The organism is Vibrio sp. Y176 (assembly GCF_033438945.1).
Genome location: NZ_JAWOQS010000004.1, coordinates 1 through 115343, shown reverse-complemented (window position 1 = coordinate 115343; position 115343 = coordinate 1). Strand labels below are relative to the sequence as shown.

The window sequence follows — 115343 nt, the reverse complement described above, 5'->3', positions numbered from 1 at the left end:
TGCTGAAGTGGCTAAAGAGCTTGGCATTCTAACAGTAGCGGTAGTAACTAAACCGTTTAGTTTTGAAGGTAAAAAGCGTTTGGCATTTGCTGAGCAAGGTATCGATGAGCTATCTAAGCATGTTGACTCTTTGATCACGATTCCAAACGAAAAGCTACTTAAAGTACTTGGTCGTGGTGTAACACTACTAGAAGCTTTTGCAAGCGCTAACGATGTTCTTAAGAATGCCGTTCAAGGTATTGCTGAGCTAATTACTCGCCCTGGCATGATCAACGTCGACTTTGCGGACGTAAGAACTGTAATGTCTGAAATGGGTCACGCAATGATGGGTAGCGGCATCGCCAAAGGTGAAGACCGTGCTGAAGAAGCGGCTGAAATGGCAATTTCTAGCCCACTTCTGGAAGACATCGATCTAGCGGGCGCTCGTGGTGTTCTTGTCAATATTACTGCTGGTCTGGATATGCGTCTTGACGAGTTTGAGACGGTTGGTAATACAGTGAAGGCATTCGCTTCTGACAATGCGACTGTTGTTATCGGTACTTCTCTAGACCCTGATATGACTGACGAAATCCGCGTAACAGTTGTAGCGACAGGTATTGGTAATGAGAAAAAGCCAGATATCACGCTAGTTGCGGGTGGTAAAGCTAAAGTGGCACCGACGCCGCAAGCTCAACCACAGCAACAAGCAGCGGCAACGCAAGCTGAAGAAAAACCGGCACAGACCTTGCAAAACAATCAAGTGCAAGAGAAGCCACAGGTAACTCCTCAGCCGACAAACACTGCTCCTTCTTCTCCAGCTTCGTCGAGCCAAAGTTCTGCGGCTCCAAAGCAAGAAAAGGAAAGTGGTTATTTAGATATACCGGCATTTTTGCGTCGTCAGGCTGATTAATCTTTAACCCATAAATTTGACATGGCTCAAAATTATGGTAGCATTCACGGTCGACGTTACAGACGGCCGTGTTTTGTAGCAAATTTTTGAGAGGCAAGCAGATGATCAGACAACGTACTCTGAAAGAAATAGTGAAAACAACTGGTGTGGGTCTCCACTCTGGTCGTAAAGTCACACTTACTCTGCGCCCGGCTGCTGCAAATACAGGTATCATTTACCGTCGTACAGATGTAAATCCACCTGTAGATTTTCCAGCTGATCCAGCTTCGGTTCGTGACACCATGCTTTGTACTGCATTGGTAAACGATGAAGGTGTGCGTATTTCAACTGTTGAGCACTTGAATGCGGCACTTGCTGGTATGGGCATCGATAACATTGTTGTCGAAGTAGACGCACCTGAAATTCCGATCATGGATGGTAGTGCAAGCCCATTTGTATACTTGCTACAACAAGCAGGTATCGAAACGCAAAATGCGCCAAAACGCTTCATCCGCATCAAAAAGCCAGTTCGTTTTGAAGATGGTGATAAATGGGCAGAATTTGTACCATTTAACGGCTTCCGTATGGACTTCGAAATTGAGTTTAATCACCCAGCGATTGAATCAGACGAGCAACGTTTGCTGTTTGATTTCTCGTCAAAAGGCTTTGTTCGTGAGATTTCTCGAGCACGTACGTTTGGCTTTATGCGTGATATCGAATATCTACAATCTCAAAACCTAGTTTTGGGTGGTAGTTTTGACAATGCTATCGTTTTGGATGATTACCGTATTCTTAATGAAGAAGGTCTACGCTTTGAAAATGAGTTTGTGACTCACAAAGTGTTGGATGCGATTGGTGACCTTTACATGTGTGGCCACCCAATCATTGGTGAATTCCGTGCCTTTAAATCTGGCCACGGTTTAAATAACCAACTGTTACGTGCTGTTCTTGCAGATCAGGAAGCGTGGGAGTGGACTACATTCGAAGAAGAAGTCGGCTCACCAGTAGCATTCGCAGAACCAAATATGGTGCTTGCGTAAATACTTGGCATTAGAATTAATAAAAAACCAGGCTTATGCCTGGTTTTTTGCTATTTGGCTTTAATCTTCTACTTATCAATAACATTCAAGCTTTCAGCATATTGAAATAACGTTCACTTACGATCTTCCTTTTCTGCCATATCGGCTAATCGTTTTAAACGCTCTTGAATTTTAGGTGGCGCCATGTCGGCAATCGTCATTAATGACTTTGCTGCAGATTCTGTTAGTGGTGGACGCTTAGGTCTGTCGTCTTGTTGAAAGCGGTTTCTATATAGTGAAGGATTGATCCTCACTTCAACGCTCATCAGCTTGGCAAAGCCTTGAGTACGAAGTTTATTTAGGATCATGAGGCGATCGTAATCGATCTTCATTTTGATTGCGGCACTAGAGACATCGATCAATAGATGGCCGTTACGAACATTCGCTACTCGGCAATGATCGGCCGTCCCCATGGGTAAGATCTCTTGCAAAGCTTGGTTAAGCTGTAAGATTTCTCCAGCATGTTCTTGAATCTGCTTGAACTGTGACTCAGCAATAACATCTTCAGTCGAGGTTGGACGGTGATCACGCATAGGTAAAATCTAATTTTGTTGAGATATAGCTATTCTAGAGCAGCTTTCTATCAAGGTATAGTTTACATTAACGTCTTTAGCTTCAGTTTTACAATGTAGCAAGGTAAAAAGCAAAGTTTGCTCTGGATGGATTACACATATTGCGGTATGCAATATCGGCTAATCAGTCACCACTTTAAGTAAAAACTTCAGAGTGCTTCAAACAAATACGTCTATTTATGGTTGTATCGATTAAAAATCCTTACACTAAGCCACATTGTTTCAAAACTTAGCCTTGAAATATGGATGTTTGAACTCAATATCTTTGATAAATGATTTATCTCAGTATTCTTAGTTCCAAACTGGCAGAGACTGAAGGCATTATGAGTAGATCGGGAACGGTCTGAATAAAGAGAGATTCACGAAAAATGATAACTAAGCTACTGACAAAAGTGATTGGCAGTCGCAACGACCGAACACTGCGCCGCCTTAGAAAAATTGTAAAAGAAATTAATAACTTTGAGCCAACATTCGAAGCTCTAAGTGACGAAGAGTTAAAAGCAAAGACGGTTGAATTCCGTGAGCGCCTAGAGAAGGGTGAAACTCTTGATAAACTACTTCCAGAAGCTTTTGCTACGGTTCGTGAAGCATCTAAGCGTGTCTACGGTATGCGCCACTTCGACGTCCAGCTTATCGGTGGTATGGTTCTAAATGCGGGTCAAATCGCTGAAATGCGTACGGGTGAAGGTAAAACGCTGACGGCAACGCTTCCTGCTTACCTAAATGCCCTGGCTGGTAAAGGCGTTCACATTGTAACAGTGAACGATTATCTAGCTAAACGTGATGCAGAGACAAACCGCCCTCTATTTGAATTTTTAGGTATGACTGTTGGCGTAAACGTGCCAAACATGCCTCCTCAAGAGAAAAAAGAAGCGTACCAAGCTGACATCTTGTACGGAACGAACAATGAATTTGGTTTTGACTACCTTCGTGACAATATGGCTTTCCGTAGCGAAGATCGCGTACAACGTGAACGCTTCTTTGCAGTTGTCGATGAGGTGGACTCAATCCTAATTGATGAAGCTCGTACCCCTTTAATCATTTCTGGTCCTGCTGAAGATAGCTCTGAGCTATACACCCGAATCAACCTTTTGATCCCGCATCTTAAAAAGCAAGACAAAGAAGACTCTGAAGAATATCGTGGTGATGGTCACTACACTGTTGATGAGAAATCAAAGCAAGTATACCTCACAGAAACGGGCCAAGAGTACGTTGAAGAACTGTTGGTGAAAAATGGTCTTATGGAAGAGGGTGACACACTTTACTCTCCGACTAACATCAGCATGTTACATCACGTGAATGCCGCTTTGCGTGCTCATGTGTTGTTTGAGCGCAACGTTGATTACATCGTTACTGACGAAGGTGAAGTAGTAATTGTTGATGAACATACTGGTCGTACAATGCCAGGTCGTCGTTGGTCTGAAGGTCTTCACCAAGCAGTAGAAGCGAAAGAAGGCGTTAAGATTCAAAACGAAAACCAAACTTTGGCTTCGATTACCTTCCAGAACTACTTCCGCTTATACGAAAAACTGTCTGGTATGACAGGTACTGCGGATACTGAAGCGTTTGAGTTCCAATCTATTTATGGCTTGGAAACGGTGGTTATCCCAACCAACAAACCTATGATTCGTAACGATATGCCGGATGTGGTGTACCGTACCGAAGCTGAGAAGTTTGCTGCAATCATTGAAGATATCAAAGAGCGCGTTGCGAAAGGTCAGCCAACATTGGTTGGTACCGTATCGATTGAAAAATCAGAACTTCTTTCTAACGCATTGAAGAAGGCTAAGATCAAACACAACGTATTGAATGCAAAATTCCATGAGAAGGAAGCGGAAATTGTCGCTGAAGCGGGTATGCCTGGTGCGGTAACTATCGCGACCAACATGGCCGGTCGTGGTACGGATATTGTGCTTGGCGGTAGTTGGCAATCAAAAGTGGAAGCTTTGGAGAACCCAACTCAAGAACAAATCGATGCGATTAAAGCAGATTGGAAAGTTGTACATGATCAAGTATTAGATGCAGGTGGTCTACACATCATTGGTACTGAGCGCCACGAATCTCGCCGTATTGATAACCAGCTACGTGGTCGTTCTGGTCGTCAAGGTGATGCGGGTTCATCGCGCTTCTACCTATCTATGGAAGACTCTTTGTTACGTATTTTCACTTCTGATCGTATGGCGAGCCTTATTCAAAGTGGTATGGAAGAAGGTGAAGCTATTGAATCGAAAATGCTTTCTCGCTCAATTGAAAAAGCACAGCGCAAAGTGGAAGGTCGTAACTTTGATATCCGTAAGCAGCTACTAGAATACGATGATGTGGCGAACGATCAGCGTAAGGTTGTCTACGAGCTGCGCGACGAATTGATGAACGTTGAAGACATCAGCGGTATGATCGAGCAAAACCGTGAAGATGTGCTAACCGCGGTTATTGATGAGTACATCCCGCCACAATCACTAGAAGATATGTGGGACGTTGAAGGTCTGCAAGAGCGCTTGAAAGCAGACTTCGATCTTGATGCACCAGTGAAGCAATGGCTTGAAGAAGACGATAAGCTTTACGAAGAGGCGCTACGCGAGAAGATCATCAATCTAGCCGTTGAAGTGTACAAAGAGAAAGAGGAAGTGGTGGGTGCCCAAGTGCTTCGTAACTTCGAGAAATCGGTTATGCTTCAAACTCTGGATACGCTTTGGAAAGAGCACTTGGCAGCAATGGATCACTTGCGTCAGGGTATTCACTTACGCGGCTATGCGCAGAAGAACCCGAAACAGGAATACAAGCGTGAATCGTTTGAACTGTTTGAAGGTCTACTAGAAGCGCTGAAAACTGATGTGATTACTGTTCTATCTCGCGTTCGAGTTCAGCAACAAGAAGAAGTTGAACGTATGGAAGAGCAACGTCGTGCGCAAGCTGAAGAGGCCGCTCGTCGTGCTCAAGCGCAACACGCGGCAGCACAAAACCCTCTTTCTGAAGGTGATGAATCTGAAGAAGGTTCAAGTCAGCCAATGGTACGTGATGAACGTAAAGTAGGTCGCAATGAGCCTTGCCCTTGTGGTAGTGGTAAGAAGTATAAACAGTGCCACGGCAAAATCGACTAACGTATTAGTCAGATTATTTTTTAAAGAGTCGCCTAGGCGGCTCTTTTTTTAAGCAAATTCTGTGGCTGTCGAATTTCATAAGTTTTGATAGCATCGGATAGTTATAGAGATTCAAAGACCGTTGAAGTGTAACGGCTTGAGAGTTAGGAACCCCTATGAAAAGAATTCACATAGTCGCGGCTATTATTTTTAACCAAGACAAATCAAAAATTTTTATTACAAAGCGTCCAGACGACAAGCATAAAGGCGGGTTTTGGGAGTTTCCCGGCGGGAAAGTCGAGTCAGGAGAAAGTATTGAACATGCTCTAGCAAGAGAACTTGAAGAAGAAGTAGGAATTGAAGTTACTGAGCAAGCCCTTTTCGAGCATTTGGAATATGACTATCCAGACAAATCACTTAAGTTTGATTTTATTACGGTATCTAAGTTCAGTAATGAGCCTTACGGCCGAGAAGGTCAAGAAGGTCGCTGGGTTGAGATAAGAGAATTGGGTAACTATGCCTTTCCTGAAGCGAACGTGCCTATCTTGGAGCGTGTCGTAAAAGAGTTCGCTTAAGCCTGATGAACTTGCTTGTGGTAACCACGGTATGTTGTTAGTTTAAACAGATTAAGCGAAACGAGAGAACGAGAGCAAACCTCGTTATCCAGAGAAGGAGAGAAAGCGCAATGGTTCGTATTGCAATCGCAGGAGCAGCAGGCCGAATGGGCCGTAATTTGGTTAAAGCTTCACACCTTAACCCAGAGGCGACAGTGAGCGCGGGATCAGAACGACCTGAGTCCTCACTTGTCGGTGTCGATATCGGTGAACTTTGTGGTGAAGGCAAATTCGATGTGTTCTTAACGGATGATCTTGCTAAAGACGTCGATAATTTTGATGTAATCATCGATTTTACTGCCCCAGTAAGTACGTTGGCGAATCTTGAACTGTGTAAGAAGCATGGAAAGAGTATTGTGATTGGGACGACTGGTTTCAGTGATGCAGAGCGTGAACTGATTGACGAAGCCGCTAAGCAAGTGCCTGTTGTCATGGCTCCTAACTACTCTGTTGGTGTGAACCTAGTATTTAAGCTTCTTGAGAAAGCAGCCAAAGTGATGGGCGACTACTGCGATGTTGAGATTGTCGAAGCACATCATCGTCATAAAGTTGATGCTCCTTCTGGTACCGCTATCGGGATGGGCGAAGCCATTGCTGGTGCGATGGGCAACAAGCTGAATGATGTAGCTGTCTATGCGCGAGAAGGTATCACAGGTGAACGTACTAAAGATGAGATCGGCTTTGCTACAATTCGCGCTGGCGATATCGTCGGTGAGCACACAGCCATGTTTGCTGATATCGGGGAACGAGTGGAGATAACGCACAAAGCGACCGATCGTATGACGTTTGCTAATGGCGCCGTCAAGGCCGCTGTTTGGTTGAGTGCCAAACCAGAGGGCTTTTATACCATGACAGATGTTTTGGGATTGAATGAACTCTAAATACATAATTATTCGCCGGCGGTAGCCGGCTTTTTTATATCTATAGAATTATTTGTAAATGAAATGATTCTAACAGAAAGTATTTTGGTGCTTACTTTTGTTGTTGTTTTGGTTGTTTTGTGGGTGTTTTGGGTTTTGATGTCTAAAAACTAATGTCTTTTTTGTCGAGTGAACGTTTGCGTGAAAAACTCATACTTTTTTGTGATCTCTAAAAAGTTCAAATTTGTAAAATTCATTAAACCTCTATGCCTCTCTATGTAATAGCATGTAAAAGTTATCTTTTTGGGCCTTACTGATTCAAAATGACCTTACTCGCTAGAAATTAATCATTTATTTTTGATTGTAGGTTGACAGGTTTCGAGTCCAACTTTAGAATACCGCCAATTTGTCTGAAATACCTATTTATGTAGATTTTATAGGTAAAGGAAGGCATGTTTGCAGTTTGATTTATTTTTTTTGCATTTTTATTCTGGAGGTTGTCTTGGGTAAATTAGCACTGTTGGTCCTAGAAGATGGGACAGTGTTCCGCGGAGTGTCCATAGGGGCAGATGGTCTTTCCGTTGGTGAAGTCGTTTTTAATACCTCGATGACGGGGTATCAAGAAATCCTCACTGATCCTTCCTATTCTCAGCAAATCGTCACTCTCACTTATCCTCATATTGGCAATACCGGAACCACTTCCGAAGATGAAGAATCCTCTTCCATTCATGCACAAGGCCTTGTGATTCGCGATCTTCCTCTAATCGCTTCTAACTTCCGTAACGAACAATCCCTCTCTGATTATCTTAAGTCTCAAAATATCGTTGGCATCGCTGATATCGATACTCGTAAGCTCACTCGTATCCTGCGTGAAAAAGGTGCTCAAAACGGCTGTATTGTTGCGGGCAACAACCTAGACGAAGCTTTGGCACTAGCGAAAGCAAAAGAATTCCCAGGCTTAAAAGGAATGGACCTTGCGAAAGAAGTTACAACAAAAGAAGCGTATCCATGGAAGCAAGGTTCGTGGACGCTCGAGGGTGGACTTCCAGAGGCGAAAGATGACAGCGAGCTGCCATACCACGTTGTCGCTTACGACTTTGGCGCAAAACGCAACATCTTACGAATGTTGGTTGACCGCGGCTGCCGCTTAACGGTTGTACCTGCAGAAACGTCAGCGGAAGAAGTTCTGGCACTAAATCCAGATGGCGTATTCTTATCGAACGGCCCTGGTGACCCAGAACCATGTACTTACGCGATTGAAGCAACCAAAGTGTTCCTAGAAAAAGGCCTGCCAATTTTTGGTATTTGTCTAGGTCACCAAATTCTGGCGCTAGCATCAGGTGCGCAAACGGTGAAAATGAAGTTTGGTCACCACGGTGCAAACCACCCAGTAAAAGATTTAGAGCGTAACGTTGTGATGATCACTTCGCAAAACCACGGCTTTGCGGCAGATGAAGCAACATTACCGGAAAACTTACGTGCTACTCACGTATCGCTATTTGATGGCTCTTTGCAAGGTATCCACCGCACAGACAAGCCAGCATTTAGCTTCCAAGGTCACCCAGAAGCGAGCCCTGGTCCACATGACGCGGCACCGCTATTTGACCACTTTATCGAACTAATCAAAAAACACAGCGCTTAATTCGGAGTAGTAGATAATGCCAAAACGTACTGACATTCAAAGTATTCTAATTCTTGGTGCTGGTCCGATTGTTATCGGTCAGGCATGTGAGTTTGACTACTCTGGCGCACAAGCGTGTAAAGCTCTTCGTGAAGAAGGCTACCGAGTTATCCTGGTTAACTCTAACCCAGCAACGATTATGACTGACCCAGAGATGGCAGATGCGACTTACATCGAGCCGATTCAGTGGGAAGTTGTACGCAAGATCATCGAGAAAGAACGTCCTGATGCAGTTCTGCCAACTATGGGTGGTCAGACAGCACTTAACTGTGCGTTAGATTTAGAGAAGCACGGCGTTCTCGCAGAGTTTGGCGTAGAGATGATTGGTGCAACGGCTGATGCAATCGACAAAGCGGAAGACCGTTCTCGTTTTGATAAAGCGATGAAGTCTATCGGCCTTGAGTGTCCTCGCGCAGATACAGCGAAGAGCATGGAAGAAGCTTACAAAGTTTTAGATATGGTTGGCTTCCCTTGTATCATTCGTCCATCGTTCACCATGGGTGGCACTGGTGGTGGTATCGCGTACAACAAAGAAGAGTTCGAAGAAATCTGTCGTCGCGGTCTGGACTTATCTCCGACCAACGAACTTCTTATCGATGAGTCACTAATCGGTTGGAAAGAGTACGAAATGGAAGTCGTTCGTGACAAAGCGGACAACTGTATCATCGTATGTTCAATCGAGAACTTTGACCCAATGGGCATCCATACGGGCGACTCAATCACGGTTGCTCCAGCACAAACACTGACTGACAAAGAATACCAGCTTATGCGTAATGCATCGCTAGCTGTTCTGCGTGAAATCGGTGTTGAAACAGGTGGTTCAAACGTACAGTTTGGTATCAACCCGAAAGATGGTCGTATGGTCATCATCGAGATGAACCCGCGTGTATCTCGCTCTTCTGCGCTAGCATCAAAAGCAACAGGCTTCCCAATTGCGAAAATTGCCGCGAAACTGGCTGTTGGCTTTACGCTAGACGAACTACAAAACGACATCACAGGTGGTGCAACACCCGCGTCATTTGAACCAACTATCGACTACGTCGTAACTAAGATCCCTCGCTTTAACTTCGAGAAATTTGCTGGTGCAAACGATCGTCTGACAACTCAGATGAAATCGGTTGGTGAGGTAATGGCGATTGGTCGTAACCAACAAGAATCTCTTCATAAAGCACTGCGTGGCCTAGAAGTTGGCGCAACTGGTTTTGATGAGATGGTCGATCTGGAAGCGCCAGATGCACTGACTAAGATTCGTCACGAACTTAAAGAAGCAGGTGCAGAGCGTATCTGGTACATCGCCGATGCATTCCGAGCGGGTATGTCAGTCGACGGTGTGTTCAACTTGACTCAAATCGACCGCTGGTTCCTGGTTCAAATCGAAGAAATTGTAAAACTCGAAGAACAAGTCAAGGCGGGCGGCTACGCAGGTTTGACCAAAGAAGTGCTTCGTCAGATGAAACGCAAAGGCTTCTCTGATGCTCGCTTGTCTAAATTGCTTGGTGTCGCTGAAAGTGAAATTCGCCGTGCTCGTGAGCAGTTTGATATTCATCCGGTTTACAAACGTGTGGATACATGTGCAGCAGAGTTTTCTTCTGACACGGCTTACATGTACTCATCTTACGATGAAGAATGTGAAGCAAACCCAACAGACAAAGATAAGATCATGGTTCTTGGTGGCGGTCCAAACCGTATCGGCCAAGGTATCGAATTCGATTACTGTTGTGTCCATGCATCACTTGCGCTGCGTGAAGACGGTTACGAAACCATTATGGTTAACTGTAACCCAGAAACGGTATCTACTGACTACGATACGTCTGATCGTCTGTACTTCGAGCCAGTAACTCTGGAAGATGTACTGTCTATCGCTCGCGTTGAAAAACCAAAAGGTGTGATTGTTCAGTACGGTGGTCAAACGCCACTTAAACTGGCTCGTGCTCTAGAAGCGGCTGGTGTGCCAATCATTGGTACTAGCCCAGATGCTATCGACCGTGCGGAAGACCGTGAACGCTTCCAAGCCGCTGTTGACCGTTTAGGTCTACTTCAGCCAGAAAACGCGACAGTAACAACGATGGAGCAAGCGGTTGAGAAATCGAAAGAAATTGGCTTCCCATTAGTTGTTCGTCCATCTTATGTACTCGGTGGTCGTGCGATGGAAATCGTGTACGACGAGCAAGACCTGCGTCGCTACTTCAACGAAGCAGTAAGCGTATCGAACGAGTCTCCAGTTCTGCTAGACCGTTTCTTGGATGATGCAACCGAAGTTGATATTGATGCTATCTGTGACGGTGAACGCGTCGTTATCGGCGGTATCATGGAGCACATCGAACAAGCGGGTGTTCACTCTGGTGACTCTGCATGTTCACTGCCTGCATACACGCTAAGTCAGGAAATTCAAGACAAGATGCGTGAGCAAGTTGAGAAGTTAGCATTCGAACTCGGTGTGCGCGGTTTGATGAACACGCAGTTTGCTGTGAAAGATAACGACGTTTATCTAATTGAAGTGAACCCTCGTGCTGCTCGTACGGTACCATTCGTATCGAAAGCGACAGGCGCTCCTCTAGCGAAAATCGCTGCACGTGTAATGGCGGGTCAATCTCTAGAGTCACAAGGCTTTACTAAAGAGATTATCCCTCCTTACTACTCAGTGAAAGAAGTGGTTCTGCCGTTCAACAAATTCCCTGGTGTTGACCCTCTATTGGGCCCTGAAATGCGCTCAACAGGTGAAGTAATGGGTGTGGGTGCAACGTTCGCAGAAGCTTACGCGAAAGCAGAGCTAGGTTGTGGTGCGGTTTATCCTGAAGGTGGTCGTGCGCTACTGTCTGTACGTGAAGGTGATAAAGAGCGTGTTGTTGACCTAGCTTCTAAGTTAGTGAAACTGGGTTACCAGTTGGATGCGACACACGGTACAGCTGTAATTCTGGGCGAAGCGGGTATTAACCCACGTTTGGTAAACAAAGTACACGAAGGTCGTCCACACATTCTTGACCGCATCAAGAACAACGAATACACCTACATCGTAAACACGGCTGCTGGTCGTCAAGCGATTGAAGATTCGAAAGTTCTACGCCGTGGTGCGCTGGCAGAAAAAGTGAACTACACAACGACACTGAATGCAGCGTTCGCTACATGTATGTCTCATACTGCAGACGCAAAAGCGTCAGTAACTTCGGTTCAAGAGTTACACGCTAAAGTGAAAGCGAGTCTAGACGCGTAACAGATAAAAATCAGTAAGCTCATTAATCAGGGCTTACATGACAACCTCATTGCCCGCTCATTTGAGCGGGCTTTTTTATATCGAGGTTTTTCTAAAATGAAGAGCATTAAAGTGTGCTAGGAACGATTGGTATGCTTCGCTTTTGAAGATCATTAAGCTAATGATGGCAAGCAATGTACCCAAAGATGAAGAAATAGTACTACCATTTGCTACAACAAAATTAATGCTGCAAGTGAGAATGATAAAAGAGATAGTAAGTAAGTTTATTTTTGCAGCAACACTTAATCCTTTGCTTATTGTCAGAATGTTTGGAATGCATACAACAACAACCGTAATAGCTCCCAATGTAAGGAGGTAAGTATCTAGAGCAATGTGTTGAGTGAAAGAAAACCAGTCATTCCAAATGCTTAAGCTAACAGCCAGACCAATAGTCAATGCCAAGTATAAACATATACTTAGTGAGATGTTTGCTATGCTAATTGATTTAGTATTCAACTTTCAATTCCTCATAGATTCCAATAGCAAGATTTCTTAACTCTCCCGAATAACCGCTTCCTACTATGCTAATTGAGCCTCCAATTGCATCTAGAAGCTGATGAGAAATGGATGCGGATATTGTTGCTTGTGAATACCTCTTAGGAATTTCTCCTGACAACATTAGCTGTTTACGAGCTTTATTCGAAATGCTCGGAAGGTTTTTACGGATGATTTCTTTAGTTAATCTTGTTCTTTCTTGTCTGTTTAAGCCTTTTAGAATCTCGGGAACGCCTTTCTTAGTGGTTTGCTTAAGAGATTGAACCATTTTTATCGTTTGATATCCACTAGCGCCCGCTCCAGCTAAGGAGATGTAATCTAAAGCTTTAGTTGTATTTTGATACCACTCATTACTGTCTATATCCGATAATTTGTCTGGTGATTTAGATACCATACGGGTTCTTGCTACTCCAATAGCACATTGAGCTGTGGCAGCAACAGTAGCGGCGTGTGAGATATAGGACATAGTTACGCCCACAGGACCACTTACTGGTATTGTTAGCCCCGAACCAACTACCCCAATCCAGCCAATCGCTGCACCAATACAGCTAATGCTCGCTGATAGAAGCTCTTGATTGAATCTTGATTTTGACTCTTCCTGTTTTATTTTTTTTTGCAAATTCTTGAGATGATTGTAATTTTATCGGTTCTCGTAGAATGATAAAGGTAGGATTGATATGGCATGTGGATTTAAAGTCTCTTAAGCGTACAACGGTGAATTTGTTATCAATATAAATTACACCCGCACCGCTAGTCTCTGGTTTAGCGTCAATAACGCTGAATAGCTGATTAATATTCACTATCTGTTCGATTTTTAAGCGTAATTGCTGTTCTTTTATTGATGGTCGAGTCAGTAAGGCTTCCATTATTTTCGTTTTTTATCAGATTAAATATTTCCTATTAAGACAGCATTTTCTTTTTCTATCAAAATATTAAGAGGCTCTTGAGGTGAGGCTCTATATTTGGATGTAATTGATATTTTTAATGTATCATTCTCTAGATTTATTAACTGATGAAAATTAGGAATAGATTGGTGTCTTGACTTTCCATTGGTAGTTTTGTGAATAAGTGCTACCGTTTCTTCCTCTTTGATACCTCTTCAAAAAGGAAGTGTAGTGGAAATCACGGTTGAAATTTTGTTGGCCTTATTTTTGGTTGCGACTGCCGCAGGCTTTATTGATGCGATGGCTGGTGGGGGAGGGCTCATTACGCTCCCTGCGCTTTTGGCTGCGGGGTTGAGTCCGACTCAAGCTCTAGCAACCAATAAGTTACAAAGTTCGTTTGGCAGTTTCTCTGCTAGCTGGTATTTCGTGCGTAACGGTATTGTCAGCTTAAAGGAAATGCGTTTTGCGATACTCTGCACTTTTATAGGCGCTGCAATCGGTGCCGAGGCTGTGCAGTTTATTGATGCTAGCGTACTCACCAGTTTGATCCCTGTTCTTTTGATAGCCATTTCCCTCTATTTTTTACTCGCGCCAAGTACGCGAAAAATTGATGGAGAACCAAAGTTATCTGAAGCGATGTTTGCGCTATGCATTGGTGGCGGGATCGGCTTCTATGATGGCTTTTTTGGCCCTGGGACTGGATCTATTTTTACTGTTTGTTTTGTTGCACTAGGTCACTTTTCTTTGGTCGAAGCCACAGCTAGAACCAAAATCCTCAATTTCACGTCAAACATAGCGGCACTACTCTTTTTTATCTTAGCTGGGTTGCCAGTGTGGAAGCTTGGCTTAACTATGGCTGTTGGCGGTTTTCTTGGTGCTCAGTTAGGGGCGAAGGTCGTGGTAAGTAAAGGACAAAAATGGATTCGTCCTCTAGTTATAGTGATGTCGATGCTTATGGCAACGAAACTTCTTTGGCAACAACATCAGCAATGGATTCTGTCAGTGCTTTAACTCGCTCGCTACGATATGTGCTGTGACGTAAGCAGATATGTATTGGTCGAACTAACTGATCTAGCTCTTCAAAGTCATAGCAGAACTTAGGTGTGATATTAAGTGTCGTTAGGATAGATTTAGGGATTAAAGCGGGAGCCATACCTCCCAAAGCCAGTTGTGCTGCCGCAGTATACGAATCCATTTCCATCAAAGGTTCGATTCCGTGTTTGGATAAAATAGCTTGTTGATATGTGTTGGCAGGGTTAGTTAGGTCATTGGTCAAAATAGCTTTAGGTAGTTGTGAAAGTGAATGTCGACTGACAATTGAGAAAGGTTCATCGGCGAGGTGAAGGCTCATTAATCCATGATGAGGTGGTAGATAGCCAGCGCAAAATCCCAATGTTGCTTTGCCTGATTTCACATTCTCAATAATGCGTGGCGTATGATTGGTCGATATTCGTATGTACTGATCATGGGCAAAGTGTTCTGCCATGATCATGCTGAGGTATCCCGCCACTAAGGTTTCAGAGCAGTCCATTTTGATTAAAGAAGTATCTTCTATTTGTTGTTGATCGTGGATTTTTCCTCTTAACTCATTGAACGTGGGTTCTATTGTGTTTATGAGGGCAAGGCCATCGGAGGTCAGCTTTATGTGCCGACCATTTGGCTCTATCAATTTTTTTCCTAACTTCTTCTCTAGATTTGAAATACGTTTACTCACGGCAGATTGACTAATATAGAGTTGACTGCCTGTGCGGCTCATGGTTTTTTCTTTACTGAGGACAAGTAACGTTTCAATACCTTCAAGCAACATAATGATTAATGAAAGTTAGGAATGGTTGGGATAATTTAGCGAATTGCCCAAGAATTGGCGAATCAAATGAGCATAAATGAGAGGAGCCGACACTTGGTCGACTCCATGGTGAGTGATGTTGTTGGTGTTTAACGGTTAATGGCGAAAGTTGGCAGGGATAGATGCCAACGAATCGCACCGAGACGTATAATGAGCGTTGAGATTACACCAGCGAGTAAAGCCGTTGAGTGGTCATAACCCATGTTTACCGCCATCGTATGGAAGATGCCGCCAATAATACATGCCGTAGCATAGACTTCACTTCTTAATACCATAGGAACTTCGCGAGCCAGCACGTCTCGTATAATGCCACCGCCACAGCCAGTAATAACCCCCATTATCACCGCGACCATCCCAGATGCATTGTAGGCGAGTGCCTTTTCTACTCCTATTCCCACAAACACAGCGAGACCGATGGCATCACAAACGGGTAATACCCACCATGAGAGTCGCTTGGGTCTTCGAATAACAAGCATGGTTAGTAGACACGTAACAAATATCACCCATAAGTAAGTCGTATCTGTTATCCAAAATACGGGAGTGGCACCAAGCGCCATGTCTCGGATTGTTCCGCCACCTATAGCAGTCACACTGCCGAGCACGATAACGCCGAATGGATCCATTTTTAAACGGCCCGCCAGTAATACGCCAGAGATAGCGAAAACAGCGGTACCGAACAAATCGATCATATAAAGCAGCATGGAGTCCATGTTACTTAGTACCTTTAAATAGTGTGAGAAAAAATGGTCGGAAATTGTACGGTATTTGCCACGAAATCGTTAGCGTTTTTGACGAACGCTTTTAAAGTGCTCACACACTTCCTTGATCGCGTTCAATGTGCGTGGTGTCGGACGGTTAATCCAATCAGAGTTTAGGGACCAGATGTGTTTGTTTTTAAGGGCAAGAAGCTCATTACTCCACTCAGCCCACATACCATCGTTACTCATTGCGTGACGAGAAGTAAAAATAACCTCTGGCTGGCGAGTAATGACTTGCTCGATGCTAACTTGAGGATAAGGCGCGCTAGATGCGGCGAAAATGTTCTCACCACCGCAAAAAGTAAAGACTTCACTTGGCCAGTTCTTTCCGGCGACAGTGATGATAGGCTTTTCACTCAACTGATAAAAGTAACTAACTTTCTCGTTCGTGTTGTACTGTTCTTTTAGTGTACTCAGTTGCGTTCTAAAATCTTCAGCGGCCTTTTTTCCTACTTGTGGAGTTTCGCTGTATTGGCTGAGTTGCTCGATATTATTGGCGATATCTTCTAATGAACCTGTAGTGGAGTAATAGATAGGAATACCGAACTGTTTAATTTTCTCCAACTCTTTAGCGGGGTTTCCGGCTGGCCAAGCAATCACTAAGTCCGGCTGAAGAGCAATAATGCGCTCTAATTTAATTCCTTGATAATTTGAGACTCTTTCTAGCTGCTTTGCCTGTTCTGGATAATCGCTCATTTCGCTGACAGCAACAAGCTGCTCTCCTAGCCCTGCTGCAAAGGCAATTTCGGTGGCATGTGGAGCTAAACTTATAATGCGTTGAGCGGGTTGAGCGAAGGTCGCTGTCGAAACAAACAGCGTTAATGCGAAGCATAATTTATTCATCATAATCCTTGATAAATTATTCCTAAAAGCAAACTTTGGATTGCGATCCAAGCCAGGACGCGCCAAACGAGCAGCGTATGTATTTGTGAAAGGTGAATAGCCGATGGCGCAATGCGCCCACCGATTTTTGCGCGCTCTGCACGCACACCTTGATAGATAGCAGGGCCGCATAAAGACAGTTGTAGTTTGTGTCCGATAGTACATAACACCCAGCTAGGTCCTGGTAAGGGCCAAGACTTCGCTTGCTGTTGTATTCCAGAGAGCACATTACTTGTATTCTTTCCGGCAGCTAAAAGTATGGCAAAGAGACGAAGTGGAATAATATCCAGAGTAGCAACCAGTTGAATCACAGGTTTACCAAAGGGCAAATATTGGCGTCGGCTAGGGGACCACACTCGCGCTAATTCTGTTGTGAGTCGATACATTAACGCACCAATACCACCTGTTAGTGCGTACCAAAATAGCACGCCGATCACGTTGCGGCTGTATCCCATAATCAGGGTTTCTGAGCCAGCTTTACCTATGCCAACGATCGAGAGGCTACCAGTGTCGCGATTAAGATATGGTCTCAGTAATGCTCGACACTGAGCTTTGTCTTCCGAAGAGATACTTGTGACGAGCTGTTTCGTTAACGTTTCGCTGTTACGCCAGTCTAGCGCAATGATCAATAGAACCAGTTCATATAAAGGGATTTGCCAAACAAATGGCTTTACTGCAATCAGTAATATCAAGCAAGGAAACAGCATCAAGCCTAATGCAAGACTGCCTGAGATTACACTCTGTGAGTAATTGTGATTATTGTTCACTTTGTTGGCTAGCTGTTCTGCTAGCTTTCGCCATAAAGTGATGGGGTGCGCTGAATGGGGGATTGGCACTAGAAGGTGCAAGATCAGTGCGCCCCACATTATAAGGAGCGCACCGTTGGCATAAAATGACTGAAAAACTTCTTCCATGAATGAGTCGTTTACTTAATGAGTTCCAGCATTTTGAATACCATTTCGGAAGAGCTTTTTGCTGCTAGAGGTAGGAATTCATCAAAGCTCATTGGTGATTCTTTATCAGCGACATCAGAGATTGCACGCACAACAACAAACGGAGTGTTGAATTGATGACAAGTTTGAGCGATAGCAGATGCTTCCATTTCTACAGCGATAACTGACGGGAAGTGTTTACGAATAAACTCTTGACGCTCAGCAGTACAAACAAACGCATCGCCAGTACAAATTAGGCCGCGAACCGCATGAGTGTTTTCCATTTGTGCTAGGGCTTTTTCGGCTAAGTCCATTAGCTTGTCATCCGCTTTGAATGCAGCTGGTTGACCGGCCATTTGGCCAATCTCATAACCAAAAGCGGTTACGTCTGCATCGTGATGACGAACTTCTGTAGAGATAACTACATCGCCAAGGTTTAAGCTTGAATCGAAACCGCCAGCAGAGCCTGTGTTAATCACAACGTCTGGTTGGTATTCATCAAGAAGGATTGTCGTGCCCACTGCCGCTGCAACTTTACCGATGCCCGATTGTAGTACGACGACTTCAACATCGTTAATTTGACCAGAGAAAAACGTACAACCTGCTTTATTTACAGTTTTGCAGTTTGTAATTGCTTGCTTCAGGATGGTCACTTCTTGTTCCATCGCACCGATGATACCAACTTTCATAACACTCTCTTTAAGTAAATATTTTAGTTGGCCGAGAGTATAGCACTCCCCGTTGGCAGTTTTCTATTTGATGATCTTCGCTTGAGTGAGCTTTTCTCGTAATTGATCGGCGCGCTTTCTGTTTACGCCAAAGTCAGAGTAGCCCACACGAGATTCCGAGCGCACAATCAGTTGGTCTCCTGCTATTTTTAGTTCGAGGTCATCCACGAAGCGCATGATTTTAGATGTGCACTCGATACGAAGGTAGTTGCTTTCTTTCACCGCGGTTTTCGCGCCTGGCAGTTCAAGCGCAACTTGCTCAATAGCGTCGATGTTCGCTGAATCAACTAAGATAAATGGCGTTAGGTTGTATTTTTCTCGCGTGTCTTGGGTGGAGACGCAGTTTGGTTTGTCACCACAAGGTGATTGAGAACGATCCGTCATGGTTGTGACTCCTTGGCTACAAGCGGTTAAGCCGAGCAAAGTAATGGAAAGGAGAGCGGCTTTTTTCATTGTATTTACTCTTATAATTTTGCTTCTAATTAAATGGATACAAAAGAAAAAGGATCCAATAACAGGACCCTTTTTGTGAGGTTAACTGAGATTAAACTTCGAGGTAATCGAGAATGCCTTCTGCCGCTTTTCGTCCTTCATCAATTGCGGTTACGACAAGATCAGAACCTCGTACCGCATCGCCACCCGCGAAGATCTTTTCATTGCTGGTCTGGAACTGGAACTCTTGCTTCGCTGGGGCTTTGATACGACCCCATTGATCCAAATCGACATCAAACGGTGCTAACCAGTCCATTTTGTGCGGCTGGAAACCAAACGCCATGATAACAACGTCTGCTGGTAGAACGTGCTCGCTGCCTTCAACGGGCTCTGGACGTCGGCGACCCGCTTCATCAGGTTCACCAAGTGCGGTTTTCACCACTTTGACCCCCGAGACTTTGCCTGACGCATCCACTTCCACTCCCAAAGGCTGAAGATTGAACATGAACTTCACGCCTTCTTCCTTTGCGTTTTTTACCTCGCGACGAGATCCCGGCATGTTGGCCTCATCACGACGATAAGCACAAACTACGTTGGAGGCACCTTGGCGAATTGAGGTACGAACGCAGTCCATTGCTGTATCACCACCACCCAGTACGACGACTTTCTTTCCTGCCATATCGATAAAGGGTTGGTTACTCTCAAGATCCATGACTTTGTAGGTGTTCGAAACTAAAAATGGCAGCGCGTCATACACACCCGGCGCATCTTCATTATCTAGACCTGCACGCATGTATTTATAGGTGCCAACGCCCAAGAAAACAGCATCGTATTCATCAAGTAGCTCTTGCATTTGGACATCTTTGCCTACTTCCATGTTCATGCGGAACTCGACGCCCATTTCAGTGAACACACGGCGGCGGTTTTCCATCACGCCTTTTTCAAGCTTGAAGGAAGGAATACCGAAGGTCAGAAGGCCTCCAATTTCAGGGTAGCGGTCAAACACGACTGGCTTAACGCCATTGCGCACTAGGATATCCGCGGCAGCCAAGCCAGCTGGGCCTGCTCCAATGATTGCGACCTTTTTATCGGTCCACTCCACCTTGGACATATCTGGCTTCCAGCCCATTTCAAACGCTTTGTCGGTAATGTACTTTTCTATGTTACCGATGGTGACGGCACCAAAGTCATCATTAAGCGTGCATGAACCTTCACATAGGCGGTCTTGAGGACAAACGCGCCCACATACTTCCGGTAGGCTGTTGGTTTGATGCGATAGTTCAACCGCTTCAAGAATACGACCTTCATTGGCAAGTTTTAACCATTGAGGGATGTAGTTGTGGACTGGGCATTTCCATTCACAATATGGGTTGCCACAATCTAAGCAGCGATCCGCTTGTGCAGTCGCCTGTTGTTTAGTGAACGGTTCATAGATTTCAACGAACTCGATCTTACGAACTTTGATAGGCTTTTTCGCAGGATCTACACGCTGCACATCGATAAATTGATAAACGTTCTGGCTCATGATTCAAACATCCTCCATGATTACTGTGCTTGAACACGCAGCTCTGCGGCACTGCGGCTCTGGTGACCAAGTAGCGTGCGAAGATCTGCCGCTTGTGGTTTCACCAAATAGAACTTTGGAATCCATTCATCAAAGTTCGCCAAAATATTTTCAGCATGACTCGACCCTGTTTCTTCAAGGTGTTCCGCAATTAGGCCACGCAAATGTTCTTGGTGGATGTAAAGATCGGACAATGAGATGGCTTCGACAGACTCAGTATTAACTCGACCTTCAAAGCTTTGGTTCTCATCCAGAACATAGGCAAAGCCTCCAGTCATACCCGCGCCAAAGTTCACACCTGTCGCACCAAGAATGGCAACAATACCGCCAGTCATGTACTCACAAGCGTTATCGCCAGCACCTTCAATGACGGCTATCGTACCTGAGTTTCGTACGCCGAAACGCTCACCTGCTTTACCGGCTGCAAATAGTTTACCGCCGGTCGCGCCGTACAGACAGGTGTTACCAATGATGGTTGCTTCATTACACTTAAATGCAGTGCCAAGGTGAGGTTTTATAACCACTTTACCACCCGCCATGCCTTTGCCCACGTAGTCGTTCGCATCGCCCGTGAGGTAAAGCTCTACACCACCTGCGTTCCAAACACCAAAGGACTGGCCTGCGGTGCCGTCAAGATAGATTTTGATAGGGGAAGCCGCCAACCCTTGGTTGCCATAGCGTTTTGCTATTTCGCCAGATAAGCGTGCACCAACAGAACGATCAGTGTTGATGACATTGTAGAAGAAACTTGCCGATTGACTGTTTTCGACCGCATGCATGGCATCATCAACGATCTTTTGGTTGAGCTCAGCTTTATCAAACGGTTTGTTTGGCTCTGTCCAAAATAGCGGATGGCCCTCAGGTGATACTGGAGCTTCTAGAATATTGGATAGATCCAGCTTGGTCTGTTTCGCTGTAAATCCCTCTACTGCCTCAAGTAAATCGGTACGACCAATCAAGTCCGTCAGCTTTTCTACGCCAAGTTCGGCGAGTAATCCGCGCACTTCGTCTGCCAAGCCGATGAAGTAATTCATCACCATTTCTGGTAGACCTTTGAAGTATTCTTTACGCAGTGTCTCGTCTTGAGTCGCAACCCCAGTTGCACAGTTGTTGAGGTGACAAATTCGTAGGAACTTACAACCCATAGCGACCATTGGCGCAGTACCAAAACCGAAGCTTTCTGCACCTAAAATTGCGGCTTTAACTACGTCTAAACCAGTCTTTAGACCACCGTCTACCTGTAAGCGGATCTTATGACGCAGACCATTAGTAACCAGAGCTTGTTGTGTCTCTGCCAACCCCAACTCCCAAGGGCTACCAGCGTATTTTACCGAAGTTAATGGGCTTGCTGCGGTACCACCGTCGTAACCCGAAATGGTAATAAGATCAGCGTAAGCCTTGGCTACGCCCGTTGCGATGGTGCCGACACCTGGCTCGGAGACGAGTTTTACCGAAACCAGCGCATTTGGGTTGACTTGTTTAAGGTCGAAGATCAGCTGGGCCAAATCTTCAATCGAATAGATATCGTGGTGCGGAGGAGGGGAGATCAGAGTCACGCCTTGTACCGAATAACGCAGTTTTGCGATTTCTGCGGTGACTTTGTGTCCTGGTAGCTGTCCACCTTCACCCGGTTTCGCACCTTGTGCCACCTTGATTTGCAGTACATCCGCATTAGTCAGGTAATGAGGCGTTACACCAAATCGGCCAGAAGCAATCTGTTTGATACGTGAGTTACGCTCAGTACCGAAGCGGCGAGGATCTTCACCGCCTTCACCCGAGTTAGAGTAACCACCAAGACGGTTCATCGCCGTTGCAAGTGCTTCATGCGCTTCTGGGCTAAGTGCGCCAATGGACATTGCCGCAGAGTCAAAGCGTTTGAACAGTTCAGTGCGTGGTTCTATTTGCTCAAGTGGCAGCGGTGAGTCTGATTTTTTCAGCGACATTAAGTCACGCAGCATGGCAACAGGGCGTTGATTTACCTGCTTAGCAAAGCTCTGATAGTCGTTACTTTCGCCAGATTTAACGGCCTGTTGCAGCGTGCCGACAACATCCGGGTTGTACGCATGATACTCACCTCCATGGACGTACTTTAACAAGCCGCCATGATCAATCGATTTGCGTTTCGCCCATGCTTTACGAGATAAGTTTGTAAGATCTTGCTGGAAGTCGTCAAAATTCGCGCCTTCAATTCGAGTTGTGACGCCTTTAAAACACAGATCGACCACATCTTGGCTCAAGCCAACTGCTTCAAACAGTTGTGAGCAGCGGTAAGAGGCGATGGTTGAGATCCCCATTTTCGACATGATCTTGTACAGGCCTTTGTTGATGCCGTATTGGTAGTTTTGCATCACATCGCGGTAGTCTTTCTCTAGTGCTTTATCATCAATCAGTTTACCTAAAGCTTCATAAGCAAGGTATGGGTAAACCGCAGTAGCACCAAAGCCAAGCAAGACAGCAAATTGGTGTGGGTCACGAGCTGTTGCGGTCTCAACAACAATGTTGGCATCACAACGTAAGTTGGCATCGATCAAGCGAGTTTGAACCGCACCGACCGCCATTGCTGCAGGAATTGGCAGCTTGCCTTTGACTAAAGCGCGATCTGAAAGCACGACTAGAACCGTGCCTTCACGCACCACTTGTTCTGCTTGCTCACACAGATCATCAATGGCTTGTTTGAGATCTTTCTGTTGTGGGTCGTAGTTGATATCGAGAATGGTATTACGGTAATGATCGTCACTCAGCTCTAGTAGTTGCTGCATGTCTGAATAGAGCAGTACTGGAGAATCAAAGGTTACACGATGCGCGTGGCCATCGGTTTCACAGAAGACGTTCATCTCCTGGCCGATGCTGGTCGCTAGCGACATGACGTGTTTCTCACGCAGCGGATCGATTGGTGGGTTGGTGACCTGCGCGAACTTCTGACGGAAGTAATCAGTCACCAAGCGCTCTTTCGAAGAAAGAACCGCCATCGGGGTGTCATCACCCATCGAACCGACGGCTTCTTGCCCCATATCACCGAGGACACGCAATACTTGATCGACTTCTTCATTGCTCATGGCAAACTGCTTTTGATAAGTCTTAAGCAAGTCTTCATCAAAGCTGCGCTCACCTACTTGATCTTCAGGTAGCTGAGAGAACGGTGTTAGTTTGCGAACGTTGTTCTCCATCCATTCGCGATAAGGGTGACGAGATTTCAGGTCATTATCGATCTCGCTAGACTGCCAAAGCTTACCTTTACGAGTGTCGATGACGAGCAATTCCCCCGGACCTACACGACCTTTTTTGGCAACTTCATCTGGGGCGTAATTCCAAATCCCTACCTCAGATGCCAGAGTGATCAGCTTGTCTTTGGTAATTACATAACGCGCAGGACGTAGACCGTTTCGGTCTAGGTTACAAGCAGCATAACGACCATCGGACAGTACGATACCTGCTGGGCCATCCCATGGTTCCATGTGTTTGGAGTTGAAATCGTAAAACGCACGCAAATCCGGATCCATATCCGGGTGGTTTTGCCATGCTGGCGGTACGAGCATACGCATGGCACGGAAGATATCCATGCCGCCAGCTAAAAAGAGATCTAGCATATTATCTAAGCTAGACGAGTCTGAGCCTGTCTCGTTCACAAACGGTGCTGCAGTTTGTAGGTCAGGCAGCAGTGGTGACGAGAACTTGTAAGCACGAGCGCGTGCCCATTGTCGGTTACCTTCAATGGTATTGATCTCACCATTATGAGCAAGGTAGCGGAACGGTTGAGCTAATGGCCAACGCGGTTGAGTGTTGGTAGAAAAACGCTGGTGGAACAGACAGATAGCAGATTCCATACGTAGATCTGCAAGATCAAGATAAAAGCGCGGTAAGTCCGCAGGCATGCATAGGCCTTTGTACACCAAAACTTGAGTCGATAAGCTACAGATGTAGAAATCCGGATCTTCGGTGATTTGTTTCTCGATGCGACGGCGTGCGATGTAGAGACGACGTTCAATGTCGCGTTCGCGCCAACCTGCCGGTGCAGAGACAAAGACTTGCTGAATATTTGGAAGCGAGTTGGCCGCAATTGGACCGAGTACTTCTGAATTAGTTGGTACTTCACGCCAACCAGCCACAGTTAGCGTCTCTTGCGCCAGTTCTTTGTTGACGATGTCTTTAGCGAGTTGAGCTTTGACTGGATCTTGGTTGAAGAAAATCATCCCTACGGCGTATTGCTTGCCAAGGTTGAAACCATTTTCTTCGGCAATAAGACGTAAATAGGAATCGGGCTTTTGTAATAGAAGACCACAACCATCACCAGTTTTACCATCGGCGGCGATACCACCACGGTGAGTCATGCGGTCAAGTGCAGAAATTGCTGTACGTACCAGCTTGTGGCTTTGTTCGCCTTCCATATGCGCGATCAAGCCAAATCCACAGTTGTCTTTCTCAAGACTTGGATCATAAAGAGCCATTGCAATTCTCCCTTTGCTTATCCGTCATCCCGACAGATATATCAACACTGCTTACGTTGATATCGATGACTAACTATGCGTCATCTTTATAGCTTTATGTATAATTATTCAGTAAAAGTTGTGAAATATTTAACATTTTTTGAGTGTTTTATTTTCATCAACTTCACAAGCTATAGCTTATTGTAAAAAAGGTCAAGTTATTAGTGGATCATCACGTGAATATACGATTTACCATTTAATAAGCTAAAATAGTTTAATAATTTCAAATAGATAGAAAATTGATTGTTACAAAAAAGTAACATTTGATTCTGTGGGAGATAAAAAAGACCAGCATAAAATGCTGGTCAAAATAGAAAGATTGGAAGGAATTGTTTTCTTTCTTCACCGATAGCCATCGATATTGCTGATGGCTATTAGGCAATTGAAAGAGAGAAGCATGACTGCTTCGTTAAGCAGAAAGCATCAGTGAATCTGCTTTTGCTTCTAGGTTTGTGCTACCCATTAGATAATCATCGATAGCACGGGCACATTCGCGGCCTTCATTGATACAACGAACCACCAAAGATTGGCCTGTTCGCATATCACCAGCAGCAAATACGCCTTCTTGGTTAGTAGCAAAATCTTGAGTTGCTACGTTACCGCGATCGTCTAGTGCGATATCCAGTTGAGCAAGTACGCCTGTTGGTTCAGGGTGTAGGAAGCCCATCGCTAGAAATGCCATATCACATGGAATCACACGCTCGCTGCCTTCTACTTCTTTGAAGCTTGGGCGCTCGCCTGGTTTTGCATCTTGCCAAACGATATCAGCAAGACGAAGGCCTGTGACTTCACCTTTGTCATTGCCGATGAACTCTTTGGTCAGGATGTTCCAGTGACGATCGACACCTTCTTCATGAGAGGTCGAAGTACGTAGGATCATTGGGTATTGAGGCCAAGGCATATTGGCTGGGCGCTTCTCTGGTGGAATCGGCATGATTTCCACTTGAGTTACGCTTGCTGCGCCGTGACGGTTTGATGTTCCCACACAGTCTGAACCCGTATCACCACCACCGATAACCACAACATGTTTACCCGCAGCGTGAATTTCTTCCGTTTTCAGGTCCATGTTATTGGCGCGACGGTTGTTTTGACCTAGGAATTCCATTGCGAAGTGAACGCCTTTTAGTTCACGACCCGGAACGGGCAAATCACGTGGAACCGTTGAGCCACCGGTTAGTAGAACCACATCGAACTCTTGACGCAATTGCTGAGCATTTACATCAACACCGACGTGTTGGTTTACTTTAAACTCAATGCCAGCTTCTGCCATTAGATTGATCTTGCGATCAATGACTTCCATGCTCAGTTTAAAGTCTGGGATACCAAAACGTAGCAGACCGCCCACTTTCTCGTCTCGCTCGAATACCGTCACAGTATGACCAGCGCTGTTTAACTGCTCAGCAGCCGCAAGGCCAGCAGGGCCCGAACCGATGATCGCAACGGTTTTGCCAGTTCGAGAGCGTGGTGTTTTTGGTTTGGCGTACCCTTCACGATACGCCGTTTCCACGATGGTTTTCTCGATATTACAGATAGTAATTGGATCTTGGTTGATACCAAGTACACAAGCACTTTCACATGGAGCAGGGCAAACACGACCAGTGAACTCTGGGAAGTTATTGGTTGAGCTTAGAATGTTCCAAGCTTCTTCCCAGCTATCACGATAAACCGCGTCGTTAAATTCTGGGATGATGTTACCGATAGGGCAGCCGTTATGACAAAACGGCACACCACAATCCATACAACGAGAAGCCTGAGTATTGATCTTGTCACCAAACTCCTCGTTCAGAACGAACTCTTTGTTGTTCTTGATGCGTTCAGCTGGGTCGATTTTCTGTGGTAGTTCACGACCATGCTCTAAAAATCCAGTAGGCTTACCCATTATACGGCCTCCACTTGAGTTTCGTTTCCTTGAGACTGTGCTTCAGCTTTACGCTTTTGAAGAACCGCTTTGTAGTCACGCGGCATTACCTTAACCATAGAGGCTAGGCTTGCTTCAAAGTTGTCTAGGAAAGACTGAGCGACTTCACTTCCTGTGAATTGAACATGCTTAGTTAGCATGTCGAGTAATAGATCTCTGTCTTCTTTCTCGATTGGATCTAGGTCTACTAACTCTGGGTTCAGTTTTGACTCAAAGTCACCTGATTTATCCCATACGTAAGCCACGCCACCACTCATACCTGCGGCAAAGTTACGACCTGTTGAACCTAGGATAATTGCTGCACCGCCCGTCATGTATTCACAACCGTGGTCACCGACGCCTTCGACTACTACTTTCGCGCCTGAGTTACGAACACAGAAACGTTCACCAGCCATACCGCGAATGAAAGACTCACCCGAAGTTGCACCGTAGAAACACACGTTACCAACCACGATGTTGTCTTCCGCGACAATACTTGATTTTGCATCTGGGTAAAGTACTAAGGTACCGCCAGATAAGCCTTTACCCCAGTAGTCGTTCGCGTCGCCTTCTACTTCGAACTTCACGCCCTTAGCTAGGAATGCGCCGAATGACTGACCCGCAGAACCTTTGAACTTCACGTTCATTGGCTGAGGTAGACCGGCATCTTTGTACACTTTCGAGATTTCGTTCGACAACATGGTACCTGCAGAGCGGTCCGTGTTAACGATAGGGAACTCGGCATTCACCGCTTCGCCTTTCTCGAGTGCAGGAATCGCTGCTTGAATCAGCTTACGGTCTAGCACTTCTTCTAAGTTGTGGTTCTGCTGAGCTTGGTTGAATACACCATCAGCTTCACGTGGTTGCTCAACGTGAAGAACAGGAGACAGATCTAGGTTCTTGTATTTCCAGTGAGAAACGTCTTGGCGAATCTTCAGCTTCTGACCTTGACCGACCATCTCATCGATAGTGCGGAAGCCAAGTTCAGCCATGATTTCACGTAGACCTTGTGCCATGTATTGGAAGAAGGTTACGACGTCTTCTACGCGGCCATCAAAGCGCTCGCGAAGTGTCTTATTTTGAGTCGCGATACCAACAGGACAGGTGTTCTTATGACACTTACGCATCATAATACAACCTTCAACCACCAAGGCTGCGGTTGCCACGCCCCATTCTTCTGCACCGAGTAGTGTTGCCACTGCAAGGTCGCGAGGTGTCTTCATCTGACCATCCGCTTGAACCACGATACGGTTACGTAGACCGTTCTTCAGTAGCGTTTGGTGCGTTTCTGCCAAGCCAAGTTCCCAAGGAAGACCTGTATGGCGGATTGAAGACATTGGTGATGCACCTGTACCGCCGTCGAAACCTGCGATTAGTACAACGTCCGCTTTCGCTTTCGCTACACCAGAAGCGATCGTACCTACGCCTGCTTCTGATACCAGCTTCACGTTTACACGGCCTGCGCGGTTCGCGTTCTTCAAGTCGTAGATAAGCTGAGCCAAATCTTCGATTGAGTAGATATCGTGGTGTGGCGGTGGCGAGATAAGACCAACGCCCGGAGTAGAGTGACGTGTTGCACCGATCCAATCGTCTACTTTATCGCCTGGTAGCTGACCACCTTCACCTGGCTTCGCACCTTGAGCCATCTTGATTTGCAGCTCATCAGCGTTAGTTAGGTAGTAAGAGGTTACGCCGAAACGACCAGAAGCCACCTGCTTGATTGCAGAGCGTTCCCAATCGCCGTTCTCTTTGCGCTCGAAACGCATTGGGTCTTCACCACCTTCACCAGAGTTCGATTTCGCGCCAAGACGGTTCATCGCAACAGCTAGTGTGGAGTGTGCTTCGTAAGAAATAGAACCGAATGACATAGCACCCGTCGCGAAGCGTTTCACGATGCTTTCAATTGGCTCGACTTCGTCGATAGAGATAGAACCGGCTGGGTTCTTAATGAACTCAAGTTGGCTACGCAGGGTTACCGCGTTGTCGCCCTGCTTATCTACTGCTGTTGCGTACTGCTTGAACTGATCGTAGTTTTTGTTGCGCGTAGACTCTTGCAGTAGAGAAATAGTCTCTGGGTTGAATAGGTGCTTCTCACCACGCTGTTTCCATTGGTAAACACCACCAACATCCAGCATTTGAATTGGGATTTCGCGTTGTGGGTAACCGATGCGGTGACGGATCAGCACTTCTTTGGCGATATCATCAAGGGTTAGACCTTGGATACGAGAAACCGTACCTGTGAAGTATTTGTCGACCACTGATTTGTGGATACCCAACGCTTCGAAGATTTGTGCGCCGTGGTAAGACTGTAGCGTCGAGATACCCATCTTCGAGAAGATCTTCAGAAGACCGCCATTAATCGCTTTACGGTAGTTGTTGAACAGATCACGAGGGTTCGCTTCTGGATCCAACTTCTTCGTACGTTGAAGTTCAATGATGGTTTCAATCACTAGGTAAGGGTTAACCGCATTCGCACCGTAACCAAGTAGTGTTGCAAAGTGGTGCGTTTCACGCGCGTCACCGGTTTCAACCACGATGTCACACTTCGCACGTAGACCTTTACGGATCAAGTGGTGGTGCACTGCGCCAACTGCCAGCATTGCTGGGATCGCAGCGTGGTTTGAATTCACTGCGCGGTCAGTGAGTAGGATGATTGAGTAACCATCGATAACCGCGTCTTCTGCGTATTGGCAGATACGTTTTAATGCACGCTCAAGTTTGCCTTGATCTTCACTAGCTTGGAATACGATATCCAACGTTTTCGCTTGTAGGTGCTCGTTATCGATCGCACGCAGTTTTTCAAGCTCTGAGTTCGCCAGAACCGGCGATTCTAATTCGACTTTCTGACAGTGAAGTGGTGTTTCAGTCAGAAGGTTTTGGTCTTTACCCAAGTAAGTGTTCAGCGACATAACCATACGCTCACGGATCGGGTCAATCGGTGGGTTAGTTACCTGTGCGAACAGCTGCTTGAAGTAGTTTGAAAGATGTTGAGACTGATGAGAGAGAACCGCAAGAGGCCAGTCGGCACCCATTGCTGATAATGGCTCTTTCGCGTCATTCGCCATTGGAACGATGATTTCGTTCACTTCTTCAGTGCTTACGCCAAACGCTTGTTGGCGGTGTAGAAGGTGTTCTGGCTTAGGTTGGCTGAACTGGTTGCTCGCATCTGGCAGCTTCTTCAAGCTCAGTAGGTTTTCTTCTACCCACTTCTCGTAAGGCTGTGCCGTTGCGATGGTGTCTTTCACTTCTTCATCAGAGATGATTCGACCTTGCTCTAGGTCTGCAACGAAGATACGACCTGGTTGTAGGCGACCACGGAACTCAACGTTTTCTGGTTCTATATCCACAACACCAGATTCAGATGCCATCACTAGGAAGTTATCTTTGGTCACCGTGTAGCGAGAAGGGCGCAGACCGTTACGGTCTAGTGTCGCACCAACTTGGACACCATCAGTAAAACATACTGATGCAGGACCATCCCATGGTTCCATGATGTTCGCGTGGTACTGATAGAACGCGCGACGCTTAGGATCCATGTTTTTGTTTTCTTGCCATGCTTCCGGGATCATCATCATTAATGCGTGTGGCAGGCTGCGACCAGAAAGAACTAGGAGCTCAAGTGCCATGTCAAAGTTAGATGAATCCGAGCTGCCTTCCTGACAGATTGGAAGAAGCATGTCGATTTCAGCCTGAGTGAACAGGTCTGATTCTAGAATTGCTTCACGGGCTTTCATCCAGTTCAAGTTACCGCGAACTGTATTGATTTCACCGTTGTGGGCAATGTAACGGAAAGGTTGTGCAAGACGCCATTTCGGGAAGGTGTTGGTAGAGAAACGAGAGTGTACCAGTGCTAGTGCAGTCACCATGGTCGGGTTTTGCAGATCAAGGAAGTACTGAGGTACTTGCTCGGTCGTTAACTGACCTTTGTATACCAATGTCTTGTAAGACATGGAGTTAATGTAGAAGTCGTCACCAATGTTCGAAACGCTTTCTAGGCAAACACGTACAGTGTAGTTACGAAGAACGTACAGTTTGCGTTCTAGTTCTTCAGGTGTGATGCCAGGGCCACCAGAGATAAACACATGCTCAAACTGAGGCTCTGTGCTTAGTGGGTCTGCACCGATCATTGAGTTATCGGTTGGTAAAACGCGGTAGCCGATAACTTCAAGATCTAGACGCTGTGCATTACGTTCTAGAATGTCACGGCATTGCTCGCGTTTGTATTCGTCTTTCGGGAAAAGAACGACACCAACACCATACTTTTCAAACGAAGGCAGTTTAATGCCTAGCTTAACGGCTTCTTCTAATAGGAATTCATGAGGTTTTTGTAGCAAGATACCCGCACCGTCACCGCTGCATGGGTCACAACCTTGACCACCACGGTGTTCCATGCGAGCCAGCATATCCAATGCTTGAGTCACTACTTCATGAGATTTACGGTTTTTAAGGTGAGCAACAAAACCGATACCACAAGCGTCATGCTCCAGTTCTGGAGTGTACAGACCCTGTGGATTTTGCTCTCTATCTACCATAGATACATCCTTCCAGTTCAATGTCGACGCAAAAGTACCGGGCAGCAAATACTACCTAGACTATTGATTACGTCTTGTCCTTTATATTTATTATCGCCACCGATCTAGGTTGACCGGTCTTGATTCCTTTCCGTATCTCGCAGGAAAAGTTTTGCGAGAAAAACAATCCTTGGTGGTATCCCTTTATTTATTATCACTATCTAGTGATTTATATAGGTAGGAGTGGGATAACACCGACAAATCCCGCAGTGTGCTTTGTAATAAAAGTCACAAAAATAACGGGGTTGTGTAAGTATCCTACAATTTTGTCACTTCAGAATGCAATGAAAAAGTCGGCGTTGTGACCCAATTTTTTCGTTTAATTATGCATTTTTAGTTTAACATTTACGCAACATGAACGATTTTTGCCTTTAATTATGCAAGTTTATTGATTTTGACCCGCATGATGGGTGTTTGAATTGATTAATATTGTGTGTTTTTTCTTGCAGGGATGTAATTTATTTACACAAATCGTAGTGAGATTGATTACGATTTATTGTTGGTGAGAATTTATGCAGTTACATGAGTTGGTCAATACAATCGGCCAAGATCTTCAGCGTCGATACGGTGAAAAGGTTCATAAGTTAACATTGCACGGTGGATTTAGTTGCCCTAACCGCGATGGCACGATTGGGCGGGGAGGATGTACATTTTGCAATGTGGCTTCGTTTGCAGATGAAGAAGTCCAGATAAAAAGCATTCACGAACAGTTAAAAGATCGCGCAGGTGAAATTCACAGAGCGAAGAAGTATCTCGCTTATTTTCAGGCCTACACCAGTACCTATGCCGAAGTACAAGTTCTCAAAAACATGTATGAGGAAGCACTAAAGGCTGCAGACATGGTTGGTCTTTGTGTGGGGACGCGTCCTGATTGCGTCCCTGATGCGGTATTGGATTTACTGTCGGGCTATGTACAGCAAGGTTATGAAATTTGGCTAGAACTAGGTCTTCAAACCGCCAACAATGACACCCTAAAACGTATCAATCGTGGTCATGACTTTGAGTGTTATGCCGAAATCACTAAGCGTGCGCGAACACTCGGAATCAAGGTTTGTACTCACTTAATTGTGGGTTTACCCAAAGAAACCCGCGCCGAAAATATTGAAACCCTGCAAAAAGTGTTGGCCGTGGGAACGGATGGCATCAAGTTACATGGCTTGCATATTGTCGAAGGTAGCACCATGGCGAAAGCTTGGCGTGCTGGAAAGCTAGAAGCCCCTGAATTAGAAGAATATGTTGCGATCGCCAGTGAAATGATTCGTATGACACCACCAGATGTGATTTATCATCGCGTTTCATCAGCAGCCAGGAGGCCCACGTTATTATCGCCTCTGTGGTGTGAAAACCGTTGGCTAGCGATGACGGAAATTGGTCGAGAACTCAGTGCTCATGGTGCTCAAGGGAGCCTTACAGGGAATGCCTTTATCTATACTAAACCGGAATTAATAGCAGATCGCTCAATAAATAACTGATATATTTTAACCAGTGTTCTTTGAAGGTTTAAACGATGGATCAGTTACTCAATTGGCTTTGGGGTGGTCAAGGCGGTTATGGCTATGTCGTCTTGTTATTAATCGCAGGCGTGTGCGCGTTAGCACTGATCTATTTGCACTTTCAGACGTCACTTAAGCAACTAGTAACGGATTCTCCCTATCCAGTCATAGTGGTGGACACTAGCCATGCTCAGCTCTTGCTATCTAACCAGGCTGCGATGCAGTTATTAGGCATTCGCTCTTTGGGAACGGGGTATTTGTATCCTGCTTTATTCGATATTCATGAGCTTGAGCAGTTTCTCGATCGCTTCTCTAGTCGTCATTTTCGTCAGCAGGCTTTTGACTGGCGACTATCTGATAGTGAATCTATTAAAGTGGAGCTGTCAGGCAGAAAGAGTTTATTGCGCAATCATCGAGTTTGGATTCTTTATGCTCAGCCATATCAAGCCACTCACCAAGAGCAGCAACAAGAACTTGCGCAATTAATCATCGCACGTTCGGCATTAGACTCACTTTCAGAGCTGATTTGTACCCAAGACCGCCAAGGCAATCTGTTAACGACCAATCGAGCATTTGATCAATTCTGGCAAGGGCGAAGGGAAGAAGCTTGCGCATCCAAGACCTTGGGTGAGATGACCAGAAAAAGCGAACGTAAATGGACAACGGATCCACAAGGTCGAAGTTGCTTACTGGAAGTCAATCAAAACTCTCTTGTTTCGCCGAGTGGTGAGCTTATCGGTACGCTGTCTATTAGTCATGACGTGACTGAATGGCACAAGATGCAACAGAATCTGCGAGATGAAATGGAGCGTCGCAAAGATACAGAGGTGGCGCTAGCGCAAAGAGATACTATCTTACAAACGATTCTGGATGCCAGTCCGGACTCTATTGGTATTTTCAATGAGAACATGGTCTATCAAGCGTGTAATCAGCCTTTTGTTAAGGCGTTAGGCATTTCAAAAATTTCTGATTTGATAGGTAAGCGCCTCCAAGACGTGATTCCTAAAGAGATGTACGCGCGCTTAGCAGACAGTGACTTAGAAGCATTACGCCAGTTAGAGCCAGTTCGATACATAGATAAAGTCGTGAGTAGTGATGGTAAAAGTACGTGGTTTGATGTGGTGAAATCGCCTTTTAAAGATAAAGCATCAGGAACGAATGGTGTGCTGATCATGGCGCGTGATATTTCTGAGCGTTATCTTGCAGAACAAAAGTTGGAAAAAGCCAACCTAGAGTTAGAAAAATTGAGCTTTATGGATAGCTTAACTCAAGTATCGAACCGACGCCGTTTCGACGAACAACTGCAGGTATTGTGGTACCACCACGCTCGAGAAAAGCTGCCGCTCACCATCATGTTATGTGACATCGACTTTTTCAAAGATTACAACGACTGTTACGGTCACCAACAAGGTGATGAAGCGTTAGTCAGTGTCGCTACCGTGTTTACACAAGTCATCAATCGTTCTTCGGATTGTGTTGCGCGTTATGGTGGCGAGGAGTTTGGTTTTATCTTGCCGAATACCACCACGGAAGGTGCGCGCAACGTAGCACAGCGTATTCATGAGAAAATTCTACAGCTTGATATGGAACACGACAGTTCAGAAGCATCTGAACGCCTTACCGTCAGTATCGGTCTGGTCTCTTACATTCCTCAGCATGGTGATGAACCCGAAATGGGCATCGCTATGGCTGACAGTGCGTTATACCAAGCTAAAGCTGATGGACGTAATCGCACCTGTATTCACCCCAGTTCTTGCTAACGCTTTGTGACCGCTTGCTCTAAGTTGATAGCTGATTGTTTAAATCACCGTATTAAACACGTTAAACTTACAGAAGCCTGTGCGCTCGTTGGTTTATCTTTCTATCTCGTGTCACAAGCGCAGATCGCACCGTGTGTTTTTCACTAATCAAACAGACCTAAATTGCGTTAGGTCGAGTGCATTTACCTGTTTTTCATCATCGAATGGCGCTATCTAGCCACCACCATGGAGTAGTTAATGAAACCCATGAAAAATCTCGCCCAGTATTATGTCGACTTGCTAGTCAAACTGGGGATTGTTCGCTTCTCTATTTTGCTAGCCCTTGCGCTGGTGGCATTAGCTGTTGTGGTGCAGGTAGGGATTACTTTAGCTCTTAAAGGGCGAGTAGATGATATCGACATTGTCCGTTCGGTGTTTTTTGGTCTATTGATCACCCCTTGGGCGGTTTACTTCCTCTCTGTGGTTGTCGATCAACTAGAAGAGTCTCGCCAGCGTTTAACTAAGCTGGTGTCCAAACTGAAGGACATGCGTTCGCGAGATCAAGAGTTGAATTACCAACTTCAACAAAACATTGAAAAGCTTAACCAAGAAATTGAAGAGCGTATTAAAGCGGAAGAAGCGCGTGAAGAGGCGATGCAAGACCTCGAAAATGAGGTATTCCAACGCGAACGTACTCAATTAGAGTTGGCAGAACGTACTGCATTACTGCGTTCATTTATTGATGCCTCACCAGACTTAATTTACTACCGCAATGCGGATGGTGTTTTTTCTGGCTGTAACCGCGCGATGGAAGAGCTAACGGGCAAGAAAGAGCACCAGTTAGTCGGATTAAGCCCTTGGGATGTGTATAGCAAAGAAATCGCCGAGCATATCGTTGATACTGACCAAAAGGTTTTTGCCGATAATCAAGCAATTACTTACGAGCAATGGCTCGAATACCCAGATGGTCGCAAGCATTACTTTGAGCTGCGTAAAGTGCCATTTTACAGCAAAGATGGCCGCCACCTTGGTCTCGTTGGGTTCGGTCGTGATATCACTGAACGTAAGCGCCATGAAGAGTCGTTAGAGAAAGCAAGCCGCGACAAAACTACCTTCATCTCAACCATCAGTCATGAGCTGCGAACGCCGCTGAATGGCATTGTAGGCTTAAGTCGTATGCTTCTAGATAGTCCGTTGACAGAAGAGCAGCGTAAACACATGCAGACCATCAATGTGAGTGCGATTACGCTAGGTAACATCTTCAACGATATTATCGATATGGATAAATTTGATCGCCGTAAGTTAGAACTATTACCTGCGCCACTTAACTTCGAAGACTTCGTCGCAGAGATTGAAAGCATCTCAGCTCTGATGGCAGAACAAAAAGGGTTACGCTTTGACTTAGAACGTTTAAGCGATTTGCCAAAAGCAATTGAAGTGGATGCAACCCGTCTACGTCAGGTGATTTGGAACTTGGTCAGCAACGCAATGAAGTTCACCAAAGAAGGTGGCGTTGTGATGACAGTGAGCGCGGATGTCGAAGACGATTTTGCGACCATTATTATGGAAGTGGAAGACACAGGTATTGGTATCCCAGACGAAGATCTAGATAAGATCTTTGCGATGTACTACCAAGTGAAATCAGGCAAGGACAACCTGCATGCGGTCGGTACAGGTATTGGTTTGGCGGTATCTAAGCAACTGATCAATATGATGGATGGTGACATTACGGTTACCAGTGAGGAAGGCTTTGGTAGCACTTTTACTGTATCGATCCACGTTCCGATTGTTGAACTAGCTGAGCCAGTCATTGATGCGAAACGCGACAATGTGCGCCTCAACATATTTATGGTCGAAGACATCGAGCTTAACGTAACTGTGGCTAAATCGTTACTTGAGAGCCTAGGGCACTCTGTCACCGTGGCAATGACGGGCCAAGAAGCGTTAGTGAACTTTGTGCCAGAAAAATACGACTTAGCGTTGTTGGATATCCAACTGCCTGATATGACGGGCTTTGATGTCGCCAATTATTACCGCAAGCATTATAACAATCTTCCTCCATTGGTCGCCTTAACTGCTAATGTAATGAAAGATCGTCGTGAATACTTAGATAACGGCATGGATGATGCGATCAGTAAGCCGCTGGCAGTGAATGCCATTCAGTCAGTGATTGATAAATTCTTCGCTCACCAGTTAGAACAACCTAAGGAAGTAGTGAGCGGTCCCGAAACAGTGGAAGAGCCAGTGCCTTCTCCTGTGATTGAGACACATTTGCTCGATATGGATATGTTAGAGTCTTACGTCGACATTGTTGGTGCAAAACCTGTCTACGACAGCATAAAAATGTTTGAAGATATGATGCCAGACTATATCGATGTCTTAGATTCAAACATGACAGCGAAAGATCAAGATGGGATTGTTTCTGAAGCGCATAAAATCAAAGGTGCTGCAGGTTCAATTGGCCTGAAACGTATCCAAAGTGTGGCGCAAAAAGCGCAATCGCCCGATATGCCAGCATGGTGGGAAAACATTTCAGACTGGGTTGAAGAGATCAAAAATGAATACCAAAACGATATTCAAGTCCTCAAAAGTTGGTTGGAACAAAGGAAATAACATGAAAAGAATCGCACCATTGGCATTAACCATGGCATTGATGGCAGGCTGTAGTTCCGTTCCAAATGTGAATTGGCAACAAAACAGTCAGATTACGATTAATGAGGTTAATGTTGAGCTCAAAAGTAATTTATGGGTGAACCTCATGCCGAATATTGGGGACGTGGAAGAGCAAAGTATTCAAGGTGCACTTTACCTCGAAGGAGATCAGTTACTTCCTGCAAATCTAACGGCAGAAGCTCTTATTATTAAACAGGGGCAAAAAGAGTGGTTGGTGGACAGTGCGTCTTTAGATACTCGAACGCACAGTGAAAGCCGATGGGAGGTGGCGTTCTCGTCTCACATTGATGTGAACACAGAAAAATCGGTTGATATCGCAGTGCTTCTAGACGATGCGGGTAAACAGCGTTGGTTAGTCGAAAAGTACGTGAAGATTAACAAGGTTTATTAACCGCAATGATGTTGCATTAGTCGTTAGACCTAAAACAAAAAGGGCTTGCTCAATGAGCAAGCCCTTCGCATATTAGCGGTTAAATCTAGTCTTCTAGATCGCCACAGAAGCGGTAACCTTCGCCGTGGATAGTGGCGATGATTTCTGGCGTACCTGAAACAGACTCAAAGTGCTTACGGATACGACGAATCGTTACGTCTACAGTACGGTCGTGTGGCTTAAGTTCACGACCAGTCATCTTCTTAAGAAGATCTGCACGAGTTTGAATCTTACCCGGGTTCTCACAGAAGTGCAGTAATGCGCGGAACTCAGAGCGAGGTAGCTTGTAGCTATCACCAGCAGGGCTTACTAGAGAGCGGCTGTTGATGTCTAGTACCCAACCGTTGAATTCATACTTTTCTACCGAGCGCTTCTCTTCTTGCACCGCGTTAGAGCTCATTGAGCGACTAAGTAGGTTACGTGCACGAATAGTTAGCTCACGTGGATTGAATGGTTTAGTGATGTAGTCATCTGCACCAATCTCAAGACCTAGGATCTTGTCTACTTCATTGTCACGGCCTGTCAGGAACATTAAAGCAATGTTCGCTTGCTCGCGTAGTTCACGCGCTAGTAGAAGGCCATTCTTGCCTGGAAGATTAATGTCCATAATAACCAAGTTGACTGAGTTATCAGACAACACTTGGTGCATCTCTTCACCGTCACTGGCTTCAAAAACAGCGTATCCCTCTGCTTCAAAAATACTCTTAAGAGTGTTACGAGTTACTTGCTCATCTTCAACGATAAGAATCTGCGGGGTTTGCATTGGCGGTACCTAAATTTGTGACAAAATTGTGCTAATAGAATAAATTCTAGGCAAAAATATAACATACAGGTAATGTGATTTTGATAATAAATCAAGTTGATCAAAAAAACACTTCTTTCAGTTATCCGCCCTCCATGGAATTTTGCCAACTCACCAGTATCCAATGGCGACGTTTATTCTAAAGGGCTTGTTTACCTTTCATTTCTGCTTTCAGTGGGGCCTGAAACGTAAACACCCTAAGATATTGAGCAGATTTTATATTGTTAACAGCATGCTAACAATGCTCAAATGTTAATTCCATTCAGTTTGTTGATTTATATCAATTGATGAAATGTAACTGTTATTAATCGTTTAAGACTTATGATAGAAAAAAGTAATACGAACATAGACGCATCGTTATGGAATGCTTATTCAGAATCTTTTTTCAGATTCGAAGCCGAGTGGCGTGTTTCAAACTATGCTGTGATAACCGCTTGGAACCCATACAGTAACTTGAGGTCCAAAGAAGAGAACAGCATAAACAATCACGCGTTAGAAAAACAGCTACAGCACGTTAATTACGCGCCTGTCACGGTAGGTGATAGCGCTTTTACATGGTATGAGGAAAGCTTTGCCGTCGAGTTGTCGCCAGAGGTAGCCGTTGAATTGGCGAATGACTTTCAACAAAACGCGATTTATTACGTCATTAATGACCAGCTTTATCTAATTGCGTGCTCGCAGCCGAAAGTTTTGCATATGTTAGGCTCCATTAAGCCTCGGCTCGTATAAAAGGTATAGAAAAGGATACTGCTCACTGAAGCACCGCTTGGGTGAGAAAATTCACGGAGGAAATATGAGAGACATTACACCCGATATTTGTGACCAATTTGAAGACCAAGTGAGCTTGCTTACTTTACCATTGCAGAACTTTGGTCAACGTAGCGCTTTTTACGGTGAAATCGTTACGGTGCGCTGCTATCACGATAACTCGAAAGTGCGTGAAGTACTGGGCGAAGATGGAACGGGTAAAGTATTGATTGTTGACGGACATGGATCGTGTCAGAGAGCATTACTCGGCGATCAATTAGCGATACTCGGAATAGAAAATGGGTGGGAAGGCATCATTGTCTATGGTGCAATACGCGACGTAGCACAAATATCTCAAATGGACATCGGCGTTCAAGCTCTTGGTACCAACCCGTTTAAAACAGAGAAACGCGGGATAGGAGAGGTAAACGTAACCTTAACGATGCAAAACCAAATCGTTCAACCTAAGCACTACGTTTACGCGGACTGGAACGGTGTATTGATTTCTAAGCAAAAGCTGGACTTCTAAAAACGAAAGCCTAGACCAACTTCAAAGCCTTGTTGCCAATCTTGGTAATCAAGAGTCGCGTGAAGATCCAGTTTATCGGTAATTTTTACGCGACTTGAGACTTCAGCCGCGAGGCTGCTGTCGTCTTGGCGAATACCTTCCGCTGTTTCGTTCTTGTAAGAGCGAACTGTACTTTTCAGCGTGACACGATCATTAAAGTGATAGCTGATCCCACTCAAAAAACCACTTTGATTTTGGGTAGGAGAGTTATTGACTCGCGCACCGACATAAACGTCTACCGAATCAAAAAGTTCGTAGGCGTAACCCGTATCGATATTCCAAACATCAAAACTGTCAGACTGGTAACTGTCGCTGGAAATGAATAGTTTATGAGGAGAAGGGGATGATTTACCTGGAAGCGGCGGAAGCTCGTTTGCTAGACAAACACCAGGCACAAAAAACAGCAACAGAAAAAGCCATCTTTTCATGTTCACCACTCCTTGTGTCAACTTTTTTATTAGTATGCGCCCAAAGCTTCTCACTATTAAAGCATAGAATATGAAAGCTAGCTCACCTATTTTCTAAATAATTCGATCCTATGAACATAAGTCACAGTTAAGTTGTTGTTATGTGTCACAACCCTCTCGAATTATTTGATCGTACGTTTTATGGCAAAGATTAGACTAGTTATTAGATAAAAAACCGAACTGGTGATGATAGTTAAGTCCTTTACAAAAACTAACTGTAGATTTCCAAATGATCAATAATGTGTAATTAACTATAAATATCAATGACATTGCTTAGCAGAAATCTCTGAAAGATGGAAAAACAAACAATTTTTTGTTGACTATGTATCAGAAACTCGGTAAACGTAGAGTTAAGCAAACACAATTAACGTTGAATATTTATTTATGCCATCTAACAGCCTAGTAGTAATGACCACGACCATTATTATTACCGACACGACACATGTTGGGGCAGGCTGCTGAGCGAAAGAAATTCACAAAAAGGCCTGTATCCAACAAGATACAGGCCTTTTTTTATGCTTTTTTATCCAGAATTTAGACAAATTTAAGAAGATATACCGGAGGAAGGGATGCGAGTATTGAAGTTTGGCGGATCATCACTAGCTGATGCAGATCGCTTTTTGAGAGCGGCAGACATTATTGCCAATAACGCTCAACAAGAAGAAGTCGCGGTTGTTCTTTCCGCTCCTGGTAAAACAACAAACAAATTGGTTGCGGTCATTGAAGGCGCATTGCGCAATGGTGAAGCAGAACTACAAATCAAAGAGTTGGAGGAGTCGTTTAAAACGCTCTTCACTCAAATCCAAGCAGTACTACCCAATATCGATGGCTCAGCTTTCGATAACCAAGTGAAAACTTCTCTCTCTCAATTACGCCAGTTCGTTCATGGCATCAACCTTCTTGGCATGTGCCCAAATAACGTCAATGCACGCATCATCAGCAAAGGCGAACGCGTTTCAATTCAATTGATGAAGGCAGTGCTTGAAGCGAAAGGCCAACCTGCGCATCTTATCGACCCAGTCGAGTATCTATACGCAAAAGGCGATCACCTAGAAGCCATGGTCGATGTTGAAGTTTCGACTCAGAACTTCCGCCAGAATCCTCTTCCTCAAGGTCATGTGAACATCATGCCTGGTTTTACTGCCGGTAACGAGAAAGGTGAACTAGTTACACTAGGTCGTAATGGTTCAGACTACTCAGCGGCGGTTCTTGCGGCGTGTCTGCGCGCAGATTGTTGTGAGATCTGGACTGACGTAGACGGTGTATACAACTGCGACCCTCGTTTAGTGGAAGATGCTCGCTTACTTAAATCTCTTAGCTACCAAGAAGCAATGGAGCTTTCTTACTTCGGTGCTTCCGTTTTGCATCCGAAGACCATTGCTCCTATCGCGCAGTTCCACATCCCATGTCTGATCAAAAACAGCTTTAACCCACAAGGTGCAGGAACTCTGATTGGGCAAGACACTGGTGAAGACAATCTGGCGATCAAAGGTATCACGACGCTAAACGACCTAACCATGGTTAACGTCTCCGGCCCAGGTATGAAGGGTATGGTTGGCATGGCAAGCCGCGTATTTGGCGCAATGTCTTCCGCTGGTGTGTCTATTGTTCTTATTACTCAGTCTTCTTCTGAGTACAGCATTAGCTTCTGTATTGAGGCAGAAGATAAAGCAAAAGCGCAACAAGTACTGGCCGATGCGTTTGAGTTGGAACTGAAAGATAGCTTATTAGAGCCGGTCGAGTTTATTGATAATGTTTCAATCATAACGTTGGTTGGTGACGGCATGCGTACATCGCGCGGTGTTGCATCTCGCTTCTTCTCATCTCTTGCTGAAGTGAACGTAAACATTGTAGCCATCGCACAGGGCTCATCTGAGCGTGCTATCTCAGCCGTGATTCCTGAAGATAAAATCTCTGAAGCGATCAAAGCGTGTCACGAAAACCTATTCAACTCTAAGCACTTCTTAGACGTATTCGTGGTTGGTATTGGTGGCGTTGGTGGTGAGCTGGTGGATCAGATCGAGCGTCAACAGGCGAAGCTTGCGGAAAAAGGCATCGTGATCCGCGTGTGTGGCTTGGCAAACAGCAAAGGTCTTCTGCTTGATAGTGAAGGTCTTCCACTCGATCATTGGCGTGATCGTATGTCGGCAGCGACAGAAGAGTTCAGCCTAGCGCGTTTGATTTCTTTGGTTCAACGTAACCACATCATCAACCCAGTATTGGTTGACTGTACATCAAGTGAAGATATCGCGAATCAATACGCTGATTTCTTAGCTGCTGGTTTCCATGTCGTTACACCAAATAAAAAAGCAAACACAGCAAGCATGGCTTACTACCATCAGCTTCGCGATGTTGCGCGCAGCTCTCGTCGCAAGCTGATGTACGAAACAACTGTGGGGGCGGGTCTACCGGTAATCGAAAACCTGCAAAACCTAATCTCAGCGGGTGATGAGCTAGAGCGCTTCAGCGGTATTCTTTCTGGCTCTCTGTCATACATCTTCGGTAAGTTAGATGAAGGTATGAGCCTAAGTGAAGCAACTAATATCGCAAAAGAAAATGGTTTTACTGAACCGGATCCTCGTGATGATCTTTCTGGTATGGATGTCGCGCGTAAGCTTCTGATCCTAGCTCGTGAAGCAGGCATGTCTCTAGAACTAGAAGACGTTGTGGTTGATCAAGCACTGCCACCAGGTTTTGATGATTCTGGTAGCGTTGATGAATTTATGGCGCGTTTACCTGAAGCAGACGCCTACTTTAAAGAATTATCTGCAAAGGCAGCGGAAGAGGGCAAAGTACTGCGCTACGTTGGTGAGATTAATGAGGGCAAGTGCACAGTAAGCATCGCAGCGGTGGATGAAAACGATCCAATGTATAAAATCAAGGACGGTGAAAACGCACTGGCATTTTACAGCCGTTACTATCAGCCAATCCCACTAGTGTTACGTGGCTATGGTGCAGGCACCGAAGTAACGGCTGCGGGTGTATTTTCTGACGTGATGCGTACTTTAGGTTGGAAACTAGGGGTATAACAATAATGAGTTCAAGTGATATGGATGTAGTGGTTTATGCCCCAGCATCAATTGGTAATGTAAGCGTTGGCTTTGATGTGCTGGGGGCTGCCGTGTCTCCAGTGGATGGCACACTATTGGGTGACCGTGTATTGGTGAAATCTGGGGCTGATCCGTTCAGCCTTAAAACGGCGGGTGATTTTGTTGAGAAATTGCCAACTGAACCAAAAGAGAACATCGTCTACGACTGTTGGCTCGTGTTTGCTCGTGAGTTAGACAAAAAAGGCGTTGAGCTAAAACCACTTGAGATGACGCTAGAAAAGAACATGCCAATTGGCTCTGGTTTAGGCTCAAGTGCATGTTCTATCGTCGCTGCATTAGATGCATTGAACCGATTCCATGGACAGCCACTTAACGAGACAGAATTATTGGCGCTGATGGGAGAGATGGAAGGCAAGATCTCTGGTGGTATTCACTACGACAACGTTGCGCCATGTTACCTTGGTGGTGTGCAACTGATGCTTGAAGAGTTGGGTATCATCAGTCAAGAAGTGCCTTGCTTTGATGATTGGTACTGGGTGATGGCGTATCCGGGTATCAAGGTATCAACGGCGGAAGCGCGTGAGATCCTACCATCTCAATACCGCCGACAAGATATCATTGCTCATGGTCGCCACCTTGCGGGCTTTATTCATGCGTGTCATTCTGGTCAGCCAGAACTTGCTGCAAAAATGATCAAAGACGTGATCGCAGAACCGTATCGTGAGAAACTGCTTCCAGGTTTTGCGAATGCACGTCAATACGCAGCGTCTGCGGGTGCATTGGCAACCGGTATTTCTGGCAGTGGTCCGACACTGTTCAGTATTTGCAAAGAGAAAGATGTCGCTGAGCGAGTTGCTCGCTGGTTAGAACAAAACTACGTACAAAACGAAGAAGGATTCGTCCACGTTTGTCGTCTAGATAAGCAGGGTTCGAAAGTAACAGGAAGTGAGCTATGAAGCTTTACAATATAAAAGAAAATGATGAACAAGTTTCCTTTGGCCAAGCCGTTCGCCAAGGGTTAGGCCGTAACCAAGGTCTATTTTTCCCATCGGAATTACCAAAATTTGAAGATATCGATGCGCTGCTTGCAGAAGACTTTGTCTCTCGTAGCACTAAGATTCTATCGGCGTTAATTGGAGATGAACTTACAGAGGAGCAAGTGAATGCTCTTGTTGATGCTGCATTCCAATTCCCTGCGCCAATTAATCAGGTCAAAGACGGTGTTTACGCTCTGGAACTGTTCCATGGTCCAACGCTTGCGTTTAAAGACTTTGGTGGTCGCTTTATGGCGCAATCTCTTGCTGCGGTTTCGGATGGCGGCAAGATCACTATCCTAACGGCAACTTCTGGCGATACTGGCGCAGCGGTTGCACATGCTTTCTACGGTATGGAAGACATCAACGTTGTGATTCTTTACCCGAAAGGCAAAATCAGCCCACTGCAAGAGAAGCTATTCTGTACGCTTGGTAAAAACATTCACACTGTCGCGATCGATGGAGACTTCGATGCGTGTCAGGCACTGGTTAAGCAAGCTTTTGATGATTCTGCACTGCGTGAAGAGATCGGTCTGAACTCTGCAAACTCAATCAACATCAGCCGTTTGATGGCGCAAATCTGTTACTACTTTGAAGCAGCTGCGCAAATGAGCAAACAAGAGCGTGAAAACCTAGTTGTGTCTGTACCAAGCGGTAACTTTGGTAACCTAACTGCTGGTCTACTGGCAAAAGCGCTGGGTCTGCCTATCAAACGCTTTATCGCGGCAACTAATGCTAATGACACTGTACCGCGCTACCTACAAACAGGTAAGTGGGAGCCAAAACCAACAGTCGCAACAACATCGAATGCGATGGACGTGAGCCAACCAAACAACTGGCCTCGTATTGAGGAGCTGTGTCGCGTGAAAGAGTGGGGCTTGGAGACGCTAGGTAAAGGTGCTGTATCTGATGAGCAAAGCGCACAGTCAGTAAAAGATCTATACGCCATGGGTTACCTGTGTGAACCGCACGGTGCGATTGCTTACCGAGTGCTTGAAGAACAACTGCAAGAAGGTGAAACCGGTCTGTTCCTATGTACTGCTCACCCTGCGAAGTTCAAAGAAGTCGTGGATGATATTCTAGAATCCGATATCGAGCTTCCTGCGCCACTAGCGAAGCACGCTGCGATGGAGCTGCTATCGGAAGAGCTCGACGCAGACTTTGACGCATTGAAACAAGTACTGCGCCGCGTGCAGTAAGCTTCAAAGTATAGTAAGTATCAAAAACAGAAATAACGAGAGGTGAATGAGTAATCATTCACCTTTTTTATTGTCGGTAAGTTTTGACTCTCTTTATGATTGAGAAACGAACTTAACTAAATGAGATGGAAAGAGAAGCATGCATTTTTTGATTTTTCTTGGCTCAGTGAGAGACAGCACGCCACCACGACCAGCCCGTTTAGGAATGCGAGTCAGTAAAGCGTGTGAAAAACTCATCGTGAGTCAGCATTCGCAACATACGGTCGAAATCATTGACCCATTGGACTATGACTTTGGCGATGTGTTTAAGCCCGAGTTTGCTTATCACCGCTCTAAAGTGCCAGAGCACCTAAGTGAGCTGGCAGACAAAATCAAACAGGCCGATGGGTATGTGATGGTTAGCCCGGAATACAACCATTCGATGAGTCCTGCTTTGGCGAACACGCTTAACCATTTCGGCAGTTCGCTGTTTTCTTACAAGCCGAGTGCTATCGTGACCTATTCTGCCGGACAATGGGGGGGTGTTAGAGCTGCCGTTTCTATGCGTACCTTCTTATCTGAACTTGGATGTCTACCTGTCTCTGCGATGATCCACATTCCGAAAGCGCAAGAAGTCTTTGATGAACAGGGCGTTGCTGCGGATGAGTCGGAGCAGACGCAGTGGGACAACTATATGAATCGCACGATGCATCAATTGATTTGGTGGGCAGAAGGGGCGTCACTGCAAAGAGATAGGCTTGATCCAACCTCTGTAGCGCAAGCGTTTCAGAAAGATCCTTCGCAAAGAAATGCACCTTAGAGGCGAGTTGCTTTCCATTATAGAAAGGGGTTAGAAGGATTCTGAAACAAAAAAAGCTTGGTCATTGCTGACCAAGCTTTTTAAATTCTAGCGAGCTAGTTTACTGAGAGATTATAGAGTCTCAGTAAAAGTACGAGCGATTACATCACGTTGTTGCTCTGGAGTTAGCGAGTTAAAACGTACTGCGTAACCAGAAACACGAATAGTTAGTTGTGGGTATTTCTCTGGGTGTGCAACTGCATCTTCTAGTGTTTCGCGTTTAAGCACGTTCACGTTTAGGTGTTGGCCGCCTTCGATACGAGGAGCAGTTTCGATTGCAACTTCACGGCTTTCGTATTCACCTAGGTCGCTGATTGCGATAACTTGGTCTGCTTCGTAGCCAGCAGTTGCAGCAACACAACGAGCTTCATTTTTTTCGCTATCTAATAGCCAGATAGAGTTTAGTAGGTCGTCGTTTGCCGCTTTTGTAATTTGGATACCTTGGATCATCACTATCTCCTAGACCACTTACGTGGTGATTATTGGTGTTAATTTTCGAATTTTCGTTGAGCTGAGTATTATATAGCTAATATCCACTATTTTAATATTGATTTAAGTCAAAAAACAACCAAAAACATTATTTTTATTAAGGTGTTTTTATTGAGTTAAATCAATAAAACCTTTGAAAACAAACTAATTACAATTTATTTGATAATATAAAAAATATTTAATAACTGTTTTTGTTGTAAATTTACTACAAATTGAGATTAAAGTTTAAACTGGTTAACGCAACTATCTGTATTTAGGTAGCAATACTGAAAGTCTAAAGTGATTAAATGACAAACATGAAAAACAAGCTTGGGAATAAACTCATTGGTGCACATGTCTCTGCTGCTGGTGGGGTCGATCAAGCTCCGTTGAGAGCTCGTGAAATTGGCGCGAATGCATTCGCACTATTTACAAAAAACCAACGCCAGTGGGTGGCGAAGCCTTTAGAAGCAAAAACCATCAGTGCGTTTAAAGCGAACTGTAAAATGCTGGGTTTCGGAGCAGAACATATTCTTCCCCATGATTCTTATCTGATTAACTTGGGTGCGCCGGAAGAAGAAAAGCTGAATAAATCCCGCGCGGCATTTATTGATGAAATGGAGCGTTGTAATCAGTTGGGGCTGACTTTGCTTAACTTCCATCCGGGTAGTCACCTAAAGAAAGTCTCTGAACAGGAGTGCCTCGCGACGATCGCCGAGTCGATCAATCTTGCGCATAAAGAGGTGCCGAATGTGATCGCTGTTATCGAGAATACGGCAGGTCAAGGCACTAACTTAGGCTGGAAGTTTGAGCACCTTGCTGAAATCATCGAGCAAGTGGAAGATAAAGATCGTGTCGGCGTTTGTATTGATACCTGCCATACCTTTACGGCTGGTTATGACTTACGTACAAAAGAAGATTGCGAGCGCACCTTTGCAGAGTTCGACCGTATTGTAGGTATGCACTATTTAAGAGCAATGCATCTAAATGATTCAAAAGTAGAGTTTGCCAGCAAAGTAGATCGCCACCATTCCCTAGGTAAAGGAGAGATCGGGTGGGATTGCTTTGAGTACATCGCGAAAGACCCTCGTTTTGATGGTATCCCTCTGATTTTAGAAACAATTGATCCAGATATTTGGCAGCAAGAGATCAACACGTTGCGTCAATTCCATTTAGCGGCCATTGTCAGTTAATGGCGTAACCACAAAGTTGGCACCTTTCTTTCTTAGTCATTGAACATTAATCTCTGAATTAGCAAAGAAGGATGCCAACATGTCTCGACCACTCTCTTTTACTCCTTATGCTTACACTCGTCGCGTGCTTCGCTTACCGATGCCTAATCGTCACATTACCGGACAGGGGCATTTTCGAACGCCACAGAAGCATTAGTCTTTCATTACTTGTCTCAAGTTCGTGGTAAGTTTTTGTTTGTTTGAGTTTCGCTCGTTAGAATAGAAGCAAAATTTAGGACAGGAACTTTCCATGAATCAGTCACCCACTTGGCACGATGTGATCGGCGAAGAGAAAAAGCAGAGCTACTTTGTAGACACCTTGAATTTTGTTGAAGCCGAACGCGCCGCAGGCAAAGCTATTTTTCCTCCCGCAAAAGATGTCTTTAACGCGTTTCGTTTTACCGAGTTCAAAGAAGTTAAGGTCGTTATTCTAGGACAAGACCCATACCACGGCCCAAATCAGGCGCATGGCCTGTGCTTCTCTGTACTTCCTGGCATTAAAACGCCACCGTCACTGGTTAATATGTATAAAGAGCTGGCGCAAGATATTGAAGGTTTCCAAATCCCTCAGCATGGTTTTTTGCAAAGCTGGGCTGAACAAGGCGTATTGTTACTCAATACGGTATTAACGGTAGAGCAAGGTAAAGCGCATTCACATTCAAAGACAGGTTGGGAAACGTTTACTGATCGAGTGATTGAAGCCATTAATCAGCATCAAGAAGGTGTAGTGTTCTTGCTGTGGGGGTCACACGCGCAGAAGAAAGGGCGCTTTATTGATCGCAATAAGCACCATGTGTTAGCTGCCCCACACCCATCGCCACTCTCTGCACATCGAGGCTTTTTCGGTTGTAAGCATTTCTCTCAAGCAAACCAGTTACTTACATCACAAGAAAAAGCACCAATCAACTGGCATTTGCCATTAACGGTATAAATGAAGAGACAGCGACCATGGATGCTATGATCGCTGTTTTTTTGAGCACGCTCGAGGCTGATAGTAAATTTCTCATGTACACTTACTAAAAGTAGGTGTTAAGGAGAGACGCTATGATGATCGAAAGAATTCGACGCGAACATGGTTATATGGTTCGTCTGTTGGCGATACTGCGCCATAAGCTTAATGAGATAAAAAAAGAACGTGTAATCAACTATGCGTTAGTAAGCGAGATTGTTGATTACCTTTCTAATCATTCGGAGAAAGTACACCACCCGAAAGAAGATATCCTCTATCATCACTTTCTAGAACACTATGGTAAGCAACAAACCATGGAAAATTTAGAGAAAGAACATCTAGAGTTAGCGAGTAAAACCAGAGAGTTTTCATCCGTGATAGAGATGATCCTTCAGGATGCTGTTGTGCCACAAGACATGTTTGTCGCTCACCTAGAAGATTTCATAGAATCGCAAAGGCACCACTTGGAGCTAGAAGAGCGAAAAATTTTGCCTCTCATTGAAGAGTTATTTACCACAGAAGATTGGCAGCATGTCGAGAGCTTATGGAGCGTCAGTGAGGATGACCCTGTGTTTGGTGACACGATTGCTGATCGTTATAAGCAGTTGGCCGAACGTGTTCGTCAAAGTGATACTGAGTATGTTTAAGCCTGAATGATGAAACCTGAGCGAGCGAAAGCCGTCTCTCGGGTTTGTGAGATACATTTCTTATTTATTGGGAATCAACCGAAAATTTAGTGTGCATATTTCTCGGCAAAAAGTACGGAAGATTCTCATTGAGTAATAATGGTATTCATACTTAAACCTTGGTACATAAACTCACGGTGTTTACAGTGACCGTAAACAAAAAACAAAAGGCACCTGTAAGGTGCCTTTTGTTTGAATTAGAGTTTAATGTCTTCCAAGTTATAATCGGTACAGACATCAAGTTCGCGCAGCTCTTTAAGCAAATTGCGTCTGTCGTTCATCTCTTCTATTTCACGCCACTTTCGCTTTACTGGTTTGGCACGAGATTTGGTTGTTGAGGTAGTATCCAGATTAAAAATGTCATCTAGTTGAAAGCCTTCCATAAGCCACCTTTACCTTTCTTAAGCTAAACTGTTGTAACCAGTCCTTGTGGAGTTTTTTAAGTACCACAATAGCCGTGAGAATAACCATGATATATTTCGCATTTGTGTCGGTAGCATGACATTTTCGTGCAAAAATATTCTCAAAATCACACTTTTTATTGCAACGATGTGGATAAAAAATGCACAAACGATCTCAAGAAAACGATTAAATAGAGAGATTTTCTATGTTAATTCGATTTGATGAATGGGTGTACTGCGCAAAGGTTAAAGTTGCATAAAATCAGTTTGATGAAATAGTGTTCAATTAGATGGTAAATCACTAGCGTAAATTTATGTAACACCTTGTGAATACTAGCTTGTTCTTGTTTATACGGTTTACCATTCCATTTAATGAAGAATAATTATTTATGTTGGTGTTTGGTAATTGAAATGTTGCGCAGTTTGAGTGTTAAGTCTTCTATTTATGTTATTTTTTGGTGACTTTATAGTGAAAAATAACAATGTTATTCTTATTGTTGCATATTGATTTTTGCGCTCCTAGGTTGCATTATCCGCCCGTCAAAAAATACGCTGGTACGTAAAATGGATGCATGAAGCGACGTTTACGATTCTAGATTGCCCATAAACATTACTTAAAAAGCTAAGCACACTTTGACACTTAGCAGGCAATTTGGTGGATGGCTAGGACGCATAGACTGGCGCAACTCACTTTGAGGTACACATGACAGACTTAATCAATTTGATGAACGATCTCCTCTGGGGCTCGATTCTGGTTTATCTTCTTGTTGGTGTTGGTATTTACTTCACCGTTCGATTAGGGTTCATTCAGTTCCGCCATTTCGGCCACATGTTCTCTGTTCTTAAGAACAGCCGTAAAGCAGACAAAGCTGGTATTTCCTCTTTCCAAGCGCTTTGTACTAGTCTTGCTGCACGTGTTGGTACAGGTAACATGGCGGGCGTTGCAGTTGCATTGACTGCGGGTGGTCCTGGTGCGATCTTCTGGATGTGGCTGATTGCAATGCTTGGTATGGCAACATCGTTTGCTGAGAGCACACTGGCGCAGCTATACAAAACCAAAGATGATGATGGCAACTACCGTGGTGGCCCTGCCTACTACATGGAAAAAGGCTTGGGCATGCGTTGGATGGGCGTGTTGTTCTCAGTTTTCCTAATCATCGCTTTTGGTTTGGTATTCAACGCCGTACAAGCTAACTCAATTGCCAATGCAATGAGCAACGCATTTGGTTGGAATAACCTGTATGTCGGTATTGCTGTTGTTTTACTGTCTGCAATTGTTATTTTCGGTGGCATCAAGCGTATCGCAAGAGTTGCTGAGATGATCGTTCCGATCATGGCACTACTTTATCTAGCCCTAGCGCTGTTCATCATGTTCTCTAACCTAGAGAAATTACCTGATGTATTGATGCTTATCTTTAAGAGTGCATTTGGTCTGCAAGAAGCAGCAGCAGGTGGTCTTGGCTACGCAATTGCACAGGCAATGATTAACGGTATCAAGCGCGGTCTATTCTCGAATGAAGCAGGTATGGGTTCGGCACCTAACGCGGCAGCTTCAGCAACACCTTACCCACCACACCCAGCGTCTCAAGGTTACGTACAGATGCTAGGCGTGTTCATGGATACGATCGTTATCTGTTCTGCGACAGTGGCTATCATCCTGATGTCTGGTGAGTATGTCGGTCAAGCAACAGAAGTGACGGGTATCGAGCTAACTCAGCGTGCATTGAGCTCACAAGTTGGCGATTGGGGCGGCATCTTTGTTGCTGTGGCAATCTTCTTCTTTGCGTTTACTTCAATCATTGCAAACTACTCGTATGCTGAAACGAACTTAATCTTCCTAGAGCACAATCATAAAGCGGGCTTAAGCATTTTCCGCGTTATTGTTCTTGGTATGGTGATGTTTGGTGCACTAGCTTCGTTACCAGTCGTATGGTCGCTTGCTGACGTCTCTATGGGTCTGATGGCGATAGTCAACTTGGTGGCGATCATCTTGCTATCTGGCATCGTGATTAAACTGGCAAAAGATTACAACCGCCAGCTTGGTGAAGGCAAAGTGCCAACATTTGATGCGAATGACTTCCCAGAGCTGAAATCTCAGCTTGAAGAAGGCATTTGGTACAACGATAAAAAAGACTAAGTGAGCTATCACTCATAGTTGAAAGCTATTAGTACGATGTAAAAAGCCATGCAGACAATGCATGGCTTTTTTTGTACCCTATTAAAAACAAAATTAGAGAAGGGAAAGTCATGCTTATCGTAGTTTCTCCAGCGAAGACTCTTGATTACGAGTCTCCGTTAGCGACAGAAAAATTTACTCAACCTGAGTTGGTCGAATACTCAAAAGAGCTTATCGATGTTTGCCGCAAACTGACTCCTGCTGATGTTGCCTCTTTAATGAAAGTGAGCGACAAGATTGCCGATTTAAATGTGGGCCGATTCCAAGAATGGAGTGAAACGTTTACTACGGAAAACTCACGACAAGCCATTCTTGCATTTAAAGGTGACGTTTACACAGGGCTAGACGCCGAAAGTTTATCTGAAGCGGACTTCGAATATGCTCAAGATCATCTGCGTATGCTATCGGGTCTTTATGGTTTACTAAAACCACTTGATTTGATGCAGCCATACCGTCTTGAAATGGGTACCAAGCTTGCAAACGACAAGGGTACGAACTTGTACCAGTTTTGGGGCAATGTAATTACGGACAAGCTTAACGAAGCGATTTCTGCTCAAGGTGATAATATCCTTATCAACCTTGCATCAAATGAATACTTTAAAGCGGTTAAGCCAAAGAATTTAGATGCGCAAGTGATCACGCCAGTATTCAAAGATTGTAAGAATGGTCAATACAAGGTCATCAGTTTTTACGCGAAGAAAGCGCGCGGTATGATGGCGCGTTACATCATTGAAAACCGTGTTGAGAGCGTGGCAGACCTGACTAAGTTTGATACGGCGGGTTACTACTTTGTGGAAGATGAATCGACGCCAACAGAGTTAGTATTTAAACGTGAAGAGCAAAAATAAAGCTGATTGAGACGTAATCGACGTTAATCTCTATCAGCACAAACGAAAAAGGGTTGGCATTGCCAACCCTTTGTTATTTTCTAGCTTGAGCTACTTGGCTCCAACAAGATTACTTCTTCTTAGCGGTTTTCTTTTTCGCTACTTTTTTCTTGTCGTCTTTTTTCTTTTTCTTCTTAAACACAGGCTTTTTGTGTTTAGGACGCATCTCTTTCACGAAACGCTCTTTGATGTCTTCTTTCACGTAGCGCGCAACGCGATCCATCATTGGTTGGTCGTGTGCTTCTACGATTGAGATAGCGTTACCTTTCTTACCTGCGCGAGCCGTACGGCCGATACGGTGAAGGTAAACATCAGCCGTGCGCGGCATGTCGTAGTTGATAACGTGTGATACATCCGGAAGATCGATACCACGCGCAGCAACGTCCGTCGCTAGCAGCACGTTCACAGTACCATCGCGGAAGCGAGAAATCGCATTGTTACGACGATCTTGCGGCATTTCACCTTGAATCCAAGAACATGGAATCTGTGCACTTTCAAGCTGCGCTCGTAGCTCAGCCAAACGCTCACGAGTCTTTAAAAAGACGATAGTGCGCTCAGCTTGCTGAGTAATAATGTGTTTTAGTAATTCCAGTTTGTGTTCAGCATCATCAGCTCGGTGATACCACTGAGCAATTTTCTTACGCTCACGCAGCGGTGATTTTGCATCAATCTCTGCTGGGTCATTCAACAGATCAGCGGTAAAGCCTTCTACGCCTTTCCCTTCTAACGTTGCTGAGAACAGAAGGGTTTGCTTACGCCAGCGACATTCGTTAGATAGGCGATCGACAGTAGGAGCAAAACCCATATCTAGCATACGGTCTGCTTCATCAAGGATTAACCATTCGATTGCACGACAATCAAAACGTTCTGCATCAATGTATTCTTTTAAACGGCCAGGTGTCGCAACCACAATGTCTTGTGTTGTTGCAAGGATGTCGGCGTGCTCTTGGTACTGAACACCACCAGTGATGGTGAAAATGTTGAGTTTGGTATTTTTTGCCAAAGCACGTGCTTGATCGGCAATTTGCATCGCCAGTTCGCGAGTAGGCGTTAGGATCAAAATACGCGCAGGCCCAGGCTTACGACGAGGGAAGTCTTGCAAGTATTGCAATGCTGGCAGGACGAAGGCGGCCGTTTTACCAGTTCCTGTTGGCGCTGACGCTAGAATGTCACGACCGTCCAACGCTTGTGGAATCGCTTCTGCCTGAATTTTTGTTGGGCGTTCGTAACCCATCTCTTCAATGGCTTCAAGTAGGTTTTGGTCTAGATCAAGTTCAGCAAAGGTTCTGATCACAATGAGTTCTCCACAAGCAAAGCTTGGTTAATGGTTCGCCACAACAGCATAGAATACAAAAAGGTCGCACATTATAAAGTGATTGGTGATAAGGATCACATGTTATTTCACATCTTAAGATAAAACTCGCGAGTTAACTGGATGAAATCATCACTATAGCCGTCATTTGAACGGATAATTAAATGTGACGTTTGCGAATCGCAAGGTCGTTTTGATAGTTCAAATAACAGTCGGTGTACTGGTTTCTTTTCTGATGGTTGCACACGACAGATCCGCAATAGATACCAACCTTGGTTTAATGCTAGCTCAATGAACTGCTCGCCTTCGGTGATTGGCAACACAAAACTAGCCCTCCCTTCGTCATCAAGCAAATGATAGCAACGCTGTAGCAATGTGTTATGGCCTAGCGTATCAGTGTGCCTCGCGGTTGCACGTTGACTGTGTTTCGATTGTTCGCCGCTGTTGAAGTAGGGCGGATTACAAATGATGCGTTGAAATGGATGTGTCGGCGTAAAGTGCAGTATGTCGGTGTGATGCACACTTACACGATCTGACCAAGGAGACTGGGCCATATTTTTTTGCGCGGCAGCAACGGCTGTTAATTCGATATCGACCGCGGTTATTTGAGCTTCTGTAAAGCGTTGAGCACACATCAGGGCAAGCAGGCCAGTGCCAGTGCCAATATCGAGAATTTTAGCGTCGTTAGGGCTTTGAATCCAAGCACCAAGCATTACCCCATCTGTGCTGACTGGCATACCACTCTCGCCGCCCTCAATACAAAATTGCTTAAAATTGAAGCCTTTAGTTTTCAGTTTTTTGTTCTTCATGATTGTTTTATATTTGCTCAATAATTAAGTGGATTGCTCTATTGTTTATTAATTGTATAGATTGTTGTTTTGTTGGTTATTAAATTGTATTGTTAATTGATCGAGATAAAGAACTGGTCTGTTATTTGGATCTGGTTATATCCACTGCTTTTAAGTTTGAAAACTAAATTAATATGGTGTTTTTTTCTTAAAGGTTGCCAAATGATGAGTCTTTCGTCATTATGCGGCGAAAATTTTATAGATTGAACCACGTGTACTTATTGACTTTAGGTATACAAAAAGTGGTCTAAGCATACACAACATTCATTAATTAAAAGACAAGGGTTATCTGTGAAGCAGACGTTAAAACTAACAGATATTATCGCAGTAGGCTTTATGCTATTTGCGTTCTTTTTAGGTGCGGGCAATATTATCTTTCCACCTCTAGCGGGTCAGTTAGCGGGTGAAAACTTAATGCCAGCTATGTTTGGTTTCTTGCTAACAGCGGTAGGTCTACCTCTTATTACTATCGTTGCTATTGCTGTTGCTGGTGGTTCTTGGGATCACTTGACGCAAGATCTTCCGAAAAAAGCGGCAGTTCTTATGGCTGCACTGATTTTCATCATCATTGGTCCTGCGTTTGCAGCGCCTCGTACTGGCCTAGTGGCTTACGAGATGGCGGTGAAACCTTTCTTCCTTGAGGCGTCACAAACGCATCTGACAGCGTTCTCAGTGATCTTCTTTATCGCAGCGATGATGTTCTCATGGTTCCAAGGCCGTTTGATCGATCTTATCGGTAAAGTACTGACACCAGCATTGTTCGTTGGTTTGATCATTCTTGCTGTCGCTGTCTTCCTTGATCCTCAGGGCGATATGATTGGCGCGCACGGTGAATACCTAACGCAGCCTCTGACCAAAGGCTTCTTAGAAGGCTACAACACAATGGATACGTTCGCGTCATTGATGTTTGGTATGCTGATGGTTGATGCACTGCGCGGTAAAGGCATTACTGAGCGCTCTGCAACTACTAAATATCTGATCTATGCAGGTTGTATTGCTGCTGCTGGTCTTGCGTTTGTTTACATCTCACTATTTTACTTAGGTGCGACGAGTGCAACGGTTGCTGCTGGTGCTGATAATGGTGGCCTAGTGCTTAGCCAATACGTTCAAGCGTTGTTTGGTCCATACGGTCAAATCGTTCTGTCTGTCATCGTATTGCTAGCGTGTCTGACAACCGCGATTGGCTTGATTTCTGCGTGTTCAGATTTCTTCAGCTCGAAAACACCACTGTCATACAAGCAATGGGTACTGATTAATGGTTCTGTTTGTGCATTGGTTGCAAACGTTGGTCTTGCGCAGCTGATTTCTCTGTCAGTGCCAGTATTGTTTGCGCTGTACCCTGTGGCGATTGCGTTGGTTGCACTAACATTTGTGCGCAGCAAACTGCCGAATCCACGCTTTGCTTACCGTGCAGTACTGCTTGTATCTCTGCTGTTTGCGTTGGTTGATGCGGCAAAAGTATCGGGTATTGATGTTTCTGCGTTTAACATGTTGCCATTATTCGAAGTCGGCATGGGCTGGGTGCTTCCAACATTTGCGGCTATCGTGTGCATGTTCTTCATCGCGAAACCTCGCCCAGAGCTAGCACAAGAAACCGCGTAATCACTTCGCGTTATCAAGATAATAAAAAGCCCGATGAATTACTTCATCGGGCTTTTTACTTTTTAATGATGACGTGTTTGCGCTATTAAAGCGTGTCGTGGAATTCCACAAGAACTTGTTCACACCATTTTTCGATGCGTTCATCACTCAGTTCGTACTGTGAGTCTTCATCTAACGCAAGTCCAACAAACTTGCTGCCATCTTCGATCAATGCTTTCGATGCTTCAAATTCGTAGCCTTCATTTGGCCAGTAACCGATAAAGGTTGCGCCTGTGGCTTGCAATTCATCGTGAAGTAAGCCCATCGCATCTAAATACCACTCTCCGTAACCTTCTTGGTCACCCAGACCAAACAGCGCTACAACTTTGCCTTTCAGTGGTGTGGTCGCGATGTCTTGCCAAATCGCGTTCCAATCTTCTTGAATTTCACCAAAATCCCAAGTTGAGATGCCAAGGAGTAATAAGTCGTAGTCCGCCATTAGTGATAACGGTGTCTCTTTCACATTGTGAATGTCGACAAGGTCTTCACCAATAAGGGTACGAATTTTCTCTGCTGCCATTTCGGTGTAGCAGGTCGTTGAGCCGTAAAAGAGTCCGATTTTCATTATATTCGTCGTTATTTGTGTTGCTGTTGTGGAAGATTCTAACCATAAATTGAGGAAGATTGCAGCGAATATCCTATGTGGGATGATTTTTTATGGTATTGGATTGGCAGGTGCTTTAATCTAAATACTGTAAATATAAACAGATAAGGAAGCATTCATGACGGCACAACAGCCTGTCAATCAACAAGATTTTTCGCTTGTTGAGCAATTCTTAGATGCGATGTGGATGGAGCGTGGTCTATCAGAGAACACGTTGGCTTCCTACCGAAACGATTTAATGAAGCTGCTCGTGTGGATGGAAAAACATCGATACCGTCTTGATTTTATCAGTTTGTCTGGCTTGCAAGAATATCAAAGCCACCTTGTAGACTTAGATTACAAACAGACGTCCCGTGCGCGTATGTTGTCGGCTATTCGTCGTTTATTTCAATACCTGCATCGTGAGAAGGTGCGCGCTGATGACCCGAGTGCGCTCTTGGTTAGCCCTAAACTGCCACAACGTTTACCCAAAGATATTAGTGAAGAGCAAGTGGACGCGTTGCTCGAAGCGCCAGACCCGAATGACCCTATAGAATTGCGCGATAAAGCGATGCTAGAGCTACTCTACGCGACAGGGTTGCGTGTGACAGAGCTCGTCAGTTTGACCATGGAAAATGTTAGCTTGCGCCAAGGGGTGGTGCGCGTGACTGGTAAAGGTGGTAAAGAACGCCTGGTTCCTATGGGGGAAAACGCGGTCGATTGGATCGAGACGTTCATTCAACAAGGGCGCCCTGCGTTACTTGGTGATACATCATCTGATATTGTTTTTCCTAGTAAACGCGCAAGACAGATGACTCGTCAGACGTTTTGGCACCGTATTAAATACTATGCTTTGATAGCAGGGATTGATACTGATCAGCTGTCGCCGCACGTACTGCGTCATGCCTTTGCCACGCATTTATTGAACTATGGCGCAGATCTCAGGGTCGTACAGATGCTTTTAGGACATAGTGACTTATCGACCACGCAAATTTATACTCACGTGGCGACTGAACGATTGAAGCAGATCCACAGTCAACACCACCCAAGAGCATAACAATGGTTAGATTCATCCATGTCCTCTTGGAAAAACGATTTTACATTAAGGTGAATTTCATGAGCGTATTACGCCGACTAACTCTGCTGACTTTACCATTTTTTGTTACCGCTTGTGGTGCAGAAGAAAGTCAGGCTCAAACGGAGACTCCTGCGCAACAAGTGGCGCCAGCTGCACAAAGCGGCTTTGATGAAGCAGCATTAAAAACTAAGTTCTCAAAGCTTGGTTTATCTATCGTTGATATTCAACCATCAGACGTCGCTGGCTTATTGGAAATTCAAACCAATGGCGGGATCCTGTTTGCTTCAAATGATGGTAGCCATTTTATCGCCGGTACGCTTTATGCCATTAATGATGATGGCAGTTACAAAGATGTCATAGCAGAGCGTCAAGCGCCGCTTAACGCCGAGAAAATTGCGCAGTTCTCCGATAGCATGATCGAATACAAAGCCGACGATGAAAAGTACGTTGTGACCGTATTCACCGATATCACATGTGGTTACTGTGTGCGTCTGCATAGCCAAATGCAAGGCTATAATGATCTAGGTATTACAGTGCGTTACATGGCTTACCCTCGCCAAGGTGCAACTGGCCCTGTGGCAGAGCAAATGGCAACGATTTGGTGTGCTGAAGATCCGGCGTCGGCAATGCACAACGCGAAAGTGAATCGTACATTTGATAACCCTGCGAAAGACTTAAAACAATGTAAAGAAACCATCCAGGCGCATTACAATCTAGGTCGCCAATTGGGTATTTCTGGTACGCCAGCAATTTTCTTACCGAATGGCGAAATGGTTGGTGGCTACCTACCACCTGCAGAGCTATTGAAACGTTTAAAGCAACTATAATCCATTAGGAGCAGAGCCGGCAAAGTTGTCGGCTCTTTCAAGCATGATAGAAATTCAACGACGTCCTGAACCAGATCTTTCCCTTCTTCCTGATTCCATTCCTCCGATTCTTAAACGTATCTACATCAACCGTGGGATAACGGATCTTTCACAATTAGAAACGTCGGCCCGTGGGTTGCATTCATATCAAAAACTCGGGGGGATTGAGCAAGCTGTCGATCTTTTGTTTCAGGCGATAAAAGAACAAAAACGCATCATCGTTGTCGGTGATTTTGACGCTGATGGCGCGACAAGCTCAGCATTATCAGTGCTCGCGCTGCGTATGCTTGGTAGTCACAATGTGGATTACCTAGTGCCAAATCGTTTTGAAGACGGTTATGGGTTAAGCCCAGAAGTCGTTGACCAAGCCTTAGAGCTTGGCGCTGAGATGATCATGACGGTGGATAACGGCGTCTCATCAATCGAAGGCGTGCGTTACGCAAAAGAAAGTGGCATTACCGTGCTTGTTACCGATCACCACTTGCCAGGACAAGTGTTGCCTGATGTGGATGCGATGGTGAACCCAAACCTTGAGAGCTGTAGCTTTCCATCTAAAGCGCTTGCGGGTGTGGGGGTCGCGTTTTATCTCATGATGGCACTATGCGTTCATATGCGAAAACACAATTGGTTTGCAGAACAGGGGATGCAAGAGCCCAAGTTGATGGAACTGATTGACCTTGTTGCACTGGGTACCGTCGCCGACGTCGTTCCATTGGATGAAAACAACCGCATTCTTGTACACCAAGGTTTGCAACGTATTCGTGCGGGCAAAGCGCGTCCCGGCATCCAAGCGTTAATTGAGGTCGCTAAGCGCGATGCGCGTCGTTTAGTTGCGTCCGATTTTGGCTTTGCTTTAGGTCCACGTATTAACGCAGCAGGCCGTCTTGATGACATGTCTTTCGGTGTTGAACTGCTGATGTGTAACAACATCCACGCAGCTCGTCGCATGGCAAGTGAATTGGATGGCTTGAACCAGACTCGTAAAGAGATTGAAGAAGGCATGAAGCAAGAAGCGATGGCTTTCTGTGAGCGCCTTCAGTTTGGTGAAGGCAATGAGCTTCCTTATGGCTTAGCCTTATTCCAACGTGATTGGCACCAAGGTGTGATTGGTATTTTGGCTTCGCGCATTAAAGAGAAGTTTCATCGTCCAGTCATTGCATTTGCTGATGGTGGAGAAGGGACGATTAAAGGCTCGTGTCGTTCTATTCCGGGGCTACACATGCGCGATGCGTTGGATTTCATCGACACGCAAAACCCGGGTTTGATCATCAAGTTTGGTGGACACGCCATGGCAGCAGGCTTAACGATTAAAGAGCAGGATTTTGAGCGTTTCAGTCGTTTGTTTGATGAAGTGGTAAAAAAGGAACTCGATGAAGCGGCGCTAAAAGGCGTGATCATGTCAGATGGCGAACTTAAGCCGGAAGAGTTCTCTATGCATGTTGCTGAACAGCTGCGATCGGGTGGCCCTTTTGGACAAGCTTTCCCAGAGCCAATCTTTGATGGTGAGTTTAAAGTACTGCATCAAAAGCTGGTGGGTGAGAAGCATCTTAAATTGATGTTAGAGCCGCTTTATAAAGGTCACCCTACCAATGTGATGATCGACGGTATCGCATTCAATGTTGATCTACGTCGATGGCCAGATGCATCGGTTAAAACAGTACGTCTCGCGTATAAGCTGGATGTGAATGAATTTCGTGGTAATCAATCATTGCAATTGATGATCGACCATATCGAAGCTAAGTAATACCTAGATCAACCTTTCTTATAGAGTACGGTTGCCCCTAAGTGGGCGTAAAATTTTATGACCGTGCTCTCTCTCACCGCAATCTGATTTCTCATCCGAAATTTTCCTGTATCTCGGTCACATTTTTCAGTAGAATTTCTCGGTTAAATTCTATTCTAAAATGTTGAGTAAACATGTTTGAAATCAATCCAATTAAAAACCGTCTGCAGGACGTGTCTCAGCGCACAAATGTCCTGAGGGGGTATCTTTGACTATGACGCGAAGAAAGAGCGTCTAGAAGAAGTCAACGCAGAACTTGAACAACCAGATGTATGGAACGAACCTGAGCGTGCGCAAGCACTGGGTAAAGAGCGTGCATCACTAGAAGCGGTTGTTGAAACCATTGATCAACTAGAGCAAGGTGTGGAAGATGTAGAGGGTCTTCTTGAGCTGGCTGTAGAAGAAGAAGATCAAGAAACATTTGACGAAATTGAACCAGAACTTGCTGAGTTGGAAGAGAAGCTAGAAAAGCTTGAATTCCGTCGTATGTTCTCTGGCGACCACGATAGCTCTGATTGTTACATCGATTTGCAAGCTGGCTCTGGTGGTACAGAAGCACAAGACTGGACTAACATGCTGCTGCGTATGTACCTACGTTGGGCAGAAGCGAAGGGCTTCAAAGCTGAAGTGATTGAAGTCTCTGAAGGTGAAGTCGCGGGTCTTAAGTCGGCAACAGTTCGCATCTCTGGTGAATATGCGTACGGTTGGTTACGTACTGAAACGGGCGTTCATCGTCTTGTTCGTAAATCTCCGTTCGATTCAGGCGGTCGTCGCCATACGTCATTTGCTTCTGCGTTCATCTATCCAGAGATTGATGAAAACATCGACATCGACATTAATCCTTCCGACCTACGCATTGACGTTTATCGTGCGTCAGGCGCAGGTGGTCAGCACGTAAACACCACAGAATCTGCGGTACGTATTACGCACGTACCTACGAACACAGTGGTTCAGTGTCAGAATGACCGTTCTCAACATAAGAACAAAGATCAGGCAATGAAACAGCTTCGAGCGAAGCTATTTGAGCTTGAATTGCAAAAGCAAAATGCGGAAAAACAAGCTAATGAAGACGCTAAGTCTGACATTGGCTGGGGTAGCCAGATCCGTTCTTACGTATTGGATGACTCACGTATTAAGGACCTCCGTACGGGCATTGAAAACCGTAATACTCAAGCGGTTCTTGATGGCGATCTGGACAAATTTATTGAAGCTAGCCTGAAATCAGGTCTATAAAGCTTTTCACCGACAAAAACAGGATACATCGAAAATGACTGATGCTGTTCAAAACGAAACTGTACTAGAAGAAAATAAGCTGATTGCTGAACGCCGCGCTAAACTGGATGCAATCCGAAAGAGCTGCAAAGCGAACGGCCATCCAAACGACTTCCGTCGTGACGCACTAGCGGGCGACCTTCAGAAAGAGTTCGGTGAAAAGACGAAGGAAGAGCTAGAAGAGCTTAACCACGTAGTAGCAATCGCTGGCCGTATCATGGCTAAACGTGGTCCATTCTTGGTAATTCAAGAAACTTCTGGCCGTATCCAAGCTTACGCTGACAAAGCGGTTCAAAAAGTACTTAAAGAAAAATACCAAGGTCTAGATATCGGTGACATCATCGGTGTTAAAGGTGCACTTCATAAGTCTGGTAAAGGTGACCTATACGTGAACATGGAAGAGTACGAGTTGCTAACCAAAGCACTACGTCCACTTCCAGAGAAGTTCCACGGTCTAACTGACCAAGAGATGCGTTACCGCCAACGTTACGTTGACCTGATCGTTAACGAAGACTCTCGTCAAGCGTTTGTAGTACGTTCTAAAGTCATGTCTGCAATCCGCAACTTCATGATCTCTAAGCAGTTCATGGAAGTTGAAACGCCAATGATGCACGTTATCCCTGGCGGTGCGAGTGCGCGTCCATTTATCACGCACCACAACGCACTAGACATGCCAATGTACCTACGTATCGCGCCAGAGCTATACCTGAAGCGTCTAGTTGTTGGTGGTTTTGATCGCGTATTCGAAATCAACCGTAACTTCCGTAACGAAGGCCTTTCTCCACGCCACAACCCAGAATTCACAATGATGGAATTCTACATGGCGTACGCAGACTACAAAGATCTGATGGACCTAACTGAAGAACTACTAAGCTCAGTGGCGCAAGAAGTTCTAGGTTCAACGTCAATGCCTTACGGTGATGAAACGGTTGAGTTTGGTGGTACTTACACTCGTATGAGCATGTTCGAAGCAATCAAGCACTACAACCCAGACCACGCGCAAATCCAAGCGCTAACAGAAGAAGACCTACAAAACCGTGATCTAATGGTTTCTATCGCGAAATCTGTTCACGTTGAAGTAGAACCTTTCTGGACATGTGGTCAGCTTCTTGAAGAGATCTTTGGTGAAACAGCAGAACCTAAGCTAATGCAGCCTACGTTCATCACTGGTTACCCAGCAGATATTTCTCCGTTGGCTCGTCGTAGCGATGATAACCCGTTCTTTACAGACCGCTTTGAGTTCTTTATCGGTGGCCGTGAAGTAGCGAACGGTTTCTCAGAGCTTAACGATGCTGAAGACCAAGATGCACGCTTTAAAGCACAGGTTGAAGCGAAAGAGTCTGGTGACGACGAAGCAATGTTCTACGATGCAGACTACATCACTGCTCTAGAGCACGGCCTACCGCCAACAGCAGGCCAAGGTATCGGTATCGACCGTTTGGTTATGCTACTGACTAACACGCACACTATCCGTGACGTGATCCTATTCCCTGCAATGCGCCCGCAAGCGTAATTCGATAGGATGAGTAAAAAACCACCTTCGGGTGGTTTTTTTTTGCCTTTTAGTTAAGTTAATTCAAGTTGTTGCATTTGCCTTTTAATGGGATATGCAAATAAACATTCGCCAAATCTCAATCTATTGCATAGTCTTAATACTGAGACAGACGTGAGGGGGCGGAGTCTCGATAATGTTACCCGCTCGCAAAGATAAGTTTGTGGCACAAAATTTCTATTAACAATGAAAAAGGGTTAGAGAATGGCTGGGCAGTTTAAGATGGATTCCATCCCGGGATCGCTTGTGGTAGTTGGCGGTACTTATGAGCCTTGGTTATCGGTACTGGAGCAAGTGGGCTGGAAGTGTCACCAAGTAGGTGATTTACGCAAAGCTAATACGCTGTTAGAAGATATTGGTCCATGTATCGGTATTGTTGATCTCAGCCATGACGAGTTCAGCTTGAATGGTTTGGCGAACTTAGTCAGCTCTCACAAACACGTACGTTGGTTAGCGTTTATTCGTGAATCTCAGCTTGGCACTGACACCATATGCCAGTTCATTGTTAACTTTTGTATCGACTTTTTCACAGCGCCGATCCCAGATGCACAGTTATTAAGCACAATAGGTCACCAGCTTGGCATGCTTAAGTTGGAGAAAAAAGTTTGGCCTAGTTTTGGTAGCAGTTTAGATATGGGTCTGATCGGTGAATCTATCCCGATGAAACGTTTACGCGATCAAGTGAAGCGCATTGGTCCAACGGACGTCAGCATTCTGATTTCTGGGGAAAGTGGGACTGGTAAAGAGGCGGTTGCTAGGGCCATCCATAAAGTCTCTTCACGCTCTCATAAACCGTTTATGGCAATTAACTGTCGCGCACTCAATGAACAACGTTTCCAAGCTGAAGTATTTGGTATTAACGCCGATGAAGATATGGAAGCATGCCTGCTTGAACAAGCAGATGGTGGCACCGTGTTGTTTAATGACATTCTTACCATTTCAAAAGAGCAGCAAATGAATCTGCTGAGATTCTTGCAAGAAGGCACCATTGATACCAAAGATGGCGTAAAAGCGGTTAACGTACGCATTCTTGCTGCTAACTCGTCAGATGTTGAAAAAGCTTTGATTGACGGTGACTTCAATGAAGAACTTTACCATTACATCAACGTTCTGCGCATCAATGTCCCTAGCTTGAAAGAACGTGCGAGTGACATCGCATTGCTGGCTCGTTTCTACTTACAAGAGTTCTCAAAAGAGTACAACTCGCAAGCAAAAAGCTTTTCTGAGGATGCATTCAAGGCACTGACACGTTATTTCTGGCCTGGAAATGTGCGTGAGCTGATGAACCAAGTGAAGCGAGCGGTATTAATGTCCGACAGCGTAATGATTGAAGAGCATCACTTAGATTTACCTCAACGTAATGACTCAAAGCGCAGCTTGAAATCAATCCGAGAGAAGAGTGAACGTGATGCGTTGCTGGTTGTTTTGGAATCTCATTCTGGTCAAGTTTCAAATGCGGCGAAAGAGCTCGGAGTTTCGCGTGCAACCATGTATCGACTACTTAATAAACATAACTTGATTTCCGAACAAGCCATGTAGTTGGCCTTTCCCTGTGTCAAATAGGCGAATAAATACAATAAAAGAGAGTGGCCACAGAGCCGCTCTTTTTATTTTTGTTTGGTTTGATTTATAAAATCCGCAAATTTATATATTCCTCAGGTGAATATGTTATACATAAAAGTATATGAAACTAAATTGCGGTGTATTGATTTGTTTTTAATCAAAAAGGCAAAAAATGTTTGATATATATTCATCAAAGCTTACAATTTAACCGTAACTCAATGAGTTATACCTTTCATAAACGGATTAATTTTTAGCTAGGAGGCGCAAGATGAAACATTACGTTGTTAACACCACTGCTTGCGCTGATCGTATGCCTATCGCTCCGATAACCCTTAAATCGGATGATACCAATACCACTGGCTCACAAGATAAAAATTAATCCGTAACCTATCATATTTATTACTAGGCTGCGGGAAAGTAGCGGCTTAGTATCAACAGAATATTTCTGTTCATTTTACGCACTATTTTTCCCAGTCGAATACATCGATAATCGGAGAAAATATTATGCGTCACTCTATTTACTTACAATTGGCCACTTTGCTATTGAAAGCAGACCTTAAACGCGAAGAAAAGCAATGGCAGCGTACCATACGCCGAACTGCTCATGATATTCCATGGACGAATGTTCATCTATTGAGGGATATTGGTTTAGATCGCGATGGTCGTTCTACACGTGCCAATGTTCCGGATGCAGTAAAAGTTGAACGTCGAGTTCGTCACCTTCGTCGAGTCTTAACGTCGCGAATAATGACGTAATCGTTAGCGTGTTGGGCTGACTGAGTTGCTAACGAGTCATTCAACACGCTTAACTTTTTATATGAAGTATGACTTCATTGGATAAACAGCTGATCTTGAAGATCAGCTGTTTTCGTTTGAAGGTGGTACTGTTAAGGGCAAGGATTCGAGTAAGTTGTACCTATTGCTTGAATTTCAGTAAGTAGTTCGTCGCTAAGTTGCAAATCAATACTGTCGATATTGGCTTTTAATTGGTCTAGGTTTGTTGCTCCGATAATGTTAGAAGCAACAAATGGACGCTGATTGACAAACGCGAGCGCCATTTGTGCAGGGTTTAGACCATGCTCTTGAGCTAAATTGACGTAAGCTTCGGTCGCTTTAACACCTTGCGGAGTGAAGTAGCGCGCAAAACGCTCCCACTTAGTGCATCGAGCGCCTTCAGGTTTTGCCCCGTTTAGGTATTTACCACTCAGGCAGCCAAATGCCAAAGGAGAGTAGGCAAGTAACTGAACGCCTTCGTAATGGCTGATTTCAGACAAGCCAACTTCGAAGCTGCGGTTCAATAAGTTATATGGGTTTTGAATGGAGACAATTCTTGGCAAATCGTGTTTTTCTGCCAAACGCAATAGCGACATCACACCCCACGGCGTCTCGTTGGATACGCCGATATAGCGCACTTTACCTGCATTCACTAATTCAGTAAGCGCTTCCAACGTTTCAATTAACGTGACTTCTTCTTGTTTGTCAGGGTATGGGTAGTTGAGTTGACCAAAGCAGTTGGTTTGACGCTGCGGCCAATGTAGTTGGTACAAATCGACATAATCGGTTTGTAGACGATTAAGGCTGTCATCAATTGCTGTATGGATGTGGCGACGATTAAGGCTCATGTTGTCTCTGATGTGAGGAACATTGCGAGGGCCTGCCACTTTTGTTGCCAGTACTACTTTCTCTCTTTTGCCGCTTTTTGCTAACCAATTACCGATGTATTGCTCGGTGAGCCCTTGTGTTTCCGAGTTTGGCGGTACAGGGTACATCTCTGCGGTATCGATGAAGTTCACCCCATGATCGAGGGCAAAGTCGAGCTGTTCAAAGGCGTCCTTTTCTGTGTTTTGCTCGCCAAACGTCATAGTGCCGAGGCAGATTTTACTGATCTCAAGTGATGAGTGCGGTAGTTTTGTGTATTGCATATCACGTCCTTGAAGAGTTACCGACTAAATAAGTGACTCCAATATAGGGGATTTGTAGCCGCAATCGCAAATGATTTACGTATAAAGGAAGAGCAAACTCGAAAGCTACAGTTAGCCTAACTACACTTAAATGATCGTGTGAAGGAGGTATGTTATGCAGAAGCATCAATTGGACATGTGGCTACATGGTCCACATAAAGATACTTATAAAACTCCCAAAGTATTTGTGATTGGGTGTTCTGATGTCTCTGACTATCTTTTAGCTGTGGAGTACAAGCATCAACTTGAGCCGATTAAAGACGGTGAAGACCCGATACATTTTGGCTCTCTAGACTTAGTAAAAGAAGAACTATTGAGGCTAGGGGTCGATAAAGCGTATTTAAGGCTGCGCAATGCGTATGACGAATGTGGCACTGAAGAGGCAGCCTCATACTGCGATATTGAGTTATCGCTCGTGACGCACTAAATAGCTGATATAGTTTTATTCTGGTTGAGTGTTAATGTAGTGCTTGAGTAAGATCTGTTCAGTAAACTGTGTTCTAAGGTAAAAGCCTCGGGGCAGAGTTTTCATCGGCTTACCATTTGAGTTATATGCTTCGGTGAGCGCTTTTGCATTTGCGGCTTTAGGGCGAAGATGCAGCGCTTCTCCGTGTCTGGCGGAAATTTGATCAAATCTTCCCAAGACGATCATCTCCATTAACTCTTCCCAGTCATTTCGCAAAATCCGTTCTTCTTCTTCATCTGGTGACCAAATGAGTGGACTGCCCACACGTCTTTCAGGGAGTGGGATTTCTCGTTCTCCTTCTACGGGTACCCAAAGGACACGAGATAGCTTGTTTCGAACATGACTTGTTTCCCATGTAAGACCATGAACACCAGTGAGGGGCGCCACAGAAACAAAGGTTGTTTCTAAAGGTTTGCCAGAGTAACTGATCGGAATACTTTTCAACTCGATCCCTAGTTTTGCGAAATCTTGTTGAGGTTTACTGCCAGCTGGAGCGCCCAAGTGCCATTCGAGTAATTGACCCACCCAACCTTTATCACGTTTTAAGTTTTCAGGAACAATCATATTCGCCTCGGCGGCCAACTCAGCAAAACAGAGTCCTGCCATATCATGCGCTCGTTCCAATAGCTCTGCTTCTGTTTGTGGTTCTGGTTTCATAGTTACAAGGTGGTATTACAAAAAATATAGTTTATCAAACTCCGACCAAATCTACTGTTTAAGATTTCACCGAGGCGGTGTAAGAACGATCAATTCATAACTTATCCACAGGTGGAGGAGGTATTGATAAGATCCTGGCGGGGTCTGTATGAATAAACAGGGGTTAAAATGCATTTTTGGGGTTGATTTTGTTGTAATCATCTAAACGAATAGCAGGTGAGTGTGGATAAATAGCCTGTTGGTGGATCTTTGACCGATCTGAGTTTGGTGGAAAGATCATCAAGAAACTGAAGATCGAATTATCGTTGTTTTTAAAAATAAATACTTTTTTATCAATGTTTTATGTTTATTTTTTTGTTTCTTCATCTGTTTTGCTTTTGATGGGATTGAACTGAATTACTCATTTGAATTGAATTCTTCACAAAGTTATTCACAGAAAAGGTGAATAAATGTGGGCAATGTCTCACTCTTGTGTTGATAAGGTATGGTTTGATTAAAAGATATCCAAAAATGGTGAAAAGGTAATAAATCTTGCTCATATCACATCAGTAAGTTTGCTAGTAATGGGGATATGTGGAAAAATCACGGTAATAAAAAATTTATTCATAGAGGTTAGCCAGTGATAGATGGCGATGGTTACCGACTTAATGTTGGTATTGTGATATGTAATAACCATGGTCAGGTCTTCTGGGCTAAACGATACGGGCAACACTCATGGCAATTTCCACAAGGTGGGATTGACGAAGGTGAAACCCCTGAACAAGCCATGTTCAGGGAGTTATACGAAGAAGTCGGTTTAACGAAAAAAGACGTTAAGATCATTGCAACAAGTCGTCATTGGTTAAGATATAAGCTACCAAAGCGATTGGTGCGTTGGGACTCCAAGCCTGTTTGTATCGGCCAAAAACAGAAATGGTTTCTGCTGAGATTAGAATGCGATGAGTCTCGCATTAATATGCAACGCGGAAAATCCCCTGAATTTGATGGTTGGCGCTGGGTAAGTTACTGGTATCCAGTTAGGCAAGTTGTTTCTTTCAAGCGAGATGTTTATCGACGAGCGATGAAAGAATTTGCATCCTTAGCCATGCCTTTTCGAGAGAGAAAAGCGAAAGGGAAAAGAAAAAAGCAACGTAGAGGATAATCATGCTCAGTCAGCTAAGGGAAATAGTTGAGAAAGTCTCCAGGGTCGATGATGTGCATCTGGCACTCGATATATTGGTGAAAGAGACTTGTGCTGCCCTTAGTACTGAGTGCTGTACTATCTATCTTGCTAATGAAGAAATGCAGCGCCTTGAGTTAATGGCAACTCAAGGCCTTATTTTTGAAGGTGATAGTATTCATATCAACTTCAATGAAGGCTTGGTTGGGTTGGTAAAACGAAGCGCTGAACCCCTTAACCTTGCCGAAGCCTCAAAACACCCCGAGTTCAAATTCTTTCCTCAACTCGGCGAACAGATTTACCACTCTTTTTTAGCTACTCCAATCATTCATCGTAAACAAGTTTTAGGTGTGTTGGTGATCCAACAAAAAACGCCGCGCTTGTTTAGTGAAATGGAAGAATCGTTTCTTGTTACCTTATCCGCTCAGTTAGCGGTGCTCATTGCACATGCGCAGAATCTTGGGCATTGGCAGTTAGCATCTAAACCCTCGGTATTAAAAGGTTTGCCTGCGTCTACTGGTGTCGCGATTGGAGAGTTTTGGTTCGACAATACCCAGCCGAGTTTATCGGATGTTTTCCCTTCGTCCACGTTAGATAAGGAACGCGAGCACGAGACATTACTGGTGGCCATAGAGCGAGCGTTAAATGACTTTCGCCGTATGCGGAAAAAGCTGGACAGTGAAATCAACAAAGATGCGCTGGCGATCTTCGATCTGTTTACTCACTTACTGAATGATCCGATGCTTCGCGGTGATTTGAAGAAGCAGATTGAAAAAGGAGATAGGGCAGACTGGGCGTTACGCCAAGTTGTAGAGTCATACTCGAATCGATTTGCAAGAATGTCGGATGTATACATGCGTGAAAGAGCGCAAGATATCCGAGAGTTAGGGCAAAGGCTGCTCTATTTTCTGCACAACAGTGAGCAAGAAAATTCTGCAATTGATCGTCCCATTATTTTGGTGGCGAACGAACTCACTGCCACCTTGCTCGCTTCTGTACCTAAAGAGTTTTTGTTAGCCGTCGTATCATTAGAGGGAGGCGCAAACTCTCACGCTGCCATTTTATCTCGAGCTCTTGGGGTCCCTGCAGTCATGGGCGCCAACATTAATCCGGATGTGGTGAATGGCAAACTCGGGATAGTCGACGGCTATACGGGTGAGATCTTCTTAGAGCCAAACCGCCAGTTGTTGCGAGAGTATCGCAGCTTAGTAAGCGAAGAGTCTGAACTGTTTGCCATGGTAAACAAGGACCTCGCACTCCCTGCGGTTACGCAAGATAATCACCATATCGAAATTATGCTGAATGCGGGACTCAGTGCAGACAGTAATATTGCCATCAACACAGGTGTTGATGGTGTTGGGTTGTACCGAACTGAGATTGCATTTTTACTTCAGCATCACTTTCCTTCGGAAGATGAGCAGTATCATCAATACCAAGCAATACTTAACAGCTATCCGAATCAACGAGTAGTGATGCGTACTTTGGATATTGGTGGTGACAAACCTTTGCCGTATTTGCCCATCGAAGAAGATAATCCGTTTCTAGGCTGGCGTGGCATTCGTTTTACATTGGATCATCCAGACATTTTCTTGATCCAGCTGCGTGCAATGTTAAGAGCGAGTGCAGAAAGCGGAAACTTAAGTATCTTATTGCCAATGGTGTCAGGGGTAAAAGAGCTAGACGATGCCATTAGCTTGATTAATCAAGCTCACAGCGAAGCCGTTTTGCTTGATGATAGAATTCAATTCCCACAAATTGGGGTCATGATTGAAGTACCATCGATGGTGTATCTGTTGCCAACGATTGCTCACCGTGTTGATTTTGTTTCTGTCGGGACAAACGATTTAACTCAGTATTTATTAGCGGTAGATAGGAACAATTCGCGCGTAGCGGATGTCTATGAATCTATGCATCCTGCGGTACTGTTAGCGCTTAAGCAAATCCATGAGGTGTGTGATAAATATCAGGTGCCCGTGTGTATTTGTGGTGAGCTAGCGGGTGATCCATTTGGCGCTCTTCTCTTACTTGGGTTAGGGTATACCAGTTTGAGTATGAACACCTCCAACGTGGCTAAGGTGAAATATTTGATTCGTCATAGTCAACAAGAAGAATTAGAAAAATTAGCGGAGCAAGCAATGACAAAGTCCTATGGGGAGGACATTCATCAAATGATGCATGACTTCTTCATTCAACAGGGCTTTGCGGGCTTTATCCGTGCAGGTAAAAAGTAGGAAATCGTGACCGTCTCTTTATTTTTGTTATTGTTGGCGCTAGGCGCTTTTGTGGGTGTGATGGCGGGGTTACTCGGTATCGGTGGTGGTTTGATTGTTGTTCCTGCCTTGTTGTATTTGCTTCCTCTTGCTGGGATCTCTCCAGAAATGAGTATGCACATGGCCTTAGCCACTTCGTTAGCGAGTATTATTGTCACGTCTGGCTCATCGGCGATGAATCACCTTAAGCTCGGCAATGTCGATATGTTTGTCGTAAAATGGTTGATGCCTGGTGTGGTCATTGGTGGCTTTGTTGGTGCCAATATTGCTGAGTGGATCCCTACACACTATTTGCCGAAAGTGTTTGGTGTCATTGTTCTTTGCCTGTCAGTACAAATGTTTCGTTCCATTAAAGTTACGAGCAGTAAACCTATGCCGAGCAGCCCTGTGACTGTAGTTTACGGCACGGGAATTGGTGTCGTATCAAGCCTTGCTGGTATTGGTGGTGGCTCACTGTCGGTACCATTTTTAAATAAACATGGGATAGAGATGCGTAAAGCGGTGGGCTCATCCTCCGTTTGTGGTTGCGTGATTGCTATTTCTGGTATGATCGGCTTCATCTTACATGGCTATAAAGTGGAAGGCTTACCTTCATACAGTATTGGCTATGTTTATCTTCCCGCTTTATTAGCGATTGCTATGGCCTCGATGCTCACAACAAAAGTGGGTGCGAAGCTGGCAACTAACCTTCCAACTGCGGTATTAAAAAAGATATTCGCGGTGTTCTTAATGTTTGTTGCAGCGACCATGCTGCTCTAAGTTTGCACCCAAGTCATTCTCGCTGAACCAAGCATCTAGAGGTTACTTGGGTATATTTATTTTGTTGTGATAAGAAGAGAATGATTTATGTCTCAGGGATATATTGAATTTCCCAATATTGATCCGGTTTTAATCTCTATTGGTCCTGTTTCGGTTCGTTGGTACGGTTTGATGTACCTTGTGGGCTTTATGTTTGCTCTATGGTTAGCTAACCGACGTGCGGATAAGCCTGGAAGTGGTTGGACACGAGAGCAGGTTTCTGATTTGTTGTTCGCAGGCTTCCTTGGCGTGGTGATTGGTGGCCGTGTAGGCTACGTGCTTTTCTACAATTTTGAGCTCTTCCTGGCTGACCCTTTGTATCTATTTAAAGTGTGGACCGGTGGTATGTCTTTCCACGGGGGCTTACTGGGTGTGATTACCGCGATGTTCTGGTATGCACACAAAAACGGGCGAACTTTCTTCGGTGTTGCTGACTTTATCGCGCCGCTTGTGCCATTTGGTTTGGGTATGGGGCGTTTAGGTAACTTCATGAACAGCGAGTTGTGGGGCCGAGTAACGGATGTGCCTTGGGCGATCGTTTTCCCAAATGGCGGTCCACTGCCACGTCATCCATCGCAACTTTATGAAATGGCGCTTGAAGGTATCGTCCTTTTCTTCATTTTGAATTGGTTCATCAAGAAACCTCGTCCTCTAGGTTCTGTTTCAGGACTCTTTCTTGCGGGTTACGGAACCTTCCGTTTCCTAGTAGAATACGTGCGCGAACCAGACGCTCATTTGGGTTTATTCGGTGGCTTTATTTCCATGGGACAGATTTTATCCCTGCCAATGGTGGTTATCGGTGTCCTCATGATGGTTTGGGCATACAAACGTGGTCATTACAAAGACGAATTACCACAAAAGACGAAGTAAGGTATTGGTGTGAAACAGTATTTAGATTTGTGTCAACGCATCGTTGACCAAGGTGTTTGGGTTGAAAATGAGCGTACAGGCAAGCGCTGCCTGACCGTAATCAACGCGGATTTAACCTACGATGTTGCGAACAATCAATTTCCGTTGGTCACCACACGTAAAAGTTTTTGGAAAGCGGCCGTTGCAGAACTATTAGGGTATATTCGTGGTTACGATAATGCGGAAGATTTTCGTAAGCTGGGCACGAAAACCTGGGATGCCAATGCCAACCTAAATGATGCCTGGTTGAATAACCCATACCGTAAAGGTGAAGACGACATGGGCCGTGTCTATGGGGTTCAAGGGCGCGCCTGGGCGAAACCTGATGGTGGTCATGTTGACCAGCTACGTAAGATAGTGGATGACTTAACGCGTGGTGTTGATGACCGCGGTGAAATCTTGAACTTCTACAATCCGGGTGAGTTCCACATGGGGTGCTTGCGTCCTTGTATGTACAGTCACCATTTTTCATTGCTGGATGATACGCTTTACCTGAATAGTACTCAGCGTTCGTGTGATGTACCGCTTGGCTTAAACTTCAATATGGTTCAAGTTTACGTATTCTTGGCGATTATGGCGCAAATTACGGGCAAGAAACCTGGTCAGGCATTTCATAAGATTGTGAATGCTCACATTTATGAAGACCAGCTTGAACTGATGCGCGATGTTCAGTTGAAGCGTGAGCCATTAAAAGCGCCGACGTTCCATATCAACCCAGAGATTAAATCTCTAGAAGATTTGGAAACTTGGGTAACACTGGATGACTTTTGGGTTGAAGGGTACGAGCATCACGATCCTATTCGTTACCCATTCTCAGTGTAACGAGTATCGTTCTTCAAGATATAGAAAAAGCTCCGAATGGAGCTTTTTTCTTTTTTGTACTTAGAAGGTATTATTTTAGTGCACTGACAATATAACGGTGAATTGGGTTGGTCTGCATCGGTGTGGACAGTGCCGGGCTAATAAACTTAGGTTGAGTGAATATTTCTTTACTCACTAATGAACGGATAAGCTCAAAGTACTTCAGCTCTGTTTTCCCGCACAACAATAGTGAAAAGTCATCGCCCAATCTATCATAGGCATTGAGCACCTCTCGGAATCCTCTAAGATACAAGTAATCCTTCGTTAAACCTCCACCTCGATACACTCGGGCAGTCGTTGTAAATGCTTGAAGATCAGAAGCTTTATACTGTTCTTTTAATAGCATGAACGTATGGCGGAAATCGCGATCCTTGATCATCGACTCTACTGCCAGAACTCGTAAGGCTAAGGTTCTTAGGCGCTTGATACTGAAATGTCCTGACAGATACTCACATAATATAGCCATCCCTTCTTGAGTGTTGGTATTGGCAGGACAACCTAAGCTCAGGACTTTTAGCGGTTGTTGACGACCGTTAAGCGTAGTCAGGAGATGTACTCCCATTTCATGATGTGCAAGAGCCTCCAGCTCATCAGTGGTGATGTACGCCGCGTGGTTAATTTTGACTCGAGACCCTGAAACTAGTGCGTTTGCCAACATCCCGTCCAACACCTGTATTTCACATTCATACCCATTGCGTTGAGCAAAATTTTGCATGAAACGTGCTATTGCACGGCTATCGTGCTGAGGTTCTTTTTCTTCTTCTGTAGGAAGGTGCAATATGAAATGGGCGTTGGCAATATCTTTGGCGCTCGGTTCCCCATAATAGCGTAAGGAGTTATAAAGAAACTCTTGCGTGCCGATGGTATTCACTTGATCCAGTTTATCTGCATAAGACTGAATTACATCCGCGTACAGCCTCTGCAGTTGGGTGTCTTGAATGTTTTCTAGAGGTAGCTCATATAGACGTCGCTTTGCGCTGTGGGTATCTACATTAGTAATTGAATATTGAAAATTAGGCTCTTGAGAATATTTGTTTTTAATGAAACGTTCTCTTTCTTGAGCATAATTAAGAGGATTCACGCTACTGAGGATATCAATATCAGCAACCAGTTGGGTTAGGTTTTCGTCTATTGCGAGTAGCTGATCAGAAATAGCGTCATTAAGCTGCGTCATGTTGTCGACTCCAAATGAGATAGCTCAGCATAAGCATGCTGATGTGGCTCAAATTATCACCGGACAATCGATTTGAACAGTTTAATTATCATAAAAAAGGCTCCACGATGTGGAGCCTAAACAATAAGCGATGGTATGTCGTTGTTGTTACGTTGTTAGGGCTAGAATTGCACCTGGTAGAATAACGAATACTGACATTAGGTAACCACCAACAACTGCTTTATTCTTAATAGCCATTTCAGAAATCATCTCAGCGCCTTTAACCGGAATCTCACGTAGGAATGGAATTCCAAAGATAAACAGCGTCGCCATGATGTTAAATACTAAGTGGACTAGAGCGATTTGTAGTGCGAATACTGCGAACTCTCCAGATACCGCTGTCGCTGCTAGTAGTGCCGTAATACAAGTACCAATGTTAGCACCCAGAGTGAAAGGGTAGATATCTCGTACTTTCAACACGCCAGTACCAACCAACGGAACCATTAAACTTGTCGTGGTTGAGGAAGATTGTACTAGAACGGTCACGATTGAGCCTGATACGATGCCGTGAATAGGACCACGACCGATGGCGTTTTTCAAAATTTCACGTGCACGACCAACCATTAGGCTCTTCATTAATTTACCCATCACTGTGATTGCAACGAAGATAGTCGCAATACCCAAAGCAATAAGCATGACGCCGCCAACAGTATCACCGAAGGTAGAAAGTGGCTCTTTAATTGCGCCTACGACTGGCTTTGTAATTGGTTTAATAAAGTTGAAGCCTTTAATGCTCATATCACCAGTAGCAAGCAGTGGAGAAACAAGCCAGTGAGAAACTTTCTCTAAAATGCCGAACATCATTTCCAACGGAAGGAAAATAGCGACAGCAAGCAAGTTGAAGAAGTCGTGAATGGTTGCACTTGCAAATGCACGTTTGAACTCTTCTTTACAGCGCACGTGGCCAAGAGACACAAGCGTATTGGTCACTGTGGTACCAATGTTAGCACCCATCACCATAGGGATAGCGGTTTCTACAGGTAAGCCACCTGCAACCAAGCCTACAATAATAGACGTTACAGTACTTGAAGACTGAATTAAGGCTGTTGCCACCAAGCCGATCATTAGACCTGCAACTGGGTGTGCGGCAAATTCAAATAGCACCTTAGCTTGATCGCCAGTTGCCCATTTAAAGCCACTACCAACCATAGATACTGCTAGAAGAAGCAGATATAACATGAATGCCAAGTTAGCCCAGCGTAACCAACGAGCTGTGCTCGAAATTGGTGCCACTGTTGAAGTAGCTTGGTTCATCATAATTTTCTCCGTTGACCTTTCAGTTCATTTTTCGGTCTGTAGTTGAATCTGCGGGCGATGTTAGAGAACAAATATTTCAGTAATATTACAGATTTCTTGCTGTGAGAGATTTTTATTGTTCTTTTTGATAATGGCGTAAAAGAGGAAAAAAACTAATTTTTAACTTGTTGATTTTAATGGTTAAACTTTGGTTTCGTTTTGTTTGGTTTTTGCGTTTTTTTTGTAGAGAAAATGCGCATCAGTTCAACTTTTATGACAGTGTTGACTTTATACTTTCGGTAAAACTTATGCTTTTGTAAGGTATTGTATGGTTTTGTCGAGTTTATTGTTTGTCTCTGTCACATTTGGTATAAAAAGTATCACTTTCTTTTCGGGACTCGATCATGTCACATCTAAACTACAACCATCTCTATTATTTCTGGATGGTGTGCAAACAGGGCTCTGTAACTAAGGCGGCTGACGCGCTCTTCCTGACACCGCAAACCGTGACAGGACAGATTAAAGCGCTTGAAGAGCGCATGAAAGGAAAGTTAACCAAGCGCAATGGTCGTACAGTTGAGCCCACTGAGTTAGGTCAGCTTGTGTTTAAGTACGCCGACCGGATGTTCGGTTTGAGCTATGAGATGTTAGATATCGTCAATTACAGCCAGCACTCGAACATTCTATTTGAAGTTGGTGTAGCCGATGCATTATCTAAACGCTTGGTCAGTAAAGTACTGATGACGACCGTCCCGGAAGATAACAGTATTCATTTACGCTGTTATGAATCGACCCACGAACTGCTACTTGAACGCCTTTCTCAGCACAAGCTAGATATGATCCTTTCGGATTGTCCCGTTGATTCTACTCAAAGTCCTGGCCTTTATAGCAAAAAGTTAGGTGAAAGTAGCATGAGCTTTTTTGCTTCTTCTGAAATTGAAAATGTGCGATTCCCTGAGATCTTGGAACAAAAAAAACTTCTGATTCCCGCGAGCCGAACGGCTATGGGGCGTAAAGTTATTCAATGGTTTGATCGTCAAGGCCTTCAACCCAATGTGCTAGGGGAGTTTGATGATGTTGCGTTGATGAAAGCTTTTGCTCGGTACCACGATGATGTGATTTTCTTGGCACCGACCGTATACATGTCGGAGATTGAAGACGACCGAAATTTACAGCTAATTGGCCATGTCGATGGGTTAAAAGAAGAGTACTACGTGATTTTTGCGGAACGAATGATCCAACACCCCGCGGTAAAAAATGTTTGTGATGCTGATTTCAGTCAAATGTTTGAGTAAACCCGTATCGTTGCGTAAATAAATAGATTACTATCAATAAAAATATAATTCTAAATAATATCTAAGTAAGCAAGATACTTGTTTTAGTGAGCAAAACTATTAATTATTGATGGCGCACCAATTAAAATCCTTGGTGGATAATATTGGTGTATCACTAACAACTAAATTAGAGGTTCTAATAATGAAGACTCTGGAAGTGTATCTTGATTTTTTTAGATATATAAATCAGTGCAACACAACAAGCTGGCCAGGGTTGGAATAAGTAAGTTGTAGCTAGAGGTCCAACACATGAATCTACAAGAAATGGAGCAGAACTCCGCAAAAGCCGTCGTGTTGCTCAAAGCGATGGCAAACGAGAGACGCCTACAAATCCTTTGTATGCTGCATAACCAAGAGCTGTCCGTGGGAGAGCTGTGTGCAAAGTTAGAGCTAAGCCAGTCGGCATTATCTCAGCATCTTGCTTGGCTTCGCCGTGATGAGTTAGTCACGACAAGGAAAGAAGCACAAACGGTGTACTACACATTAAAGAGTGATGAAGTGAAAGCGTTAATAAAAACACTGCATAGTCTTTATTGTGCTGAGAGTGCTCAACATTAATTAAATAGTCCTAATATACTGCTCATCTTAGAGTGTGAATCTAACTTGTTGGAATATTTGAGAGTGGCGTTAAACTTTTGATGATAGGGTGTTACTCATCGACCAATTTGCTTTGTTCTCAAGTGTTTTAATAGTGCTTTCTAGTTTGAGCGTTATATGGGTAATGAATAAGCTGATGTCTTTAAATGGGACATTCAGAAAAAGAAAAGCTGGCATTGCCAGCTTTTTTTATTAAGAAAATTTTGTAGATATAAAAAAACCGACACAAGGTCGGTTTTTTCTTCACTGTAAAATCAGGACTCTATTAAAGAGCTTTGATTTGTGCAGCGAAACGAGACTTATGGCGAGCTGCTTTATTCTTGTGAATAAGGCCTTTAGTTGCCATGCGGTCTAGGATAGGTGTAACTACAGCGAATGCAGCAGTTGCAGCTTCTTTGTCGCCTGCTTCGATAGCAGCAACAGTTTTCTTCATGTAAGTACGCATCATTGAGCGACGGCTAGCATTGTGCTGACGACGTTTCTCAGCTTGGATAGCGCGCTTCTTAGCAGATTTACTATTTGCCAAGGGTCTAACTCCCAAAAACTTAGTTCTGTGACAATTTAAGGGCGAGGAATATCCCTCATTTGCGCTTAAATGTCAAATGATTTGTGCAAAAACCGATCTAAGCCAAAACAAATTTTGGTAAGAGAGGTTATCGCGGTTAAGATGGCGGGGATTCTAACAGCATTTTTATACCAATGCTAATAATTATCCGCGAAAGGCACACTTATTCCTTACAACCCGCGGATAGATTTTTGACGTCTATTTACAGCACCTGTCAGAGAAACAGTATAGGGTTAGCTGTCTTATGGTGATATTCCGAGGTTACAGTGAGTAAACGACTACTCAAGTCTGGCATGATCGTCAGTGCTATGACATTTATTTCCCGCGTTCTTGGCCTAGTTCGTGATGTTGTAGTGGCAAATTTAATGGGGGCAGGAGCAAGCGCAGACGTCTTTTTCTTCGCCAATAAAATTCCTAATTTTTTACGACGTTTGTTTGCTGAAGGTGCTTTTTCCCAAGCGTTTGTACCTGTTTTAACGGAAAGCCATGCTCAAGGCGACATGGATAAAACTCGGGAGCTCATTGCTCGTGCGGCGGGTACATTAGGGGTGATAGTCTCAATTGTTACCATCTTAGGTGTTCTAGGTTCCGGAGTGGTGACTGCACTGTTTGGTTTTGGTTGGTTCCTAGACTGGATGCATGGTGGTCCCGCGGCTGAGAAGTTCGAACTTGCTAGCGTGATGCTCAAGATTACCTTTCCTTATTTATGGTTCATCACTTTTGTTGCCCTATCGGGAGCCATTCTCAATACACTAGGTAAGTTTGCGGTTTCTTCGTTTACTCCTGTCTTTCTCAATGTGATGATCATTTTGGCAGCATGGTTTATCTCGCCGCAGATGCCACAGCCAGAGATTGGTCTTGCCATCGGTGTTTTCCTTGGTGGTTTGGTTCAGTTCTTATTTCAAATCCCTTTCCTTATTAAAGCGGGGGTTATGGTTAAGCCGAAATGGGGCTGGCGCGATCCGGGCGTGGTGAAGATCCGAACCTTAATGATTCCTGCTTTGTTCGGTGTGTCGGTAAGCCAAATCAACTTGTTGTTTGATACTTTTATTGCCAGCTTTCTGCAAACCGGTTCGATCAGTTGGTTGTACTACTCAGATCGTTTGTTGGAATTCCCGTTAGGTCTGTTTGGTATTGCGATTGCAACGGTGATTTTACCAGCATTATCACGCAAACATGTTGACGCACAAAATGAAGGATTCGCACAAACCATGGACTGGGGGGTGCGCATGGTGATCTTACTTGGCCTTCCTGCAATGCTTGGTTTGATGGTACTGGCAAAACCTATGTTGATGGTGTTATTCATGCGAGGTGAGTTTTCGCCACAAGACGTACATCAAGCATCATTGTCACTCTTTGCTTACGCTTCAGGCTTGTTGAACTTTATGCTGATTAAAGTGCTCGCTCCGGGTTATTACTCGCGTCAAGACACTAAAACGCCAGTGAAATACGGCATCATTGCGATGGTGACCAACATGGTATTTAATGCAATTTTTGCGTACTTCTATGGCTACGTTGGCTTGGCTATCGCGACGGCACTATCGGCATTTGTGAATATGGCACTGCTGTATCGTGGCCTGCACATCGCAGAGGTATACCAAATCACTAAGCGAACCGTCTTCTTTATTATACGTTTAGCTATTGCTGGCGCGGCGATGGTGGCGGCAATCTTATGGCAACTGGAAGATATGTCAGTATGGCTGGGCTGGAGCTTTGCTCACCGAAGCGCGGTGCTAGGGATGTTGATCGGTTTAGGAGCCGTAGTTTACCTAGTGGTTCTATTTTTAACTGGTGCGCGTTTAAAAGACCTAAAAGCTGGGACAGACTGAGGGTGATTAGTATATAATCCGTCAGTTTCACACAGTGTAAAGTAAAACAGAGGCAGAAAGCAGTATCCAATGGAACTGATTAGAGGCATTCACAATATCAACCCGCGACATCATGGTTGTGTGCTGACTATTGGCAATTTCGATGGTGTCCATAAAGGCCATCAACAAGTATTGCAGCAAGTGTCTGAGCAAGCGGACAGGCTATCCTTGCCTTCTGTTGTGATGACCTTTGAACCTCAGCCGATGGAGCTGTTTGCCAAAGACAAGGCACCTGCAAGGTTGACGCGATTACGCGATAAGTTCGTGCAATTGAGTAAGCTCGATATTGACCGCTTACTGTGTGTCAATTTCAATCGCCATTTTGCAAGTTTAACCGCGGAAGAGTTTATCCGTGACTTGTTGGTCGAGCGTTTGGGTGTTAAGTTTCTTGTCGTTGGTGATGATTTCTGCTTTGGCAAAGGCCGTACAGGTAACTTTGCAATGCTGCAGGAAGCAGGGGAAAAATACGGCTTTGATGTCGTAAGTACCCAGAGCTTTTGTTTACAACAATTACGTGTCAGCAGTACGGCTATCCGTCAAGCGCTGGCGCGTGACGATTTGCATTCCGCGCAACAGATGCTGGGAAGAAACTACAGCATCAGCGGTCGTGTTTCTCACGGAAGAAAGCTAGGTCGAACCATTGGGTTCCCTACTGCAAATATTCCTTTGAAACGCTGTGTTTCTCCGGTTTCCGGAGTCTATGTTGTTCAAGCGCTTGGCTTAGGAAATAAGCCAGTTGGTGGTGTTGCTAATATTGGTCAAAGACCAACCGTCAATGGTGTTCGCCAACAGTTAGAAGTGCACTTATTCGACTTTCATGCCAATTTATATGGCAAGCAACTAGAAGTGGAACTTTTGCATAAACTTCGAGATGAGCAAAAGTTTGAGTCGTTTGAAGCACTTAAACAACAAATCGAATTGGATGCTGAAGCAGCAAGGGTGTGGCTGCGTCAGCTTAAGCGTTGAGCGGTTTATTCCACCGTTCAACATAATGTCTAATTTTCGCCCAATATAACGGAATTAAGAATCGATGAGTGAGTATAAAGATACCCTGAACTTACCTGAAACAGGGTTTCCAATGCGCGGCAACCTGGCCAATCGTGAGCCAGAAATGCTTAAGCGTTGGTACAAAGAAGATCTTTACGGTGAAATCCGTAAAGCTAAGAAAGGCAAAAAGTCATTCGTATTGCACGATGGCCCTCCTTACGCAAATGGTGACATTCATATTGGTCACGCACTAAACAAGATTCTTAAAGACATTATTATTAAATCCAAAACACTTTCAGGTTTTGACGCACCTTACATCCCAGGCTGGGACTGCCACGGTCTACCAATCGAATTAATGGTAGAGAAGAAAGTAGGTAAGCCAGGCCAAAAAGTGACAGCAGCGGAATTCCGCGAGAAATGTCGTGAATACGCAGCAGGTCAGGTTGAAGGTCAGAAAGAGAGCTTCAAACGCCTTGGTATCATGGGTGAGTGGGACAAGCCATACCGCACTATGGATTTCGCAACTGAAGCGAACATTATTCGTGCTCTTGGTAAGATTGCAAGCAATGGTCACCTTCTAAAAGGTTTCAAACCTGTTCACTGGTGTACAGACTGTGGTTCTGCTCTTGCTGAAGCGGAAGTAGAATACAAAGATAAAGTATCGCCATCTATCGACGTTCGTTTTAAAGCGGCTGACGAAGCGGCACTGTTGTCTAAATTTGAGCTGACTGAAGGTCATGAAGGTCACGGTGACGTATCTATCGTTATCTGGACAACAACACCTTGGACACTGCCAGCAAACCGCGCGGTATGTCTACGTGATGATCTAGAGTACGTGCTTATCCAAACAGAAGGCGACAACGCTGAGCGTATCATCGTTGCTGCTGAGCTAGCGAAAGACGTAATGGACCGTGCGGGTATCGAGCACTTCCACAACCTTGGCTTTGCTAAAGGTGCGGACCTAGAGCTTTCTCAATTCCAACACCCATTCTACGATTTCACTGTACCGGCGATCCTTGGTGATCACGTTACGACTGATTCAGGTACTGGTGTTGTTCACACTGCTCCTGGTCACGGTCAAGAAGACTTCGCGGTTGGTAACAAGTACAACCTAGAAGTAGCAAACCCAGTTGGCTCAAACGGTGTTTACCTACCAGATACAGAGCTATTTGCTGGTCAGCACGTATTTAAAGCGAACGATGCAGTAGTAGAAGTACTAAAAGAAAAAGGTGCACTACTACACCACCACGCTTACGAGCACAGCTACCCACACTGTTGGCGTCATAAGACTCCAATCATCTTCCGTGCTACACCTCAATGGTTCGTTTCTATGGACCAAGCTGGCCTACGTGCTAAAGCATTAGAGTCAATCAAGAATGTAGAGTGGATGCCTGAGTGGGGTCAAAGCCGCATCGAAGGTATGATCGAAGGTCGCCCTGAGTGGTGTATCTCTCGTCAACGTACTTGGGGTGTGCCAATTGCTCTGTTTGTTCATAAAGAAACAGCAGAACTTCATCCAAACACGCTAGAGCTGATCGAGAAAGTAGCGAAGCTGGTTGAAGAGAAAGGCATTCAAGCATGGTGGGATGTAGATGCCGCTGAACTACTAGGTGCTGACGCTGACCAATACGAAAAAGTGCTAGATACGCTAGACGTATGGTTCGATTCAGGTGTCACTCACTTCTCTGTTGTTGATGCTCGTGAAGAGTACAACGGCAACAGTGCTGACCTATACCTAGAAGGTTCTGACCAACACCGTGGTTGGTTCCAGTCTTCTCTAATTTCATCTATCGCGATGAAAGACGAAGCGCCTTACAAACAAGTACTGACACACGGTTTCGTGGTTGATGGTCAGGGGCGTAAGATGTCTAAATCTATCGGTAACGTGGTTGCGCCAAAAGACGTAACTAACAAGCTAGGTGCTGACATTCTTCGTCTATGGGTTGCTTCAACAGACTACACTGGTGAAGTTGCGGTTTCTGATGAAATCCTAAAACGTAGCGCAGATGCTTACCGTCGTATCCGTAACACAGCGCGTTTCTTCCTAGCTAACCTGAGCGGCTTCAACCCTGAAACAGACATCGTTCCTGTTGAAGAGATGGTTGCGCTAGATCGCTGGGCAGTTGGTCGTGCACTAGCAGCACAAGAAGAGATTGTTAAAGCATACGAAGAGTACAACACACACGGTGTAACTCAGCGTCTAATGCAATTCTGTTCAATCGAAATGGGCTCTTTCTACTTAGACGTAATTAAAGACCGTCAGTACACAGCAAAACGTGGCGGCAACGCTCAACGTAGCTGTCAGACAGCACTTTACTACATCGTAGAAGCGCTAGTTCGTTGGATGGCGCCAATCATGTCGTTCACTGCAGATGAAATCTGGAACGAAATGCCAGGCGAGCGCGACAAGTTCGTATTCACTGGTGAGTGGTTCGACGGTCTATTCGGTCTTGCTGAAGGTGAAGAGCTGAACAACGAATTCTGGACTGAGATCCAAGCGGTTCGTGGTGCAGTAAACAAACTTCTAGAAGATGCGCGTAAAGAGAAAACCATTGGTGGTGCACTACAAGCTGAAGTGACTCTATTTGCTGATGACGCACTAGCGGCGAAGATCAACAAACTTGAAGATGAACTGCGCTTTGTTCTACTAACATCTGCTGCGAAAGTTAAGCCTCTAGGTGAGAAGACGGATGCAGCACAAGCCACAGATATCGAAGGCTTATTTGTTGAAGTAGCAGCAGCTGAAGGCGAGAAGTGTGATCGTTGTTGGCACCACACGCCAGACGTAGGCACAATTGAAGGTCACGAGAAAATCTGTGGTCGTTGTGTGTCTAACGTAGACGGCGAAGGTGAAGTACGTAAATTCGCGTAATTGCCTAGAACGACTGAACTTTTTTTTAAATTAACAGCCCCAGTATTTACTGGGGCTGTTTGTAGGTAAAGTAATGAGTGAAAAAGCACTGACGTTAAAGCAATCTGGAGTTCGCTGGCTGTGGTTAGCAATTCTGGTATTTATTGCAGATATTGGCATCAAATTGGTGGTGATGGACAACATGGGCTACGGATGGGCAAACCGAATTGAGGTGTTGCCATTCTTCAACCTACTTTACGTTCATAACTACGGTGCCGCTTTCAGCTTCTTGAGCGATCAAGCTGGTTGGCAGCGCTGGTTATTTACAGGTATCGCGTTTGTTGTTACGGGTCTTTTGACCTACTGGATGAGTAAGCTTCCAGCAAAAGAAAAATGGAACAACATTGCTTATGCACTGATTATTGGTGGTGCAGTGGGCAACGTGTTTGACCGCGTCGTTCATGGCTTTGTTGTTGATTACCTAGACTTCTTCTGGGGTAACTACCACTGGCCAGCATTCAACCTTGCTGACATGGCGATCTGTATTGGTGCGGCAATGATTATTCTGGATGGCTTCCGTAAAAAAGACGCTGACAAGTAATCTTTTGCGGTATATCGAATAACCCTAAGCGTCGTCCGTTGATTCGAGCGACGCTTTTTATTATGTTGGAGCGCCAATCAGCATATCAATGTATAAAAAGACCAAGCTGACAGCGTAATAACCCAAGAACAAGGAAGCATTAACGTGACAACAATAACCAATGAATCGGTAGTAACCCTTCACTTTACGATTAAAATGAAAGACGGATCGGTTGCAGATAGTACTCATAACATGGGTAAACCAGCGAAATTTGTTATGGGTGATGGCAGCTTGAGTGAAAACTTTGAGCAGTGCTTGATAGGCCTCGAAACAGGCGCACAAAAAGCGATTGAGCTAAAGGCAGAAGACGCGTTTGGTATGCCAAACCCTGATCATATTCACTATATGGATCGCACTAAATTTGTAGGTGATGCAGAAGTGGAAGTTGGTACAATCATGGCCTTCAGTGGCCCTGATGGCATGGAAATCCCGGGCATTATTACAGAGATTGCAGGCGATTCAGTCACTGTGGACTTCAACCATCCTCTAGCGGGACAAGACGTGACTTTCGAAGTTGAAATTTTGTCAGTAGAATAGCGAACCAAATAAAAGATAACTTCCATGAGCAATGAAATGAAAATCCTGTTAGCTAACCCACGTGGTTTCTGTGCTGGTGTTGACCGCGCGATTAGCATCGTAGAGCGTGCGCTAGAGATGTATCAGCCACCGATTTATGTGCGTCATGAAGTGGTGCATAACCGTTTTGTGGTTGAAGGTCTAAAACAGCGTGGTGCTATCTTCGTTGAAGAGCTGCATGAAGTGCCAGACAACAACATTGTGATTTTTTCTGCTCATGGTGTATCGCAGGCGGTTCGTCAGGAAGCCAAGCTGCGTGATTTGACCGTATTTGACGCAACGTGTCCTTTAGTAACCAAAGTGCATATGGAAGTGGCGCGTGCGAGCCGTCGTAATATGGAAGTGGTTCTGATTGGTCACGCAGGTCACCCTGAAGTCGAAGGTACGATGGGGCAATACGCCAGTGAAACCGGTGGTATGTACTTGGTTGAAACTCCAGCCGATGTTGAGAAACTGAAGGCGATTGTGAAAGATCCATCCGATCTTCATTACGTAAGCCAAACGACGCTTTCTGTCGATGAAACTGCCGATGTTATCGAAGAGCTACGCCGCGTGTTCCCAGATATCCAAGGTCCACGTAAAGACGATATCTGTTACGCGACACAAAACCGCCAAGATGCCGTACGTGAATTAGCTGGTGACGTAGATGTGATGGTTGTGGTGGGTTCTAAAAACTCATCAAACTCTACACGTCTTAAAGAGCTAGCTGAAAAGCTAGGGACACCTGGCTACTTAACTGACTGTCCGGAAGATATCAAACCTGAGTGGTTCGAAGGCAAAACAAAGGTCGGCGTGACTGCGGGAGCATCTGCTCCGGAAGAGCTCGTTAATCAGATTCTAGAGCGAATCAAAGAACTCGTTGGTGCCGAAGCGGTTGATGAAGTACTTGGCCGTGAAGAGAATATGTTCTTTGAAGTACCTAAAGAACTGCAAATCAAGCAAGTGGATTAGTCTCCATTTATCGAATATTCAAAAGGCGACCTGTGGGTCGCCTTTTTTACATCTCTCTTAACTCATTTAGGTAATCACGAATTTGGTCTTTTCCTAAACCATCGATAATCATATCAGACATCTTCGTGATTCTTCGCTCAAGCGATTGAGCAACCTTTTCGCAATGTGAGTACATGTCTTCATCAGAACCATCGGTCGGAAAAGCATCAACTTGCCAGTTTACTCGAACACCACCTGCAAGCCACTGAGGAGCGGTTTCTTGATGTAAAGAATCACAGAGAATAATAACGATGTCGGGAAGAAACTGAGTTCGCTCCTCCCATGAATGCGTGTGGATATGCGGAATGGGGAGTTGGTGGTCATATAAATATTTTTGCACCACTGGGTGCACCTTGCCTGTGGGATGTGAGCCTCCACTGGTGACACTAAAATCTGCTGGCAGGATATTGGTTGCGATTGACTCTGCGAGGACGCTTCGTCCAGCGTTGTGCTTACATATGAATAAAACTTTATACATCATCGCCTCGTCTTTTCGGAACGTCCTATTTATACGCTAGCGGAAACTCAGCGATGATGTGTGAAGTTTTTGTGTTAGTGGCTAATGCCGAGCATCTCTTTGAGCACCTTTAAGTAGCGGCGGCTTACTGGTATCTCAAAGCCTGTTTTGGTGATGATTTCCGCTAACCCATTTTCCAGTAACTTGATTTCGCTAATCGCTTTAATACTGACTAAGTATTGACGATGGCAGCGGACTAGAGGGGTTTTCTCTTCCAACGTTTTTAATGTCAGTTGGGTGCTCGCGGTTTGGCTGGTGGAGCGTACATGTACGCCGCTGATATCACTGTAAGCACATTCCACCGTGTCGGTGGCCATGATAACGATGCGGTTGTGTCCGATGCACGGTATCTGATCCAACGTGTCAGGTGTAATAGCAGACAGTTGTTGCGTTAGGGCGGATTGGCTAATGACTTTGTTTAGTCGTTTGACCGTTTTAGTTAACCGGCATGGGTCGACAGGTTTGAGCAAGTAATCAAAGGCATTGTCTTCAAATGCTTGAATCGCATACTGATCATAAGCCGTGACAAAAACCACATAAGGCATAGTTTCTGGATCAAGCATCCCAAGTAATTCAATCCCCGTGACTTGAGGCATTTGGATATCGAGAAACACCACATCAGGCTTGAGTTCATTGATTTTTTTTAGGCCAAGGATTGCGTTTGAGGCATCGCCCACGACCTCAACTTGGCCTGTTTCATCCAGTAACTCTGCTAGCTCTTCACGAGCAAACTGTTCATCATCAATGACGAGTGCGGTTAACATCCAACATTACCTTTATTGCTTCAGCGTGCTTTTATGATTTTGGGGGAATGATAAAGCTCATTTTAGTAAATTGATGTGGCTCGCACGTAATTTTTAGCGCTGCATCACGTCCAAATTGATTAGTGAGACGTTTGTCGACAATTTCTAAACCTAGCCCTGAGTGGTTTTCTTTTGGCGGTTCAAAACTGCCTGCGTTGTCTTCGACGGTAATCAAGTGACCTTGTGGGTGTGCTTCGCTGTAGATATGAACTTTACCACCTTCAAGCATGTTTGAAATGCCATGCTTAATGGCATTCTCAACCAAAGGCTGGAGTGTAAAGCTTGGTAATTTGATGTCCAGCAATTCAGGTTGAATATCGATTTCAACCTCTAAGCGGTCCGTAAAACGCGCTTTTTCGATGCTCAAGTACGAGTTCACATGTGCAAGCTCTTCCTTTAGCGTCACGGTATTAATGTTCTGCTTTAAATTGCTGCGGAAGAAGTGCGATAGATTTTGGATTAGCTCGCGCGCTTTGTCAGGGTCACGACGAGTAATCGCACTAATAGTATTGAGTGCATTAAACAAAAAGTGTGGATTCACCTGAGCGTGAAGCAATTTTATTTCTGCTTGGGCGAGTAAGGCTTGTTGTTGTTGGTAATCGCCATAAAGGATTTGGCTAGATAGAAGCTGGGCTATTCCTTCCGCCATCGACATGTTGGCCGTCGAGAACAATTTACGCTTCGGTTCATACAGCTTTATGGTACCAATGACCTCTTTCCCTGCACGCAGTGGGATGATCAGCGCAGATCCGAGCTTGCAATCTTTTGCAATGGAGCATTGGTATGGACGCTCCGCGCCATCAAGATAAATGATGTCGTTTTTCTCCATGGAGTCTAATGTGCTTTGCGATGAAATCGGCGTGTTTGGTTTATGGTGATCATCGCCAATACCCACAAACGCCAAGATTTTTTCTTGGTCAGTAATCGCGACAGCGCCCACTTTGGTTTCTTCGTAAATAATACGCGCGATTTTCTCTGCGTTTTCGGTGTTGAAGCCGTTGCTTAGAATTCCCACTGAGCGATCAGCAATGGTGAGCGCTCGACGCGAAAACGTCGCAGAAAACTTTTCAAAGATTGCTTTTCTGTCTTGCAGGATACTCATGAACAACGCCGCACCAAATGAATTCGCGATGATCATAGGCGCTGCAATAGCGGACACCAGTTCATAGGCTTGATCAAAAGGTTTCGCGACGGCGAGCAGCAAAATCATTTGCACCACTTCTGCAACAAACGTGACGCTGAATACGACGCTTGGATTAAACAGCAATGCGCCTTTATTTCGCTTGATAAGGTAAACGTGGAGCAAGCCACCAATTACGCCCTCGGCGGTGGTTGAAATTGCGCAGGCTAGGTCAGTAAAGCCACCAAGAGAGTATCGATGGATGCCACCAGTAAATCCGACGGCGAAACCTACAACAGGTCCACCAAACAGCCCGCCCATAACTGCGCCGATCGCACGAGTATTGGCAATAGCATCGTTGATGTGCAGACCGAAATAGGTGCCGAGAATACAAAAGCCAGAGAAGAGTACGTAACAAATTAGGCGGTGGCTTAAGCGCGAAGAAATACTCAACAAAGGTAAGATGATTGGCGTTTTACTTAGCATGTAAGCCAAAACTAAGTACACACACATCTGTTGTAAAAGGGAGATGACCAGTTCCATAGTGAACCTAACCTAGAATCAATGTTGTTATTGTATACCTAAGTAACCTCAAGATGCTTGGCTCAGATAGATAAGAACAGCTAAGTAAATGATGCTGCGCTGTGCTTTCTGAGTCTTAAAGTGACTTGGGTATATAACAAAAAGAGCCTGCAATTGGCAGGCTCCTATCTTAGTCACTCAGATGTGACGAGTATTACGCTGTTTCTGATACGGCTTGTGGTTTCTCTTCGTCAGCCAGTTCAGTTTCACCTTTACCCTTAGAGGTTTTGATAACGTAACCTGTCACAGCTAGGGCAAACACAATACCTACGATAGTTGATAGTTGCATTGGCAGACCAAAACCTAGCGAGCTGTTGTTTAAGATGAACGTGACACATACCGTGGTCATGAAGATAGCTGGGATAGTGGTAATCCAGTGCAGCTTGTTGTGACGCAGTAGGTAAGCGGACGCAGTCCAAAGCATCATTACCGCTGTTGTTTGGTTTGCAAAACCGAAGTAGCGCCAGATAATGCCGAAGTCTACTTGAGTTAAGATACCGCCGATAACGAACAGTGGAAGTGCCATCAGTAGACGGTTACGTAGCGTTTTTTGTTCCATGTTGAAGTATTCAGCAAGGATCAAGCGGCTTGAACGGAACGCTGTATCGCCAGACGTAATTGGTAGGATAACCACACCCAGGAACGCAAGGATACCACCGAACACACCTAGCAGACCAAATGATGCGCTGTATACCACGTTACCAGGGCCACCGTTTTTCACAGCTTCTGATAGAGCGTCTAGAGAGCCGAAGAAAGACAGAGCGATAGCACACCAAATTAGCGCGATAACACCTTCACCAATCATTGCACCGTAGAATACGAAGCGACCGTTTTTCTCATTTTCCATACAACGCGCCATCAGTGGAGACTGAGTCGCGTGGAAGCCAGAGATAGCACCACATGCGATAGTGATGAACAATGCAGGCCATAACGGCATGTCATTTGGGTTGAGGTTAGAGAACATGTCCGAAACTTGGAAGTCACCCATTACTGTGTGTTCGCTAGAGAAAGCAACGGCTGTCATTAGGCCAACAGACATAAAGATAAGTAGGGCGCCAAACAGTGGGTAGAAACGACCAATGATTTTATCGACAGGAACAATCGTCGCAATGATGTAGTAAGCAAAGATAGCAATAACCATTGTAGTCATGCTTACGCTCAAGCTTGTTTGATCATTGATGAGGTTAGTAATCATGCCAGCAGGGGCTGAAACGAACACTACGCCAACTAGAAGCAATAGGACAATGGCAAAAATATTCATAAAGTGTTTTGCGCCATTACCTAGGTAGCGACCTGTAATGGTAGGTACAGATGCACCGCCGTTACGCACTGAAAGCATGCCTGAGAAGTAATCGTGTACTGCACCAGCAAAAATACAACCGACTACAATCCAAAGCATCGCCGCAGGACCGTATAGTGCCCCCATGATCGGGCCAAAAATTGGACCAACACCTGCGATGTTAAGTAGTTGAACTAGGTAAACTTTCTTTGTTGACATTGGAACGAAGTCAACACCGTCCGATTTGGTGTGAGCTGGCGTTTGGCGTTTTTCATTGATGCCGAAAATCTTCTCGACGAAAGCGCCGTAGATGAAGTATCCGCCGATTAGGGCTGCGACACAGGTTAGAAACCACATCATAGCAATTGTCCTTGGTCTTAGTTGGGTAGGGTAATTTTTTAATCTCAGGATGCATGTTATGCGTCACTTGTGTTAAATGCATTCGGTTAGTAGATGAGTGGTCGAATAGAGCACTGAGTGGTCGATATGCTGCTTGAGCGGTTTTTAAAAATGGCGAAAGGTTGATGACAGTCTTGAGCGGCTGATTTGAGTCATCAGTGGTTAAATCTGCAAGCTCAGCGGCAAGCGCCAATAATTAGTGGTAAGCTTATTTTTGAAAACAATTACTTAAGGAAGAACCATGAAAAAGGTAACGGTAGGTCTGGCACTGGCTTTACTTGCAGGATGCACAGCAACGACAGCAGATCTTGCCAAGTCGGGAGATTGGCATCAGATCGGATATCAAGATGGCATAACCGGACACACATCGCGCACGATGAGCGAGCTTCGTGAGTTGGGTAGTGTTAAGCAAAGTGACTACGACCAAGGTTATTTAGAAGGTTTACGTGAGTACTGTAATCCTGCTTTTGCGTATCAAATGGGGTTATCTGGTCAGTATTACGAAGGGGTTTGTGAAGGTACTGAGCAAGCGCAAAAATTCCGCATGGAATGGCAACGTGGTTGGAATGAATACTCAAATTAATAGTCAATAAAGCCGTTGTTACACTGTCTGCATCACATAAATGTGGTAAAATTCTCCTTATTAAACTATGTTCATATTGCTTGATAGTGAGCACAGAAAAAAAGGAATCACATTATGTCAACGCAAATGGCTGGTGGCTGGAGTCCATTTCATGAACTCACAGCAGATAATAAAGAAGTATTTGCTAAAGGTATCGAGGGGTTTGTCGGTGTCAAATACTCCCCTTTGGTTGTGGCTACTCAAGTCGTAGCCGGACAAAACTATGCGTTTTTCTGTAATGCAGAAGTTGTCTACCCTGGAGCACAACCATACCCAGCAATGGTTCATATGTTCAGTGACCTTGAAGGTAAAGTCGGTATTACTCACATTGAACGATTGAACTACTAAATTAAGCCATAAAAGGCGCCTGACTTTTAAATAAGTGAGGCGCTTTATTGATTAAGATTGATTAGCTTGCTCGATCACGACTTTTCTTAAATATCCTTGCTTGGCGTTCAGTTGCTCAGTTGCGCTTTCTTTATCCAGCCCGGTTAAAATCATCAAAATCGCTAACTTGGCGTCGTAGTCCGTTTCTTTGAGCGCCGTTTTAGCCTCTTGGTTAGTACAATCTGTTGCTTGCATAACAATACGAGCCGCTCTTGCAACTAGCTTTGCATTCGTCGCTTTCACATCTACCATTAAGTTCTGATAACTTTTGCCCAGGCGAATCATGCTTGCGGTAGTGAGCATGTTCAGTACGAGTTTTTGTGCTGTCCCTGATTTTAAGCGAGTGGATCCCGTTAACGCTTCAGGTCCAACAACGGGGCTAATCGCAATATCAGCAATATCTGCAATCGGAGAGTCAGGGTTACAAGATAGTGCTACAGTGGTGGCACCAAGCTCGTTCGCATACTCTAAGCCACCAATCACGTAAGGTGTTCGTCCACTTGCCGCAATACCAACGACGACATCGCGTTGTGTTAGCGTATTCTCTTTAAGATCTTGCTCGCCCAATGCTGGGTCGTCCTCCGCCCCTTCTTTTGCACGGAACATTGCCTCTTTTCCACCGGCAATAATACCAACGACCATCTCTGGATCTGTGCCAAAAGTTGGTGGGCATTCTGAAGCGTCCAAAACGCCAAGTCGACCACTGGTACCCGCACCGATGTAAAACAACCGACCTCCGACCTTAAATGCTTCCGTGATCTTATCAACGGCTTCAGCGATCTCAGGCAATACTTTTTCAACGGCAAGAGGAACGAGTTTGTCCTGTTGGTTGATGCGTTGAACAATATCGAGAGAAGGCAGCAAGTCGATGTCCATGGTGTCTGGATTTCGCCCTTCAGATACCAGATGGGATAAAGCTGCGATAAGTGCATCGTTCGTCATAATGAATTAAGCCTTTTTGTTTAGGATCTATTGCCCTTAATTTTTTGAATAGAGTACACCCAGTGAAGCGAGACGACTTGCCCCCGTAACTTCCGGTAAGTTGCTAGGGAGGCCGTGAATATGGCGCTGCGCAAGCCAAGCAAACGCCATTGCTTCCATGTAATCGCCATCAACACCTTTTTCTGCCGTTGTCGCAACGCTCCATTGTGGCAATAACTTGGCCAGTCGTTGCATCAAAAGCGGGTTTCTTGCTCCACCGCCACAGACTAATAGTTGAGGTGTGATGCCATGAGAAAACTTGTCGACTTCGTTGGCAATGGTAATTGCAGAATACTCGCAAAGTGTACGTTGTACGTCTTCGATTGGTAAATTGTGATGGGCCAGTTGTTGATGCAGCCAGTCAATATTGAACAGTTCTCGCCCGGTACTTTTAGGGGCAGGCATGGCGAGGTAAGCTTCTTTGAGTAATTGAGTCAACAAAGTAGCGTTTACCGTTCCTTTAAGTGCAAATTGTGCATCTTCGTCGAAGTTTTGCCCAGTATGCAGCGCACACCATGCGTCCATCAACATATTGCCCGGGCCTGTGTCATAGCCAATGACTGGTTGTTCTGGATGCAGTACCGAGATATTGGCAATGCCTCCAATGTTAAGCACCACAGTTGTGGAATCCTGCATCGCAAAAATGCTTTTATGGAAAGCAGGGACGAGTGGGGCACCTTGTCCACCTAGCGCCATGTCTTTACGACGAAAATCCGCTACCGTATCAATGCCTGTCTTGACCGCGATAATGTTGGCATCGCCCAATTGAGTGGTAAACGGCAAGTTTCCGGTAGGCTGATGGAACACTGTTTGACCGTGATTACCAATCGCACGAATTTGCTCTGCGACGTAACCAGACTTATTGAGCAGCTGTAACACGGCATCTGCAAATAGGTGGCCGAGCAGGTGGTCAAGTTCACCTATGGTTTTTAAATTTGTTGCTTGACCGGTACAAACAGATAACAGCATGTCTTTTAGCGCTGCGGGCATTGGGTAGTCGTCGTGCGCAATCAGGCGAACATGCTCATCGCTTATTTCAACTAGAGCGGTATCAACGCCATCCATACTCGTTCCAGACATCACACCAATGTACAGTTCGTTAAATTTCATAGCCGATCTCGTCAATTCTTCATTCACTTATTGTAAAGCAAATCTGAAGCGAATAACCTCATCGAATACGAGATATTCAGCCGATTTTGAGGAGAAAACATGGGACCGTTATGGGTTGACGTTGCGGGGTATGAACTGACCGCTGAAGACAAAGAAATCTTGGAGCATCCTACGGTTGGTGGCTTAATTCTATTTGCTCGCAACTATCATGATAGCGAACAGCTTCAAGCACTTACTCAATCCATCCGAAAGGCGGCTAAGCGCCCGTTTTTGATCGGTGTGGATCAAGAAGGCGGCCGAGTGCAGCGCTTTCGTGAAGGTTTCTCATTAATTCCTGCTGCTGATGAGTACGCTAAACATCAAAATGGTGAAGAGCTTGCTCGTATGGGCGGTTGGTTAATGGCAGCAGAGCTGATTGCCCATGATATTGATTTAAGCTTTGCCCCGGTACTTGACCAAGGCCATCAATGTAAAGCGATCGGTAACCGCGCATTCGGTGAAGATGCCGATACCATTCTTCGCTATAGCACTGCATATATGCAGGGAATGAAGAGTGTTGGCATGGCAACGACAGGCAAGCACTTCCCTGGACATGGTGGCGTGATTGCAGACTCACATCTAGAAACACCATACGATGAGCGCAGTGATATTTTTGAACAAGATATGGCGATCTTCAAAGCGCAAATTGATGCCGGTATTTTAGATGCCATGATGCCTGCTCACGTGATTTTCCCACATTATGATGCTCAACCAGCCAGCGGTTCTGAATACTGGTTAAAACAGGTCCTGCGTCAGCAATTGGGTTTTAAAGGTTTGGTTTTTTCGGATGACTTGACCATGGAAGGCGCTGCGATTATGGGCAGCCCAGCCGAGCGAGGTGCTCAAGCATTGAGAGCTGGTTGCGATATGTTGTTAATGTGTAATAAACGAGAAGCGCACGTTGAGGTATTAGACAACTTACCGGTTTCAACCGTGCCACTCGCGGATGGATTACTGAAAAAACAGTCATTTTCTCCAAGCGAACTTAAGCTATCTCAAGAGTGGAAAGCGGCGAGTGAAGCGATGAAACGCTTGACTAGCTAAACCTCTTGTAAAAGATTCAAAACAGCGATGAGAAGCCAAAGTTAATTATACTTTGGCTTTTTATTTGACTGTAAACTTAAGTTTACACTAAATGTTTTTTATTCTGTACGCTTGTTTTTCTTTTTTAGCCTGTTATCTTGTCGTTAAAGCTTAGTTGTCTCACCAAAGGTTTGGTTGGGTGTAAAAATAAATATACAGGTTAGAGTTATGCAGAAAAGTGAGTTGAGCAATATTAATATTATCGAAGAACAGGTTCTTATTACTCCGGAGGAACTAAAAACCAAGCTTCCTTTGAGTGAAAAAGCACGTCGCTTTATTCAAGAGTCTCGTCAAACTATCGCTAATATTATTCACAAGAAGGATCACCGCCTGCTTGTTGTATGCGGTCCATGTTCTATCCACGACGTAGAAGCGGCGAAGGATTACGCAAAGCGACTTAAAGCACTCTCTGAACAACTAAGTGACCAACTGTATATTGTTATGCGTGTTTACTTTGAGAAGCCGCGCACCACGGTCGGCTGGAAAGGCCTGATCAATGACCCACACCTAGACGGCAGTTTCGATATTGAACACGGTCTGCATGTTGGACGCGAACTTCTGGTGGAGTTGGCAGAGATGGAAATCCCGCTCGCGACTGAGGCTCTAGACCCAATTAGCCCACAATACTTGGCGGATACTTTTAGCTGGGCAGCCATCGGTGCTCGTACGACGGAGTCACAAACTCACCGTGAAATGGCAAGCGGCCTGTCTATGCCAATCGGTTTTAAGAATGGCACCGATGGCAGTTTGGCAACCGCAATTAACGCGATGCAAGCTGCGTCCTCTAGCCACCGTTTTATGGGAATTAACCGTGAGGGACAAGTCGCACTGTTGACCACCCAGGGCAATGCTAATGGACATGTGATCTTACGTGGCGGCAAGCAAACTAACTACGATTCGGTATCAGTCACTGAGTGTGAGCAAGAGATGGCGAAATCTGGTCTTGATGCTTCATTAATGGTGGATTGCAGTCACGCCAACTCACGTAAAGATTACCGTCGCCAGCCATTAGTCGCGGAGGATGTGATTCATCAAATCCGTGAAGGCAATAAATCTATTATCGGTCTTATGATTGAAAGCCATATCAATGAAGGAAATCAATCTTCTGACTTAGCTCTTGAAGAGATGAAATACGGTGTATCTATCACTGACGCATGTATCAATTGGGATTCAACTGAGGCACTATTACGTCATGCACATGAAGAGCTAGTGCCTTTCTTAGAAAATCGTCTAAAGGCTAATTAATACAGGATTTAAGGAACATCAATGGCAGTTGAACTTAACGCATTACGCGATCAGATTGATGCAGTCGACAAGCAAATGTTGGAGCTATTGGCTCAGCGTTTAGCGCTCGTAGAGAAAGTTGGGGAAGTAAAAAGCGAACATGGTTTGCCAATTTATGCTCCAGACCGCGAAGCGGCGATGTTAGCTTCTCGTCGCGCTGAAGCTGAAAAAATGGGAATTCCTCCACAGCTTATTGAAGATATTCTGCGTCGAACAATGCGTGAATCTTATGCCAGCGAGAAAGATTCCGGTTTTAAGTGTTTGAACCCTGATTTACGCTCAGTTGTTATTATTGGTGGTAATGGTCAATTGGGTGGCCTGTTTGGGCGTATGTTCAAATTGTCGGGCTACCGGGTCAAAGTTCTCGGCAGTAAAGACTGGGATCATGCGGATGAGATTCTAGACAACGCGGGTTTAGTCGTGGTCACGGTGCCGATTCATCTAACGGAAGGGGTGATCGAAAAACTGGGGAACTTGCCGCAAGACTGCATTCTGTGTGACCTGACTTCTATCAAGTCGAAGCCTCTGCAAGCAATGTTGAATGTGCACCAAGGTCCTGTGGTTGGTTTGCACCCAATGTTTGGCCCAGATGTTCCGAGCCTTGCCAAGCAGGTTATTGTGTACTGTGATGGCCGTGGTCACGAGCATTACCAATGGCTATTGCAACAGTTTGGGATTTGGGGCGCAAGCTTGTGCCAAATCGATGCACAAGAGCACGATCATGGCATGACGTTGATTCAGGCGTTGCGCCACTTCACGTCGTTTGCTTACGGTATGCACCTTAGCAAAGAGAATCCGAACATCGATCAGTTGTTGAAGTTAAGCTCGCCAATCTACCGCCTTGAATTGGCGATGGTGGGACGACTGTTTGGTCAGGATCCGAACTTGTACGGTGATATCATTTTCTCTTCTCAAGAGAATATCGATATGATCAAGCGATTCCATCAGCGTTTAGGTGATGCGGTAGCGATTCTGGATAGCAGAGACAAAGCGCGATTCATCGAAAGCTTTAAGCAGGTGAGTGATTGGTTTGGTACTTATTCTCAACAATTTATGAATGAGAGCCAAAACTTACTCAAACAGGCGAATGATAATATTCATCGCGGCTAATCACGGGTCATTTAGCCGTGCAGAGTCCGAAACAAAAAGAGCAGCGTAAGCTGCTCTTTTTCGTGTTGATGGACAAATCAGTTCGTCGCAGTATTACTCGTATCTTCACTTGATACTGTGTTGATACTGGTATCGCGATAGGGTGAATTGGTTAAATTGACTTGCAGGCGTACAACGTTATCAATCAATTGAACCAAAGGTCCCCATTTCACTTTTTTCTCTTTTTCAAAGACGTCATTGAAGTTTTCTGGCGTCCACTCCATTAAGTATTGAGGGTTGAGTGCTCGTCCGAGGAAGCGTACTTCATAGTGCAAGTGTGGCCCTGTGGAGTTGCCAGAGTTACCGCATTGAGCAATGATGTCGCCTTTACTAACAAACTGACCGCTTTTCACTTTGAAGCGTTGTAGATGAGCAAAGGAGCTCATAAAGCCAAATGAGTGACGAATGGTGACATAGTTACCATAACCACGATTGCTCGGGCGAACGGTTTCCACCACACCGTCAGCCGGTGCCAGGATCTCTTCTCCTCTTTTACAAGTCAGATCGATACCAGTATGAACATGCCTCTTACCTGAAATCGGATTAATACGACTGCCGTAAGAAGAAGAAATACGTTGGTATGTGACTGGACTGTCATTTGGTATCAAACGGAACATCGTCGCTCGAACAGCAGAATCGATAGCGGCTGCGTCAATTCGCTCCTCTAACCCCATGCTGTTCTCATCGATCATCAACTCTTCGTCTGCGAGACCTAAAACCGATTCAACGTCGAATACCCGTTTGCCCAATAGCTGAATTTGATTGTTTTTGTCCGTCAAAGACTGGGAAAGCGAATGATTGGTATCAAGCTGTTCTTCGTAAAGAGCCGTCACTTCGGCCTTTTCACTTTCCAGTTTGGCGATGATTTGTGTTAGTTCGTCTTTATTGTGCATCTGCTGCTGATTAAGGTACCACGCGCCACCAACGACGGCGGGTAATGCCAATACTGAAGCAAATACTGCTAGGACCGAACTGCGGCCCAAATAGAACTGCTGATCGCCGTCTTTCGTCGGGATCTGCATGATGATTTTTTTAGACATAGTTATTGTTACTTAAATAGGCGTTCATTTATTTTTCTCCTAAAAACCAGAGAGGTGCTCTAACTCTCGATTCAGAAGGTCGTTATTGCCTACATTCAATTCTATAAATCGTTTTAGTTGGCTAATGCTTTCGATGTCTACCTTAGCGATCTTCAACCTAATCTCACACTTAGAAACATTCACAATTTGCGCTTTTAACGTAATCACTTGTTCGGATTGATCAAATGAAAAAGTCACATGGACTGGAAGGGTTGGATCCAAAGCCTCAGTCTCTTCCACTTTCATGAGTAAACCATGCAAGGAAAGATCTTGAATCCTAGCTTCAATTGCCAAGTCACGTTGTTCTATCTTAGCTGGAGCTTGATGGAGAATACGTGAAAAGCGTCGTCTCTCTGTCATATGAATATTCTCGTCAGGTCGTCAAACAGAATTGAATAGTATATCAATACGAACAAAAAGTGTTCGATTGTTGTTTGAAAAGTGTCGAGGTCGCTACAGAGTGACGTAAGTGCAATGTCATGTTCTTAACGAACGAGACGGGCTAATGAGCTCTTTTTATAACAAAGAAAACAAAGGCCGCTATGATAGCGGCCTTTGTACAAATTACAATCAAACTTTGTGGGTTGCGATTACTTCGCAATACGCTTGTATTTGATACGGTGTGGTTCTGCGGCTTCAGGACCCAATGTTTTCTTCAACCAATCCATGTACTCTGTGTAGTTACCTTCGTAGAAGTTAACTTGGCCTTCGTCACGGTAGTCAATGATGTGGGTCGCGATACGGTCAAGGAACCAACGGTCGTGCGAGATAACCATTGCACAACCAGGGAACTCTAGTAATGCTTCTTCTAGAGCACGCAGTGTTTCAACGTCAAGGTCGTTGGTTGGTTCGTCGAGTAGCAACACGTTGCCGCCCGCTTTAAGAAGCTTCGCAAGGTGGACACGGTTACGCTCACCACCCGATAGTTCACCAATAATCTTTTGTTGGTCACTGCCTTTAAAGTTAAAGCGTGAACAGTATGCACGAGCTGGGATTTCGAAGTTGTTGATCTTAATGATATCAGCACCTTCAGAGATCTCTTGGAATACGGTTTTAGAATCGTCCATGCTGTCACGGAACTGATCGACAGATGCTAGTTTTACTGTATCGCCCATCTCAATTGTGCCCGAGTCTGGTTGTTCAGTACCACTTAACATCTTGAATAGCGTCGATTTACCTGCGCCGTTCGCACCGATGATACCAACAATCGCACCTTTAGGGATGCTGAATGACAGGTCATCAATCAGAACACGACCGTCAAATGACTTAGTCAGGTTCTTCACTTCAATAACCTTATCACCTAGACGCTCACCAGGTGGGATAAACAGTTCATTGGTTTCATTACGTTTTTGGTGATCAGAGCTTTGCAGTTCTTCAAAGCGAGCCATACGTGCTTTTGACTTCGCTTGACGACCTTTAGGGTTTTTACGTACCCACTCAAGCTCTTTCTCGATAGTCTTTTGGCGAGCACTCTCTTGGGAGGCTTCTTGTTGTAGACGAGCGTCTTTTTGCTCCAGCCATGAGGTGTAGTTGCCTTCCCATGGGATACCTTCACCACGGTCCAGTTCTAAGATCCAGCCCGCAGCGTTATCCAGGAAGTAACGGTCGTGGGTGATGGCTACTACGGTACCTGTGTAATCCACTAAGAAGCGCTCTAGCCAAGCCACTGATTCTGCATCTAGGTGGTTGGTAGGTTCATCAAGCAGTAGCATGTCTGGCTTAGAAAGTAGCAAGCGACAAATAGCCACACGGCGGCGTTCACCACCTGATAGGTGCGCAATTTTTTGGTCCCATTCAGGTAAACGTAGTGCGTTTGCTGCACGCTCAAGCGCATTTTCTAGGTTGTGGCCATCTTTCGCTTGGATAAGGGCTTCTAGCTCGCCTTGCTCTTTTGCAAGTGCGTCGAAGTCTGCATCTGGTTCAGCGTATGCTGCGTAGACTGCGTCCAAACGTTTCAGAGCGTCAGCAACGTCAGCAACCGCTTCTTCAACAACTTCACGAACGGTTTTTGATTCGTCTAATACTGGTTCCTGAGGTAGGTAACCTACGTTTAGACCAGGTTGTGGACGCGCTTCACCGTCGATATCCGTGTCGATACCTGCCATGATACGTAGCAGTGTGGATTTACCTGCACCGTTCAGACCTAAAACACCGATTTTCGCACCAGGGAAGAAGCTCAGAGAGATGTCTTTAAGAATTTGACGCTTAGGTGGCACAATTTTGCTCACCCGCGACATGGTATATACGTATTCAGCCATTGCCGATCGTTCCTAAATTAACTGTCATTCAAACCCATCATTTTATACCAAGTGCTTTGTTTTTGTTACCGCATTGCAAGAATTTCCCTAACGAATGGATTTCTTATTTTGAGCTGACCGGAAACTTACACGGTTAGGGTATACACTTTTGTTATTCTTTTGTTATTCGTTAAGAATGACGAAGTGTTTTCTATGCGAGTTAGAAACGCTTTGTCTCCATCGTCTTAAAAGTTTGACGAGTACAATTTTTAATACACTAAGTTGCTTTACATGGACATCTGCATTCTGTGTAAATAGATGCATGTGTGAAAATTGCCTTAACATCACATGAACTCTAACAAAACTAGGCTTTAGGGCAGTATATGTCTGGGGAAAATGACACAAATGAGATTCAACGTATCTGAATTGGCTAAAAACGTATGCTGCGCCGCCGCGTTGTGTGCTATGAGTTTGAGTGCTAATGCCGCGCTGAGTTTGGAAAAGCAGCGCGAAGTATATGAGCAAGCTCAAGATTTATTAGATAAAAATGACATCGACGGATACCTTTCGATTCGTCCTAAAATTTCTGACTATCCACTAACGCCTTATGTGGATTACCGCACTTTTATTAGACAGTTACCGGAAAAGTCACCACAACAGGTAAACGAGTTTATTTCTGAGCACGAGTCTTTTCCATTTTCTCGTCGAGTTCGCGCTCCATACCTCAATCATCTTTATAAGCAAAAAGATTGGAGAACCATTACTGAGTTTCAAAAAGTCATTCCTAGTGGTGAGCGTTACCAATGTATTTTCTACGTAGCTCAGTTAAAGCAAGGCAAGAAAGTCGCGGCGTTTAAAGGGGCTGAACATATGTGGTTACGTGGCATCAGCATTGCTGATGAGTGTGACCCATTATTTGCAGCATGGGACAAGGCGGGTGAGCGTACCGATGAACTGATTCTACAGCGTATGTTACTGGCGTTTGATGCTCGTAATGGCGGTTTGATGAGTTACTTGCTCAAACTGCCTAAATCAGCGCAGGCAAAGCAACAAGCCAAAGAAATGAAAGCGTTGTTTGATAATCCTGCAAGTGTTGCGGAATTCGCGAAGAAAAAACCTGCGAATGATTTTAATCGAGCGCAAAGTGAATATGCGTTAGAAAAGTTGGCTCGTATGAACACTAGCCAAGCACAAGGTGCGTACGATGCCGTCATTAAAGGACAGAAGTTTTCTCCAGAAAAAGCGCAAGAACTTGCCGACTATATTGCATTTCGATTGACTCGTACGGAGTCTGAGTCATTAGCTAAATGGCGCGATGATAAAACGAAAACCAGTCAGTACTTACCGTTGATTGAAACGCGCATCCGCTTAGCGATTCAAAATGCAGATTGGAAAGGCGTACAAGAGTGGATTGCTGTTCTAAATAAAGAAGAACAAGCCACGCTACGCTGGCAATATTGGCTTGGAAGAAGTGAAATAGCGTTAGGTGATGACATCGCGGGGAAACAGCGTTTAGCAACTCTGCTTGGGCAACGAAACTTCTACAGTGTGGCTGCCGCCAATGCAATCGGACAATCAATCAAATACCCAACGCATACGGTTAAGTTGGATAAGAAAGTTGTTCAACCCTATCAAGACTCGTTAGCTCGTATCGAAGAGTTGATCGCGACGGATAAAATCGCAGCAGCGAAGAGTGAATGGGCACACTTACTGCGCCGCGTAGGGAAAGATGAAAAGGCGATGTTGGCGGCTTATGCATCATTTAAACGTTGGCATAACCTAACGGTGACCGCGAGTATTCAAGCGCAGATGTGGGATAATATCGAACTTAGGTTCCCAATAGCACACCGCTGGTGGTTTAACTTTTATGCGAAAAAGCACAACATTGATCCCATCACGATGATGTCTCTCGCTCGACAGGAAAGTGCGTTAGATGTTGAAGCCCGCTCTCCAGTTGGCGCTCGTGGTCTTATGCAGATCATGCCTGCGACGGCGAAGTACACGGCACGTAAATATAAGTTGAGTTATCAAGGTACGCAGGATCTCTACAATGTAGGAAAAAATATCGAGATTGGTAGCCATTATTTGCAAGGTTTATTAGAGGATTACGATAATAATCGTATTTTTGCTCTTGCTGCTTATAATGCAGGTCCTAACAGAGTAAAAACGTGGCGAGAGCGTACCCAAGGAAAAGTGGATGCTTATGCCTTTATTGAGGCAATTCCATTTAAAGAGACGCGCGGTTATGTACAAAACATCTTGATGTTTGAAACATACTATCGTGATCTTTTGGGTATCGATGGCGCGTTCTTGAATCAACATGAGATCAATACCAAGTATTGAGTGAGGTAACTTGATGTCGCACGAACCCGAGTACAAAGACTGGCAACAGATTATTGAGCTAATTCGAACAAGTATGGGCACCCAGCAAGATGACATGCTGTTAACTATGCTGATGTCACGTGATGAGAGAGAGTCATTAATATCACGCGTTAATATAATTAACGAACTTCTTAAAGGAGAATTATCTCAACGTCAGATCAGTCAGATGCTTGGTGTGGGCATTGCCACCATTACTCGTGGCTCTAACGAACTAAAGTCGAAATCTGATGAAGAAAAAGACAAGTTGAAAGTCTTGTTAGAACAAGTTGCGGTATCTAAGTAGACAGTATATCCAATTTGCTTTTAGGCCTTGGTGTTACAAGTGACTAAGATAACGTATTACAAAGGGCGGAAATATCCGCCCTTTTGCGTATCTAGAGAATAGGCTGAGTGTTATAAATTTGAAGGAAAGTGCTCAGGGTTTGTGAATGGAATCAAAGCCAGAATCAAGGCTTGGTGATAGACCGAGCTTCGAGTTAGCTGGTTTTGGGTTAGTAGGCTAATAGCGCCACCTTTCTGTTTGATGTTATCAGTACCAAACACTTCGTCCATTACATCTCCCAACTCATTCGCATCCTTGAGTTTTTCCAAGACTTTTGGCGGCAACATTAAGCTTGCAGAACGAGATTCACCGCGGTGAGTCTCTGACTCAACCACCATCCAAGCAAACGTCACGTTTGCTTCAATTCCCGCTTCGAGACCGACATAGTAATCCGCGTTTGGCATCTCTACTTTTGCGTTTTTAACGCGGTTTAGCGCACCACTATGAGTTTCTTCATTCGTCATGGGCTGATCTGCGACCTCACTCGGTACACTGATGCCAACGAAGTTGAACTCTTGATGCGGAAATGCATTACGAAATGCACTTTGAACTGCATTAATTTTGGCTGGGTTTAGCGATGCGATTACGACTTTTTGGGTTGCCACGATCTTTTTACTCACTGGTGTCTATTAACTCAATTTTACTTGCGTAGGCTTTACGTTCTCACTCGGGTAACAGCCTAATACTTTCAAGTGCTTAGTGATTTTTGTTAGCTCTTCAAGTGCCTGTTGCATTTCTGTCGAAGCAAGATGTGATGTCAAGTCTACGTAGAACATCTCTTCCCACGGGTTCCCCATAATTGGGCGTGATTCCAGCTTGGTCATATTGATGCCGTAACGTTGCAGCACTAATAGTGTTTCAACCAATGAGCCTGCCTCTTGGGAGGTCGACATGATCAATGTGGTTTTTGCTGGAATCTGAGTAGAAACTTCAACCGGTTTACGAGCAACCACGATAAAGCGAGTATGGTTTTCGGTTTGGTTTGCGATGTTGCCTTGAATTGCTTGCAAGCCATATAGCTTACCGCTTGATGCATTACCAATTGCAGCCACATCATCACGATCCATCTCTTGGACTTTCTGCATTGCATCTGCTGTGCTCGCGCAGGATTCCAGCTTTACCCCTTTCATACGGCTTAAAAACTCACTGCACTGTTGGTGTGGCTGAGGGTGAGAATACAGCGTTTTAATATCTTCCAGACGAATGTCTTTTTTCGCAACCAAGCAGTGTTCGATTGGTTGAGTTAGCTCTCCAACGATGTAAAGCGTCGTGTGTTGTAGTAAGTCATACACTTCATTAATAGAGCCTGAGCTGGTGTTTTCGATTGGCAGAACGCCATAATCAGCATGGCCAGATTCAACCGTTTGAGTCACTTCTTTAAAGTGCTCGCAGTTGAGCTCGATAAGCTCCGTATTTTTACGACTGAAGTATTCGCGACTTGCCAAGTGCGAATAAGAGCCTTTGGCTCCTAAAAAAGCGACGCGAGCAAGTGGCTTACGGCTTTGCTGTGGGTTAACGAGATTTTGCAGATAACTTTGTTGAAGCAGAACTGAGTCTTCAATGATGGTATGGAAAAGTTTGGTGATGTACTGCGCGTCAAGTTCGTATTTATCTTGGCCATTAGAAATCAGCTTGACCAATAATTGCTGTTCACGGACGGCGTCGCGAACAGGCTTTGAGGTTTGTACTTTGCTTTTGGCTACTTCAATGCTGAGTTTACGGCGCTCAGACAATAAGCTGAGAAGTTGGTCATCCAACTCATTCAAGCGTAAACGAATTTCTTCGAGGGAAATAGGTTGGTCAGTCATCAATTCTTTCCTTATAAAAAAGCCTCCCGATTTGGGAGGCTTTCTGTTTGTTTTTGACTTTTCTTTCACAAACGAGTTCGCCCCTCCAACTATGGGAGGAAAAAGAAGTCAAAAATAAACAGTGAGGTTAAATGCATAAATAGTGCTTAATTTATGAGTGTTTAAACACAATAAGCAAGGCTGGGGAGAGCGTCAAGCAAAAAAATAGCGCCTTTCGGCGCTATTTCCTCAATCTGTTCAGTTTACTCTTCTTCTTCCACTAGCTCAGGCTTACTTGCACGTCGAGCTTCAGGTTTGTGGGTCAGCTTGTTCAATTGTCGTTCTAGTTTTTGCTCCACTTCGTTGATAGCTGCGTAAAGATCTTCGTGAGTTGCTGAGGCAATAAGCTGGCCTTTAGGAACTTTGATAACCGCTTCGAATTTCTTCTGTTTGTTTGGTTCCTCACTGAAAGTTGCTTGGCAACCAATTAGGTCTACTTGCCATTTCTCCAGTTTTTTAAATTTGCTCTCAATATGAGCTCGGATTGCAGAGGTGATTTCGATGTTTTTGCCAGTGATATTCATTGTCATAAGTGCTTTTCCTCTGTTGCATCCCTCATGGGTTGAGTTCAGATTACCGCTTTAAGCATAAAAAAATGTGATTCAGATCATTATTTTGCTCGGGTTTTTTATGATGAAAAATGAATGTGATCTCACTCAAGAACTTCTGAGATTTATCGTGAAATTGCTTGTTATCGGTTAGTAAATCCGTAGATTGGATAGAGTACTCAGCTGAAAACGGCCTCGTTTTTAGGGAAGTTTTACGGCCTAATATTTGAGGTGGTTAAAATTTAACTACACGTAAGGTGTGATGACGATCACTGAGTCTTTCCAATGAATCCATTTAAAAAGCCGCTTACTGTACAAGCGGCTTTTTACTGTCTGGCATTTGGCTGACTTTTCGTAGCGGTATCATGAAAATGGGGTCTTTTGGGGCTAGTGAAACCCTTTCTAGACTTTTGACTTGGTCCAAACTTTCTAGTTGTTTGTATATTATGTAGTAGCGATTAATGCTTGTGACGTACCCAACCGTTGAGCTTAAACTTTTCCGCATAACGACTTCCACGTTATTAAACCAAACATTAGGATCGTAACCTTGTTGGGCTGCACGCTTACGAATACGCTCTACATTGCCGGGGCCCGCATTGTAAGCCGCCAATGTAAAGTAGAGTTTATTTTGTGCAGTAATATCAGGATCACTGAAGTACTGCTTACGCAAAAAAGCTAAGTATTTCACTCCAGCATGAATGTTGTTTTCTAATTGTCGAACATTTTTGATATTGATATTCGGATCTTGAGCGGTGCTGGGTAGGACTTGCATTATGCCAACGGCACCTCGGCTTCCAACTAGGTCGTTATTAAATCCTGATTCCTTGTAAGCGATTGCAGCGATCAGTAAATAGTCGATATCGTATTTCTCACCATAGCGTGAAAATAGCGCTGCGAGTTTTTCTAGTTGAGCAATTTTCTTAGGGTTAAGAGCTCTGTTCAACCATCCCGTGTTATCGATGTATTTACCGTAAATAACGTTACCGAGTAGTGTCCCAGAGCGAGACTTCTGGATGAACTTATTCACGACGGCTTTTAATTTGGGACTATTTTCTCGCATTGCCCAAGCAATTTTGCCATTTTTGCGGATAGGGATTTTTTTGTGCACCCGAATATCATCCATCACTTTCAGCCAAAGCTTGGCTTTATGGCTATCGAGAACAATGGCTTTGACGTAACCATTGTTGAGCATTCCGACCAGCTCATAATCTTGAAGTGTTTCTTCAATAAAGTGCACGATAACAGGCGGTAAGCCTTTTTTGTTTAGTTTCTTATTTAGTGTCTGAATGCTTTCAAAGTAGCTAGAGCTGGCGCGCACCCAAATCTCTTTGCCGCTCAGTTGTTCGATTTTCGTCATCGTTGGTGTGCTTTTGTTTGTCACTACCCACTCTTGAATGTCAGTGAGAATAGGTGAACTGAACTCCACTTTCTGTTTGCGCGTGTCGGTAATAGTCAGGTTGGCGACAACTAAGTCACCTGAACCGTTTTCTAAGGCTGGCAGTAGCTGGTCGCGGGCAACAGGAATAATTTGTACGTTAAGCTTTGGTTTGAGTTTACGAAGGTCTTTTTCGAAATGCGCCAGCAATTCCGCGCCTATGCCTTTTGGTGTGCCGCCCTCAATGTAGTAAAAGCCTAAATCAGCAGAAACTAAGACGCGCAGTACATTCTTCTCCTTGATGACATCGAGGTCCCCAGTATAAGGAGGCTGTTTGAGCGGCGAGATTTGCAGTGCGCAAACGGAAGCAGACAATAGGAGCAGCATAACTGCGCAAAGCTTAGATATCGTCACGTTCACATCCTTTTTATAAAGGGGGGAGGAGAACTTTAAGCATATGTGGAGCTAGGAAGATCATCAAGAAAGGGCTGAATACACTATTGAGAGTAATAAAAAACCGCCACGGTAAAAACGGTGGCGGTTCAGTTTAAAGCAAGTTCAATTACTTCACAGGGTTGAGCTCTATAAGCTTTTCAGTTCTTGCTACGGCGTCTTCCAAACCAAGTTGCTTGTAGGCCTCTAGCTGGATAGTCAGTGACTTACGTGCAGCTTCTGTGTCTGGATACGCTTTTTGTAGCTCTTGGCTGCGATTAATAGCAGCGACCCAAGCTTCACGGCGAAGGTAGAAGTCAGCAGTCGCTAAATCATAGTTCGCTAGACGGTTTTTCAGCGCGACCATACGTTTTTGTGAATCTTCTGCATATGGGCTATTCGGGTAACGTTGAAGTAGTTTTTTGAAGTCATCAAACGCTTTTTTTACCGGTTCAGGATCGCGATCGCTTCGATCTACGCTGAATAAATCATGCATAAAGTTACGATCTTGCGCCATGTGGCTTAGACCTCGCATGTACAGCACCCAGTCCATCTTTTCATGGGTTGGGTTTAAACGCATAAAGCGAGAAATGGTTGCCAAGCCCAAAGCAAGGTCGTCGTTTTTGTAGTACGCATAGATTAGGTCAAGCTGCACCTGTTCTGAGTAGGCACCGAATGGGTAACGTGAGTCTAATGCTTCCAGTTTCTCAATTGCAGAAAGCCAATTACCACTTTGAAGAGAAATCTGTGCGTCTGCATACAGTTCCGAAGGCGGCACATCAGGAACGATTTCTTCTTTGCTTGCACATCCAAACAGAAGGGATACCGCTAAAAGGCCTGTTAAAGTCTGACGTTTCATATCAGGAGTCTGTTCCTTGAATCTAAATATTTCTTAAGCTGCCGTTACTTTCTTTCCAGTAACAGATACAATGACGTAATAGTCTATTTTTTCACAGTCGTGAGCATTAGTCTCACAGTTTTTAAAAAAGTTCGATATGGCTCAGCAGATTGTATTAACAAATACCGTAAAAGATAGCCAGTTAGGTCAACGTTTAGACCAAGCTATCGCCGAATTATTCGCGGACTTCTCTCGCTCGCGCCTAAAAGAGTGGCTGCTTGATGGGAAAGTTCAAGTTGATGGTGAAGTTGTCACTAAACCTCGTACCAAAGTAATGGGTGGCGAGGAAATTACATTGCAAGCCGAGTTAGAAGATGAAGAACGCTGGGAAGCGCAAGATATCCCGCTAGATATCGTCTATGAAGATGAAGATATTATCGTTATCAACAAACCTCGTGACTTTGTGGTTCATCCGGGCGCTGGTACGCCTGATGGCACTGTACTTAATGCGTTGTTGCATCATTACCCTGATATTGCAGAAGTACCTCGTGCAGGTATCGTGCACCGTTTGGATAAAGACACAACGGGTTTGATGGTGGTGGCGAAAACCGTTCCTGCACAAACTCGTCTGGTTCGCGCACTGCAAAAACGTAATATTACTCGTGAGTATGAAGCGATCGCTATTGGTCGTATGACTGCGGGCGGTAAAGTGGATCAACCTATTGGTCGTCACTCTACTAAGCGCACGCTTATGGCGGTGGCACCAATGGGCAAACCAGCCGTAACGCACTACCGTGTTGCTGAACGCTTCCGCGAACACACGCGTATTCGCTTGCGTCTAGAAACGGGTCGTACGCACCAGATTCGTGTGCACATGTCTTACCTTCAGCATCCGTTGCTCGGTGATATTGCATATGGTGGACGTGCTCGCATCCCGACAGGTGCGTCTGAAGAGCTAACGGCAATGATCCGGGGCTTCGATCGCCAAGCATTGCACGCAGTAATGCTGCGCTTTGAGCACCCAATTACGGGCGAAGTTCTTGAGTTTCATGCTCCAGTGCCTGATGACATGGTTGTGATGACTGAAGCGCTTCGTCAAGATACAGAAGAGCACGGCTTACCGGAAGAATTCTAATATGAAGACGATCATTCCGAATTGGCCAGCGCCTAAAAATGTCAAAGCTTTCGCCTCAACACGCATAGGCGGCTTTTCGACAGGCCCTTACCAAGGGCTAAATTTAGGTACTCACGTTGGGGATGATTTGTCTTTAGTAGAGAAGAACCGAGCTTGGTTGGCGCAACAGGCAAACATGCCAAATGCGCCAATCTGGTTAAACCAAACGCATTCAACCGTTGTGGCTCAAGCAAATGAACCAACAACACAGGTGCTTGATGCGGATGGTGTATTTACTTCTTCAAGCCATGTTATTTGTTCAGCGATGACCGCCGATTGTTTACCTGTATTATTGACTAATACACAAGGTACGCAAGTAGCCGCTGTTCACGCAGGTTGGCGCGGCTTAGCAAATGGCATTGTCGAAAATGCGTTAGCGTTGTTTTCTGGTGAAGTGATAGCGTGGCTTGGCCCCGCCATTGGCCCTCAAGCCTTCGAAGTGGGTGAAGATGTTCTGCAAGCTTTTGTTGATTTTGATTCACAGGCGAATCAAGCATTTGCTCCACGCGATATCGACGGTAAATGGTTTGCTGACATGTCGGTGCTGGCAACGCAACGTCTAAACCGGGCTGGTGTGACACAAGTGTTTGATTCTGGACTTTGTACTTACCAAGATAAAGCCTCTTTTTACTCTTATCGCCGTGATGGTAAGACTGGTCGACAAGCAACCTTTATTTGGATCGAAGACTAGCTATAAGCACCAAAGTGCTAAGATGCATCCTACTATTTTTGCAAAGCTATCTTTATTCATTCACTCCCTTGAAATTCCCCTCCTGAGTATCCATCTTTCTAACTGTCAAAAGAATTTCCTTTAGTTGAGGTTAGGAAGGTAGATATGCGTCTTGATCGATTCACAAGTAAGTTTCAAATCGCTATCTCTGATGCTCAATCACTAGCGTTAGGGCGCGATCATCAATATATCGAGCCAGTTCACCTCATGGTGGCTTTGCTTGATCAAAATGGCAGTCCAATTCGTCCATTGCTTACTATGCTGGATGTGGACGTAACGCATTTACGCTCTAAATTGAGTGAAATGTTAGATCGATTACCAAAAGTCAGTGGCATCGGTGGGGATGTTCAGCTCTCTAGCTCGATGGGCACATTGTTTAACCTGTGTGACAAAGTGGCGCAAAAGCGTCAAGACTCCTATATCTCGTCTGAAGTCTTCCTGCTTGCCGCTTTAGAAGACCGCGGACCATTGGGGCAATTACTCAAAGAGATCGGTTTAACAGAGCAAAAAGTCAGCCAGGCAATCGAAAAGATCAGAGGTGGTCAAAAGGTCAATGACCCGAATGCAGAAGAGCTTCGCCAAGCATTGGAAAAGTTCACCATAGACCTTACCGAGCGTGCAGAGCAAGGTAAATTAGATCCTGTTATCGGTCGTGATGATGAAATCCGTCGTACTATCCAAGTATTGCAGCGTCGTACTAAAAACAACCCAGTGATTATCGGTGAACCAGGCGTAGGTAAGACAGCAATTGTTGAAGGCTTAGCGCAGCGCATAGTTAACAATGAAGTACCTGAAGGTCTGCGTGGTCGCCGTGTGCTATCACTGGATATGGGCGCACTGGTTGCTGGTGCTAAATACCGTGGTGAATTTGAAGAGCGTTTAAAATCAGTATTGAATGAACTTGCTAAAGAAGAAGGCAACGTCATCCTCTTCATTGATGAACTACACACTATGGTCGGCGCTGGTAAAGGTGAAGGCTCAATGGATGCGGGCAACATGCTAAAACCGGCATTAGCTCGTGGTGAGCTGCACTGTGTTGGCGCAACAACATTGGATGAATATCGTCAGTACATCGAAAAAGATGCAGCATTAGAACGTCGTTTCCAAAAAGTGCTGGTGGATGAGCCGACCGTTGAGGATACCGTGGCGATTTTACGTGGCTTGAAGGAGCGTTATGAGCTTCATCATCACGTCGAAATTACCGACCCAGCGATTGTTGCTGCGGCGAGTTTGTCACATCGCTATGTCTCCGACCGTCAGTTGCCGGATAAAGCGATCGACTTAATCGACGAAGCGGCTTCAAGCATTCGTTTACAAATTGACTCTAAGCCGGAGTCCTTGGATAAGCTTGAGCGTAAAATTATCCAACTCAAAATTGAGCAACAAGCACTAAGTAACGAGCACGATGAAGCGAGTGAAAAGCGTTTGAAAGCGCTTAATGAAGAACTCAATGAAAAAGAGCGAGAGTATGCTGAGCTAGAAGAGGTTTGGAATACAGAAAAAGCAGCTCTTTCTGGTACTCAACATATTAAGTCTGAGCTTGAACAAGCTCGTATGGACATGGAGTTTGCTCGCCGTGCTGGCGATCTAAACCGTATGTCGGAGCTTCAATATGGCCGTATTCCTGAACTTGAGAAGCAGTTAGATCTTGCAACCCAAGCTGAAATGCAGGAAATGACGCTATTGCGTAATAAAGTAACCGACAACGAGATTGCAGAAGTACTTTCTAAGCAAACCGGCATTCCGGTATCCAAGATGCTAGAAGCGGAAAAAGAGAAACTACTTCATATGGAAGACGTGCTGCATAATCGTGTGGTAGGGCAAAGCGAAGCGGTCTCTGTTGTATCGAATGCCATTCGTCGTAGTCGAGCTGGGCTTTCTGATCCAAACCGACCAATTGGCTCCTTCTTATTCTTAGGTCCAACTGGTGTGGGTAAAACAGAACTTTGTAAGACGCTTGCGAGCTTTATGTTCGACAGTGAAGATGCGATGGTCCGTATCGATATGTCTGAGTTCATGGAGAAACACTCAGTGGCAAGGTTGGTTGGTGCTCCTCCAGGCTATGTCGGATATGAAGAGGGTGGTTACTTAACTGAAGCGGTTCGTCGCAAGCCGTATTCGGTAATTTTGTTAGACGAAGTAGAGAAAGCGCATCCGGATGTATTTAACATTCTGCTGCAAGTTCTCGATGATGGGCGTTTAACGGATGGTCAAGGTCGTACTGTTGACTTCCGTAATACGGTTGTGATCATGACATCTAACTTGGGTTCATCTCGCATCCAAGAGAATTTCGCAACATTAGACTATCAAGGTATCAAGAGTGAAGTGATGGATGTGGTTAGCAAACACTTCCGCCCAGAGTTCTTGAACCGTGTTGACGAAATCGTGGTGTTCCATCCACTTGGTCAAGAACACATTAAGTCCATTGCTTCTATTCAATTGGAACGTTTGGCGAAACGACTAGAGGAGAAAGGCTATCAACTAGAAGTTTCCGACAAAGCGCTCGATTTGATCGCTCAAGTTGGTTTCGATCCTGTGTATGGTGCGCGTCCTTTAAAACGTGCAATTCAGCAGAATGTCGAGAACCCGTTAGCCAAATCAATTCTTTCTGGTGAAATCGTTCCAGACAAGACAGTGCAGCTAATTGTTACTAATGACCAAATTTGTGCTCATCAATAATTGTATGGATACAGTAAAATTGAGATAAAAATCACACTAAAGGGGCCGTTTGGCCCCTTTTCTATAGTTTTTTAGAGTCTTTTGTCTGTTTTCTATACGAATAAACTAAAAAGGTGAGTTTTTTTAAAAATGCACTTGTGTTCTTTGATGAACTCCCTATAATGCGCCTCCGTTGTCACGGGAAAGCAAGTGAAGCGGAACCTAAACAACTACGGTTAGTGAGTTAAAATTAACTCGCAGATAAATAACTTAAAAAAGTGTTTGACACGATAAGTTATCTAGCTAAAATGGCCGTCCACTTTGAAGAGAACTTCGAAGTGTGCTCTTTAAAAATATAGACCTATCAATCTGTGTGGGCACTCGTTGATGATAATCCAATTAGAAGCTTAGGCTTCAAATTAGGTTTCAATGATACGAAGTGACCATTGAATCGAAAGATTCAGCACAGTCAATTCAAACATTACTTCTGCTATTTATTAGCGAAAGGAATGTTCAGTATTCATTGAGCCGAACAAAATCTTAAATTGAAGAGTTTGATCATGGCTCAGATTGAACGCTGGCGGCAGGCCTAACACATGCAAGTCGAGCGGAAACGA

At 44.7% G+C, this 115343-nt stretch carries 94 protein-coding genes, 1 rRNA gene, 1 pseudogene and 2 other annotated features (1 of these 98 running past the window's edge); of the genes and pseudogenes, 57 read left to right on the top strand and 39 right to left on the bottom strand.

Features of this window, described 5'->3' with window-relative positions; translation table 11 throughout:
* Positions 1 to 889, top strand: the 3' portion of a protein-coding gene (gene ftsZ / locus R7O13_RS11695) for a cell division protein FtsZ (RefSeq protein ID WP_017633617.1). Its footprint begins 350 nt before the window's first position; the window shows 889 of its 1239 coding nt (coding positions 351-1239); its start codon lies beyond the left edge, outside the window; it ends in the stop codon at positions 887 to 889.
* 101 nt (positions 890 to 990) lie between these two features.
* Entirely contained in the window at positions 991 to 1908 is a 918-nt protein-coding gene (lpxC, locus tag R7O13_RS11690) for a UDP-3-O-acyl-N-acetylglucosamine deacetylase (RefSeq protein ID WP_005381871.1), read from the top strand.
* Positions 1909 to 2021: 113 nt separating this feature from the next.
* Here the strand turns inward: lpxC and R7O13_RS11685 are convergent, their stop codons facing one another.
* Positions 2022 to 2480: a DUF721 domain-containing protein gene (locus R7O13_RS11685; protein ID WP_054578503.1), complete on the bottom strand. Its 459-nt coding sequence runs from the start codon at positions 2478 to 2480 to the stop codon at positions 2022 to 2024.
* A 407-nt stretch (positions 2481 to 2887) separates the two neighbouring features.
* On the opposite strand from R7O13_RS11685, the gene secA reads away from it, so the two are divergent.
* From secA to carB, 5 genes are all read left to right on the top strand, one after another.
* On the top strand, positions 2888 to 5617 hold the full coding sequence (secA, locus tag R7O13_RS11680; RefSeq protein ID WP_318303903.1) for a preprotein translocase subunit SecA: 2730 nt from the start codon (positions 2888 to 2890) through the stop codon (positions 5615 to 5617).
* 155 nt (positions 5618 to 5772) lie between these two features.
* A complete protein-coding gene (gene mutT / locus R7O13_RS11675; protein WP_005387387.1) occupies positions 5773 to 6171 on the top strand; it encodes an 8-oxo-dGTP diphosphatase MutT in 399 nt (132 codons plus the stop codon).
* Positions 6172 to 6281: 110 nt separating this feature from the next.
* Entirely contained in the window at positions 6282 to 7091 is an 810-nt protein-coding gene (dapB, locus tag R7O13_RS11670; RefSeq protein ID WP_318303901.1) for a 4-hydroxy-tetrahydrodipicolinate reductase, read from the top strand.
* A gap of 481 nt (positions 7092 to 7572) precedes the next feature.
* Positions 7573 to 8712 carry a glutamine-hydrolyzing carbamoyl-phosphate synthase small subunit gene (carA, locus tag R7O13_RS11665; protein WP_213898495.1) on the top strand — a complete coding sequence of 380 codons (1140 nt, stop codon included), beginning with the start codon at positions 7573 to 7575 and terminating at the stop codon, positions 8710 to 8712.
* Positions 8713 to 8728: 16 nt separating this feature from the next.
* Entirely contained in the window at positions 8729 to 11962 is a 3234-nt protein-coding gene (carB, locus tag R7O13_RS11660; RefSeq protein WP_005381854.1) for a carbamoyl-phosphate synthase large subunit, read from the top strand.
* Positions 11963 to 12037: 75 nt separating this feature from the next.
* On the opposite strand, the gene R7O13_RS11655 is transcribed toward carB, so the two are convergent.
* Positions 12038 to 12457, bottom strand: coding sequence for a hypothetical protein (locus R7O13_RS11655; RefSeq protein WP_262664944.1), 420 nt, complete (start codon positions 12455 to 12457; stop codon positions 12038 to 12040).
* Positions 12447 to 13362, bottom strand: a pseudogene (locus tag R7O13_RS11650) (hypothetical protein). Before R7O13_RS11650 ends, R7O13_RS11655 begins: the two are co-directional and overlap by 11 nt.
* Before the next feature lie 249 nt (positions 13363 to 13611).
* Between R7O13_RS11650 and R7O13_RS11645 the strand changes: the two are divergent.
* A complete protein-coding gene (locus tag R7O13_RS11645; RefSeq protein ID WP_017821480.1) occupies positions 13612 to 14391 on the top strand; it encodes a TSUP family transporter in 780 nt (259 codons plus the stop codon).
* Here the strand turns inward: R7O13_RS11645 and R7O13_RS11640 are convergent.
* The 10 genes from R7O13_RS11640 to gltB (R7O13_RS11595) all read right to left on the bottom strand — a co-directional run bounded on the left by R7O13_RS11640 (position 14333) and on the right by gltB (R7O13_RS11595) (position 31435).
* Positions 14333 to 15187 carry a LysR family transcriptional regulator gene (locus R7O13_RS11640; RefSeq protein ID WP_317387429.1) on the bottom strand — a complete coding sequence of 285 codons (855 nt, stop codon included), beginning with the start codon at positions 15185 to 15187 and terminating at the stop codon, positions 14333 to 14335. The genes R7O13_RS11645 and R7O13_RS11640 overlap by 59 nt on opposite strands.
* A 128-nt stretch (positions 15188 to 15315) precedes the next feature.
* Positions 15316 to 15936, bottom strand: coding sequence for a TRIC cation channel family protein (locus tag R7O13_RS11635; protein WP_005387377.1), 621 nt, complete (start codon positions 15934 to 15936; stop codon positions 15316 to 15318).
* A gap of 69 nt (positions 15937 to 16005) precedes the next feature.
* Positions 16006 to 16827: a vitamin B12 ABC transporter substrate-binding protein BtuF gene (btuF, locus tag R7O13_RS11630; RefSeq protein ID WP_017633625.1), complete on the bottom strand. Its 822-nt coding sequence runs from the start codon at positions 16825 to 16827 to the stop codon at positions 16006 to 16008.
* Complete coding sequence (locus tag R7O13_RS11625) at positions 16827 to 17780, bottom strand: cobalamin biosynthesis family protein (RefSeq protein ID WP_005381839.1); 954 nt, start codon at positions 17778 to 17780, stop codon at positions 16827 to 16829. Before R7O13_RS11625 ends, btuF begins: the two co-directional genes overlap by 1 nt.
* 11 nt (positions 17781 to 17791) lie before the next feature.
* Entirely contained in the window at positions 17792 to 18487 is a 696-nt protein-coding gene (gene mtnN / locus R7O13_RS11620) for a 5'-methylthioadenosine/S-adenosylhomocysteine nucleosidase (protein ID WP_005381837.1), read from the bottom strand.
* A 63-nt stretch (positions 18488 to 18550) separates the two neighbouring features.
* Positions 18551 to 18979 carry a DUF1499 domain-containing protein gene (locus R7O13_RS11615; RefSeq protein ID WP_318303894.1) on the bottom strand — a complete coding sequence of 143 codons (429 nt, stop codon included), beginning with the start codon at positions 18977 to 18979 and terminating at the stop codon, positions 18551 to 18553.
* A 91-nt stretch (positions 18980 to 19070) separates the two neighbouring features.
* Positions 19071 to 20483, bottom strand: coding sequence for an FAD-dependent oxidoreductase (locus tag R7O13_RS11610; protein ID WP_005381833.1), 1413 nt, complete (start codon positions 20481 to 20483; stop codon positions 19071 to 19073).
* 20 nt (positions 20484 to 20503) lie between these two features.
* A complete protein-coding gene (gene gltB, locus R7O13_RS11605) occupies positions 20504 to 24967 on the bottom strand; it encodes a glutamate synthase large subunit (RefSeq protein WP_258515099.1) in 4464 nt (1487 codons plus the stop codon).
* A gap of 448 nt (positions 24968 to 25415) precedes the next feature.
* Positions 25416 to 26885, bottom strand: a complete 1470-nt coding sequence (locus tag R7O13_RS11600; protein ID WP_318303892.1) for a glutamate synthase subunit beta — start codon at positions 26883 to 26885, stop codon at positions 25416 to 25418.
* A complete protein-coding gene (gltB, locus tag R7O13_RS11595) occupies positions 26885 to 31435 on the bottom strand; it encodes a glutamate synthase large subunit (RefSeq protein ID WP_318303890.1) in 4551 nt (1516 codons plus the stop codon). The genes R7O13_RS11600 and gltB (R7O13_RS11595) overlap by 1 nt, the downstream gene beginning before the upstream one ends.
* 551 nt (positions 31436 to 31986) lie before the next feature.
* Here gltB (R7O13_RS11595) and R7O13_RS11590 point away from each other — a divergent pair.
* From R7O13_RS11590 to R7O13_RS11575, 4 genes are all read left to right on the top strand, one after another.
* The gene (locus R7O13_RS11590) at positions 31987 to 32946 is read left to right on the top strand and encodes a TIGR01212 family radical SAM protein (protein WP_033906100.1); all 960 of its coding nucleotides are present in this window, start codon (positions 31987 to 31989) and stop codon (positions 32944 to 32946) included.
* Positions 32947 to 32981: 35 nt separating this feature from the next.
* A complete protein-coding gene (locus tag R7O13_RS11585) occupies positions 32982 to 34727 on the top strand; it encodes a GGDEF domain-containing protein (RefSeq protein WP_033906101.1) in 1746 nt (581 codons plus the stop codon).
* A 237-nt stretch (positions 34728 to 34964) separates the two neighbouring features.
* Positions 34965 to 37319, top strand: a complete 2355-nt coding sequence (arcB, locus tag R7O13_RS11580; RefSeq protein WP_318303888.1) for an aerobic respiration two-component sensor histidine kinase ArcB — start codon at positions 34965 to 34967, stop codon at positions 37317 to 37319.
* 1 nt (position 37320) lies between these two features.
* Entirely contained in the window at positions 37321 to 37770 is a 450-nt protein-coding gene (locus R7O13_RS11575; protein WP_318303886.1) for a hypothetical protein, read from the top strand.
* 85 nt (positions 37771 to 37855) lie between these two features.
* Here R7O13_RS11575 and arcA read toward each other — a convergent pair whose 3' ends face one another.
* On the bottom strand, positions 37856 to 38572 hold the full coding sequence (gene arcA / locus R7O13_RS11570; RefSeq protein WP_005381824.1) for a two-component system response regulator ArcA: 717 nt from the start codon (positions 38570 to 38572) through the stop codon (positions 37856 to 37858).
* A 360-nt stretch (positions 38573 to 38932) separates the two neighbouring features.
* Here arcA and R7O13_RS11565 point away from each other — a divergent pair, with 360 nt between their 5' ends.
* Together R7O13_RS11565 and R7O13_RS11560 are read left to right on the top strand one after the other, a co-directional pair.
* Positions 38933 to 39340, top strand: coding sequence for a DUF3293 domain-containing protein (locus tag R7O13_RS11565; RefSeq protein WP_213892511.1), 408 nt, complete (start codon positions 38933 to 38935; stop codon positions 39338 to 39340).
* A 64-nt stretch (positions 39341 to 39404) separates the two neighbouring features.
* Complete coding sequence (locus R7O13_RS11560) at positions 39405 to 39887, top strand: putative 4-hydroxy-4-methyl-2-oxoglutarate aldolase (RefSeq protein ID WP_005381822.1); 483 nt, start codon at positions 39405 to 39407, stop codon at positions 39885 to 39887.
* Here R7O13_RS11560 and R7O13_RS11555 read toward each other — a convergent pair.
* Entirely contained in the window at positions 39884 to 40354 is a 471-nt protein-coding gene (locus R7O13_RS11555; RefSeq protein ID WP_239939148.1) for a ribonuclease regulator, read from the bottom strand. The genes R7O13_RS11560 and R7O13_RS11555 overlap by 4 nt on opposite strands.
* 423 nt (positions 40355 to 40777) lie before the next feature.
* Between R7O13_RS11555 and thrL the strand changes: the two genes are divergently transcribed.
* The 5 genes from thrL to R7O13_RS11530 all read left to right on the top strand — a co-directional run bounded on the left by thrL (position 40778) and on the right by R7O13_RS11530 (position 46475).
* Positions 40778 to 40855, top strand: a complete 78-nt coding sequence (gene thrL / locus R7O13_RS11550) for a thr operon leader peptide (protein ID WP_074192076.1) — start codon at positions 40778 to 40780, stop codon at positions 40853 to 40855.
* Positions 40791 to 40909, top strand: a sequence feature (Thr leader region). (Overlaps the previous gene by 65 nt.)
* A gap of 53 nt (positions 40910 to 40962) precedes the next feature.
* Positions 40963 to 43422 carry a bifunctional aspartate kinase/homoserine dehydrogenase I gene (gene thrA / locus R7O13_RS11545; RefSeq protein ID WP_053304351.1) on the top strand — a complete coding sequence of 820 codons (2460 nt, stop codon included), beginning with the start codon at positions 40963 to 40965 and terminating at the stop codon, positions 43420 to 43422.
* A 20-nt stretch (positions 43423 to 43442) separates the two neighbouring features.
* The gene (gene thrB / locus R7O13_RS11540; protein WP_017635074.1) at positions 43443 to 44399 is read left to right on the top strand and encodes a homoserine kinase; all 957 of its coding nucleotides are present in this window, start codon (positions 43443 to 43445) and stop codon (positions 44397 to 44399) included.
* On the top strand, positions 44396 to 45676 hold the full coding sequence (gene thrC / locus R7O13_RS11535) for a threonine synthase (RefSeq protein ID WP_258515095.1): 1281 nt from the start codon (positions 44396 to 44398) through the stop codon (positions 45674 to 45676). The genes thrB and thrC overlap by 4 nt, the downstream gene beginning before the upstream one ends.
* 139 nt (positions 45677 to 45815) lie before the next feature.
* Positions 45816 to 46475 (top strand): NADPH-dependent FMN reductase, encoded by a 660-nt coding sequence (locus tag R7O13_RS11530; protein WP_258515094.1) that lies wholly within the window; start codon positions 45816 to 45818, stop codon positions 46473 to 46475.
* A gap of 111 nt (positions 46476 to 46586) precedes the next feature.
* Here the strand turns inward: R7O13_RS11530 and grcA are convergent, their stop codons facing one another.
* A complete protein-coding gene (gene grcA, locus R7O13_RS11525; RefSeq protein ID WP_005381814.1) occupies positions 46587 to 46964 on the bottom strand; it encodes an autonomous glycyl radical cofactor GrcA in 378 nt (125 codons plus the stop codon).
* Between the two features lie 326 nt (positions 46965 to 47290).
* Here grcA and nfo point away from each other — a divergent pair, with 326 nt between their 5' ends.
* From nfo to R7O13_RS11510, 3 genes are all read left to right on the top strand, one after another.
* Positions 47291 to 48175: a deoxyribonuclease IV gene (gene nfo / locus R7O13_RS11520; protein ID WP_318303881.1), complete on the top strand. Its 885-nt coding sequence runs from the start codon at positions 47291 to 47293 to the stop codon at positions 48173 to 48175.
* Positions 48176 to 48464: 289 nt separating this feature from the next.
* Positions 48465 to 49145 carry a uracil-DNA glycosylase gene (gene ung / locus R7O13_RS11515; RefSeq protein ID WP_258515090.1) on the top strand — a complete coding sequence of 227 codons (681 nt, stop codon included), beginning with the start codon at positions 48465 to 48467 and terminating at the stop codon, positions 49143 to 49145.
* A 113-nt stretch (positions 49146 to 49258) separates the two neighbouring features.
* A complete protein-coding gene (locus R7O13_RS11510; RefSeq protein WP_005381807.1) occupies positions 49259 to 49810 on the top strand; it encodes a hemerythrin domain-containing protein in 552 nt (183 codons plus the stop codon).
* Positions 49811 to 50046: 236 nt separating this feature from the next.
* On the opposite strand, the gene R7O13_RS11505 is transcribed toward R7O13_RS11510, so the two are convergent.
* Complete coding sequence (locus tag R7O13_RS11505; RefSeq protein ID WP_005381805.1) at positions 50047 to 50232, bottom strand: DUF3545 family protein; 186 nt, start codon at positions 50230 to 50232, stop codon at positions 50047 to 50049.
* Between the two features lie 721 nt (positions 50233 to 50953).
* Between R7O13_RS11505 and R7O13_RS11500 the strand changes: the two genes are divergently transcribed.
* Together R7O13_RS11500 and yaaA are read left to right on the top strand one after the other, a co-directional pair.
* Entirely contained in the window at positions 50954 to 52387 is a 1434-nt protein-coding gene (locus R7O13_RS11500; protein ID WP_005381800.1) for an alanine/glycine:cation symporter family protein, read from the top strand.
* Between the two features lie 110 nt (positions 52388 to 52497).
* Positions 52498 to 53274 (top strand): peroxide stress protein YaaA, encoded by a 777-nt coding sequence (gene yaaA / locus R7O13_RS11495; protein ID WP_318098444.1) that lies wholly within the window; start codon positions 52498 to 52500, stop codon positions 53272 to 53274.
* 109 nt (positions 53275 to 53383) lie between these two features.
* On the opposite strand, the gene srmB is transcribed toward yaaA, so the two are convergent.
* Both srmB and R7O13_RS11485 read right to left on the bottom strand, forming a co-directional pair.
* Positions 53384 to 54607, bottom strand: a complete 1224-nt coding sequence (srmB, locus tag R7O13_RS11490; RefSeq protein ID WP_005381797.1) for an ATP-dependent RNA helicase SrmB — start codon at positions 54605 to 54607, stop codon at positions 53384 to 53386.
* A gap of 107 nt (positions 54608 to 54714) precedes the next feature.
* Positions 54715 to 55434, bottom strand: coding sequence for a tRNA1(Val) (adenine(37)-N6)-methyltransferase (locus R7O13_RS11485; protein ID WP_158159564.1), 720 nt, complete (start codon positions 55432 to 55434; stop codon positions 54715 to 54717).
* A gap of 330 nt (positions 55435 to 55764) precedes the next feature.
* Between R7O13_RS11485 and brnQ the strand changes: the two genes are divergently transcribed.
* A complete protein-coding gene (brnQ, locus tag R7O13_RS11480) occupies positions 55765 to 57075 on the top strand; it encodes a branched-chain amino acid transport system II carrier protein (protein WP_005381792.1) in 1311 nt (436 codons plus the stop codon).
* 85 nt (positions 57076 to 57160) lie between these two features.
* On the opposite strand, the gene fldB is transcribed toward brnQ, so the two are convergent.
* On the bottom strand, positions 57161 to 57679 hold the full coding sequence (gene fldB, locus R7O13_RS11475; protein WP_005381790.1) for a flavodoxin FldB: 519 nt from the start codon (positions 57677 to 57679) through the stop codon (positions 57161 to 57163).
* Positions 57680 to 57836: 157 nt separating this feature from the next.
* Between fldB and xerD the strand changes: the two genes are divergently transcribed.
* From xerD to R7O13_RS11440, 7 genes are all read left to right on the top strand, one after another.
* Complete coding sequence (gene xerD, locus R7O13_RS11470; protein WP_005381788.1) at positions 57837 to 58754, top strand: site-specific tyrosine recombinase XerD; 918 nt, start codon at positions 57837 to 57839, stop codon at positions 58752 to 58754.
* A 59-nt stretch (positions 58755 to 58813) separates the two neighbouring features.
* The gene (gene dsbC / locus R7O13_RS11465) at positions 58814 to 59602 is read left to right on the top strand and encodes a bifunctional protein-disulfide isomerase/oxidoreductase DsbC (RefSeq protein WP_005381786.1); all 789 of its coding nucleotides are present in this window, start codon (positions 58814 to 58816) and stop codon (positions 59600 to 59602) included.
* Between the two features lie 43 nt (positions 59603 to 59645).
* The gene (gene recJ / locus R7O13_RS11460; protein WP_064353634.1) at positions 59646 to 61385 is read left to right on the top strand and encodes a single-stranded-DNA-specific exonuclease RecJ; all 1740 of its coding nucleotides are present in this window, start codon (positions 59646 to 59648) and stop codon (positions 61383 to 61385) included.
* A gap of 173 nt (positions 61386 to 61558) precedes the next feature.
* Positions 61559 to 62657, top strand: a protein-coding gene (gene prfB, locus R7O13_RS11455; RefSeq protein WP_100068604.1) for a peptide chain release factor 2 whose coding sequence is annotated in 2 segments (ribosomal slippage) — positions 61559 to 61633 and positions 61635 to 62657 — 1098 coding nt in all. Because the reading frame shifts where the segments join, the coding sequence is not laid out codon by codon here.
* Positions 62658 to 62691: 34 nt separating this feature from the next.
* Positions 62692 to 64209 carry a lysine--tRNA ligase gene (gene lysS / locus R7O13_RS11450; protein WP_005382861.1) on the top strand — a complete coding sequence of 506 codons (1518 nt, stop codon included), beginning with the start codon at positions 62692 to 62694 and terminating at the stop codon, positions 64207 to 64209.
* Between the two features lie 243 nt (positions 64210 to 64452).
* Positions 64453 to 65787, top strand: coding sequence for a cyclic-di-GMP-binding transcriptional regulator VpsR (gene vpsR / locus R7O13_RS11445; RefSeq protein WP_017635067.1), 1335 nt, complete (start codon positions 64453 to 64455; stop codon positions 65785 to 65787).
* Between the two features lie 528 nt (positions 65788 to 66315).
* Positions 66316 to 66567, top strand: a complete 252-nt coding sequence (locus R7O13_RS11440) for a hypothetical protein (RefSeq protein ID WP_005381776.1) — start codon at positions 66316 to 66318, stop codon at positions 66565 to 66567.
* Positions 66568 to 66698: 131 nt separating this feature from the next.
* Here R7O13_RS11440 and R7O13_RS11435 read toward each other — a convergent pair whose 3' ends face one another.
* On the bottom strand, positions 66699 to 67733 hold the full coding sequence (locus R7O13_RS11435; protein ID WP_005381774.1) for an NADP(H)-dependent aldo-keto reductase: 1035 nt from the start codon (positions 67731 to 67733) through the stop codon (positions 66699 to 66701).
* Positions 67734 to 67887: 154 nt separating this feature from the next.
* Here R7O13_RS11435 and R7O13_RS11430 point away from each other — a divergent pair, with 154 nt between their 5' ends.
* Positions 67888 to 68199, top strand: coding sequence for a DUF6482 family protein (locus tag R7O13_RS11430; RefSeq protein ID WP_005381772.1), 312 nt, complete (start codon positions 67888 to 67890; stop codon positions 68197 to 68199).
* Between the two features lie 15 nt (positions 68200 to 68214).
* On the opposite strand, the gene mutH is transcribed toward R7O13_RS11430, so the two are convergent.
* Positions 68215 to 68895, bottom strand: coding sequence for a DNA mismatch repair endonuclease MutH (gene mutH, locus R7O13_RS11425; RefSeq protein ID WP_005385968.1), 681 nt, complete (start codon positions 68893 to 68895; stop codon positions 68215 to 68217).
* Between the two features lie 619 nt (positions 68896 to 69514).
* Between mutH and rppH the strand changes: the two genes are divergently transcribed.
* From rppH to R7O13_RS11400, 5 genes are all read left to right on the top strand, one after another.
* Positions 69515 to 70036: an RNA pyrophosphohydrolase gene (gene rppH / locus R7O13_RS11420; protein WP_005381953.1), complete on the top strand. Its 522-nt coding sequence runs from the start codon at positions 69515 to 69517 to the stop codon at positions 70034 to 70036.
* A gap of 2 nt (positions 70037 to 70038) precedes the next feature.
* Positions 70039 to 72285, top strand: a complete 2247-nt coding sequence (gene ptsP, locus R7O13_RS11415) for a phosphoenolpyruvate--protein phosphotransferase (RefSeq protein WP_318303877.1) — start codon at positions 70039 to 70041, stop codon at positions 72283 to 72285.
* Positions 72286 to 72291: 6 nt separating this feature from the next.
* Positions 72292 to 73083, top strand: a complete 792-nt coding sequence (locus R7O13_RS11410; RefSeq protein WP_005385965.1) for a sulfite exporter TauE/SafE family protein — start codon at positions 72292 to 72294, stop codon at positions 73081 to 73083.
* An 87-nt stretch (positions 73084 to 73170) separates the two neighbouring features.
* Complete coding sequence (lgt, locus tag R7O13_RS11405; RefSeq protein ID WP_005381948.1) at positions 73171 to 73992, top strand: prolipoprotein diacylglyceryl transferase; 822 nt, start codon at positions 73171 to 73173, stop codon at positions 73990 to 73992.
* Between the two features lie 9 nt (positions 73993 to 74001).
* Entirely contained in the window at positions 74002 to 74853 is an 852-nt protein-coding gene (locus R7O13_RS11400) for a thymidylate synthase (RefSeq protein ID WP_005381947.1), read from the top strand.
* A 70-nt stretch (positions 74854 to 74923) separates the two neighbouring features.
* Here R7O13_RS11400 and R7O13_RS11395 read toward each other — a convergent pair whose 3' ends face one another.
* The gene (locus tag R7O13_RS11395; RefSeq protein WP_213960841.1) at positions 74924 to 76066 is read right to left on the bottom strand and encodes a flavohemoglobin expression-modulating QEGLA motif protein; all 1143 of its coding nucleotides are present in this window, start codon (positions 76064 to 76066) and stop codon (positions 74924 to 74926) included.
* 147 nt (positions 76067 to 76213) lie between these two features.
* Positions 76214 to 77359: a Na/Pi symporter gene (locus R7O13_RS11390; RefSeq protein WP_025768431.1), complete on the bottom strand. Its 1146-nt coding sequence runs from the start codon at positions 77357 to 77359 to the stop codon at positions 76214 to 76216.
* A 386-nt stretch (positions 77360 to 77745) separates the two neighbouring features.
* Here R7O13_RS11390 and nhaR point away from each other — a divergent pair, with 386 nt between their 5' ends.
* Together nhaR and R7O13_RS11380 are read left to right on the top strand one after the other, a co-directional pair.
* Positions 77746 to 78636 carry a transcriptional activator NhaR gene (nhaR, locus tag R7O13_RS11385; protein WP_005381942.1) on the top strand — a complete coding sequence of 297 codons (891 nt, stop codon included), beginning with the start codon at positions 77746 to 77748 and terminating at the stop codon, positions 78634 to 78636.
* Positions 78637 to 78924: 288 nt separating this feature from the next.
* Positions 78925 to 79233, top strand: coding sequence for an ArsR/SmtB family transcription factor (locus R7O13_RS11380; protein WP_005381940.1), 309 nt, complete (start codon positions 78925 to 78927; stop codon positions 79231 to 79233).
* 304 nt (positions 79234 to 79537) lie between these two features.
* On the opposite strand, the gene rpsT is transcribed toward R7O13_RS11380, so the two are convergent.
* On the bottom strand, positions 79538 to 79798 hold the full coding sequence (gene rpsT, locus R7O13_RS11375; protein ID WP_005381938.1) for a 30S ribosomal protein S20: 261 nt from the start codon (positions 79796 to 79798) through the stop codon (positions 79538 to 79540).
* Positions 79799 to 80103: 305 nt separating this feature from the next.
* On the opposite strand from rpsT, the gene murJ reads away from it, so the two are divergent.
* The 6 genes from murJ to ispH all read left to right on the top strand — a co-directional run bounded on the left by murJ (position 80104) and on the right by ispH (position 87710).
* Positions 80104 to 81666 carry a murein biosynthesis integral membrane protein MurJ gene (gene murJ, locus R7O13_RS11370; protein ID WP_005385957.1) on the top strand — a complete coding sequence of 521 codons (1563 nt, stop codon included), beginning with the start codon at positions 80104 to 80106 and terminating at the stop codon, positions 81664 to 81666.
* Positions 81667 to 81735: 69 nt separating this feature from the next.
* Positions 81736 to 82671 (top strand): bifunctional riboflavin kinase/FAD synthetase, encoded by a 936-nt coding sequence (gene ribF, locus R7O13_RS11365; RefSeq protein WP_005381933.1) that lies wholly within the window; start codon positions 81736 to 81738, stop codon positions 82669 to 82671.
* A 64-nt stretch (positions 82672 to 82735) separates the two neighbouring features.
* A complete protein-coding gene (gene ileS, locus R7O13_RS11360; RefSeq protein ID WP_167415020.1) occupies positions 82736 to 85564 on the top strand; it encodes an isoleucine--tRNA ligase in 2829 nt (942 codons plus the stop codon).
* Between the two features lie 73 nt (positions 85565 to 85637).
* The gene (lspA, locus tag R7O13_RS11355; RefSeq protein WP_005385948.1) at positions 85638 to 86144 is read left to right on the top strand and encodes a signal peptidase II; all 507 of its coding nucleotides are present in this window, start codon (positions 85638 to 85640) and stop codon (positions 86142 to 86144) included.
* A gap of 144 nt (positions 86145 to 86288) precedes the next feature.
* Positions 86289 to 86720, top strand: coding sequence for an FKBP-type peptidyl-prolyl cis-trans isomerase (fkpB, locus tag R7O13_RS11350; RefSeq protein WP_005381922.1), 432 nt, complete (start codon positions 86289 to 86291; stop codon positions 86718 to 86720).
* Between the two features lie 24 nt (positions 86721 to 86744).
* Positions 86745 to 87710, top strand: coding sequence for a 4-hydroxy-3-methylbut-2-enyl diphosphate reductase (ispH, locus tag R7O13_RS11345; RefSeq protein ID WP_017636164.1), 966 nt, complete (start codon positions 86745 to 86747; stop codon positions 87708 to 87710).
* A 46-nt stretch (positions 87711 to 87756) separates the two neighbouring features.
* Here the strand turns inward: ispH and R7O13_RS11340 are convergent, their stop codons facing one another.
* From R7O13_RS11340 to R7O13_RS11325, 4 genes are all read right to left on the bottom strand, one after another.
* A complete protein-coding gene (locus tag R7O13_RS11340) occupies positions 87757 to 88230 on the bottom strand; it encodes a low molecular weight phosphatase family protein (protein ID WP_318303875.1) in 474 nt (157 codons plus the stop codon).
* A gap of 71 nt (positions 88231 to 88301) precedes the next feature.
* The gene (gene btsR, locus R7O13_RS11335) at positions 88302 to 89030 is read right to left on the bottom strand and encodes a two-component system response regulator BtsR (RefSeq protein WP_005381917.1); all 729 of its coding nucleotides are present in this window, start codon (positions 89028 to 89030) and stop codon (positions 88302 to 88304) included.
* 31 nt (positions 89031 to 89061) lie between these two features.
* Positions 89062 to 90732 carry a sensor histidine kinase gene (locus R7O13_RS11330; RefSeq protein ID WP_005381915.1) on the bottom strand — a complete coding sequence of 557 codons (1671 nt, stop codon included), beginning with the start codon at positions 90730 to 90732 and terminating at the stop codon, positions 89062 to 89064.
* 193 nt (positions 90733 to 90925) lie between these two features.
* Entirely contained in the window at positions 90926 to 92410 is a 1485-nt protein-coding gene (locus tag R7O13_RS11325; protein WP_005381914.1) for a carbon starvation protein A, read from the bottom strand.
* A 280-nt stretch (positions 92411 to 92690) separates the two neighbouring features.
* On the opposite strand from R7O13_RS11325, the gene R7O13_RS11320 reads away from it, so the two are divergent.
* Both R7O13_RS11320 and R7O13_RS11315 read left to right on the top strand, forming a co-directional pair.
* Complete coding sequence (locus tag R7O13_RS11320; protein WP_005381912.1) at positions 92691 to 93032, top strand: DUF2799 domain-containing protein; 342 nt, start codon at positions 92691 to 92693, stop codon at positions 93030 to 93032.
* Between the two features lie 114 nt (positions 93033 to 93146).
* Positions 93147 to 93419 carry a hypothetical protein gene (locus R7O13_RS11315; RefSeq protein WP_053350226.1) on the top strand — a complete coding sequence of 91 codons (273 nt, stop codon included), beginning with the start codon at positions 93147 to 93149 and terminating at the stop codon, positions 93417 to 93419.
* Positions 93420 to 93470: 51 nt separating this feature from the next.
* On the opposite strand, the gene murQ is transcribed toward R7O13_RS11315, so the two are convergent.
* Together murQ and R7O13_RS11305 are read right to left on the bottom strand one after the other, a co-directional pair.
* A complete protein-coding gene (murQ, locus tag R7O13_RS11310; RefSeq protein WP_025768437.1) occupies positions 93471 to 94400 on the bottom strand; it encodes an N-acetylmuramic acid 6-phosphate etherase in 930 nt (309 codons plus the stop codon).
* 36 nt (positions 94401 to 94436) lie between these two features.
* Positions 94437 to 95549 carry an anhydro-N-acetylmuramic acid kinase gene (locus tag R7O13_RS11305; protein WP_318303873.1) on the bottom strand — a complete coding sequence of 371 codons (1113 nt, stop codon included), beginning with the start codon at positions 95547 to 95549 and terminating at the stop codon, positions 94437 to 94439.
* A 99-nt stretch (positions 95550 to 95648) separates the two neighbouring features.
* On the opposite strand from R7O13_RS11305, the gene nagZ reads away from it, so the two are divergent.
* From nagZ to tyrA, 3 genes are all read left to right on the top strand, one after another.
* The gene (nagZ, locus tag R7O13_RS11300) at positions 95649 to 96632 is read left to right on the top strand and encodes a beta-N-acetylhexosaminidase (RefSeq protein WP_005381905.1); all 984 of its coding nucleotides are present in this window, start codon (positions 95649 to 95651) and stop codon (positions 96630 to 96632) included.
* 207 nt (positions 96633 to 96839) lie between these two features.
* The gene (locus R7O13_RS11295) at positions 96840 to 97916 is read left to right on the top strand and encodes a 3-deoxy-7-phosphoheptulonate synthase (protein WP_005381904.1); all 1077 of its coding nucleotides are present in this window, start codon (positions 96840 to 96842) and stop codon (positions 97914 to 97916) included.
* Positions 97917 to 97937: 21 nt separating this feature from the next.
* Positions 97938 to 99065 (top strand): bifunctional chorismate mutase/prephenate dehydrogenase, encoded by a 1128-nt coding sequence (tyrA, locus tag R7O13_RS11290; RefSeq protein WP_005385935.1) that lies wholly within the window; start codon positions 97938 to 97940, stop codon positions 99063 to 99065.
* Positions 99066 to 99142: 77 nt separating this feature from the next.
* On the opposite strand, the gene R7O13_RS11285 is transcribed toward tyrA, so the two are convergent.
* The 3 genes from R7O13_RS11285 to ettA form a co-directional block, all read right to left on the bottom strand.
* Entirely contained in the window at positions 99143 to 100144 is a 1002-nt protein-coding gene (locus R7O13_RS11285; RefSeq protein WP_005381900.1) for a M23 family metallopeptidase, read from the bottom strand.
* Positions 100145 to 100183: 39 nt separating this feature from the next.
* Positions 100184 to 100543 (bottom strand): PilZ domain-containing protein, encoded by a 360-nt coding sequence (locus R7O13_RS11280; protein WP_031781006.1) that lies wholly within the window; start codon positions 100541 to 100543, stop codon positions 100184 to 100186.
* A gap of 230 nt (positions 100544 to 100773) precedes the next feature.
* Entirely contained in the window at positions 100774 to 102441 is a 1668-nt protein-coding gene (gene ettA / locus R7O13_RS11275; protein ID WP_005381894.1) for an energy-dependent translational throttle protein EttA, read from the bottom strand.
* A 375-nt stretch (positions 102442 to 102816) separates the two neighbouring features.
* Between ettA and sltY the strand changes: the two genes are divergently transcribed.
* Together sltY and trpR are read left to right on the top strand one after the other, a co-directional pair.
* Positions 102817 to 104763, top strand: coding sequence for a murein transglycosylase (gene sltY, locus R7O13_RS11270; RefSeq protein ID WP_411974285.1), 1947 nt, complete (start codon positions 102817 to 102819; stop codon positions 104761 to 104763).
* Between the two features lie 13 nt (positions 104764 to 104776).
* Positions 104777 to 105085: a trp operon repressor gene (gene trpR, locus R7O13_RS11265; protein ID WP_005381892.1), complete on the top strand. Its 309-nt coding sequence runs from the start codon at positions 104777 to 104779 to the stop codon at positions 105083 to 105085.
* Between the two features lie 110 nt (positions 105086 to 105195).
* Here the strand turns inward: trpR and yjjX are convergent, their stop codons facing one another.
* From yjjX to bamD, 5 genes are all read right to left on the bottom strand, one after another.
* Positions 105196 to 105729 (bottom strand): inosine/xanthosine triphosphatase, encoded by a 534-nt coding sequence (yjjX, locus tag R7O13_RS11260; protein WP_318304047.1) that lies wholly within the window; start codon positions 105727 to 105729, stop codon positions 105196 to 105198.
* A 24-nt stretch (positions 105730 to 105753) separates the two neighbouring features.
* Entirely contained in the window at positions 105754 to 106932 is a 1179-nt protein-coding gene (pheA, locus tag R7O13_RS11255) for a prephenate dehydratase (protein ID WP_017636154.1), read from the bottom strand.
* 12 nt (positions 106933 to 106944) lie between these two features.
* Positions 106945 to 107066, bottom strand: a sequence feature (Phe leader region).
* 108 nt (positions 107067 to 107174) lie between these two features.
* Positions 107175 to 107501 carry a ribosome hibernation-promoting factor, HPF/YfiA family gene (gene hpf / locus R7O13_RS11250; protein WP_005381889.1) on the bottom strand — a complete coding sequence of 109 codons (327 nt, stop codon included), beginning with the start codon at positions 107499 to 107501 and terminating at the stop codon, positions 107175 to 107177.
* Positions 107502 to 107826: 325 nt separating this feature from the next.
* Positions 107827 to 109308, bottom strand: a complete 1482-nt coding sequence (locus R7O13_RS11245) for a lytic transglycosylase F (protein WP_309473959.1) — start codon at positions 109306 to 109308, stop codon at positions 107827 to 107829.
* 148 nt (positions 109309 to 109456) lie between these two features.
* Positions 109457 to 110185 (bottom strand): outer membrane protein assembly factor BamD, encoded by a 729-nt coding sequence (bamD, locus tag R7O13_RS11240; protein ID WP_005381876.1) that lies wholly within the window; start codon positions 110183 to 110185, stop codon positions 109457 to 109459.
* Positions 110186 to 110321: 136 nt separating this feature from the next.
* Between bamD and rluD the strand changes: the two genes are divergently transcribed.
* From rluD to R7O13_RS11220, 4 genes are all read left to right on the top strand, one after another.
* Positions 110322 to 111299 carry a 23S rRNA pseudouridine(1911/1915/1917) synthase RluD gene (gene rluD, locus R7O13_RS11235; RefSeq protein ID WP_005381875.1) on the top strand — a complete coding sequence of 326 codons (978 nt, stop codon included), beginning with the start codon at positions 110322 to 110324 and terminating at the stop codon, positions 111297 to 111299.
* 1 nt (position 111300) lies between these two features.
* Positions 111301 to 112029 (top strand): peptidoglycan editing factor PgeF, encoded by a 729-nt coding sequence (gene pgeF, locus R7O13_RS11230; protein ID WP_318303869.1) that lies wholly within the window; start codon positions 111301 to 111303, stop codon positions 112027 to 112029.
* 144 nt (positions 112030 to 112173) lie between these two features.
* Positions 112174 to 114747 (top strand): ATP-dependent chaperone ClpB, encoded by a 2574-nt coding sequence (gene clpB / locus R7O13_RS11225; protein ID WP_318303868.1) that lies wholly within the window; start codon positions 112174 to 112176, stop codon positions 114745 to 114747.
* Between the two features lie 521 nt (positions 114748 to 115268).
* Positions 115269 to 115343, top strand: a 16S ribosomal RNA gene (locus tag R7O13_RS11220); the annotation flags it as partial.

Excerpts from the sequence above, each read along its gene's own strand:
- lpxC (WP_005381871.1), top strand. The coding sequence starts at position 991 with ATGATCAGACAACGTACTCTGAAAGAAATAGTGAAAACAACTGGTGTG.
- R7O13_RS11685 (WP_054578503.1), bottom strand. The coding sequence starts at position 2,480 with ATGCGTGATCACCGTCCAACCTCGACTGAAGATGTTATTGCTGAGTCA.
- secA (WP_318303903.1), top strand. The coding sequence starts at position 2,888 with ATGATAACTAAGCTACTGACAAAAGTGATTGGCAGTCGCAACGACCGA.
- mutT (WP_005387387.1), top strand. The coding sequence starts at position 5,773 with ATGAAAAGAATTCACATAGTCGCGGCTATTATTTTTAACCAAGACAAA.
- dapB (WP_318303901.1), top strand. The coding sequence starts at position 6,282 with ATGGTTCGTATTGCAATCGCAGGAGCAGCAGGCCGAATGGGCCGTAAT.
- carB (WP_005381854.1), top strand. The coding sequence starts at position 8,729 with ATGCCAAAACGTACTGACATTCAAAGTATTCTAATTCTTGGTGCTGGT.
- R7O13_RS11640 (WP_317387429.1), bottom strand. The coding sequence starts at position 15,187 with ATGTTGCTTGAAGGTATTGAAACGTTACTTGTCCTCAGTAAAGAAAAA.
- R7O13_RS11635 (WP_005387377.1), bottom strand. The coding sequence starts at position 15,936 with ATGGACTCCATGCTGCTTTATATGATCGATTTGTTCGGTACCGCTGTT.
- btuF (WP_017633625.1), bottom strand. The coding sequence starts at position 16,827 with ATGAATAAATTATGCTTCGCATTAACGCTGTTTGTTTCGACAGCGACC.
- R7O13_RS11625 (WP_005381839.1), bottom strand. The coding sequence starts at position 17,780 with ATGGAAGAAGTTTTTCAGTCATTTTATGCCAACGGTGCGCTCCTTATA.
- mtnN (WP_005381837.1), bottom strand. The coding sequence starts at position 18,487 with ATGAAAGTTGGTATCATCGGTGCGATGGAACAAGAAGTGACCATCCTG.
- R7O13_RS11615 (WP_318303894.1), bottom strand. The coding sequence starts at position 18,979 with ATGAAAAAAGCCGCTCTCCTTTCCATTACTTTGCTCGGCTTAACCGCT.
- R7O13_RS11610 (WP_005381833.1), bottom strand. The coding sequence starts at position 20,483 with ATGAGCCAGAACGTTTATCAATTTATCGATGTGCAGCGTGTAGATCCT.
- gltB (WP_258515099.1), bottom strand. The coding sequence starts at position 24,967 with ATGGCTCTTTATGATCCAAGTCTTGAGAAAGACAACTGTGGATTTGGC.
- R7O13_RS11600 (WP_318303892.1), bottom strand. The coding sequence starts at position 26,885 with ATGGGTAAGCCTACTGGATTTTTAGAGCATGGTCGTGAACTACCACAG.
- gltB (WP_318303890.1), bottom strand. The coding sequence starts at position 31,435 with ATGGTAGATAGAGAGCAAAATCCACAGGGTCTGTACACTCCAGAACTG.
- R7O13_RS11590 (WP_033906100.1), top strand. The coding sequence starts at position 31,987 with ATGCAGTTACATGAGTTGGTCAATACAATCGGCCAAGATCTTCAGCGT.
- R7O13_RS11585 (WP_033906101.1), top strand. The coding sequence starts at position 32,982 with ATGGATCAGTTACTCAATTGGCTTTGGGGTGGTCAAGGCGGTTATGGC.
- arcB (WP_318303888.1), top strand. The coding sequence starts at position 34,965 with ATGAAACCCATGAAAAATCTCGCCCAGTATTATGTCGACTTGCTAGTC.
- R7O13_RS11575 (WP_318303886.1), top strand. The coding sequence starts at position 37,321 with ATGAAAAGAATCGCACCATTGGCATTAACCATGGCATTGATGGCAGGC.
- arcA (WP_005381824.1), bottom strand. The coding sequence starts at position 38,572 with ATGCAAACCCCGCAGATTCTTATCGTTGAAGATGAGCAAGTAACTCGT.
- R7O13_RS11565 (WP_213892511.1), top strand. The coding sequence starts at position 38,933 with ATGATAGAAAAAAGTAATACGAACATAGACGCATCGTTATGGAATGCT.
- R7O13_RS11560 (WP_005381822.1), top strand. The coding sequence starts at position 39,405 with ATGAGAGACATTACACCCGATATTTGTGACCAATTTGAAGACCAAGTG.
- R7O13_RS11555 (WP_239939148.1), bottom strand. The coding sequence starts at position 40,354 with ATGAAAAGATGGCTTTTTCTGTTGCTGTTTTTTGTGCCTGGTGTTTGT.
- thrL (WP_074192076.1), top strand. The coding sequence starts at position 40,778 with ATGCCATCTAACAGCCTAGTAGTAATGACCACGACCATTATTATTACC.
- thrA (WP_053304351.1), top strand. The coding sequence starts at position 40,963 with ATGCGAGTATTGAAGTTTGGCGGATCATCACTAGCTGATGCAGATCGC.
- thrB (WP_017635074.1), top strand. The coding sequence starts at position 43,443 with ATGGATGTAGTGGTTTATGCCCCAGCATCAATTGGTAATGTAAGCGTT.
- thrC (WP_258515095.1), top strand. The coding sequence starts at position 44,396 with ATGAAGCTTTACAATATAAAAGAAAATGATGAACAAGTTTCCTTTGGC.
- R7O13_RS11530 (WP_258515094.1), top strand. The coding sequence starts at position 45,816 with ATGCATTTTTTGATTTTTCTTGGCTCAGTGAGAGACAGCACGCCACCA.
- grcA (WP_005381814.1), bottom strand. The coding sequence starts at position 46,964 with ATGATCCAAGGTATCCAAATTACAAAAGCGGCAAACGACGACCTACTA.
- nfo (WP_318303881.1), top strand. The coding sequence starts at position 47,291 with ATGACAAACATGAAAAACAAGCTTGGGAATAAACTCATTGGTGCACAT.
- ung (WP_258515090.1), top strand. The coding sequence starts at position 48,465 with ATGAATCAGTCACCCACTTGGCACGATGTGATCGGCGAAGAGAAAAAG.
- R7O13_RS11510 (WP_005381807.1), top strand. The coding sequence starts at position 49,259 with ATGATGATCGAAAGAATTCGACGCGAACATGGTTATATGGTTCGTCTG.
- R7O13_RS11505 (WP_005381805.1), bottom strand. The coding sequence starts at position 50,232 with ATGGAAGGCTTTCAACTAGATGACATTTTTAATCTGGATACTACCTCA.
- R7O13_RS11500 (WP_005381800.1), top strand. The coding sequence starts at position 50,954 with ATGACAGACTTAATCAATTTGATGAACGATCTCCTCTGGGGCTCGATT.
- yaaA (WP_318098444.1), top strand. The coding sequence starts at position 52,498 with ATGCTTATCGTAGTTTCTCCAGCGAAGACTCTTGATTACGAGTCTCCG.
- R7O13_RS11485 (WP_158159564.1), bottom strand. The coding sequence starts at position 55,434 with ATGAAGAACAAAAAACTGAAAACTAAAGGCTTCAATTTTAAGCAATTT.
- fldB (WP_005381790.1), bottom strand. The coding sequence starts at position 57,679 with ATGAAAATCGGACTCTTTTACGGCTCAACGACCTGCTACACCGAAATG.
- xerD (WP_005381788.1), top strand. The coding sequence starts at position 57,837 with ATGACGGCACAACAGCCTGTCAATCAACAAGATTTTTCGCTTGTTGAG.
- dsbC (WP_005381786.1), top strand. The coding sequence starts at position 58,814 with ATGAGCGTATTACGCCGACTAACTCTGCTGACTTTACCATTTTTTGTT.
- recJ (WP_064353634.1), top strand. The coding sequence starts at position 59,646 with ATGATAGAAATTCAACGACGTCCTGAACCAGATCTTTCCCTTCTTCCT.
- lysS (WP_005382861.1), top strand. The coding sequence starts at position 62,692 with ATGACTGATGCTGTTCAAAACGAAACTGTACTAGAAGAAAATAAGCTG.
- vpsR (WP_017635067.1), top strand. The coding sequence starts at position 64,453 with ATGGCTGGGCAGTTTAAGATGGATTCCATCCCGGGATCGCTTGTGGTA.
- R7O13_RS11440 (WP_005381776.1), top strand. The coding sequence starts at position 66,316 with ATGCGTCACTCTATTTACTTACAATTGGCCACTTTGCTATTGAAAGCA.
- R7O13_RS11435 (WP_005381774.1), bottom strand. The coding sequence starts at position 67,733 with ATGCAATACACAAAACTACCGCACTCATCACTTGAGATCAGTAAAATC.
- R7O13_RS11430 (WP_005381772.1), top strand. The coding sequence starts at position 67,888 with ATGCAGAAGCATCAATTGGACATGTGGCTACATGGTCCACATAAAGAT.
- mutH (WP_005385968.1), bottom strand. The coding sequence starts at position 68,895 with ATGAAACCAGAACCACAAACAGAAGCAGAGCTATTGGAACGAGCGCAT.
- ptsP (WP_318303877.1), top strand. The coding sequence starts at position 70,039 with ATGCTCAGTCAGCTAAGGGAAATAGTTGAGAAAGTCTCCAGGGTCGAT.
- lgt (WP_005381948.1), top strand. The coding sequence starts at position 73,171 with ATGTCTCAGGGATATATTGAATTTCCCAATATTGATCCGGTTTTAATC.
- R7O13_RS11395 (WP_213960841.1), bottom strand. The coding sequence starts at position 76,066 with ATGACGCAGCTTAATGACGCTATTTCTGATCAGCTACTCGCAATAGAC.
- R7O13_RS11390 (WP_025768431.1), bottom strand. The coding sequence starts at position 77,359 with ATGAACCAAGCTACTTCAACAGTGGCACCAATTTCGAGCACAGCTCGT.
- nhaR (WP_005381942.1), top strand. The coding sequence starts at position 77,746 with ATGTCACATCTAAACTACAACCATCTCTATTATTTCTGGATGGTGTGC.
- R7O13_RS11380 (WP_005381940.1), top strand. The coding sequence starts at position 78,925 with ATGAATCTACAAGAAATGGAGCAGAACTCCGCAAAAGCCGTCGTGTTG.
- ribF (WP_005381933.1), top strand. The coding sequence starts at position 81,736 with ATGGAACTGATTAGAGGCATTCACAATATCAACCCGCGACATCATGGT.
- ileS (WP_167415020.1), top strand. The coding sequence starts at position 82,736 with ATGAGTGAGTATAAAGATACCCTGAACTTACCTGAAACAGGGTTTCCA.
- lspA (WP_005385948.1), top strand. The coding sequence starts at position 85,638 with ATGAGTGAAAAAGCACTGACGTTAAAGCAATCTGGAGTTCGCTGGCTG.
- ispH (WP_017636164.1), top strand. The coding sequence starts at position 86,745 with ATGAGCAATGAAATGAAAATCCTGTTAGCTAACCCACGTGGTTTCTGT.
- R7O13_RS11340 (WP_318303875.1), bottom strand. The coding sequence starts at position 88,230 with ATGATGTATAAAGTTTTATTCATATGTAAGCACAACGCTGGACGAAGC.
- btsR (WP_005381917.1), bottom strand. The coding sequence starts at position 89,030 with ATGTTAACCGCACTCGTCATTGATGATGAACAGTTTGCTCGTGAAGAG.
- R7O13_RS11330 (WP_005381915.1), bottom strand. The coding sequence starts at position 90,732 with ATGGAACTGGTCATCTCCCTTTTACAACAGATGTGTGTGTACTTAGTT.
- R7O13_RS11325 (WP_005381914.1), bottom strand. The coding sequence starts at position 92,410 with ATGATGTGGTTTCTAACCTGTGTCGCAGCCCTAATCGGCGGATACTTC.
- R7O13_RS11320 (WP_005381912.1), top strand. The coding sequence starts at position 92,691 with ATGAAAAAGGTAACGGTAGGTCTGGCACTGGCTTTACTTGCAGGATGC.
- R7O13_RS11315 (WP_053350226.1), top strand. The coding sequence starts at position 93,147 with ATGTCAACGCAAATGGCTGGTGGCTGGAGTCCATTTCATGAACTCACA.
- murQ (WP_025768437.1), bottom strand. The coding sequence starts at position 94,400 with ATGACGAACGATGCACTTATCGCAGCTTTATCCCATCTGGTATCTGAA.
- R7O13_RS11305 (WP_318303873.1), bottom strand. The coding sequence starts at position 95,549 with ATGAAATTTAACGAACTGTACATTGGTGTGATGTCTGGAACGAGTATG.
- nagZ (WP_005381905.1), top strand. The coding sequence starts at position 95,649 with ATGGGACCGTTATGGGTTGACGTTGCGGGGTATGAACTGACCGCTGAA.
- R7O13_RS11295 (WP_005381904.1), top strand. The coding sequence starts at position 96,840 with ATGCAGAAAAGTGAGTTGAGCAATATTAATATTATCGAAGAACAGGTT.
- tyrA (WP_005385935.1), top strand. The coding sequence starts at position 97,938 with ATGGCAGTTGAACTTAACGCATTACGCGATCAGATTGATGCAGTCGAC.
- R7O13_RS11285 (WP_005381900.1), bottom strand. The coding sequence starts at position 100,144 with ATGTCTAAAAAAATCATCATGCAGATCCCGACGAAAGACGGCGATCAG.
- R7O13_RS11280 (WP_031781006.1), bottom strand. The coding sequence starts at position 100,543 with ATGACAGAGAGACGACGCTTTTCACGTATTCTCCATCAAGCTCCAGCT.
- ettA (WP_005381894.1), bottom strand. The coding sequence starts at position 102,441 with ATGGCTGAATACGTATATACCATGTCGCGGGTGAGCAAAATTGTGCCA.
- sltY (WP_411974285.1), top strand. The coding sequence starts at position 102,817 with ATGACACAAATGAGATTCAACGTATCTGAATTGGCTAAAAACGTATGC.
- trpR (WP_005381892.1), top strand. The coding sequence starts at position 104,777 with ATGTCGCACGAACCCGAGTACAAAGACTGGCAACAGATTATTGAGCTA.
- pheA (WP_017636154.1), bottom strand. The coding sequence starts at position 106,932 with ATGACTGACCAACCTATTTCCCTCGAAGAAATTCGTTTACGCTTGAAT.
- hpf (WP_005381889.1), bottom strand. The coding sequence starts at position 107,501 with ATGACAATGAATATCACTGGCAAAAACATCGAAATCACCTCTGCAATC.
- bamD (WP_005381876.1), bottom strand. The coding sequence starts at position 110,185 with ATGAAACGTCAGACTTTAACAGGCCTTTTAGCGGTATCCCTTCTGTTT.
- rluD (WP_005381875.1), top strand. The coding sequence starts at position 110,322 with ATGGCTCAGCAGATTGTATTAACAAATACCGTAAAAGATAGCCAGTTA.
- pgeF (WP_318303869.1), top strand. The coding sequence starts at position 111,301 with ATGAAGACGATCATTCCGAATTGGCCAGCGCCTAAAAATGTCAAAGCT.
- clpB (WP_318303868.1), top strand. The coding sequence starts at position 112,174 with ATGCGTCTTGATCGATTCACAAGTAAGTTTCAAATCGCTATCTCTGAT.